Annotated in this window: 98 protein-coding genes and 1 tRNA gene; 46 read left to right on the forward strand and 53 right to left on the reverse strand. The window is 64.0% G+C overall.

Annotated features, from left to right (window positions below; genetic code table 11):
- The first annotated feature begins 370 nt into the window (after window positions 1–370).
- Entirely contained in the window at window positions 371–1189 is an 819-nt protein-coding gene (locus AC1DXS_RS10555; protein WP_477737466.1) for an NUDIX hydrolase, read from the forward strand.
- A gap of 16 nt (window positions 1190–1205) precedes the next feature.
- Here AC1DXS_RS10555 and AC1DXS_RS10560 read toward each other — a convergent pair whose 3' ends face one another.
- From AC1DXS_RS10560 to AC1DXS_RS10580, 5 genes are all read right to left on the reverse strand, one after another.
- The gene (locus AC1DXS_RS10560) at window positions 1206–2864 is read right to left on the reverse strand and encodes a Na/Pi cotransporter family protein (RefSeq protein WP_477737467.1); all 1659 of its coding nucleotides are present in this window, start codon (window positions 2862–2864) and stop codon (window positions 1206–1208) included.
- Complete coding sequence (locus AC1DXS_RS10565) at window positions 2861–4066, reverse strand: AGE family epimerase/isomerase (RefSeq protein WP_477737468.1); 1206 nt, start codon at window positions 4064–4066, stop codon at window positions 2861–2863. Before AC1DXS_RS10565 ends, AC1DXS_RS10560 begins: the two co-directional genes overlap by 4 nt.
- A 120-nt stretch (window positions 4067–4186) precedes the next feature.
- Window positions 4187–4687 (reverse strand): signal peptidase II, encoded by a 501-nt coding sequence (lspA, locus tag AC1DXS_RS10570; protein ID WP_477737469.1) that lies wholly within the window; start codon window positions 4685–4687, stop codon window positions 4187–4189.
- On the reverse strand, window positions 4687–7506 hold the full coding sequence (gene ileS / locus AC1DXS_RS10575) for an isoleucine--tRNA ligase (protein WP_477737470.1): 2820 nt from the start codon (window positions 7504–7506) through the stop codon (window positions 4687–4689). The genes lspA and ileS overlap by 1 nt, the downstream gene beginning before the upstream one ends.
- Window positions 7507–7626: 120 nt before the next feature.
- Window positions 7627–8661, reverse strand: coding sequence for a bifunctional riboflavin kinase/FAD synthetase (locus AC1DXS_RS10580; RefSeq protein ID WP_477737471.1), 1035 nt, complete (start codon window positions 8659–8661; stop codon window positions 7627–7629).
- Between the two features lie 175 nt (window positions 8662–8836).
- Between AC1DXS_RS10580 and AC1DXS_RS10585 the strand changes: the two genes are divergently transcribed.
- The 6 genes from AC1DXS_RS10585 (at window position 8837) to AC1DXS_RS10610 (ending at window position 12473) form a co-directional block, all read left to right on the forward strand.
- Complete coding sequence (locus AC1DXS_RS10585) at window positions 8837–9394, forward strand: HNH endonuclease (protein WP_413329869.1); 558 nt, start codon at window positions 8837–8839, stop codon at window positions 9392–9394.
- 404 nt (window positions 9395–9798) lie between these two features.
- The gene (locus AC1DXS_RS10590; RefSeq protein WP_477737472.1) at window positions 9799–10359 is read left to right on the forward strand and encodes a PH domain-containing protein; all 561 of its coding nucleotides are present in this window, start codon (window positions 9799–9801) and stop codon (window positions 10357–10359) included.
- A 104-nt stretch (window positions 10360–10463) separates the two neighbouring features.
- The gene (locus tag AC1DXS_RS10595; RefSeq protein ID WP_477737473.1) at window positions 10464–10946 is read left to right on the forward strand and encodes an anthrone oxygenase family protein; all 483 of its coding nucleotides are present in this window, start codon (window positions 10464–10466) and stop codon (window positions 10944–10946) included.
- Window positions 10943–11611 carry a site-2 protease family protein gene (locus AC1DXS_RS10600; protein ID WP_477737474.1) on the forward strand — a complete coding sequence of 223 codons (669 nt, stop codon included), beginning with the start codon at window positions 10943–10945 and terminating at the stop codon, window positions 11609–11611. Before AC1DXS_RS10595 ends, AC1DXS_RS10600 begins: the two co-directional genes overlap by 4 nt.
- Window positions 11612–11657: 46 nt before the next feature.
- On the forward strand, window positions 11658–12044 hold the full coding sequence (locus AC1DXS_RS10605; RefSeq protein WP_477737475.1) for a hypothetical protein: 387 nt from the start codon (window positions 11658–11660) through the stop codon (window positions 12042–12044).
- Between the two features lie 60 nt (window positions 12045–12104).
- Complete coding sequence (locus AC1DXS_RS10610; protein WP_477737476.1) at window positions 12105–12473, forward strand: hypothetical protein; 369 nt, start codon at window positions 12105–12107, stop codon at window positions 12471–12473.
- Window positions 12474–12653: 180 nt separating this feature from the next.
- Here the strand turns inward: AC1DXS_RS10610 and AC1DXS_RS10615 are convergent, their stop codons facing one another.
- Window positions 12654–13769 (reverse strand): acyl-CoA dehydrogenase family protein, encoded by a 1116-nt coding sequence (locus AC1DXS_RS10615; protein WP_477737477.1) that lies wholly within the window; start codon window positions 13767–13769, stop codon window positions 12654–12656.
- Window positions 13770–13800: 31 nt separating this feature from the next.
- Entirely contained in the window at window positions 13801–14982 is a 1182-nt protein-coding gene (locus tag AC1DXS_RS10620; RefSeq protein ID WP_477737478.1) for an acyl-CoA dehydrogenase family protein, read from the reverse strand.
- Between the two features lie 155 nt (window positions 14983–15137).
- Here AC1DXS_RS10620 and purN point away from each other — a divergent pair, with 155 nt between their 5' ends.
- Together purN and AC1DXS_RS10630 are read left to right on the forward strand one after the other, a co-directional pair.
- Entirely contained in the window at window positions 15138–15743 is a 606-nt protein-coding gene (gene purN, locus AC1DXS_RS10625; RefSeq protein WP_477737479.1) for a phosphoribosylglycinamide formyltransferase, read from the forward strand.
- Between the two features lie 153 nt (window positions 15744–15896).
- Window positions 15897–16451: a fasciclin domain-containing protein gene (locus AC1DXS_RS10630; protein ID WP_477737480.1), complete on the forward strand. Its 555-nt coding sequence runs from the start codon at window positions 15897–15899 to the stop codon at window positions 16449–16451.
- 76 nt (window positions 16452–16527) lie between these two features.
- Here the strand turns inward: AC1DXS_RS10630 and AC1DXS_RS10635 are convergent, their stop codons facing one another.
- From AC1DXS_RS10635 to mdeB, 15 genes are all read right to left on the reverse strand, one after another.
- Window positions 16528–17301 (reverse strand): ABC transporter ATP-binding protein, encoded by a 774-nt coding sequence (locus AC1DXS_RS10635; RefSeq protein WP_477737481.1) that lies wholly within the window; start codon window positions 17299–17301, stop codon window positions 16528–16530.
- Window positions 17298–18014 (reverse strand): hypothetical protein, encoded by a 717-nt coding sequence (locus AC1DXS_RS10640; RefSeq protein ID WP_477737482.1) that lies wholly within the window; start codon window positions 18012–18014, stop codon window positions 17298–17300. Before AC1DXS_RS10640 ends, AC1DXS_RS10635 begins: the two co-directional genes overlap by 4 nt.
- A complete protein-coding gene (locus tag AC1DXS_RS10645; RefSeq protein WP_477737483.1) occupies window positions 18004–18819 on the reverse strand; it encodes a hypothetical protein in 816 nt (271 codons plus the stop codon). The genes AC1DXS_RS10640 and AC1DXS_RS10645 overlap by 11 nt, the downstream gene beginning before the upstream one ends.
- Entirely contained in the window at window positions 18816–19571 is a 756-nt protein-coding gene (locus AC1DXS_RS10650) for a type II secretion system protein (protein WP_477737484.1), read from the reverse strand. Before AC1DXS_RS10650 ends, AC1DXS_RS10645 begins: the two co-directional genes overlap by 4 nt.
- The gene (locus tag AC1DXS_RS10655; protein WP_477737485.1) at window positions 19568–20842 is read right to left on the reverse strand and encodes a hypothetical protein; all 1275 of its coding nucleotides are present in this window, start codon (window positions 20840–20842) and stop codon (window positions 19568–19570) included. Before AC1DXS_RS10655 ends, AC1DXS_RS10650 begins: the two co-directional genes overlap by 4 nt.
- Complete coding sequence (locus tag AC1DXS_RS10660) at window positions 20839–21285, reverse strand: hypothetical protein (RefSeq protein WP_477737486.1); 447 nt, start codon at window positions 21283–21285, stop codon at window positions 20839–20841. Before AC1DXS_RS10660 ends, AC1DXS_RS10655 begins: the two co-directional genes overlap by 4 nt.
- Window positions 21282–21965: a hypothetical protein gene (locus tag AC1DXS_RS10665; RefSeq protein WP_477737487.1), complete on the reverse strand. Its 684-nt coding sequence runs from the start codon at window positions 21963–21965 to the stop codon at window positions 21282–21284. Before AC1DXS_RS10665 ends, AC1DXS_RS10660 begins: the two co-directional genes overlap by 4 nt.
- Window positions 21953–23458 carry a hypothetical protein gene (locus AC1DXS_RS10670; RefSeq protein ID WP_477737488.1) on the reverse strand — a complete coding sequence of 502 codons (1506 nt, stop codon included), beginning with the start codon at window positions 23456–23458 and terminating at the stop codon, window positions 21953–21955. The genes AC1DXS_RS10665 and AC1DXS_RS10670 overlap by 13 nt, the downstream gene beginning before the upstream one ends.
- Window positions 23445–24650: a type II secretion system F family protein gene (locus AC1DXS_RS10675; RefSeq protein WP_477737489.1), complete on the reverse strand. Its 1206-nt coding sequence runs from the start codon at window positions 24648–24650 to the stop codon at window positions 23445–23447. The genes AC1DXS_RS10670 and AC1DXS_RS10675 overlap by 14 nt, the downstream gene beginning before the upstream one ends.
- A 40-nt stretch (window positions 24651–24690) precedes the next feature.
- Entirely contained in the window at window positions 24691–26370 is a 1680-nt protein-coding gene (locus AC1DXS_RS10680; protein WP_477737490.1) for a GspE/PulE family protein, read from the reverse strand.
- A gap of 23 nt (window positions 26371–26393) precedes the next feature.
- Window positions 26394–27116 (reverse strand): tetratricopeptide repeat protein, encoded by a 723-nt coding sequence (locus tag AC1DXS_RS10685; protein ID WP_477737491.1) that lies wholly within the window; start codon window positions 27114–27116, stop codon window positions 26394–26396.
- 9 nt (window positions 27117–27125) lie between these two features.
- Window positions 27126–29018 carry a type II and III secretion system protein gene (locus tag AC1DXS_RS10690; RefSeq protein ID WP_477737492.1) on the reverse strand — a complete coding sequence of 631 codons (1893 nt, stop codon included), beginning with the start codon at window positions 29016–29018 and terminating at the stop codon, window positions 27126–27128.
- A gap of 20 nt (window positions 29019–29038) precedes the next feature.
- Window positions 29039–29764: a type II secretion system protein gene (locus tag AC1DXS_RS10695; RefSeq protein WP_477737493.1), complete on the reverse strand. Its 726-nt coding sequence runs from the start codon at window positions 29762–29764 to the stop codon at window positions 29039–29041.
- 127 nt (window positions 29765–29891) lie between these two features.
- Complete coding sequence (locus tag AC1DXS_RS10700) at window positions 29892–31610, reverse strand: type IV pilus assembly protein FimV (protein ID WP_477737494.1); 1719 nt, start codon at window positions 31608–31610, stop codon at window positions 29892–29894.
- A gap of 617 nt (window positions 31611–32227) precedes the next feature.
- The gene (mdeB, locus tag AC1DXS_RS10705) at window positions 32228–34885 is read right to left on the reverse strand and encodes an alpha-ketoglutarate dehydrogenase (protein ID WP_477737495.1); all 2658 of its coding nucleotides are present in this window, start codon (window positions 34883–34885) and stop codon (window positions 32228–32230) included.
- Between the two features lie 106 nt (window positions 34886–34991).
- On the opposite strand from mdeB, the gene AC1DXS_RS10710 reads away from it, so the two are divergent.
- Window positions 34992–35459 (forward strand): Lrp/AsnC family transcriptional regulator, encoded by a 468-nt coding sequence (locus tag AC1DXS_RS10710; protein ID WP_477737554.1) that lies wholly within the window; start codon window positions 34992–34994, stop codon window positions 35457–35459.
- A gap of 19 nt (window positions 35460–35478) precedes the next feature.
- Here AC1DXS_RS10710 and AC1DXS_RS10715 read toward each other — a convergent pair whose 3' ends face one another.
- Both AC1DXS_RS10715 and AC1DXS_RS10720 read right to left on the reverse strand, forming a co-directional pair.
- Window positions 35479–37296, reverse strand: a complete 1818-nt coding sequence (locus AC1DXS_RS10715; RefSeq protein WP_477737496.1) for a 7TM diverse intracellular signaling domain-containing protein — start codon at window positions 37294–37296, stop codon at window positions 35479–35481.
- Window positions 37297–37323: 27 nt separating this feature from the next.
- On the reverse strand, window positions 37324–37788 hold the full coding sequence (locus AC1DXS_RS10720) for an Lrp/AsnC family transcriptional regulator (protein ID WP_477737497.1): 465 nt from the start codon (window positions 37786–37788) through the stop codon (window positions 37324–37326).
- 181 nt (window positions 37789–37969) lie between these two features.
- Here AC1DXS_RS10720 and AC1DXS_RS10725 point away from each other — a divergent pair, with 181 nt between their 5' ends.
- From AC1DXS_RS10725 to AC1DXS_RS10745, 5 genes are all read left to right on the forward strand, one after another.
- The gene (locus AC1DXS_RS10725; protein ID WP_477737498.1) at window positions 37970–39022 is read left to right on the forward strand and encodes a 1-aminocyclopropane-1-carboxylate deaminase; all 1053 of its coding nucleotides are present in this window, start codon (window positions 37970–37972) and stop codon (window positions 39020–39022) included.
- A gap of 40 nt (window positions 39023–39062) precedes the next feature.
- A complete protein-coding gene (locus AC1DXS_RS10730; protein WP_477737555.1) occupies window positions 39063–40049 on the forward strand; it encodes a Bug family tripartite tricarboxylate transporter substrate binding protein in 987 nt (328 codons plus the stop codon).
- 2 nt (window positions 40050–40051) lie between these two features.
- Window positions 40052–41593: an amidase gene (locus AC1DXS_RS10735; RefSeq protein ID WP_477737499.1), complete on the forward strand. Its 1542-nt coding sequence runs from the start codon at window positions 40052–40054 to the stop codon at window positions 41591–41593.
- A 91-nt stretch (window positions 41594–41684) separates the two neighbouring features.
- Window positions 41685–42815: an ABC transporter substrate-binding protein gene (locus tag AC1DXS_RS10740; protein WP_477737500.1), complete on the forward strand. Its 1131-nt coding sequence runs from the start codon at window positions 41685–41687 to the stop codon at window positions 42813–42815.
- A 187-nt stretch (window positions 42816–43002) separates the two neighbouring features.
- Complete coding sequence (locus AC1DXS_RS10745) at window positions 43003–44331, forward strand: esterase-like activity of phytase family protein (protein WP_477737556.1); 1329 nt, start codon at window positions 43003–43005, stop codon at window positions 44329–44331.
- A 91-nt stretch (window positions 44332–44422) separates the two neighbouring features.
- Here AC1DXS_RS10745 and AC1DXS_RS10750 read toward each other — a convergent pair whose 3' ends face one another.
- Entirely contained in the window at window positions 44423–46039 is a 1617-nt protein-coding gene (locus AC1DXS_RS10750; protein ID WP_477737501.1) for a peptide chain release factor 3, read from the reverse strand.
- A gap of 25 nt (window positions 46040–46064) precedes the next feature.
- Window positions 46065–46319, reverse strand: coding sequence for a DUF1653 domain-containing protein (locus AC1DXS_RS10755; protein WP_477737502.1), 255 nt, complete (start codon window positions 46317–46319; stop codon window positions 46065–46067).
- A gap of 36 nt (window positions 46320–46355) precedes the next feature.
- Here AC1DXS_RS10755 and AC1DXS_RS10760 point away from each other — a divergent pair, with 36 nt between their 5' ends.
- From AC1DXS_RS10760 to AC1DXS_RS10780, 5 genes are all read left to right on the forward strand, one after another.
- Window positions 46356–48224 carry a M48 family metallopeptidase gene (locus tag AC1DXS_RS10760; protein WP_477737503.1) on the forward strand — a complete coding sequence of 623 codons (1869 nt, stop codon included), beginning with the start codon at window positions 46356–46358 and terminating at the stop codon, window positions 48222–48224.
- 40 nt (window positions 48225–48264) lie between these two features.
- Entirely contained in the window at window positions 48265–49518 is a 1254-nt protein-coding gene (locus AC1DXS_RS10765) for an RsmB/NOP family class I SAM-dependent RNA methyltransferase (RefSeq protein WP_477737504.1), read from the forward strand.
- A 198-nt stretch (window positions 49519–49716) separates the two neighbouring features.
- Window positions 49717–50916, forward strand: a complete 1200-nt coding sequence (locus AC1DXS_RS10770) for a DesA family fatty acid desaturase (protein WP_477737505.1) — start codon at window positions 49717–49719, stop codon at window positions 50914–50916.
- A gap of 317 nt (window positions 50917–51233) precedes the next feature.
- Window positions 51234–53165, forward strand: coding sequence for a linalool dehydratase/isomerase domain-containing protein (locus tag AC1DXS_RS10775; RefSeq protein ID WP_477737506.1), 1932 nt, complete (start codon window positions 51234–51236; stop codon window positions 53163–53165).
- Between the two features lie 127 nt (window positions 53166–53292).
- Window positions 53293–53691: a diacylglycerol kinase family protein gene (locus AC1DXS_RS10780; protein ID WP_477737507.1), complete on the forward strand. Its 399-nt coding sequence runs from the start codon at window positions 53293–53295 to the stop codon at window positions 53689–53691.
- A 183-nt stretch (window positions 53692–53874) separates the two neighbouring features.
- On the opposite strand, the gene rpmG is transcribed toward AC1DXS_RS10780, so the two are convergent.
- The 3 genes from rpmG to trxB form a co-directional block, all read right to left on the reverse strand.
- A complete protein-coding gene (gene rpmG / locus AC1DXS_RS10785; RefSeq protein WP_007863188.1) occupies window positions 53875–54042 on the reverse strand; it encodes a 50S ribosomal protein L33 in 168 nt (55 codons plus the stop codon).
- A gap of 11 nt (window positions 54043–54053) precedes the next feature.
- Entirely contained in the window at window positions 54054–54287 is a 234-nt protein-coding gene (gene rpmB / locus AC1DXS_RS10790) for a 50S ribosomal protein L28 (protein ID WP_477737508.1), read from the reverse strand.
- 165 nt (window positions 54288–54452) lie between these two features.
- A complete protein-coding gene (gene trxB / locus AC1DXS_RS10795; protein ID WP_477737509.1) occupies window positions 54453–55397 on the reverse strand; it encodes a thioredoxin-disulfide reductase in 945 nt (314 codons plus the stop codon).
- A 175-nt stretch (window positions 55398–55572) separates the two neighbouring features.
- Between trxB and AC1DXS_RS10800 the strand changes: the two genes are divergently transcribed.
- The 3 genes from AC1DXS_RS10800 (at window position 55573) to lolA (ending at window position 59334) form a co-directional block, all read left to right on the forward strand.
- On the forward strand, window positions 55573–56250 hold the full coding sequence (locus AC1DXS_RS10800) for a Crp/Fnr family transcriptional regulator (protein ID WP_007863182.1): 678 nt from the start codon (window positions 55573–55575) through the stop codon (window positions 56248–56250).
- Window positions 56251–56338: 88 nt separating this feature from the next.
- A complete protein-coding gene (locus AC1DXS_RS10805) occupies window positions 56339–58684 on the forward strand; it encodes a DNA translocase FtsK (RefSeq protein WP_477737510.1) in 2346 nt (781 codons plus the stop codon).
- Window positions 58685–58689: 5 nt separating this feature from the next.
- Window positions 58690–59334, forward strand: coding sequence for an outer membrane lipoprotein periplasmic chaperone LolA (gene lolA / locus AC1DXS_RS10810; protein WP_477737511.1), 645 nt, complete (start codon window positions 58690–58692; stop codon window positions 59332–59334).
- Window positions 59335–59348: 14 nt separating this feature from the next.
- Here lolA and AC1DXS_RS10815 read toward each other — a convergent pair whose 3' ends face one another.
- Entirely contained in the window at window positions 59349–59729 is a 381-nt protein-coding gene (locus AC1DXS_RS10815; RefSeq protein WP_477737512.1) for a nuclear transport factor 2 family protein, read from the reverse strand.
- 144 nt (window positions 59730–59873) lie between these two features.
- On the opposite strand from AC1DXS_RS10815, the gene AC1DXS_RS10820 reads away from it, so the two are divergent.
- The 3 genes from AC1DXS_RS10820 to AC1DXS_RS10830 all read left to right on the forward strand — a co-directional run bounded on the left by AC1DXS_RS10820 (window position 59874) and on the right by AC1DXS_RS10830 (window position 63592).
- Window positions 59874–61175, forward strand: a complete 1302-nt coding sequence (locus AC1DXS_RS10820) for a replication-associated recombination protein A (RefSeq protein WP_477737513.1) — start codon at window positions 59874–59876, stop codon at window positions 61173–61175.
- Window positions 61176–61356: 181 nt separating this feature from the next.
- Window positions 61357–62496, forward strand: a complete 1140-nt coding sequence (locus AC1DXS_RS10825) for a branched-chain amino acid ABC transporter substrate-binding protein (RefSeq protein ID WP_477715760.1) — start codon at window positions 61357–61359, stop codon at window positions 62494–62496.
- A 97-nt stretch (window positions 62497–62593) separates the two neighbouring features.
- Window positions 62594–63592: an asparaginase gene (locus AC1DXS_RS10830; RefSeq protein ID WP_477661245.1), complete on the forward strand. Its 999-nt coding sequence runs from the start codon at window positions 62594–62596 to the stop codon at window positions 63590–63592.
- Window positions 63593–63625: 33 nt separating this feature from the next.
- Here AC1DXS_RS10830 and AC1DXS_RS10835 read toward each other — a convergent pair whose 3' ends face one another.
- Window positions 63626–64519, reverse strand: coding sequence for a LysR family transcriptional regulator (locus tag AC1DXS_RS10835; RefSeq protein ID WP_477737514.1), 894 nt, complete (start codon window positions 64517–64519; stop codon window positions 63626–63628).
- Between the two features lie 351 nt (window positions 64520–64870).
- On the opposite strand from AC1DXS_RS10835, the gene AC1DXS_RS10840 reads away from it, so the two are divergent.
- The 5 genes from AC1DXS_RS10840 to AC1DXS_RS10860 all read left to right on the forward strand — a co-directional run bounded on the left by AC1DXS_RS10840 (window position 64871) and on the right by AC1DXS_RS10860 (window position 69035).
- On the forward strand, window positions 64871–65800 hold the full coding sequence (locus AC1DXS_RS10840) for a branched-chain amino acid ABC transporter permease (protein WP_007863162.1): 930 nt from the start codon (window positions 64871–64873) through the stop codon (window positions 65798–65800).
- 33 nt (window positions 65801–65833) lie between these two features.
- Complete coding sequence (locus AC1DXS_RS10845; RefSeq protein WP_477737515.1) at window positions 65834–66952, forward strand: ABC transporter permease subunit; 1119 nt, start codon at window positions 65834–65836, stop codon at window positions 66950–66952.
- Window positions 66953–66963: 11 nt separating this feature from the next.
- Complete coding sequence (locus AC1DXS_RS10850) at window positions 66964–67731, forward strand: ABC transporter ATP-binding protein (RefSeq protein WP_477737516.1); 768 nt, start codon at window positions 66964–66966, stop codon at window positions 67729–67731.
- Window positions 67732–67745: 14 nt separating this feature from the next.
- A complete protein-coding gene (locus AC1DXS_RS10855) occupies window positions 67746–68465 on the forward strand; it encodes an ABC transporter ATP-binding protein (protein ID WP_477737517.1) in 720 nt (239 codons plus the stop codon).
- Between the two features lie 171 nt (window positions 68466–68636).
- The gene (locus AC1DXS_RS10860) at window positions 68637–69035 is read left to right on the forward strand and encodes a DUF2845 domain-containing protein (RefSeq protein WP_477737518.1); all 399 of its coding nucleotides are present in this window, start codon (window positions 68637–68639) and stop codon (window positions 69033–69035) included.
- A 293-nt stretch (window positions 69036–69328) separates the two neighbouring features.
- Here the strand turns inward: AC1DXS_RS10860 and AC1DXS_RS10865 are convergent, their stop codons facing one another.
- Complete coding sequence (locus tag AC1DXS_RS10865) at window positions 69329–70327, reverse strand: Bug family tripartite tricarboxylate transporter substrate binding protein (protein ID WP_477737519.1); 999 nt, start codon at window positions 70325–70327, stop codon at window positions 69329–69331.
- Between the two features lie 180 nt (window positions 70328–70507).
- On the opposite strand from AC1DXS_RS10865, the gene AC1DXS_RS10870 reads away from it, so the two are divergent.
- A complete protein-coding gene (locus tag AC1DXS_RS10870; protein ID WP_477737520.1) occupies window positions 70508–70876 on the forward strand; it encodes a hypothetical protein in 369 nt (122 codons plus the stop codon).
- 106 nt (window positions 70877–70982) lie between these two features.
- Here the strand turns inward: AC1DXS_RS10870 and AC1DXS_RS10875 are convergent, their stop codons facing one another.
- Complete coding sequence (locus tag AC1DXS_RS10875; protein ID WP_477737521.1) at window positions 70983–72035, reverse strand: CDP-6-deoxy-delta-3,4-glucoseen reductase; 1053 nt, start codon at window positions 72033–72035, stop codon at window positions 70983–70985.
- A 93-nt stretch (window positions 72036–72128) separates the two neighbouring features.
- Between AC1DXS_RS10875 and AC1DXS_RS10880 the strand changes: the two genes are divergently transcribed.
- The 4 genes from AC1DXS_RS10880 (at window position 72129) to AC1DXS_RS10895 (ending at window position 83278) form a co-directional block, all read left to right on the forward strand.
- Window positions 72129–73034, forward strand: coding sequence for an NAD-dependent epimerase/dehydratase family protein (locus tag AC1DXS_RS10880; protein WP_477737522.1), 906 nt, complete (start codon window positions 72129–72131; stop codon window positions 73032–73034).
- Window positions 73035–73515: 481 nt separating this feature from the next.
- A complete protein-coding gene (locus AC1DXS_RS10885) occupies window positions 73516–79779 on the forward strand; it encodes a YDG domain-containing protein (protein ID WP_477737523.1) in 6264 nt (2087 codons plus the stop codon).
- A gap of 27 nt (window positions 79780–79806) precedes the next feature.
- Window positions 79807–81498, forward strand: coding sequence for a ShlB/FhaC/HecB family hemolysin secretion/activation protein (locus tag AC1DXS_RS10890; protein WP_477737524.1), 1692 nt, complete (start codon window positions 79807–79809; stop codon window positions 81496–81498).
- Window positions 81499–81649: 151 nt separating this feature from the next.
- Complete coding sequence (locus AC1DXS_RS10895) at window positions 81650–83278, forward strand: methyl-accepting chemotaxis protein (protein ID WP_477737525.1); 1629 nt, start codon at window positions 81650–81652, stop codon at window positions 83276–83278.
- Between the two features lie 12 nt (window positions 83279–83290).
- On the opposite strand, the gene AC1DXS_RS10900 is transcribed toward AC1DXS_RS10895, so the two are convergent.
- Entirely contained in the window at window positions 83291–84340 is a 1050-nt protein-coding gene (locus AC1DXS_RS10900; protein ID WP_477737526.1) for a S1C family serine protease, read from the reverse strand.
- A gap of 202 nt (window positions 84341–84542) precedes the next feature.
- A tRNA-Leu gene (locus AC1DXS_RS10905) sits at window positions 84543–84627 on the reverse strand.
- Window positions 84628–84666: 39 nt separating this feature from the next.
- Here AC1DXS_RS10905 and cysM point away from each other — a divergent pair.
- The 3 genes from cysM (at window position 84667) to AC1DXS_RS10920 (ending at window position 86524) form a co-directional block, all read left to right on the forward strand.
- A complete protein-coding gene (gene cysM / locus AC1DXS_RS10910; protein ID WP_477737527.1) occupies window positions 84667–85569 on the forward strand; it encodes a cysteine synthase CysM in 903 nt (300 codons plus the stop codon).
- 86 nt (window positions 85570–85655) lie between these two features.
- On the forward strand, window positions 85656–86219 hold the full coding sequence (locus tag AC1DXS_RS10915) for an NUDIX hydrolase (RefSeq protein ID WP_477737528.1): 564 nt from the start codon (window positions 85656–85658) through the stop codon (window positions 86217–86219).
- A 77-nt stretch (window positions 86220–86296) separates the two neighbouring features.
- Window positions 86297–86524: a sulfurtransferase TusA family protein gene (locus tag AC1DXS_RS10920; protein ID WP_413329903.1), complete on the forward strand. Its 228-nt coding sequence runs from the start codon at window positions 86297–86299 to the stop codon at window positions 86522–86524.
- Between the two features lie 42 nt (window positions 86525–86566).
- Here the strand turns inward: AC1DXS_RS10920 and galU are convergent, their stop codons facing one another.
- A complete protein-coding gene (gene galU, locus AC1DXS_RS10925; protein ID WP_477737529.1) occupies window positions 86567–87487 on the reverse strand; it encodes a UTP--glucose-1-phosphate uridylyltransferase GalU in 921 nt (306 codons plus the stop codon).
- A gap of 125 nt (window positions 87488–87612) precedes the next feature.
- On the opposite strand from galU, the gene AC1DXS_RS10930 reads away from it, so the two are divergent.
- On the forward strand, window positions 87613–88626 hold the full coding sequence (locus AC1DXS_RS10930) for an NAD(P)-dependent oxidoreductase (RefSeq protein WP_477737530.1): 1014 nt from the start codon (window positions 87613–87615) through the stop codon (window positions 88624–88626).
- Between the two features lie 66 nt (window positions 88627–88692).
- Here the strand turns inward: AC1DXS_RS10930 and AC1DXS_RS10935 are convergent, their stop codons facing one another.
- From AC1DXS_RS10935 to AC1DXS_RS10945, 3 genes are all read right to left on the reverse strand, one after another.
- Window positions 88693–91641: a valine--tRNA ligase gene (locus AC1DXS_RS10935; protein ID WP_477737531.1), complete on the reverse strand. Its 2949-nt coding sequence runs from the start codon at window positions 91639–91641 to the stop codon at window positions 88693–88695.
- 79 nt (window positions 91642–91720) lie between these two features.
- Complete coding sequence (locus tag AC1DXS_RS10940) at window positions 91721–91936, reverse strand: DUF2783 domain-containing protein (protein ID WP_477737532.1); 216 nt, start codon at window positions 91934–91936, stop codon at window positions 91721–91723.
- Window positions 91933–93699 (reverse strand): FAD-dependent oxidoreductase, encoded by a 1767-nt coding sequence (locus AC1DXS_RS10945; protein ID WP_477737533.1) that lies wholly within the window; start codon window positions 93697–93699, stop codon window positions 91933–91935. The genes AC1DXS_RS10940 and AC1DXS_RS10945 overlap by 4 nt, the downstream gene beginning before the upstream one ends.
- A gap of 148 nt (window positions 93700–93847) precedes the next feature.
- On the opposite strand from AC1DXS_RS10945, the gene yaaA reads away from it, so the two are divergent.
- From yaaA to queF, 4 genes are all read left to right on the forward strand, one after another.
- Window positions 93848–94624 carry a peroxide stress protein YaaA gene (gene yaaA / locus AC1DXS_RS10950; RefSeq protein WP_477737534.1) on the forward strand — a complete coding sequence of 259 codons (777 nt, stop codon included), beginning with the start codon at window positions 93848–93850 and terminating at the stop codon, window positions 94622–94624.
- Between the two features lie 21 nt (window positions 94625–94645).
- Complete coding sequence (locus AC1DXS_RS10955) at window positions 94646–95479, forward strand: 2OG-Fe(II) oxygenase (protein WP_477737535.1); 834 nt, start codon at window positions 94646–94648, stop codon at window positions 95477–95479.
- 165 nt (window positions 95480–95644) lie between these two features.
- Window positions 95645–96544, forward strand: a complete 900-nt coding sequence (locus AC1DXS_RS10960) for an alpha/beta fold hydrolase (RefSeq protein ID WP_477737536.1) — start codon at window positions 95645–95647, stop codon at window positions 96542–96544.
- Between the two features lie 138 nt (window positions 96545–96682).
- Window positions 96683–97510, forward strand: a complete 828-nt coding sequence (gene queF / locus AC1DXS_RS10965) for an NADPH-dependent 7-cyano-7-deazaguanine reductase QueF (RefSeq protein ID WP_477737537.1) — start codon at window positions 96683–96685, stop codon at window positions 97508–97510.
- 12 nt (window positions 97511–97522) lie between these two features.
- Here queF and AC1DXS_RS10970 read toward each other — a convergent pair whose 3' ends face one another.
- From AC1DXS_RS10970 to AC1DXS_RS11020, 11 genes are all read right to left on the reverse strand, one after another.
- Complete coding sequence (locus AC1DXS_RS10970; protein ID WP_477737538.1) at window positions 97523–98383, reverse strand: enoyl-CoA hydratase-related protein; 861 nt, start codon at window positions 98381–98383, stop codon at window positions 97523–97525.
- Window positions 98384–98408: 25 nt separating this feature from the next.
- Window positions 98409–98741, reverse strand: coding sequence for a hypothetical protein (locus AC1DXS_RS10975; RefSeq protein ID WP_477737539.1), 333 nt, complete (start codon window positions 98739–98741; stop codon window positions 98409–98411).
- 55 nt (window positions 98742–98796) lie between these two features.
- The gene (locus AC1DXS_RS10980) at window positions 98797–100104 is read right to left on the reverse strand and encodes an aminotransferase class V-fold PLP-dependent enzyme (protein WP_477737540.1); all 1308 of its coding nucleotides are present in this window, start codon (window positions 100102–100104) and stop codon (window positions 98797–98799) included.
- Window positions 100105–100225: 121 nt separating this feature from the next.
- Window positions 100226–100909 (reverse strand): cupredoxin domain-containing protein, encoded by a 684-nt coding sequence (locus AC1DXS_RS10985; protein WP_477737541.1) that lies wholly within the window; start codon window positions 100907–100909, stop codon window positions 100226–100228.
- 15 nt (window positions 100910–100924) lie between these two features.
- A complete protein-coding gene (locus AC1DXS_RS10990) occupies window positions 100925–101302 on the reverse strand; it encodes a DUF6632 domain-containing protein (protein ID WP_477737542.1) in 378 nt (125 codons plus the stop codon).
- Window positions 101303–101397: 95 nt separating this feature from the next.
- On the reverse strand, window positions 101398–101868 hold the full coding sequence (locus AC1DXS_RS10995; protein ID WP_477737543.1) for a tetratricopeptide repeat protein: 471 nt from the start codon (window positions 101866–101868) through the stop codon (window positions 101398–101400).
- Window positions 101869–101979: 111 nt separating this feature from the next.
- Window positions 101980–102819, reverse strand: coding sequence for a PhzF family phenazine biosynthesis protein (locus AC1DXS_RS11000; RefSeq protein ID WP_477737544.1), 840 nt, complete (start codon window positions 102817–102819; stop codon window positions 101980–101982).
- Window positions 102820–102882: 63 nt separating this feature from the next.
- Window positions 102883–103581 carry a phytanoyl-CoA dioxygenase family protein gene (locus tag AC1DXS_RS11005; protein ID WP_477737545.1) on the reverse strand — a complete coding sequence of 233 codons (699 nt, stop codon included), beginning with the start codon at window positions 103579–103581 and terminating at the stop codon, window positions 102883–102885.
- The gene (locus AC1DXS_RS11010; RefSeq protein WP_477737546.1) at window positions 103578–104318 is read right to left on the reverse strand and encodes an alpha/beta hydrolase; all 741 of its coding nucleotides are present in this window, start codon (window positions 104316–104318) and stop codon (window positions 103578–103580) included. Before AC1DXS_RS11010 ends, AC1DXS_RS11005 begins: the two co-directional genes overlap by 4 nt.
- A 29-nt stretch (window positions 104319–104347) precedes the next feature.
- Entirely contained in the window at window positions 104348–105091 is a 744-nt protein-coding gene (locus AC1DXS_RS11015; RefSeq protein WP_477737547.1) for an anti-sigma factor, read from the reverse strand.
- On the reverse strand, window positions 105088–105711 hold the full coding sequence (locus AC1DXS_RS11020) for an RNA polymerase sigma factor (RefSeq protein WP_477737548.1): 624 nt from the start codon (window positions 105709–105711) through the stop codon (window positions 105088–105090). Before AC1DXS_RS11020 ends, AC1DXS_RS11015 begins: the two co-directional genes overlap by 4 nt.
- Before the next feature lie 236 nt (window positions 105712–105947).
- On the opposite strand from AC1DXS_RS11020, the gene AC1DXS_RS11025 reads away from it, so the two are divergent.
- Window positions 105948–106526, forward strand: a complete 579-nt coding sequence (locus AC1DXS_RS11025; protein ID WP_477737549.1) for a DUF3455 domain-containing protein — start codon at window positions 105948–105950, stop codon at window positions 106524–106526.
- Between the two features lie 24 nt (window positions 106527–106550).
- Window positions 106551–107144: a hypothetical protein gene (locus tag AC1DXS_RS11030; RefSeq protein ID WP_477737550.1), complete on the forward strand. Its 594-nt coding sequence runs from the start codon at window positions 106551–106553 to the stop codon at window positions 107142–107144.
- 8 nt (window positions 107145–107152) lie between these two features.
- On the opposite strand, the gene AC1DXS_RS11035 is transcribed toward AC1DXS_RS11030, so the two are convergent.
- The 3 genes from AC1DXS_RS11035 to AC1DXS_RS11045 are packed head-to-tail and all read right to left on the reverse strand — an operon-like array spanning window position 107153 to window position 109222.
- Window positions 107153–107824 carry a cupredoxin domain-containing protein gene (locus tag AC1DXS_RS11035; RefSeq protein WP_477737551.1) on the reverse strand — a complete coding sequence of 224 codons (672 nt, stop codon included), beginning with the start codon at window positions 107822–107824 and terminating at the stop codon, window positions 107153–107155.
- A complete protein-coding gene (locus AC1DXS_RS11040) occupies window positions 107821–108282 on the reverse strand; it encodes a group I truncated hemoglobin (protein WP_477737552.1) in 462 nt (153 codons plus the stop codon). Before AC1DXS_RS11040 ends, AC1DXS_RS11035 begins: the two co-directional genes overlap by 4 nt.
- A 28-nt stretch (window positions 108283–108310) precedes the next feature.
- A complete protein-coding gene (locus AC1DXS_RS11045) occupies window positions 108311–109222 on the reverse strand; it encodes a DUF3034 family protein (RefSeq protein WP_477737553.1) in 912 nt (303 codons plus the stop codon).
- Window positions 109223–109461 lie beyond the last annotated feature (239 nt).

Consider the following 109461-nt stretch of genomic DNA (forward strand, 5'->3'; position numbering starts at 1 on the left):
TCTGTCCCCACCCCTTGTGTATGCGCCGAGGAGCGCAGGGCCAGACGGATCAGGGCAAAAACTTGTTTGAGCCGATCTGTCCCCACCCCTTGTGTATGCGCCGAGGAGCGCAGGGCCAGACGGATCAGGGCAAAAACTTGTTTGAGCCGAAGGCGAGTTGTTTTTGACCCCGTCTGGACCGAGCACCGCAGGCTGCCCGCAGCGAAGCGGAGGGACGCAGACACCAGGGTCGCCTTTTCTTTTGCTTACTTTTCTTTTGGCGAAGCAAAAGAAAAGTGAGTAGCCGCCGGGCTACCCCCGGCCAGCAGGAGTAAGAAGAGAACCCTATCCACAAAATGACCCCAGAAGTAAACTGACAGCCTCAAAAACCATGACCAACCCGAACCACAATCCAGACTGGTTGCGCGAACTGCGAGCAGGCGCAACCGTGCCACCCTTGCGCCCACGCGTCCCCCTATGGGCAGGCGAATCCGTGATCGGCTCTGTGGAGCCGGGTTTCTTCCACAAGCTCGCCCTGCATGCGATGACGGACGGCCACCATCCCCTGCTCAAGGAGGAGCACCCTGACGGCCTGGGTTGGCGGCTGATGGGGGATGTGACGACGAGCTTGAACAAGATCGCGGTGGCGCTGCATGAAGCGGGCCTGGCCGGTGCCTGGCGTGACGAGCAGCTTGCGGTGCCTGACCAGTTCGGCCATCGCAAGGGCACGGTGGAGCGGGCGGCGGTGCGGCCGCTGGGCATCACGACGCTGGCGGTGCACCTGGTGGGGCAGTCGCCCGACGGGCGTTTCTGGGTGCAGCAGCGTGCCTTCAACAAATCCAACGACCCGGGCCTGTGGGACACGCTGATGGGCGGCATGGTGTCGGCTGCCGACACGGTGGAAACCGCGCTGGTGCGCGAGACCTGGGAAGAGGCCGGCCTGCATGTGAGCCAGTTGCTGGCCATGCGCTACGGCGGGCGGCTGGTGGCGCGGCGTCCGTCCACGGACGGCAAGGACGCGGGTTATGTGGTGGAAGACATCGACTGGTATGTCTGCACCGTGCCCGAGGGCATGGTGCCGGACAACCAGGATGGCGAGGTCGAGCAGTTCCGCCTGATGGATGCCGCGCAGTTGCTGGACGCCATGCAGCGCGGCGAGTTCACGGCTGAGGCGACCCTGATTTTTGCCGATGTGATGGGCCTGGCCTGAGCTCGGCCCCAGCGGCTTAGCTCTGGTCGGTCAGCGCCGAAGCGCGCAGCCGGTTGGGCGCCAGCGCGCCGGCCGAATCGAGAATCGGGTAGGCGATCGAGCAGATGTGCGAGTTGATGCGTTTGAGTTCGCTGATCAAATCGATGTGCAGTGAGCTGGTTTCCAGGCTTTGCACCGTGTTGGCCGAGAGCCGGCCCAGGTGGGTGGTGGCGTAGGCGCGTTCCAGGTCGCGGAAACGGGCTTTTTCCTCGAGCAGTTTTTGTGCGTCGCGCACCGTGCCGTTGAGGAACACGCTCATGCCCAGGCGCAGGTTGTCGACCAGGCGCTCGTGCAGCTCGACGATCTCGGCCATGCCGGCTTCCGAGAAATTGCGGCCCGGCTTGATTTTTTTGTCTTCGATGTCGATCAGCACGCGCTCGATGATGTCGCCGATCTGCTCCATATTGATGGTGAAGCTGATGATGTCGGTCCAGCGGCGGCTTTCTTCCTCCGCCAGCGCTTCGCGCGAAATCTTGGTCAGGTAGTACTTGATCGAGGAATACAGCTCATCGACGGCGTCGTCCATTTTGCGCAGGTCTTCAGCCAGCTTGAGGTCGTTGTTGCGTATGACCTGCAGCACGCCCAGCAGCATGCTTTCCACCACGTCGGCCTGGTGCAGCGCTTCGCGCGCGGCGCAGGAGATCGCCAGCGAGGGCGTGGCCAGGGCGGAAGGGTCCAGGTGGTGCGGGCGGCCGCCGGCCTTGTTCTTGTCGGGCTTGGGCAGCAGCTTGACCACCCAGCGCGCGATCACCTGCGTCCAGCCTATGAAGACAGCGCCCACCAGCAGGTTGAAGGCCAGGTGGAACAGCACGACCACGGTGGTCGGCTCCTCCAGGTAAGGGCGCACATGGCGCAGCCACAGGCCTATGAAGGGCGCGGCAATCACAATGCCCAGCAGTTTGAACACCAGGTTGCCAAGGGGCACCTGGCGCACCTCAACGGCCGAGCGCAGCGTGGTCAGCACGGCCAGCAGGCCGCTGCCCAGGTTGGCGCCCAGCACCAGGCCCAGCGCCACGTCAAGCGGGATCACGCCTGAAGCGGCGAGCGTGGCCGTGAGCAGCACGATGGCCAGGCTGGAATACGACACCACGGCCAGGAAAGCGCCGGCGGTGATTTCGAGCAGCAGGTCGCTGCTCAGCGAACCCAGCAAGGCCTTGACGGCCGGCGCCTTGGTGAGCACACCGGTGGAGTCCGTCACCAGGCGCAGCGCCAGCAGCATCAGCCCCAGGCCGATGAGCACGCGGCCCACGCGGCCGACGTTGGTGTCCTGGCGCGAGATGAACAGCACGACGCCGGCAAAAATGAAAAGCGGCGACAGCCACGACAGGTCGAAAGAGAACACCACCGCCATCAGGCTGGTGCCTATGTCGGCGCCCAGCATCACGGCCAGCGCCAGAGGCAACGTGACCAGGCCCTGGCCGACGAAGGAAGAAACAATGAGCGAGGTGGCGGTGCTGGACTGCACCAGCGCCGTCACGCCTATGCCCGAGACTGCGGCGGCGAAGCGGTTGCTGATGCTGACGGCCAGCACGTGGCGAAGGTTGGCGCCAAAGACCCGCAGGATGCCGGTGCGCACCAGGTGGGTGCCCCAGACCAGCAGCGCGATCGCTGCGAGGAGATTCAACAGATGCTTCATGCGGTGATTGTCCGTTCAACAGTGCCCGCGCGATGTGCCGCAGGCGTCAGGGGTGGCGGCGTCAACAAGCTTTCGAGGCCGGTCATCAGATGGTAAAGCGAGGAAGCCGGTGAGGGCGCGATGTCAAACGCGCCGTCTTCGCGCTGCCATTCGTGCCACAGGCCGGGCACGTCCGTGGCCAGGAAGCGCATCAGGCCGGAGAAGCTGCCGGCCACGGCGTCCCGGCAGGATGCGGCGTCACCCAGGCCTTGTGTGGCGAACAGCAGCGAGGTGCGCAGTCTTTCGGTCTGCGCCCAGAGCCGGGCCCTGCGGTCGGTGGGCTTGCCTGCCTCATCGACGGCGAACAGCGCGACCTGGCGCTGGCTGTCGATGCCGAAGGAACGCCCGAAGCTTTCGAGCGCGATGGCTTCGCTGCGTGCGTTGATGCCCAGCAGGCCTTCCGCCTGAAGCAGCAGGTACGCCCATTCAAACTGGTGGCCGGGCTCATACGCGCGCTCCTGCGGCGTGCCCAGTGGCGCCCAACCTGCAGTGAAGAGTTCGCCGATGGCCCGGTTGGCGCGATTGCCGGGATGGATCAAGCGCGTGGTTGCCAGCTCGCACAGCGCCACGGCCGCCGCACGGAAGTTGCCTTCAACCCCTGTGGCAACCCAGGCCAGCAGGGCTTCGAGCAAATGCATGAGCGGGTTGGATTTGAGGACGGGCTGCCGCGGCAGCCCGTCGTAATAGCCGCCCTCGCTTAGCGCCAGCGCGGCTTCAATCTGCCGCAGCAGGACCTGCGCGGTGTCCAGTAATTCCGGCGGCCGGCCCTCGGCTTCATAGGCATAGGCCAGCGCGAACAGCACAAAGGCCTGGTCGTAGAGGTCTATGCTGTCGTCGGTGGTGTCCAGCGTGCTGCGGAACAGGCCGTCGGGCCGGGGGTAGCGCGAGAGCATGAAGGAGAGGCCATGCCGCATGGCCGCCTGCCATGGGCCGGTCCAGCCGAGGGCGCCGGCCCGGGCGTAAACATAGGTCTGCCGCGCCTGCACGCGCACGCGCACCGGCTTGCCGATGGCTTGGCCGTCCTGGCCGAGCTTTTCATGGAAGCCGCCGCCCTCGTGGTCCGCGCCGCGCTCCCACCACAGGGGCAGGGCGGAGTCGAACAGCCAGTGTTTCGCGTGCCGGCCCGTGTCGGCGAGAAAAGAGGAAAAGGACTCTGGGGGCATCAAGGGTGGCAAAAAACGGGTTGGGCGGTGCGTTGTTGTTTGTCAGGCGGCCGCGGCGCGGCCAGAACCTGATTTTGCACCCCAAATCGCTGTTTTCCCGGAATCGGGAAGCCCCGCACCCTAACTGGCTTTGCGCACCCGCAACAGCTCGTCCAGGATCAGGCAGACCGCGCCCACGGTGATGGCGCTGTCGGCAATGTTGAAGGACGGGAAGTACCAGCCGGCCCAGTGGAACTGCAGGAAGTCCACGACATAGCCGTGCATCGCGCGGTCAATCACGTTGCCCAGGGCGCCGCCCAGGATGCAGGCCAGCGCGAAGCAGAACAGCTTTTGCCCCGCATGCGAGCGCAGCATCCACAGGATGAACAGCGCGGCTGCCACGCCGATGGCGGTGAAGAACCAGCGCTGCCAGCCCGAGGCTTCCGCCAGAAAGGAAAAGGCCGCGCCGGTGTTGTGCACCCGCACCACATTAAAGAAGCTGGTCACGTAGGTGGAGTCGCCCAGGCGGTAATAACCCAGGATCAGCACCTTGGTGAACTGGTCGGCGATCAGGATGATCAGCGCCAGGCCCAGCCAGGGCAGCAGGGAGCTTGGGGAGCGCGTGAAGGTGGTTTTTGCCATTACGCGTATTTCCGGTCTTCACCAGCGCCGAACAGGTTGCTGGTGCAGCGGCCGCAGATCGTCGGGTGGGCCGGGTCATGGCCCACGTCGGCGCGGTAGTGCCAGCAGCGTTCGCATTTGGCGTCGGTGCTGGGGGTCACCTTGGTGGCAACAGCGCTCGCGGCGGCCACTTCAATGGCGGAGGTGATGAAGACGAATTTCAGATCCTCACCGAGGCCGGCCAGCAGTGCATGGTCTTCGGCGGGCACTTCCAGCATCACATTGGCCTGCAGCGACGAACCGACCTTGCCCTCGGCGCGCAGGGTTTCGATGTCCTTGTTGACGGTGTCGCGCAGCTCGCGGATGCGCGACCACTTGGCCAGCAGCGCTGCGTCGGGCGCGGGGAACTCGGAGTACGTTTCCATGAAGATGGACTCGGACGAGCCGAACACCTTCCAGGCCTCTTCCGCCGTGAAGCTCAGGAAGGGCGCCATCCAGCGCAGCATGGCATGCGTGATCTGCCACAGCGCGGTCTGCGCGCTGCGGCGGGCCAGCGATTTGGGGCCAGTGGTGTAGAGCCGGTCTTTCAGGATGTCGAGGTAGAAAGAGCCCAGGTCTTCGCTGCAATAGATCTGCAGCTTGGAGACCACCGGGTGGAATTCATACACCTCGTAGTGCGCCAGGATGTCGGCCTGCAGCTGCGACGCGCGGCTCAGCGCGTAGCGGTCGATTTCCAGCATCTGCTCAAACGGCACGGCGTCCTTGGCCGGGTCGAAGTCGCTGACGTTGGCCATCAGGAAGCGCAGCGTGTTGCGGATACGGCGGTAGGCGTCGACCACGCGGGCCAGGATCTTGTCGTCGATGCCCAGGTCGCCCGAATAGTCGGTCGAGGCGCACCAGAGGCGGATGATTTCGGCGCCCAGCTTGTCGCTGACTTCCTGCGGCACCACGACGTTGCCTTCGCTCTTGCTCATCTTGCGGCCCTTGCCGTCCACGGTGAAGCCGTGCGTGAGCAGGCCCTTGTAGGGCGCGTGGTCGTACATCGCGCAGGCGGTGAGCAGCGAGGAATGAAACCAGCCGCGGTGCTGGTCGTGGCCTTCGAGGTAGAGGTCGGCCGGCCAGGTCGACTGCGCCGCGTGGCTGTGGCGCAGCACGTGGTCGTGCGTGGTACCGGAGTCGAACCACACGTCGAGGATGTCGGTGCTCTTGATGTAGTCAGGGGCGTCCGCACCGATGATGGATTCGGCCGTGGCCTTGCTCCATGCTTCGATGCCGCCGGCCTCCACCATGCTGGCGGCCTGCTCCATGATTTCCATGGTGCGCGGGTGCAGCTCGCCGGTGGCGGTGTGGATAAAGAAGGGCAGGGGCACGCCCCAGTTGCGCTGGCGGCTGATGCACCAGTCGGGCCGCCCGGCGATCATGTCGCGCAACCGGGCCTTGCCGTTTTCGGGGTAGAAGCTGGTTTCCTCGATGGCGGCCAGGGCCAGCTTGCGCAGGGTTTGCGGCGCCTTGTCCTTGGTGAACACGCCTTCGCCTTCGTCCATGCGCACAAACCACTGGGCCGCGGCGCGGTAGATCACCGGCGTCTTGTGGCGCCAGCAGTGCGGGTAGCTGTGCACGATGTCTTGCGTGGCAAAAAGGCGGCCGTGTTCGCGCAGCTTTTCGATGACCAGCGGCGCGGCCTTCCAGATGTTGAGGCCGCCGAACAGCGGCAGATCATCCACATAGCGGCCGTTGCCCTGCACCGGGTTGAGGATGTCCTCATAGGCGATGCCGTTGGAGACGCAGGAGTTAAAGTCTTCCACGCCGTAGGCGGGCGAGGAGTGCACGATACCCGTGCCGTCGTCGGCGGTGGCGTAGTCGGCCAGGAAGACAGGGCTGAAGCGGTGGTAGCCCGGATCGACGTCGTAGAACGGATGCTGGAAGTTGATCTTTTCGAGGTTCGCACCCTTGGTGACGCCAATGACACGCCCTTCAAGCTTGAATCGCTCCAGGCATTTCTCGACCAGCACCGAGGCCAGCACCAGCAGCCCGCGCTCGGTATCGACCAGCGAATATTCGAGCTCGGGGTTCAGGTTCAGCGCCTGGTTGGCGGGGATGGTCCAGGCGGTGGTGGTCCAGATGACCGCGAAGGCATCCTTGGCTAAAGCGGCCTGGCCGAAAGCCAGCGCCAGCTTTTGCGGTTCGGCGCATTTGAAACCGACGTCCAGCGTGCTCGATTTTTTGTCGGCGTATTCGATTTCAAACTCGGCGAGAGACGAGCCGCAGTCAAAACACCAGTACACGGGCTTCAGGCCCCGGTAGACGAAACCGCGCTCCATGATGCGTTTGAGCGCGCGGATTTCATTGGCCTCGTTGGCGAAGTCCATGGTGCGGTAGGGGTTGTCCCATTCGCCGAGCACGCCCAGACGCTTGAAGTCGGCCCGCTGGCCCTCGATCTGCTCAGTGGCGAAGGCTCGGCTTTTGGCCTGCACTTCATCTCGTGGCAGGTTGCGGCCATGGAGTTTTTCGATCGCGTTTTCGATCGGCAGGCCGTGGCAGTCCCAGCCGGGCACGTAGATGGCGTCCAGGCCCTTGAGCTGGCGCGCCTTGACGATCATGTCTTTGAGGACCTTGTTGACGGCGTGGCCGATGTGGATCTTGCCGTTGGCGTACGGCGGGCCGTCGTGCAGCACGAATTTGGGCTTGCCGGCGCGCACATCGCGCAGCTTTTTGTAAATGCCTTTTTCGTCCCACTCCTTGGCCCAGCCGGCTTCGCGCTTGGGCAGGTCGCCGCGCATGGGGAACGGGGTGTCTGGCAGGTTCAGGGTGCTGCGGTAATCGGTTTTGGTCTCGGACATGGGATGCTCTTGGAATGCTTTTTGTTAGGGCGACCCGGGAAAGCGGGGGCGCCGGCCATACGGTGGGGAGGAAAGCCATCCGCCGTGAGGACAGGGCGGGGCCAGAGGCGACGAGATCGTCTAAATTCGGTCGCGCGTGGTCTGGCGGCTGGTTTCCGTGTGCATGGCGGCTGAAAACGACTGGGGCGCCTGGGCAAAAAACGCCCGCGCCTCGTCGCAGTCCTTGGCGATGCCTGTTTTCAGGCTCTCCAGGCTGTCGTATTTCAGTTCGTCGTGCAGTTTGTGCAGCAGTTCCACACGGATGATTTTACCGTATGCCCCCTCGGGGCCAAGGCCGGCGGGCCATTCGAGGCAATGGGTCTCCAGCAGCACCCGCCCGCCGTTGGCGTCGCTAGGGTCCAGCGAGGGCCGTATGCCCAGGTTGGCCACGCCGGGAATCGGCTTTTCGGCCAGGCCGTGCACCTGCACCGCGAAAATCCCGCCGGCGGCCGGTTTCCAGTGGGAAAAGCGCAGGTTGAGGGTGCGAAAACCAAGGTCGCGCCCCAGTTTTCGGCCGTGCACCACATGGCCCGACACGCTGTAGGGCCGGCCCAGCAGGCCGGCGACGCGGTCCATGCGGCCCTGGGCCAGGGCCTCGCGCACGGCCGAGCTGGAGACCCGGGTGCCGTGCACCTCGTAGCTGTTCATGCGGGCCACGTCAACACCCAGGCGCTCGCCGGCGGCGTCCAGCATGGCGTAGTCGCCCACCCGCTTGGCGCCGAAGCGGAAGTCGTCGCCTACCAGCACGTATTTCACCCCCAGGCCGCGCACCAGCACGTCCTGGATAAAGGCTTCGGCCGGCTGGGAGGCCAGCGCGGCGTTGAAGGGCAGCACCACGCACTGGTCTATGCCGCAGCGGGCGAGCTCGGTGAGCTTGTCGCGCAGGGTGGCGATGCGGGCCGGCGCCAGCTCGGGCTTGCGCGCCACGGCCGCGAAATAGTCGCGCGGGTGCGGTTCAAAGCTCATCACGCAGCTGGGCACCCCGCGGTGCTGGGCCTCGTTTTTCAGCAGCGCCAGCATGGCCTGGTGGCCGCGGTGCACGCCGTCGAAGTTGCCTATGGTCAACGCGCAGTGTTCGGCCAGCTGGGGATGGTGGTAGCCACGGAAAACTTTCATGGGGGCAATTATCGTTTTTGTAGCGCTGGAGCCCGGTTGAACGGGGCTTGAACGTGGTTAATGGGGGAATTTGGGGGCGGTTTTCATGATTTCACTGTATATTGATACACAGTCAGTCCGTTCAGTCAGCCGAACGCCGCGTTCCCCGCGGCATCCACCATGATGGAGGTTCGTTTTGAAGGTCTTGAAGCTCTCAGCCCAGGGATTGCCGCAATCCTGGATCAGCCTTGAACAAGCCGTGTTGCATTACGCGGCCGACGAGGTGCGCTGGGAGATGGGCGCGCGGGTGGTGACCTTCCACGGCGGCCACAACGCGATCACGGGCCAGCAGTCCATCATCACGGTCAACAGCATCATCGGCACCAAGGGTGTGCCCAACATCAACCCCTTTGACCTCAAGCCGGGCCTGACCAACGGCAAGCTGTTTGCCCGCGACCGCAATGTGTGCGCCTACTGCGGCGGGCATTTCCACGAAGAAGACCTGACGCGCGAACACATCATCCCCTTCGCCCAAAACGGCATAGACACCTGGATGAACGTGGTGACAGCCTGCCGCGCCTGCAACCACCGCAAAAGCAGCCGCACGCCCGAGCAAGCCCACATGCCGCTGCTCTACACGCCCTATGTACCCAGCCTCTGGGAAGACTTCATCCTGCGCAACCGCCGCATCCTGGCGGACCAGATGGAGTTTTTGATGGCGCACATTCCCAAAACCTCACGCCTGCACGCGTGAGGGGTTGCGGCGGAGCGAGGGTGGCAGGTGCTCATGAAGATTGGCGTTGTTCTGCGGCGGTCTTGGAAGCGAGTCCCAGCTTGGGCTGCGGCTACGGGGGCAATAGTTCTCGTGTGCGTTATCTCCTGGATCGCCGCCGTCCTCCTCCCGCCGTCGCCCGGTACGATGGGCGCATGTCGTGCCCAGTGCGCAAGTCGTACGGCACAACTCGTGCGCGATCATTCGCGATCGATGAATGCCCATGGTGAGTATCTACTGGTGTGCCAATGTTCGTAGAGGCGACCTTTGGCTGCGCCTGCGAGATGGCTTTTCAATCGACGCGGATCCACAACGGCAGCAGGCGGTTTCGCCGCTAGTGTTGTTGGGCCGGTCACTACTGCGTTAAGCCACAAATTCAAAAACTTATGCACGAAGTATCAGAAGAAATCCATCGCGAACTCGCACCTGGCGAACAAGTTATTTGGTCGGGCAGCCCTCGCCAGGGAATTGCGTTCCGGGGATCCGACGCTTTCGCGATTCCATTTAGTCTGCTTTGGTGTGGTTTTGCACTTTTCTGGGAGTATGGGGTTGCGACTTCCAACGCCCCTGCGTTCTTCGTTCTGTGGGGGATTCCCTTCGTGTTGGTTGGCCTGTACATGGTTATCGGCCGCTTCTTCTTCGATGCGCGGCAGCGTGCCCGTACGTTCTATGCGCTTACATCCGAACGTGTTCTGATCGTCTCGGGCGTGTTCTCCCGAAAAGTAAAGTCTCTGAACCTGAGCACCCTGACTGACGTGTCGATGAATGAGAGCCGCAATGGCGAAGGTGAGATTACATTCGGACCTCAGCATCCGATCCCGTCATTTTTCGGAAACTCGAGCTGGCCGGGCGCGCAGCAGCAGTCGCCGAGGTTTGAGTTCGTGCCGAATGCGAAGTCGGTGTACGAAAAAATCAGAGGAGCGCAACGTGGCTCGCTTGCGGCCTAGTCTGTCAATCGCGGACCCATGCCTGCGGGAGGCGACTCCGCCGCAAGGGCAGTGGTCTGGGTCATTTTGACGTTAAGTGCCAAAGTTCAAAGCTCTGACCGTCCATGTCTCCCCACATCAACTGGCTTCTCCTGTTGCTTTTTGTCGTTGCCCAAGGCATTGCGCTGGGCGCTGGTCTGTATGAGCAACGCATCGTCGTGCCGCGGTGGATGGGCCGGGCCGGGACTGGCGCGCCTTACTTGAATGGCAATGCAATGCGCACGGACGACACAGGCCGGCGATTCTGGGGCTTCGTTACCACAGGCCCTTTGACCTTGCTGACGCTGGCAAGCGTCTTTGCGGCCTGGCAAGCCCAAGGGCCATCGCAGGCCTGGTGGCTGGGCTCTGCGCTTCTCACACTTGTGGAGCGAATCGGGACATTCGGCTACTTCATCCCTGTAGCCATCCGCCTTATGAAGGCAGAAGAGCCGCCGTCCGAAGCTGCCTGCGCGCAAGCCCTCCGGTGGAGCAAACTGAATCGGTTCAGACTTGCAATTTCGGGTCTGGCGTGGCTTCTTGGGCTGTTTGCATTGTCGCCTCCACCATGACGGTGGCACTGGCAATCGCTGTGGCAGCCGCGCTGGCGCTCGCGATTCACATTGGCTCCATGGCGCTGTGTGCCCGCAGCATGGGAATTTGTATTCGCAGCGTGTCCTACGGTGTCGGGCCGACACTCGTCACGATTGGAAAACTGCGGATCCGGGCCCTGCCGCTGTCCGGCTTTGTGAGGTTGAAAGACTCCCGCGAAGAGTTGCTCGAGCCCGCTGAGTGGAGCGACGCATTCAACCACCAGCCCGCCTGGAAGCAGGTATTGCTGCCGCTTGGTGGCGCAATGACGTTGGCGGCCGCGGGAATTGCGATTCTTGGGAATGAGGGGTGGCAAGGCTTTGTTCGCGGGTTCGCCCAGGTGTTTCTCGGTGCTTTTTCTCCTTTTGACGAAGCACAGAAATACCTGGCTTCATTCCAGGCCTTCGCCAGCCAGCACGGCTTTTTTCCGGTTTTTGGTTTGGTCGCTGTCAAGCTGGCGGCCTTCAATCTGCTTCCATTCGGGCCGCTCAATGGCGGCCAAGCCCTGGTCAATCTGCTCAAGCGCGGCCGTCCCAATGTTCGATGGGAGGACGCGGTGGCGAGGTGGGGCGTCTTTGCCACCTTGCTCCTGCTTCTTGGCTGGCTGCTTGCGATCTGCAAATTCGTCTTGGATCGTGCGGGCTGACCCAGGTCGCGTCTTGCCGGATACATCGAAAAGTTAGGCGCACGAGATGGAACGATATCGGGTTTGGGAAATCTTCTCCTATGCTTGGTCCGAGATCGGAATTGAAGACGACGAGTGCAGGTCTTTGGTGGTGAAAGGCGAAATAGGCGCCAAAGATCTCCCGGAGGTTGATCGTCATTTCTTCGGGGATGTCTGCGCCTCGTTTGCTGTCGATTCGTTTTTGATTTTTCCGCTTATGTTGTGGATGCTCATGCCCGATTGGGGCTACAGCGAAGAGTACCTTCAAAGGCGCATGGCTCACTGGTATGCAAAGCCATACTGGCTTCACTTTCTTAACCCGCTACGCGTCCTTGGCTACCCGATGGCCTTGGTTTTTTCCTGGCGCTATCGTTCAATGCTCAGGCGAGTTGTCTATGCGACAACAGCGGCCTGAACCTGTCATTGCAGCGGACCGGTGGCACCGTCCGCTGAATTCCAACATCAGGCGTTTCAAATGTTCATTCGGTTCGTGGTCGGAGGTGAAGATGAGCACCATAAACTCCTCACCGGCATAGTCACTGAAGCACGTCTACTTCGGGACAGGGGCGATCTTTCGGTATACGAAGAGGAGCTTCTTGAAGAGACCTACGCCTGGCTTAACTCATATTTGCCCTGCCCGCCGTTTGCGACGAGTGGCTGGTCCCGAGATGCAGTAACTTGGTTCAAACACTCTGCGCTAGAGTCAATCAAGAAGATGCGCATCCTCGCAGACCTGCTGGCACAGCACGGCGCACCCGTTCGCATGCTTCGCTCCAAAAATCCTGGAAAGATCTTGTACGAAGACGATTATCAAGTGGTCGTAGAAGAATGGAAGTCGATATAAAACCGGCCATTGCCCCGGCAGAAGCGCCTAACCCTTCCATCGAGAAGACTTGCTCTCGGCAAGCCGGGTCAAGCCCCTCATGTCAAACGTAAGAGCGCGCGATGTCGTTCGATCTGGATAGCCATCGGCTCCAGTTGCGAACAGCCGCCATCTCTATTACCCAGACCGTAGACGGCAATCTCAGGCAAATACCCCAGCCGTCTCCTGCATGCGGCTGGACACCTCGCCCAGGTGGTGCAGCGTATCGCCAAACGTCATTTCCAGCTGGGTCAGCTTCTTGAAGTAGTGGCTCACGATGTATTCGTCGGTCACGCCTATGCCGCCGTGCAGCTGCACGGCCTGCTGGCCGACAAAACGCATGGACACGCCGAGCTGGTACTTGGCGCGGGCCAGTGCACGGGCCCGTTCATCGGCGGGTGCATTGAGCTTGAGCGAGGCGTAGTAGCTCATGGAGCGGGCCAGTTCCAACTGCATCTTCATGTCGGCCACGCGGTGGCGCAGGGCCTGGAAGCTGCTGATGGCCACGCCGAACTGCTTGCGGGTGTTCATGTACTCGACGGTGATGGCCAGGGTCTTGTCCATCACGCCCACGGCTTCGGCGCAGGTGGCGGCGATGCCGATGTCGACGGCATGGGCCAGGGCCATGAGGCCGTCCAGCGTGATTAGTGCGGCGGGTGCGTTTTTCAGGGTCACTTCGGCGGCGCGGCCGCCGTCCTGGGTGCCATAGCCGCGCGTCGTGACACCGGCTGCCGTGCGTTCAACCAGGAACAGCGCGAGCTTGCCCTTGGCCATCGCGGGCACGATAAAAGCCTCGGCCTGGTCGCCGGCGGGGACTATGCTTTTGATGCCGTCCAGCGTCCAGGCGTCGCCGGCCGCCGTCGCTGTAGCTTCACATTTCTCAAAGTCGTAGCGCGCCGCGCGTTCCTGGTAGGCCAGCACCACCAGGGTCTCGCCCGAAGCGATGTTCGGCAGCCAGGCGGCCTTGAGGGCGGCCGGCGCATAGCTCGAAAGCACCGCGCCGGCGATCAGGGCCTGGGCAAAAGGCTCGAGCACAATGCCGCGGCCCAGTTCCTCCATCACCACCATGCCCTCGACGGGGCCCATGCCCAGGCCGCCGTCGGCTTCGGGGATGTAGAGGCCGGTCAGGCCCAGTTCGGCGATCTGGCCGTAGGCCTCGCGCGAGAAGCCGCCGGCCTTGGCGATGCCGCGGCGGCGCTCGAAGCCGTAGCCCTTGTCCACCCATTTGCGCACGGCGTCACGCAGCTGTTCCTGGTCGTCGGTGAAATCGAAATCCATGATGTGTTTCCTGTTCTTCAGTACGGCCGAATCAGCCGAGAACGACTTGCGAGACGATGTTTCGTTGGACTTCGTTGGAGCCGCCGTAAATCGTGGTCTTGCGCAGATTGAAATAGGTGGACGCCAGCGGCGCGTCGCCGGCCAGGCCGCCGGGGAAGTCGCCCTGCCAGCCGGCCTCCATGGCTTCTTCGATGAAGGGCAGGCTGAAGGGGCCGGCGGCCAGCATCATGAGTTCGCTGTAGCGCTGCTGGATCTCGCTGCCGCGTATCTTGAGCAGGCCGGCGATGTCCAGCGAGTTTTTGCCCGATTTTTCGGCCGAGAGCACACGCAGTACCAGCATTTCGAGTGCCACGACGTCGACTTCGAGTTTGGCGATCTCGTCGCGGAAACGCTGGTCTTCGTACACGCCCTCGGCCTTGGCGATGCGTTTGAGGCGTTCGAGCTCGCGCTTGGCGCGGTTCACGTCGGCGATGTTGGTGCGCTCATGGCTCAGCAGGTGCTTGGCGTAGGTCCAGCCCTTGTTTTCTTCGCCGATCAGGTTTTCGGCCGGCACTTCGACGTTGTCGAACCAGACTTCATTGACTTCGGCCTCGCCGTCCAGCAGCACGATGGGGCGCACCGTCACGCCGGGCGACTTCATGTCGACCAGCAAGAAGGAAATGCCGGTCTGCGGCTTGCCTTCGGTGCTGGTGCGCACCAGGCAGAAAATCCACTCGCCGTACTGGCCCAGGGTGGTCCAGGTCTTCTGGCCGTTGACGATGTATTTGTCGCCCTGGCGCTCGGCCCGGCATTTGACCGAGGCAAGGTCGGAGCCCGAACCGGGTTCGCTGTAACCCTGGCTCCACCAGACTTCGCCGCTGGCGATGCCGGGCAGGAACCGCTTTTGCTGTTCAGGGGTGCCGAAGGCCATGATCACGGGCGCCACCATCACCGGGCCGAAGGGCACGACGCGCGGCGCGCCGGCCAGGGCGCATTCTTCCTCAAACAAGTGCTTTTGCACCGCGTTCCAGCCTGGGCCGCCGAATTCCTTGGGCCAGCCGTGGCCCAGCCAGCCTTTTTTGCCGAGTATCTTGGCCCAGCGCTGCATATCGTCACGCGTGAGCCGCAAGGCGTTGTGCACCTTGTGTGAAATATCGGCCGGCAGGTTGGCGCGGACCCAGGCGCGAATCTCTTCGCGGAATGCCTGTTCTTCAGGGGTGAAAGCTAAATCCATGGCGGGATGTCTCCGGGGCGGTTGGCGGCGATTCCGCAGTTGCCTGCGGCCAATTTCTTATTTTTAGCACGGTCGTTCGCAATTTTATGTCTCAGTTGGGACATGGGGCCTGGAACGGTCAGACCGGCGGCTCTGGCCCTCTAAACTAGAGGGCTATGGCCAGCGCGAACAAACCGAACAAAAACATTGTCATCCTGATCTCCGGCAGTGGCTCCAACATGGCCGCCATCGCCCGGACTGCGGACAAAGAGGGCTGGCGCGGGCTTTTCGGCGCCCAGGTGGCGGCCGTCATCAGCAACCGGGCCGACGCCGCGGGGCTGGAGCTGGCCCAAAGCCTGGGCATCGCCACCGCCGTGGTGCCGCACAAGGATTTTGCGTCGCGCGAGGCCTTTGATGCGGAACTGATGGCGCGCATAGACGCCCATGCGCCGGCGCTGGTGGTGCTGGCCGGCTTCATGCGCATCCTGACGCCCGGCTTTGTGCAGCACTATGCGGGGCGGCTCATCAACATCCACCCCTCGCTGCTGCCGGCCTTCACCGGCCTCAACACCCACCAGCGCGCAATCGACGCGGGCTGCACGGTGGCGGGCGCCACGGTGCACCAGGTGACGGCGGAGCTGGATCACGGCGCCACCCTGGCGCAGGCCGTGGTGCCGGTGCTGCCTGGCGACACAGCCGAGACCCTGGCCGCGCGTGTGCTCACGCAAGAGCATTTGATCTTTCCGCGAGCCGTGCGCGGGTTTTTCGAACGCGGCTGCTGAAGCCTGCGGGCCTCTTGTGGCCGCGGTGGCCTTGAAAGTGTTGAAACCAAACCTGTTTTGAATCCAGCGGGCCACGTGCCCCGTATTCATCACAGCCGCTTGAATCATGGTGATTTCGGCTCTTGGTTCAACTCTTTCATCAAAGGACTTCACATGCAGACTCAACACAAACTCGCTTCCCTGGGCGTCGCGCTGGCCCTGTCGTTTGCGGCCCTTCCCTCGTTCGCGCAGGTCATGGTGGGCGGCGCGCCCATGCTGGCGAGCAAGGACATCATCGACAACGCGGTCAACTCCAAGGACCACACCACGCTGGTCGCGGCGGTCAAGGCCGCGGGCCTGGTCGACACGCTCAAGGGCCCGGGCCCGTTCACGGTGTTCGCGCCCACCAACGCTGCCTTCGCGATGCTGCCCGCCGGCACGGTGGACACCCTGCTCAAGCCCGAGAACAAGGGCATGCTGACCGGCGTGCTGACCTACCACGTGGTGCCCGGAAAATGGGATGCAGCCGCCATCAGCAAGATGATTGCCGACGGCAAAGGCATGGCTTCGATCAAGACGGTCGCCGGCGGCACGCTGGTGGCCAAGTCGGCCGGCGGCAAGGTCACGGTGACCGATGAAAAAGGCGGCGTGGCGACCGTCACCATCGCTGACGTCTACCAATCCAATGGTGTGATCCACGTGGTCGACAAGGTGTTGCTGCCCAAGTAATTATCCGGGAAAGGGCAAGCTCTTTGGGCCCGCGCGCGGCATCGCTGTGCGCGGGCCTTGCTGCGTCCGGCCGGTATCAGCTTGACGGGACGCAGGCCGGGCTTTGCCGCGCTGTTTGCACCACCGATAAATAGGCCTCTTCCAGATCATGTGCGCCGTGCTGCGTCAGCCATTCGGCTATGGTGCCGATAAAGCGCAGGCTGCCGGCATGCAGGATGGCGACGCGGTCGGCCAGGTCTTGCACGTCCGCGAGCGAATGGGTACTCATCAGCACCGCACAGCCGGCGCCGCGTTGCAGGCGCAGCTGTTCACGCACGCGTATGCGGGAGAGCGGGTCCAGGCCGCTCATGGGTTCGTCCAGCACCAGCAGGCGCCGCCGTGCCAGGAAGGCCGCCGCCAGGCCGATTTTTTGCGCCATGCCTTTGGAGCATTCACGCATCGGCCTGTCCAGGATGTTCTCCTCAAGGTCCAGTTCGGCCAGCATGCCAATAAGTCCTGGCTGYGGAAACGTCAGTCCGTGCAGGCGCGCCGCGAGCCTGAAGTAGTCGCGCGCATGCAGCCAGCCCGGCGGCGAGAAACGTTCGGGCACATAAGCGAGCTGTTCACGTGAAAGCGGCCGGCTGTGGTTCTGGCCGAAGAGGGACAGGGTGCCCGAGGTCGGCGCAGCCAGGTCCAACAGGCATTTGATCAAGGTGGTTTTGCCCGCACCGTTCATGCCCAGCAAGGCCAGGCATTCGCCGGGGTGGACTTGCAGCGACACGTTGGCCAGTGCCGCACGCGCCTTCCTGGTTGTGCCGTAGTGTTTGTGGACCTCACTGGCCTGCAGCGCCGGGTGTGGGGCGTCGTTCATTTTTGCTCCAGCTCCTTGAGGGTGTGCGTGAGAAAGCGCAGCTCGTTGTCGTCGTGAATCTGCCCGCTGGCCAGCAGCGCGCCCAGCAGTGCCCTGGCGGTGTCCAGGTCGTTCTGGCCCATGCGCAGGAAGATTTCCATCTGCCGTGCCCAAGCCGGCACCTGCGGCAGGTTTTCCGCGTACTGCCGCAGTTCGGCGGCGTAGCGCACGGCCAGCTCCGGGTCCTTCATCTGGACCTTGGCCACGTAAGCCACATGCGCCATCCAGCGCCAGCGGTGTAAAGGATCTTGCGGGTACTGCCGGGCGACGAAATCGGTCATGAGGCGCTGGCGCTGGGCATCGGGCACCTGGGTGTAGAGCCGCGCGGCGGCCAGCAGCGGGTATTGCCCCTGCGGGTCTAGCTGCAGGATGTGTTCCAGCCAGGCGACCACGTCGCCGTAGTCGAGTTCGCGCCAGGGCAGGCTCAGGCCGGGCTGCACGTCATGGGCCTGCAGGTACAAGTCCAGCATCTTGGCCAGTGGCACTGGGTCGTCGAGCGACATAAGGCGCGAAGCGGCCATGCTTGGGGGTCGCCCCAGCGGCTGTGCACCGGCTTGCGGCACGCCCCGCCAGAGCGCCAGCCCTACCTGGCCGGCCAGCAATAGCGCGAACACGGCCGTTACGCGCGCGGGCGCGCGGCGTGCGGTGCTGCTGCGGCGTAAGTCAAACTTCACGGCGGTACAGGTCTATCAGGGAGGCGCCTGCGCACAGCGCCGCATACCAGAGCGCCCAGCCGAACTGCAGCGCGAGCAATGTACCCTGCACGGTTCCGCCCAGGGCCCAGGGCGAGGGCGCGAAACTGGCCAGCGGCGGCAGCAGCCAGCCCAGCAGGTCGAAGACGGCCCGGCCCGCCACCACGTCCCACGATCCGGCATCCTGGCCGACCGGGTGCGCCGACATAAAGCGCGCCACGTCCAACAGGCGTGCCCACAGGTAAAACGTGCAGCAGGCCGCGTAAGCCGGTAGCACGCGGCGCAAGCCCAGCGAAAAAAACAGCGCGGCCGCCACAACAATGCATAGCTCCAGCGCCAGCGAGGCGCCCCAGGCGAGCACACCGACGCGGCCACCCGGCACGGCGATGCTGAGCATCACGCCCGTGGCCCCCGCTGCCGCGAGCACTGCCAGCAGCATGTAGCCGGCCTGCCGTCCCATCACAAACTGCGCGCGCGACAAAGGAAACGCGAGCAGCACCTGGAAGAAGCCGCCCTCCATGTCGCGCACCGTGCTGGACACTACGATCAACGCCAGCGCCAGCACCAGGCCCAGGCGGTAAAGGTGCGCGGCGAGTGCGAGACGGGTTTCCGCTCCCTCTGTCACTGCCATGGAGGCGGCGAAGGTGCCGAGTGCGTACACGGCCGCGAGGAAGAGCAGCAGCAGGCGCGCGCTGCGGCCGCGCCAGGCTTCGATGAGGGTGAGGCGGGTGATGGCGGAGAGGGGGGTGAGTTGGCAAGAAAGCGCGGAGAGTCTGGATGTCTTCATGGGGGAGACCACAATCCGGCGGCGAAGAGTTTGGCTGTCAAGAGGGTGGAAGGCATCCAGACCATGAGGTCGTCGAATTCGCCGGCAGTGCTGGTGGCATCGGTCTGGGATCGGGAGATGAAGATGCCTCCGGCACCGGATTGGTTCTGCACTTCATCCGCGGTGCTCGGGGGGATGGCGCTGCTGGGTGTTCCGTCCGGCCGAATGGCGCCCAAGCCGTTCTTGCCATGCGAATAGACCACAAAGCTTGTTGCGGTCGAGGGTTTGACCACGGCACCTCCTGCCATGAGGCAAGCTGGAATACCTCCAGGAATCGCGGCTATCGTCATTTTTGTGCACCAGACTTCCAGGTTGCTGGTGGTCACGGTGGAGAAACCGGCGCCGAGGGGGGCGTAGACGGCATAGTCCAGCCTGTTGCCCCAACCATCAACGCCCTGGACACCCAGCGTGGCCCAAGGCAAGCGGCCCACGCTTGCGGTGGCGCATCCGCTCGCGTCGGCGGCCAAGGCCAGTCCTTGAGTACCTGTGTCGGGGCATGGCAAGCGCCCGTTGCTGAGCGCGTATCCCAGCAGGGCCTGCTGGGCCGCTTCAAGGGATGCCTGTGTGTTGGCCACCGCTTTTTGCTCGATGGAGCGGCTTATGGGAACCAGCAGGCCTGCGAGCAGTATCGCCACGATGCCGACCACCAAGGCCAGTTCTACCAGGGTAAAGCCGCGCTGGCGCATGCTGCCGTGTCGCCGGAGGGGGCTCATGGGAAATCCTTCAAGATGTCATTGGAAGCAGGCCATTTGTCGGGTGTGACAAAGGTCCTGACCTGTGAAGCCGGGTCTGACAGCGCGTCACGATTGGCCTGGTTCTCAATGCAAGGCAACCACTTGTGGAGATCAGTGATGGGTTCTGTGGCTGAGGCCAATGGACAGGTCTGGTTCACTTGCGGCCTGCCCCGTATCAGCAGCACGGCCTTGGCTGTGCGATTGCCGGGCAAACGCAATGCGGCAGTGCAGTCAGGGGAGTTGCAGCCCGGCGAGAGTGCGTAGAAGGTCAAGTTGGACCACTTGTCGGGATCGACCAGCGTGAATGTTTTTGTCACCTGCATCCCATTCGTGTCGATATAGGTGTACGAGCAACTAACCGGCAGGAAGCCGCTGTAATAATCCTGCTTGCAGGAGCCACCGGGCGTGTCCGAAGCAAACGGCAACCGTCCGCCAGCCGCGGAAGCACTGACTGCGGATGAAAATGCCTTCTCAAGTGCCTTGGCATTGCGCTGCGTTGCGGCGGTTGCGTAGTCGTTCGCCGTGATCCAGGCAAGCTGGTCGTTGAGCCGCGATTGTTTGTCGACCGTCCCCGTCAATTGGGTCAAAGTGATGGGGGCGCCGGCGACGGTTGATGGCTGTTGATTGCCGAAATCCAGATAGCCGGCAGCATCAATCACCGCGCTGCCGCCTGGCGTGGCGCAAGGCTTGTCCGTGCTGAACATCGCGGGGTCGGTGCGGATTTGCGATCCCAGCTTCGCGCCCGGCGCAAAAACCACCGCGACAAGCTTTGTTGCCAGGCTGCTTCCGGTTTCGTTGGCCACCGTGATCACCCCGTCGGTATCGGCGTTGACGGCGGCTATCACCGCCGGATCCATGGCGTCCTTGAAATCCCCGCTGACCGCATACCAAAGGCACTCGCCATCGGCATCACGCAGCGGCGGCAGACCCAGTGTTTTCCAAGGCAAGAGCCCTAGCGCAGTTTGCCGCGCCACGCCGCAATTGCTGGTGTCAGGGGCCGTATTGGCCGCACCATCACCGTCCATGTCTGGGCACGGGAGTCGTGTTTTTAGCATCAGCGCATTGCCGGCGTCACTGCTTGACGCCACATACGCCAGCAGCGCCTCCTTCGCCTGCATCAAGACCTGCTGGTTGATCGATTGTTTGGACTGAGGCGGGTCGCTGGCCACCCACGCGGCCATGGCGCCAAAGATGCCGACCGCGACCAGCACCATCATCAGCAGCGCGACAAAGCCTTGTTGCGGTTTCATTTCTTCGCCTCCGGTTTCGCGTTGCCCGCCGACGGCGCCGACGCCGCGGCGGCCGCGCTGCTCAGCGGCCGCAGCAGGGTTTCACCAATCGCGGCGCGCTCGATGTCCCCGCCCTCCAGCAGCATCTCGACGCCGAGGATGCGGCCAGCGGGACCGCGGCGCACGCGAATGCCGTAGGGCAGGTCGCGCTCCAGGTAGGGGGCGCCGTTGATCCAGACGGTGGTTTTGCCTTGGGGGCGGACCGCGATGCCGTCTATGCGCAGTGTGGAGGCCAGGGCGCGCGCGGCCACTTCCTGCGGTGCGGGCTGGCCGAAGCGCCTGGCTTCCATTTCGGCGCGCTCGGCCGCCGTGTAGAAGAGCCTGCCCAAGCCGTCCGGTGCGGCGGTGCAGGCCAGCGGCCACAGACAACAGCCCAGCAAGAGGGCTTTGGCGAGCGACTTCATGGCCGGCCTCCGGCCGTGCGTGCCGGCGGCTCGTAGGTGCGCAGCGTGTGCCAGACCAGCGCGCACTCCGCCCTGATGGCCGCGGCGTTGGCGCGGCTCATCTCGCAGCGTTCCACGCTGACGCGACCTAGCTGCGCTTGCGCCAGGTCGTCCAGCACGCGCAGCATGTCTTCCTCGTGCACCAGGGTCATGGTCAGTCGCATGCGCGTGTAGAACATCTCGATGCGCCGCGTATCGCCTGCCGCACCGGGCAAGGGCAGGGAGGCAGGCCCGGCGGTGTTGCCCGCGCCCGCATTAGCGGCCGGTTGAATGGCTTGCGCGTCAATGGTGTATTGCAGCTTGAGGCCCGGCCAGCGCCTTTCCATGCCGCGCAGGCGCTCTATCCATTCGAGCCGCTTTTCCTCGCCGTAGAGGCCTCGCGACTGCAGGCTTTGCAGCAGCGGCAGCAGGCGCTCGATGTTGGATCTTTCGCGCCCGCTGTTGAAGAAACGCTGGCGGCTGGTTTGTTCCGCCTTGAGCTGGCGCTCCAGCCGCCCGGCAAGGTCGGTGCGCCACCAGTGGAAGGCGCCGGCCAGCAGCAAGCCCAGTGCGGCCAGCGCGCAGGCCTGCAGCACGGCGCGCCGCAAAAGCGGGGGCCATGCGCCGGGGCGCCAGGCCTGGAGGCGGGCTACTTGTTCCATACCTTGACCTCGAACCCGAGTTCGGCTTTGTCCTGCTGGCCCGAGCCGTTGATGCTGGTGCTGCTTTGCAGGTCCAGCGGCACCTTGAGCACCTGCGCCGACAGGCCGGCGGCCGCCAGGCTGGCGGTGAAGCGCGCCATGGCATCGCGCGCGCCGCGCAGGTCATCGGATTGCAGGCCCTGCACGGCGCCTCGCACGTGCAGCGTGGGGACGTTCGCGCGCGTGGAGGCCTCGCGCTCCCAGCGCAACTGGTCCAACTGCAACTCGGGGTGGTTTTCGAGCACGCCGCCCGCGGCGGCGAGCAGTGCGCGCGGGCCGGTTGGAGCGTCCGCCAGGGCCTTGGCCTTTTTTTCCAGCGCGATCAGTTCGTCCGCCGTGAGGGCGGATTCGGGAAAGGTCGCCGCCTCGCGCTGGTAGTCGAGATCGAATTTCCGGGTGCTCGCGGCCGCGTCATTCAACTTGCTGGCCAACGGCCACAGCGACACGGCCGAGCCCGCCGCATAAAGCAGGCCCGCGCCGCATACGCCGTAACCCGCCCAGCGCACCCTGCGCGCCATACGTACCACCCAGTCATCGCGCAGCAGCGCCGGCGGCGCCAGCTGGTCTGCGGGCCCACCGCGGGCCAGCGCGTGCACGAACAGGCGCTGGGACAACTCGGGCGAGGCGGCCGAGGATGGCGGCAGCTTGAGCGCCCGGGCGACGGCATCGGCCTGCAGCAGGTGGTAAATGCTTTGCCCGTCATCCAGGCCGGCCGCCGCCGGGTCGCGGGTGCCTTGGGGGCCAATGCCCACGACATGCAGCGGGGACTTGTCGCGCGCGAGGATGCCGTTTTCGACCAGGTAGTCCTTGAGGCGTGCGGTTTCCTCGCGCACGGCGGCCGGCCAGCCCGCGCCGCCGGCGTCGGCGCGCAGTGCCAGGCGCGAGAAGCAGGGGCGGCCGTCTATCACCACGCATTGCCGCAGCCCGGAGGGATGCGCGGTGACCAGCACCACCGGCCCGCGCTGGGGCAGCTTGAGCCGGCGCAGCAGCGGCGCGGCCAGCAGGATGGGTGCATAGACGCCACCCAGCCGGGCATGGGCGCCCGCCAAGGCCTCCAGCCAGGGCATCACGCGCTCGGCATTGCCCAGGCTGTAGCCCAGCACGCGCAGTTTGCCGGGGCTGGAGCGGCTTCGGCCCTGCAGCGAGATCCAGCGAAACGGCGACTCCATTGCAAAGCGATGCTGCATGCGGGTCAGCCAGGCCTTGCGCGCTGCGCCGCGCAAGGGGGGCATCACGTCGCCCCAGAATTCCTCTTCGGCATAGTCGGCCAGCACCAGCCAGCGGCAGGCCGGGTCGCGCCGCGCATGATCGGCCAGCGCTTGCGGCTGCGCCCACGACTGTTGCGGGCCAAATTCTTCAACCAGGCCGTGGCGGGCGGCGGCATAGACGCGCGGCTGCTCGCCCTCCAGGTGCAGCACGCGCAGCGGTGCGTGGACAAGCTCAGAACTTCGCATTGGTGATCACCGAGTCGTACAGGGGGCCGAGCGTGCAGAAGATCACGGCGCCCAGCATCAGGCCCAGCACGACCGTCAGCACGGGCTGTAGCGTGGCCTGCAGGTTTTCCACCGATTCGCGCGCCTGGCGGGTGTAGAAGTAGCTGACGTTTTCGAGCGCCGCATCGAGCGAGCCGGTGGCTTCGCCCACGCGCAGCATGCTGACCACCATGGGCGGAAACATGGTCATGCCGGAAAACGCGGCGCTCAGGCCCCGGCCCTGCACGATGCTGCCCTGCGCCACCGCCACGGCCTGCGCCACGGCGCGGTTGCCGACGGCGATCTCCACGACCTTGAGCGCCTCCACCACGGTGATGCCGGCCGCGTACAGCAGCGCCAGCACATAGGCAAAGCGCGCCAGCGCGATCTGGCGCAGCACCGGCCCCACGACGGGCAGCTTGAGCTTGAGGCCGTCAACCACCCCGCGCAGGGGCCCTGGTACGCGCGAGAGCGTCGGCAAGGCCCCGACCAGCAGAAGCAGGCCGATCACGATCTTGCCCACATGCGCTTCGACGACTTCCGAGATTTTGATCATCAGCACCGTCTGCCAGGGCAGCTCTATGCGCATGACCTTGAGCAGGCTGGCCACCTGCGGTACCAGGTAGCTCATGAGGAACAAGGTGACGCCGGTGATGATCACCAGCGCTGCGCAGGGGTAGATCAGCGCCTTGCGCGTCTGGGCGGCGATTTCATGTTGCCACTTGAGCGTTTCGGTGAGCTTGGCCAGCACCTCGGGCAACTGGCCGCTGCTCTCGCCGGCACGCACCAGGCTCACATACACCTCGTCGAAGGCCAGTGGATGATCGGCCATGGCCTGCGACAGCGTCCTGCCCGAGCTCAGGCCGTCCACCAATCCGCCGATGACCTGGCGCAGCGACGGGTTGGCTTCAGCGTTCTCCATGTCGCGCAGGGCTTCCATGAGCGGCACGCCGGCGCGCAGCATCATCGTCATCTGAAAGCTGAAGTTGACCAGGTCCAGCAGCCGGATGCGCGTGCGCATGAGGCGTAGCGAGCCGCCCTGCGCGCGCGCCTTGACCAGTAGCAGGCCTGATTGCTCCAGCTGCGCGGCCAGTGCGCCTGCGTCCATCGCGACACCCTGGCCGCCGACGCGTGTACCGTCGGCGGCAAGGGCGGTCCATTTGTATCGCGGCATGGCGGCTCGTCCTCTAGCTTTTACGGAGTGGGTCAGCCCGTCAATGCGCCGCGAGATTGACCACGCGGCTGCCCTCTTCCACCGTGGTGTGGCCGGCCAGCACGTAGCGGATCGCATCGTCGCGCAGCGAGGTGAAGCCCTCCGCGCGGGCATGGCGCGCCATTTCGATGTGGCTGGCGTGCTTGGCCACCAGGTGATCCAGCGTTTCGTCGAAACACAGCACTTCCATCAGCAACACCCGGCCCAGAAAGCCGCGCTGACTGCAGTGGACGCAGCCCACGGCCTGGTGCAGCGGGTGGTCGTCGTCGGGCAATTCGAGCAGGATTTTTTCGTGCGCGGTTGGCGGGCGGCGCGTCTTGCAATGCGGGCACAGGCGGCGCGCCAGACGCTGGCCTATCACGCCGACCATATTGCCCGCCAGAATTTCAGCCGACACCCCTATGTCGCGCAGCCGCTGCACCGCGCCCAGGGCGGAATTGGTGTGCAGGGTTGCAAACACCTGGTGGCCCGTCATGGCGGCGCGAAAAGCCATTTCGGCGGTTTCCGAATCACGGATCTCGCCAACCAGGATCACGTCCGGGTCTTGCCGCATCAGGGCGCGCACGCCTTCGGCAAAGCCGATTTTCTCGGTCACCTGGGTCTGGCGAATCAGGGGCAGCGGGTACTCGATGGGGTCTTCCAGCGTCATGACGTTCACCGCTTCCGTGCTGATCTGGGCCAGCATGGAGTACAGCGTGGTGGTTTTGCCGCTGCCGGTGGGGCCGGTGACCAGCACAATGCCCTCGGGCCGGTTCATCAGCGCGTGCAGCCTGTCCATGGTGGTCTGCGTGAGCTGCAAACGCTCCAGCGGGACGATGCTGCGTTGCCGGTCCAGAAGGCGCAGCACGATGTTTTCGCCGTGGGCCGTGGGCAGGCAGGCCGCGCGGAAATCGATCTGGCTTGCGCCTACCTCCATGGAAAACCGTCCGTCCTGCGCGGCGCGGCTTTCGGCGATGTTCATGCCGGCCATGACCTTGAGCTTGACCGCCAGCGCGGGCCACATCGAGGCATGCAGCAAGTGCGCCTGCATGAGCACGCCGTCGACGCGCACGCGCACGCGCAGCAGGTGCTCCTCGGGTTCGAAGTGAATGTCCGACGCCAGGCTGTTGAAAGCGTTGTGGACGATGGCCTCGATCAGTTTGTCCACGGGCGGCTCCTTGCCGCTGGCGGCGAGCAGGGCGTCCACGCTGGGCCTGTCGCCGTAGACGCGATCGATCTCGCGTACCAGTTCGCCCGGTGCTGCCAGCGCCAGGCGGACGCGGGGCACGCCCTTGGCGCGCAGGTGCGCGCTGATCTGGTCGAGTGCCACCAGGTCGTCGGTGTCGTCTATGGCCAGCAGCAGTTCGCCCTGGGCCGTCATTTCCACGGGCAGGACGCCGTGTTTGCGCGCCAGCGGCGCGGCCAGCAACTGCAGCAGGGCTGGATCGGTGCGATGGGTCACCAGGTCGACCTCAGGCAGTTTGTGCAATTGCGCACGCAAGGCGCGCAGTTCCAGCTCGCCCACAAAACCCAGACCGGCCAGCTGCGCATGCAGGCTGCCGCCGCGCAGGCGCTTTTCGGCCAGCGCGATGGCCAGTTGGGCGGAGGTGATGCGCCGCTGCTGGAGCAGGGCTTCAGCCAGCTCGCGTTCGGCCTTGCGCAGGGTCACCGCCTGGTCTTGCGGATGGGTCGTGGGTGCCATGGACATGTGCGGTGACCGTTGTCTCAGGAAGCCGGCGCGGCCAGCGCGCGCAGGCGGTTGCGTACCGCTTCCTGGTTGAAGGCGGCCGGCTGGCGGTAGGAGAGGTTCAGGGCCTTGACGTACTGGCGCATGGCCTCGGGCCCCTGGCCCAGGCGGTCCAGCGCCAGCGCGAAGTTGTAGAGATAGTCGGGCTGGCCGGGCTCCAGTGCCGCCGCGCGCTCGAAAGACAGGCGCGCCTCGCCCCAGCGGCCTTGTTCGGCGTGAATCACGCCCAGCGCGAAATGCAGGGGCGCGTTGCGCTCGCTGCGTTCGGCCAGTTGCTTGAAGCGGGCGGCAGCATCGCCGGGAATGCCGCCGCCCACCAGGTATTGCGCGGCCAGTGCCTCGGCATCGCGTGGATAGAGTTCGAGCAGGCGCCGCAGCGCGGCCTGGGCCGCCTGGTGGTCTTCCAGCCCTTCCAGACACCAGGCCAGGCCGATCAACGCATCACGCAAGGTGCCGTCGCGCTTCAAGGCCTGTTCGTAGGCACTGCGTGCCTCGCCGTAACGCCCCGCCTGCAGGGCCTCGTAGCCGCGCTTGACATCGGCGTCCACTGTGGGCGCGGGCTTGCGGCGGGTGATGCGGATGTCCGGCTCCCGCGACGCAGCCCCGGTTTGGGCTGATGGGTTGGCGCCCGGCTTGGCCTGGCTCCAGGCCAAGGTGGCGGTACACAGCAGCAAGGGAAAAAGTCGAAAGGAGCGGTGCATGGGTTTCTGTCAGGGTTGGCGTGAGGGCTGGGCTTCAAAAGGTTTCCGGCCCAGGGCTTCCGGCGCCGCATCCTTGAAGGCGCTGGAAGTGGGCAACAGCGGTGTGAAGGCCTTGTAGTCGCCGGCCAGCGAGGCATCGCCCACCACCACAGGCCGCAAAAACACCACGAGTTCGGTTTTGCTGCGCGTCGCCTGTTTCTGCTTGAAAGCCTCGCCCAGAATTGGGATGCGGCTGACACCCGGCACCGCGTCTTCGCCGTCGTTGCTGGCGTCCTGCATCAGGCCGCCCAGCACGGCGATTTCGCCGCTTTGCACGCGCAGCACGGACTCCAGTTCACGCGATTGCACCACGGGGATTCGGTTGATGATGGGCGGGGTGGTGCCCAGCAGCGCGGGGTTGGGATCGACGATTTCGCGCACCACGCGGCTGATGGTGGGACGCACGTTGAGCGTGACTTCGCCGCTTTCGGCCACTTGCGGCGTCACCGTCATCACAAAGCCTACGGGCACCGAGTTCACGTTGGAGGTGTAGGTGTCGGGCGAGGTCTGGACCAGTTGCCCGGCGGAACTGAGGGTGCGTGTGCCTGGCGTAAAACTGATGGTGACGTACACATAGTTGTCCACCACCTTGAGAGCCGCCGTCTGATTGTTCAGCACGGATATCTTGGGGCTGGATAGCACCCGCGTCTGGCCGAAAGATTCCAGCAGTGAGAGGATGCCGCTCCAGTCGCCGCTGCCGCTGGTGTAGCTCATGCGCAGCAGCGAAGCATCCTGTGTGCCGGAAAACGCGCCCGTGCCTGAAGGCAGCATCTGGAAGCTCAAACCACGCAACAGACCGCCTTGCACCACCTTTTGCCAGTTGACGCCCTGCTGGGAAGCATTGGACAGTGTGACCTCGACAATCGTGGCTTCGATCAGCACTTGGCGCCGCGCGCTGGCGCTGATGCGGTCGAGAAACTGCCGGAACTGGTCATGGCCGCGGGAGGTGGTGTAGACCGACAGCTGGCCGGTCTCGCGGTTCACGACGATGTTGGCGGTGCTGGCGTTTGCAGAGGAATTCGACGCACCGGTCGAACCGTTGCCGCACTCGACCTTGTCTGTACTGGACTGGGTGGCCAATACCTGTTTCAGCAGGTCGGGGGTTCCGGCGTTGGTCATAAAAGGCGTTGAAGTACCCGCGCCTGTGGCACTGTTCGGTGCGGCGCGGGAAAGTTCCATCGCGATGCGCAGGCGGTCGTCACGTTCGCGTTCGCGCTCCTGCTTCTGGGCGATGTCGTCTTTCTGTTTGAACTCGAGGTTCGCCGCACCCACGATCAGGCAGGCGTTGTGGATCAGCGTGTCCCAGAACTGGTTGTCGGCGGCGTTGCTGATGCTTGCATTTGAAGAGCCCGCCGTGTTGCCGGTGCCGAGTTGCGAAGACACGGAGGTCTGGCTGGACGATTGCCGCTTCAGGTTGACGTAATCCACCGCGTAGTGGCCCAGGTAGGGTGTGTCGCGCTGCAGGCGCACCGTGTTGCCCGTCATTTCATAACGCAGGTCGGCCTGCTGCGCGATGCGATCCATCAGCTGCTGCAGGGTCTGGTCGGTGGCATTGATGGTGACCTGGCCCGCGATGGAGGGATGGATGTCCACGTTGAGCCGGTTGTCGCGCGCCAGCGCGAAAAGCAGCGTTTTGACGGGTACCTCGTTGACCACCACGCTGAACAGCTCCTGCTGCGTTTGCGGCTGGGGCGTCGCCGGCAGTGCCGGCAGCCGCACCGGCCGCAGCGCCGCCGGGGCAGCAGACACCTTCACCGGCTCGGCCATCCCTATGTGTTGCGTGCTGGGGGCTGGCGGCGCCACGGCGCAGCCGGCCAGCAGCGCGACGGTGAAACTGGTTACTTGTATGCGAACAGGTGCCATGGCGGAGTTGTGCGGATGGGTTAAAGCAGCCACGCTCCCATGCAGTTGGCCTGGCTGGGATTGGCCCAGGTGTTGACGGTACCGCCCACAGGAACAGGCGCGCAAGTGGCGAGGGGCAATGTCTGGGTGCCCGTCAGGAAAAACCGAAGTTGACCGCCTCCAGGAAATCCGTCGTCAGCCTTGCGGTCGACTTCGGCCAGAACCTGCGAGGGGACGGTTCCTCCCGTGGTCATCACCAATCGGCTAATGCCGGGAGTCGTCGTATCGAGCCAGGAAGTAGCGACGCCTGTGGTGGTGCTGTTAAGCCAGCCAAGCTCAAGGAAGTCGCCGTATACATTGGTGGGGCCGTTGCTGATGATTGCGTTGCCGTTTGCCGTCACAGTCATGCAAGCGCCGCAGGAAAGAAAGCCTGCTGCGGTGAGGTTCTGGAAAAACAATATCCCCTCGCTACCCCAGGCGATTTGCCCATCCCCGGCACCAGCAGTTGAGGCCACCGCACCGTTCCCAACGACTGCCGCCTGAGCCACCGTCAAATCGCCCGGCAGCATGCGGTAACGATCCAGAAAGCCGACGTAAGCCGTCTGGATCGCAGATTTCTGGTCGATGAGGTTGCGCACACGCGCCGACTGGATCAGCTCCTGCCCGCGCAGGATGCCGCCTATCAGCAGGCCGATGATCATCAGCACGATGGCGATTTCGACGAGGGTAAAACCGCCTTGGCGGCGGGCAGTTGAATGATGTTTCATGATGCTTGGCTCCTCTATGTGTTTGCGATGACGAAGGACTGACGGGAAAACAAAAAAAGGAAGATGAAGCCCAGCTGGAGGCCGGGCCGGCTGCAAGCGGGTGCGGGCAAGGATGAAGCGACGCGGTTCATACGGGACGTGCTCCATACGCCGTGGCCATGCGCAGTGCGTCGTCGACGGCGCTGCTGGCGGAGGAAGGCGGTGGTTTTTGGACGGCCGGCGCCACGGCTTGTGCTGCGGGCGCCAGGGGGAGCTCCTGCGTCTGGGGCGGAGCTGCGGCTGGCTGGTAAAGCGGGTTGCCCGGATCCAGTTGCTGGCCGAGAACCAGGACGCGGTCCCACAGTTCCCCGGTTTCGCCGGTCAGTTTGCGCAGCGCGGGCATGTAATCCACCAGGCCGGTGCGGTCGCCTTGGGCGCATACCACCCGCACCAGGAGGAACCAGGCTTCATGGCTGCGCGGATTCTGCTGGAGGAGGGTGTCCAACAGTTGCCGGGCATCGGCCAGATGACCGACGACAAAAAGGGCCCGGGCGTCTTCCAGTCGGGACGTCACTGCCTGTACTGGAACTTGCCTCTGGCGCATAGGGGCGGTGTAGGCCTGCTCTGCCTCGGCAGGGTTGAGCTCGAAGACCGAACGCCCCGCGCCGCCGCTGTCCGTGACCTCGGGGACGCGACGCCGGGTACGCCAAAAACGCGAGACCCCTGCCGCGAGCAGCAGTGCAGCGAGGAACCCAATCAGCCAGAGCCAGATGGATGAGCGTTCGGCAAGGCGGGGGGCCTGGGTTTTCTGCGCACTCGCGGCGGGTGGCGCCGCTGCGGGCACCACGGCCAGTGGGGATGGTGCGGATGCGGTAGATGATGCAGCAGCTTGCGGCAAAGGGACTCGCGATGCGGCCGCTGTGACGTCGGCGGCCAGCTCGCGCATCTGCCGCGCATTGCGCTCCAGCTCTTGCATGCGGGTTTGCTGGTCAGCCTCGCGGCGCTCTTGTGCGATGCGGTCGGCTTGGGCCGATTTGGCTTGAGCCAGCCGCAGACGGTCTTGCTTAGTCCCGGAGGGTGGCGATGCGGCTCGCTGCATCGAAACCACACCGGCGTGTTCGCGGTTCTTGAAGGGAAAGCGCAGCGCCGTTTCGAAAGTCATGCCTCCTGTCAGGCGGGGCTGCGCCGTATTGGCAGCCGTGGTGGGTTCAACGCTGTTGGGCGTAGCCGCGGCGATTTCGTCCGCCAGCGGAGCCACCATTGTGGGAGTTGCCGCCTCGGTAGCAGCACCGTTTGCCTTGGGCCGGGCCGAAGCATCGAGCAGCAACACATAAACCTGTTGGGTGCTGCCCGTAGGCCAGGTAAATTCCAGCACCAGTTCGACCAGTTGTGTCTGCGCCGCTTGCGAGGCCGTCAGCAGCAGTGCCGCGCGCCGGCGCAGGCCTTGCGCCGGCAGCAAGGAAACCTGGGCGCGGTCCAGCCAGGCCGGATGGGCGACGCCGTTCTCACGGAACGACTGCTCTGAGCCCAGCTTCACTTGCAAGCCGGGTTGAATCTCCGATGCCAGTTCAATCTCGACCCGCAGCGGCTGGGTGGGGCCGGAAAGCAGGGTGGCGTCGCCGAGATTGACCGCAGCGCAAGGCAGGGTGCAACCCATCAGCGCGAAGAGCGTCATGCGGATGACGAGGCGGGAGGAATACATGAAATCGGCCAGGCCATGGATAGGGGTCTGGAATACGGTGCGCGTGCCCGATTCGGCCCGGCCAGGCAAGCGGCGAGGCGCCAGCAGGACGGCCGCCGCAGCCGCTGAGCACTGCAGCTCATGGACGGCGCTGTGGGAGTGGCCATTGATGCTGCTGGTGATCATGCGGAGAAGCTTGCGAGGCCCCGGAACGCGCCGGCGGCGCCCTGGGGCTGGGTGATTTGAGGAATGTGGGCTGCAAGCCGCCCGGTTTCCTGCGGGGAATCGGCCTTGCCGTGGGGCGTGCGCAGTGTGGCGCTGTGAGATCCCTCTTTCGTGCAGGACGCGGCAGGGGTGCAATTCATGGGGTTGTCGGGAAGGGAGCGTGACCAGCCTGGGGTTCGCGGTTTGGATGTTGCGAAGCTTACTGACCGCTTCCACTGCGGCGCCGCGGGATAGTCTTCACGCGGACAGTCTTTATCTGATTCTTTTTTCTTCTTCGGCTTTGTGTTAATGAACTCAGTGTTTTCCCTGGACTGCCTGAAGGATTCGCTGTGGCGTGGCTTGATTCACGCCAGGCGGCGATGACAACGGCGTTTGCGCGCGCGGTCGAACGCGTGCTGCCTGTGTCTGGGTCAGTCGCACGGCCGGTGCCAAGATCGTGTGGGAGCGATGCGCGTGTGGCGCGCGGCTGTGCCGTCCGAGGACTGGCTGGATGTTTGGGCGCGGCCAGGGAACGCCTTGCCGGCGTGGTGCCTGCCGCGCCAGGCGGAAGAAATCCCGCCCGGCTTGCGAGACCTCGCTTAAGCGGGCTTGAGCGTGTGCCGCGCGGCCTTCACGATGCTTTGCGCATCGACGCTGAAAAACTCGCGCAGCGCGGCGCGCGTGTCGCTGCGGCCGAAGCCGTCGGTGCCCAGGGTCAGGTAGCGCCGGCCTTCGGGCAGGAAGGCGCGAATGCTTTCGGACACGGCGCGCACATAGTCGGTGGCGGCAATGATGGGGCCGGTGCTGGCCTTCAACTGCTGCGCGACGAAGGCTTCAGCGTGCGCTTCACCGTTGAGCGCCGCTTGCTGGCAGGCAGCGCCATCGCGCGCGAGCTCGCTCCAGCTGGTCACGCTGTACACCGTGGCGGCGATGCCCTGCTGCGCGAGTTGCCGCGCGGCCTTGATGACTTCAGTAAGGATGGCGCCTGAGCCCATGAGGGTGACTTCGCCGGCAGCCTTTCCGCCTTCGGGTGCGAAGCTGTCGAAGCGGTAGCAGCCGCGAATGATGTCGGCCTCCGCGTCCGGCCGCAGGTCTGGCTGGGCATAGTTTTCGTTCATCAGCGTGACGTAATAGAACACGTCTTTCTGCTCGACCATCATCTCGCGCATGCCGTGGTCCAGGATGACTGCGAGCTCGCAGGCGAAGGCCGGGTCATAGGCCTTGCAGTTGGGAATGGTGGCGGCGACCAGGTGGCTGGTTCCGTCCTGGTGCTGCAGGCCTTCGCCGCCCAGCGTTGTGCGGCCTGAAGTCGCGCCCAGCAAAAAGCCGCGCGCGCGCTGGTCGGCGGCGGCCCAGATCTGGTCACCCACACGCTGGAAGCCGAACATCGAGTAGTAGATATAAAAGGGCAGCATGGCCAGGCCGTGCACGCTGTAGCTGGTGGCGGCGGCCGTCCAGCTGGCCAGGGCGCCGGCTTCGCTGATGCCTTCTTCAAGAATCTGGCCGTCCAGCGCCTCTCGGTAGCTCAGCACCGAACCTATGTCTTCGGGCGCGTAGCGCTGGCCCACGCTGGAATAAATGCCGACCTGCTTGAACAGGTTGGCCATGCCGAAGGTGCGCGCCTCGTCGGCGACGATGGGAACGATCTTGGGGCCCAGCGCAGTGTCCTTGAGCAAACCGCCCAACATGCGCACAAAAGCCATGGTGGTGCTCATGTCCTTGCCGTCCGCCGCCAGCGCGAACTGCGCGTAGGAGGGCAGGGCGGGGATGTCCACGATATCGGCCGCGGTTTCGCGGCGCGGCAAATAGCCGCCCAGCGCCGCGCGTCTGGCGTGCATGTATTGCATCTCGGCGCTGTCGGCGGTGGGCTTGTAGAAGGCCAGGTTTTTCGCCTGCTCGTCGGACAGCGGCAGGTTGAAGCGGTTGCGGAATTCGACCAGGTCCTCGCCGTCGAATTTTTTCTGCGAATGGGTGGTCATGCGGCCCTGGCCGGCGCTGCCCATGCCATAGCCCTTCTTGGTGTGCGCCAGGATCACCGTCGGCTGGCCCTGGTGATTCGCGGCCGCGGCGTAAGCGGCGTGGATTTTCACCAGGTCGTGGCCGCCACGTTTGAGGCGGTCTATCTGCTCGTCCGTCATGCCCTGGGCCAGGCGCGCGAGTTCGGCATTCTGGCCGAAGAAGTTGTCGCGGTTAAAGCGCCCGTCCTTGGCGGCGAAGGTCTGCATCTGGCCGTCCACCGTCTGGGCGAAAGCCTGCGTGAGCGCACCGGTGAGGTCGCGCGCGAACAGGCCGTCCCAGTCGCTGCCCCAGACCAGCTTGATGACGTTCCAGCCGGCGCCGGCAAACAGTTTTTCGAGCTCATCGATGATGCGGCCGTTGCCGCGCACCGGGCCGTCCAGGCGCTGCAGGTTGCAGTTGACGACCCAGACCATGTTGTCCAGGCCTTCACGCGCGGCCAGGGTCAGCGCGCTCATGGATTCGGGCTCGTCCATCTCGCCGTCGCCGAACACGCCCCAGACCTTGCGTCCTGTGCAATCGAGCAAGCGCCGGTGCGTGAGGTAGCGCATAAAGCGCGCGTGGTAAATCGAGCTGATCGGGCCTATGCCCATGGAGCCGGTCGGGAACTGCCAGAAGTCCGGCATCAAATAGGGATGCGGGTAGCTGCACAGGCCTTGCGCACCCTGCCCAGGCGCGCTGAGTTCCTGGCGGTAAAAGCCCAGGTCTTTTTCGCTGAGCCGGCCTTCGAGGTAGGCGCGCGCATACACGCCGGGCGCGCTGTGCGGCTGGAAGAACACCAGGTCGCCGCGGTGCTGGCCTTCAGCCACCCCTTCGCGCGCGTGAAAGAAGTGGTTGAAGCCGGTCTCAAACAGGTCGGCCGCGCTGGCATAGCTGGCGATGTGGCCGCCGAGTTCGGCCGAGCCACCGGTTTCGGCCTGGTTGGCGCGCACCACCATGGCCAGCGCGTTCCAGCGCATCAGCGAGGCCAGGCGCTCTTCCATCGCGAGGTCGCCGGGGAACACGGGCTGCTCGTCCACGCCTATGGTGTTCATATAAGGCGTGGCCAGCTCGGGCTGCCAGCCTATGCGCTGCTTTCGCGCGACGCGGCTCAATTCGTTCAGCATGTGGCGCGCGCGGGCCGGGCCGTGGGTCAGGGCCAAGGCTTCGAATGCTTCACGCCATTCGGCGGTTTCCTGCGGATCGGTATCGGCGGCCACATGGGCCGGCGCCAGCAAATGGTGGGGGGTGGAATGGTTCATGGCAAAAATGACTGTACGCAGGTTTGTACGGAAGGTGTAGCCTCAATATCGTGGTTTATGGGTGTTAAGAGGCATAAAATGCCGTGAAAATAAGTTTTTACAGATGATGCAGCTTGATGCTCTCGATTTAAAGATCCTCGACGAACTGCAGCGCGACGGCTCGCTGTCCAATGTGGAGCTGTCGCGGCGTGTGCACCTGAGCCCTTCGCCCTGCCTGGCCCGCGTCAAGGCACTGGAGGCCGGCGGCGTGATCGACCGTTATGTGGCGATTGCCAATGCCGCGGCGCTGGGCCTGGGCCTCAATGTTTTTATCTCCATCAGCCTGCGCACGCAAAGCAAGGAGTCGCTGGCCGACTTCGAGCGGCGCATCGCCGAGCATGACGAAGTGATGGAGTGCTATTTGATGTCGGGCGACAGCGACTACCTGATACGTGTGGCGGTGGCCGACATTGGCGCGCTGGAAAAATTCATCCTTGAGCAGCTCTCGCCGATTTCGGGCATCGAGAAGATTCGCTCGAGCTTTGCGCTCAAACAGGTGCGATACAAAACGGCCCTGCCGCTGCCCCTGCGCTGAAGTTCAACGGGTGCCGCGCTCACCCCAGTGAGGGGTGCGAGGTTTCAATCGCGTTGATCTTGGCCAGCAGGTCTTCGCGCCGGTGGGCCTCTTCACCCGCGGCGCTGCCGGGCTCGAGCGGCGAATCGACAAACTGCACCGGCCGTTTGGTACCCGCCGCCATGTGGTGCAGGCGTATCTTGAGCAGGTCGGTTACCTCCGCGGCGGTTTGTGCGCGGGGCGTGTCGTGCCAGATGGCGATGTGCAGGATGAAGGCGCCGCCGTCAGCGAATTTTTCAGAAGCGCGTATGCAGTCCGCCAGGATCTTTGTGGCCATCTCCGAAAGCACGGCGCGGCTGACCGGGCCTTCGACGAGCATCATGAAATGGTTTTCATCGCAGCGTGCCACGGTGTCCACGTCACGCGCGGCACCGCGCAAGATTTCCCCGATGCGCGACAGCGCGGCGCCGCGCTTCAAGTCGCCCGCCTCGTCATGGCTGGGAGCCTGGTTGAGCCAGTGGAGCATCATCGCGCCGCAGGCCAGCTTCTGCCGGCGGCCGCGCAGCAGCATGGCCGGCAGCCTGGCCTCGATGATGCGCGGCAGCATCAGCCCGCTGGCCGCATCGTAAGTAGACAGGGCGGCGCCCCGGTGGTTGGAAAACAGCGCCGCCCGGCTGCGCCAGGCGAGCACCCCGAAAATCCAGAGCAGGCCGACCATGGCAGACAAGACGCCGGCTGCCTGCGCCGATTCCACATTGAGCACCCAGCCCGCGTTGTAGGAAAGCCGTGCCAGCGCGGCCCCGCCTATGGGCGCGGCGCCCAGCAGCAAAAGGAGGTTCCAGGCCTGGCCGCGCAGCGATATCCAGACCAGGCTTGCCAGGATCGCCACGGTGGCCATCGCCAGCCACAGGTTGCGCAGGTCGCGCGGCACGAAATCCAGGCGGACCATCATCACGCAGGCCATGAGCAGGCTGCCCGCCGTGACGCCGGCCAGCAGCTTGTACAGACGCGGGTGGCCGTCCCGGGCATAGCTGGCCTGGGCGCAGAACCAGGCGGCCGCGGCCATGGTCACCGTGGCCGACACCCAGCCCATGACCTGGTTGAGGTGCACGCTGTAGGGCCAGATGCGCCAGCCGCCGTAACCGATCAGCACCAGCTGCGTGAACATCAGCGTGACCACGACGGCGCCGAACCACAGGAACACCTTGCTGCGCGACATGCTGAAGGCGGCCAGGCACAGCACGGCCAGCACGCTGAACATGCCCCACATCAGGCCTATCACCACGCCGACCCGCGAGGCGCCGTCTATGTATTCGGTGGGCGTGAGCAGCATGGGCCGCTCGGTGATGGGGCGGCGGTGCTCAAAGCGCAGGTAGTAGGCCTGCGGCTGGTCGGTGTGCGATTGCAGCTCAAAGCTCGGGACGCGGGTGCGCAAGGCCCAGTAGGCGGGGGCAATCGCTTCGCCTGCGGCTTGAACCTGCCAGCCGCCTTGGGCGTCGCGCGCGTAAAGGCTTACCTTGTAGACCGCCTGGGCCGGCAGCCGGATATACCAGGTCTGCAGGGTTTCGGTGGTGGGCATGGCGAAGCTGGCCCAGACTTCCTGCGTGTCCGAGGTGGGAAGAACGGTGTCGTCGGTGTAGGGCTGGAAACGCTTTGCGGGGGCCGCGAATTCAGCGGTGGTGAAGATGTCGGGAGATGCAATGGAGTCCCTGGGCACCGCGATCCATTGCAGCGGCTGGGCCAGCGTGATCTGCGCGCTGCTTTCATACAGGCGATCGAACACCTGCGCATTGCCGATGCCGCAGAGGGCGCACATCAGCGTGAGGAAGAGACCGCGCAGGCGAGCTTGGAGTGACATGCGCATAGCTTATTGCAAAAGCCCGGTCTAAACCGGAATCGCGGTCGTCTCAAACACCTCCTTGAGGCAGACAAAGGTGCGGATCTGCCGCACGCCGGGCAGGCCTATCAGCTGCGCCGCATGCAGCTCGTTGAAGGAGTCGATGCTCTGGATGCGCAGCTTCACGAAGTAGTCGAACTCGCCGGTCACCAGTTGCACCTCCAGGCAACCCGAGAGGCCGGCCGCGGCTTTCTCAAATGCCGCGAAAGAGTCGGTGGTGGAGCGGTCCAGCACCACGCCGATGATGACCAGCCCGTTGTAGCCCAGGGCGCGCGGGTTCACCAGCGCCACCGTCTTGCGGATCAGGCCGGCTTCCCTCAGCCGGGCCACGCGCCGCGAGCAGGCAGGGGGGCTGAGGCTGGTCTTTTCGGCCAGCTCGATATTGGGCAGCGAGGCGTCCTGCTGCAGCAGCTTCAGGAGTTTGCGGTCGATCCGGTCAAGCGTGTGTTCCACGGGGGAATTTTACAAAAATTGCAAGAAAAGTCGAATTATTGGAATTAATTCATTGAATTTATCAAAGGAAGATTTTTCAGGTTGTTTGGCGATCCGTTTAAGCAACTCATTGCAAGGTTGCCTGGCTACGATTTGATTGACCGCCGATTCAGGCTTACCTCCAACCAGGACCTCTTCTCTTATGTCTACCTCGCTCAAGCATCCTCTTCAGCACACGCTCCAGCTCCAGAAATTCGCCAGGCATTCGCTCACTTTCGGCCCCACGCCGATCCAGCCGCTCAAACGCCTGAGCGCTCACCTGGGCGGCAAGGTCGAGCTGTTTGCCAAGCGCGAAGATTGCAACAGCGGCCTGGCTTTCGGCGGCAACAAGACCCGCAAGATGGAATACCTGATTCCCGAGGCCCTGGCCCAGGGCTGCGACACGCTGGTGTCCATAGGCGGCATCCAGTCCAACCAGACGCGGCAGGTGGCGGCGGTGGCCGCGCACCTGGGCATGAAGTGCGTGCTGGTGCAGGAGAACTGGGTCAACTACTCCGACGCGGTGTATGACCGTGTGGGCAATATCGAGATGTCGCGCATCATGGGCGCCGACGTGCGGCTGGACGCCGCGGGCTTCGACATCGGCATACGCCCCAGCTGGGAACAGGCCATGGACGACGTGCGCAAGGCCGGCGGCAAGCCCTTTCCGATTCCGGCGGGCTGCTCGGAGCATCCGTACGGCGGCCTGGGTTTTGTCGGCTTTGCCGAAGAGGTGCGCGCGCAGGAGGCCGAACTCGGCTTCCAGTTCGACTACATCGTGGTCTGCTCGGTCACCGGCAGCACGCAGGCCGGCATGGTGGTGGGCTTTGCGGCCGACGGCCGGGCCGACCGCGTGATCGGGATCGATGCGTCGGCCAAGCCCGAGAAAACCCACGCGCAGATTTTGCGCATCGCGCAGAACACCGCCAAGCTGGTGGAACTCAATCGCGAGATTACCGCGAAAGATGTGGTGCTGGACACCGGCTACGGCGGCCCCGAGTACGGCCTGCCCAACGAAGGCACGCTGGAGGCGATCCGCCTGTGCGCGCGGCAGGAGGGCATGCTGACCGACCCGGTGTACGAGGGCAAGTCCATGCACGGAATGATTGAAAAGGTCAGGCGCGGCGAGTTTCCGGCCGGCTCGCGCGTGCTGTACGCGCACCTGGGCGGCGTGCCGGCGCTCAATGCCTACAGCTTCCTGTTTCGCAACGGTTGATCAACGCGGCTCGCGCTGCAACAAAGAGGGAACTACGATGATGAAACCAAGGTATGAGAAGCGCTTCTTCCTGGCCATGGCGCTGGCCTTGCTGGCGCCCTGGACCGGCGTCCATGCGCAGGGCTATCCGTCCAAGCCGGTCCAACTGGTCATCCCGTTTCCGCCGGGAGGCGCCACCGACATCGCCGGGCGGCTGGTCGCCAAGAAACTGGCCGAGCGCCTGGGGCAGCCGGTGGTCATCGACAACCGGCCGGGCGCCGGCACCGTCGTCGGTGCGGCCTTCGTCGCCAAGGCCGCGCCGGACGGCTATACGCTGCTGATCAGCTCTGGGTCGACCTTCACGGTCAACCCAGCCCTCATGCCCAAGCTGCCTTACGACCCGATCAAGAGTTTCGAGCCAGTCGGGCTGGTGGCACGCGTTCCCCTTGTTTTGCTGGCCAACGTTGATGTCCCGATCAACGACCTGAAGCAGCTGATCGCGGCGGTGCAGCGCGCGCCGGACAAGTACATGTATGGCTCGTTCGGCAACGGCACCACGGGGCACTTCGCGGGCGAAATGCTGTGGAGCACCGCGGGCATCAAGCTGCAGCACATCGCCTACAAGGGCAGCGCGCCGGCGATGAACGACTTGATGGCCGGGCAAATCCCTTTCACCATTGACACCGTCGCGGCCGCGCTACCGCAGCTGAAGGCGGCGAAACCCAGGATCAAGGCCATCGCCGTCACCGGCGAGAGCCGTGCGACACAAATGCCCACAGTGGCAACCGTGGCGGAGAGCGGCTTCAAAGGTTTCTCGGCCGACTCCTGGCTGGCCATTGCCACGCCCAAGGGGGTGCCGGCGGATGTCAAGGCCAAGCTGCAGAAGGCGCTGGCCGAGACGATGAAGGACCCGGAGCTTCGCGAAAAACTCATCGCGAACGGACTCGAGTACGCCTGGGAGCCCGCCGCCGCGGTCTCTGCGCGCATCGAAAATGAGCTGCCCCGCATGCGCGTGATTGCCTTGCGTTCCAACATCCGGATTGATTGACGGTGGCGAGCCGCAAGGAACTGGTAGCTCTCTCGGCGGTGGAGCTGCGGCGCCTGATAGAGGCCAGGCAGGTATCGCCCGTCGAACTGCTGGAAGCCTGCATCGCGCGCATCGAGGCGGTGAACCCATTCGTGAACGCCGTGACGGCCACCTGTTTCGAACGCGCGCGCGCCGAGGCCAAGGATGCCGAGCGCGCGGTGATGCAAGGCCGCCCGCTGGGCCTGCTGCACGGCCTGCCCATGGGCGTGAAAGACCTGGAGGCCACTGAAGGCCTGCTGACTACCCTGGGCTCGGCGCTGTACCGCGACCATGTGCCCGCGGCCGACAATGTGCTTGTGGCGCGGCTGCGCGCGGCCGGCGCCATCGTGGTCGGCAAGACCAACGTGCCCGAACTGGGCGCGGGGGCGAACACCCGCAACGCAGTCTGGGGCGCCACCGGCAACCCCTTCGACCCCCGGCTCAATGCCGGCGGATCGTCGGGCGGTTCGGCGGCGGCGCTGGCCTGCGACATGCTTCCGGTGTGCACCGGCTCCGACACCGGGGGGTCGCTGCGCATTCCGGCGGCCCTGTGCGGCGTGGTGGGTTTTCGGCCCTCGCCGGGCCTGGTGCCGAGTTCGCGCAAGCCGCTGGGCTGGACGCCGATCTCCGTGGTGGGCCCCATGGGCCGCACCGTCGCCGACACCTGCCAGCAACTGGCCGCTTCGGCCGGCGCCGCCGTGGGCGACCCGCTCAGCTATCCGGTGGATGCGGCCGGTTTTCTGCATCCGCCTGAATTGGACCTCGGGGCCTTGCGCGTCGGCTGGACCGAAGACTTCAACGCCTGCGATGTTGACCCCCTGATACGGGAGACCTTCCGCCGCAAGGTCGGTGCGATGTCCCACCTGTTTCGCAGTTGCGAAAAGGTGGAGTTCGACCTGGGCGAGGTGCACCGCTGCTTTGACGTGCTGCGCGCGGAGGCCTTCGTGGCTGCGACACGCGATGCCTACGCACGCGACCCCGCCAGCCTGGGGCCCAATACGCGCGCCAACTATGAGATGGGCGCGGCCATGAGCCTGCTGGACAGCGCCTGGGCCCAGGCCGAGCAGACACGCATCCTGGCCCGCTTCAATGCCACGATGGCGGGTTATGACGTGATCCTGGCGCCGACCACCCCGCTGTCGCCCTTCCCCTGGACGACGCTGCACGCCGACACCATCGCCGGCAAGCCGCAAGCCAACTACTACCGCTGGCTCGCCCTGACCTATGTCGTGACGCTGGCCACCTTGCCGGCGCTCAGCCTGCCTTGCGGAGTCGACTACGCCGGCATGCCCTTCGGCCTGCAAATCGTCGGCCACTTCCGCGCGGACCACCATGTGCTTGGCGTGGCTGCGGCGCTGGAGCAGGCCTTTGCCGGATCCGACGAGCTGCGACGGCCGCGCCCCGCGCTGGACCGCTTGCATGCCGTCGAACCGGCGCTGACATCGATCGTTTCGGCCCCGCCGCACCCCGGCGGCTCGCCAACGACGGCAGGCGGCGCCGGACACCGCATCAGTGCGGGTGCGTGAACAAAGAAAAATCAATGGCCGGTCCGGGCGATTTGGATTTCGTTGAGGACCGAGGATAACAACGAGGATAAGAACGAGGATGAGGGCGAAGATGAGAAAAAATCAATGGATCGGCCGCCTGGCCGGCCTGGTTATCGCAAGCGGTATCACGTCGTCGGTACTGGCCGCGCAGCTTGTCATTGGGCAAGTGGCGCCATTGACCGGTACCGAGGCAAGCCAGGGGCGCGCCTATGCAGCTGGAATGCGCTTGCATTTCAACGCCGTGAACAAGGCGGGCGGGGTGAATGGAAACACCTTCATCCTGACGCGCCGCGACGACGCAGGCCAACCCGACGAAACGCTGAACCAGACGCGCGCGCTTCTGACCGAGGACAAGCCCGTGGTGCTTGCCGGCTACTTTGGAAGCCGCAATATTGCCCAACTGGTCAGTGCAGGCGTATTGGAGCGTGAGCGCATCGCACTGGTCGGTTTCCGCGCGACCGAACTGAATCTGGAAGCCCCGCAACTTTATGGCGTTCGTGCCACCTTGCGAGACGAAATTACCAGAATCGCGGCGCACCTGGCGACAGTGGGGATCACCAGGCTTGGCCTGTTCCACGAGAGCGGCCCGAACGCTGCGCCGCTCATCGCGGCGGCAAAGGAAGCAGCCGCGAATGCCAAGGCCACGATCGTGCAAACGGCGGGCTATGACGCTGGAACCACTCGCGTGAGTGCGGCCGCCGATGCCATGCTGGCCGCCTCACCGCAGGCGATCATCATGATTGCAAGCGGAAGCGCCTCAGCCAGCTTCATTGAAAAATACCGCTCGGCGGGAGGGACGGCTCAACTGTTTGCGCATTCGGGCGCGGACATTGAACTCATGGCGAAGCGGCTTTCTGAAGAGCAGATGCAGGGCATCGCCATCGCCCAGGTCACGCCCAGCCCCTACAAAATGAGCAACCGGCTTTCCAAGGAGTTCAACGACATCGTTGCAGCGGCCGGAGCCCAGGAAGTGCCGATCAGCTACGCCATGATGGAGGGCTTCATCGCGGCAAAGGTGATTGTTGAAGCCGCCCGGCGACAAGGCTCGCGTGTCACCCGTGAAGGTTTTACTTCCGCCCTGGATGGAATGGAAAACTTTGACCTGGGAGGGTATGTGGTCGGGTTTCGCCCAGGAATGCACACCGGTTCGCGCTTCGTGGAGATGACCATCGTCAGCGGAAACGGAAAAATCCGGCAATAGGGCAAAGGCAAAGCAGGGGCAATTTCCCGGCTACCGGGGACGGGGCGAGCCCCCATGTCATCGCGACGTCACACCGGTTGGCGACCATGCGTCTTCCTTTAACCATGGATGACACATGTTCTTATCTGATTCTGGCGCCACTGCCTGTTCCTTGCCAAAGCGCCCGACCGGCCTTCTTTCCTCCCTGATGCTGGTGCTGCTGGCTTCTCCCTTGTGCGCGCTGGCGCAGTCGCCCGCGGCATTTCCGGCCACGTTGGCCGGCCATGTGGTGATGCCCGCCCAATCCTTCATCCCCGCGCCCAAGGACGCGCCGCAGGACCTGCAGGTCAGCGGCAAGTTCACCAACGGCCAGCGCACCGAGGCGCTGGGCACTGTGCCGGGCCTGTCGGCTGGCCGCCCTACCGGCGTGTCCCTGCCTTTCAAGGGCCAGCCGCTGCAGGGCCATTCCGGCATCAAGAAGATGGCCGACGGCACCTTCTGGATCATCACGGACAACGGTTTTGGCGCCAAGGCGAACTCGCCCGATGCCATGCTGTACCTGAACCGCTACAAGGTGGACTTCAAGGGCGGCACCATGAAGCGGCTGGAAACCATCTTCCTGCATGACCCCGACAAAAAAGTACCGTTTCGCATCGTCCATGAAGGCACTAAAAAGCGCTACCTGACCGGCAGCGACTTCGACACCGAGAGCTTCCAGTTCGCCGGTGGCGCGCTGTGGATTGGCGACGAGTTCGGCCCCTTCCTGATCAAGGCCGACCTCAAGGGCAAGGTGCTCGCGGTGTTCGAGACCCTGGTGGACGGCAAGGTGGTGCGCTCGCCCGACCATCCGGCCGTCACCACGCCCGGAGCACCCGGCGGCACGGTCGACTTCCAGGTCAAGCGCTCCAAGGGCTTTGAAGGCATGGCTTCGTCAAAAGACGGCAGCAAGCTTTATGCGCTGCTCGAAGGCCCGGTGTGGAATGCCGAGGCCAAAGACTATGAGCGTGTAGCCGGCAAGGAGGCCCTGCGTGTGCTGGAGTTCGACGTGCAGGCCGGCAAGTGGAGCGGCCGCTCATGGATGTACCCGCTGGAAGCCAACGGCAATGCCATCGGCGACTTCAACATGATCGATGCCACCACGGGCCTGATCATCGAACGCGACAACGGCGAAGGCACGGCCGACAAGGCCTGCCCCGAAGGCCAGAAACGCGCCGATTGCTTCCATGACATCGCCAAGTTCAAGCGCGTCTACAAAATTGAAATGACAGATGCCAATGTGGGCGGGCCGGTGCGCAAGGTTGGCTATATCGACCTGCTCAATATTGCCGATCCGCACAAGCTGGCACGCAAGCCGCTAAACGACGGCGTGCTCAAGTTCCCCTTCTTCACGATTGAAAACGTGGATGTGGTGGATGCGACCCACATCGTGGTCGGCAACGACAACAACTTGCCGTTCTCCAGCAGCCGCGAGCCGAATAAGGCCGACGACAACGAATTGATATTGCTCGAAGTCGGCGAGCTTCTGAACGCCAAATAAGCCTGCGCACAGGACTACGGGCGCCAGCCGCTATCCACCGGATAGCTTCTGGCGCCCGTTTTGCGTCTGGGGCAGGCGAGGGGAAAGCCGCTTACATCTTGGACTGGAACACCAGCCCCGCATGCTCCCGCAACGCGTGGAACTTGATCTTGGGCCATTGCTGCTCCACGGCGCGCAGGGTGGCGCTGTGGTCCACCAGCAAGGTGGGCGCATCGACGGCGTCCAGTGCCACGCGGTGGGCATTGGCGTCCATGAATTTTTTCAGTTCGTTGGCGTCGTCGCTGGTGACCCAGCGCGCCAGGTTGAAATTGCTGCCCATGATGCGGGCCTTGACGCCGTATTCATGCTCCAGGCGGTGAGCGACCACTTCAAACTGCAGCTGGCCGACCGCGCCCAGCAACAGCAGGGAGCCGGCAATCGGGCGGAACACCTGGATCGCGCCTTCCTCGCCGAGCTGGGTGAGGCCGGCGCGCAGCTGTTTGCTGCGCAGCGGGTCGGCCACCTCGACGGCGCGGAACATTTCGGGCGCGAAGAAGGGCAGGCCGGTGAACTGCAGGGCTTCGCCTTCTGTCAGCGTGTCGCCCAGTTGCAGCACGCCGTGGTTGGGGATGCCGATGATGTCGCCGGCGAAGGCGGTGTCGAGCAGTTCACGGCGCTGGCTCATGAAGCTCACCACCGTGTTGGGTCGCAACTCCTTGCCGCTGCGCACCACTTTCAGGCGCATGCCGCGCGTGAACTCGCCGCTGGCCACGCGCAGGAAGGCGATGCGGTCGCGGTGGGCCGGGTCCATATTGGCCTGGATCTTGAACACCACGCCGGAGAATTTCTTCTCCTCGGGGTGCACCACGCGCTGGATGGCTTCACGTTCGGCCGGCGCGGGCGCCAGGTCGACCAGCGCGTCCAGCACTTCCTGCACGCCGAAGTTGTTGATGGCCGAGCCGAAAAACATGGGCGTCTGCCTGCCGGCCAGGAATTCGGCACGGTCGAACTCGGGTGTGGCGCCGGCCACCAGTTCGATCTCGCCCTGGGCCTGCGTGTATTCGGCGCCGAAGCGTTGGGCGGCCTCGGCGTTGTCCAGCCCGGCCAGGATCTCGTCGTCGCCGCCGGCTTTTTCCTCGCCGGGGCTGAAGACGCGCATGCGGTCCTCGCGCCTGTCGTAGACGCCGTGAAAGAGTTTGCCCATGCCGACCGGCCAGGTGAAGGGAACGACCGTCATGCCGAGTTCGCGCTCGATCTCGTCCATCACGCTCATCGGGTCCTGTACCTCGCGGTCCATCTTGTTGACGAAGGTCAGGATGGGGGTGTTGCGCGCGCGGCAGACCTGCAGCAGGCGGCGCGTCTGCGGCTCGACGCCGTTGGCCGCGTCAATCACCATCAGCGCCGCGTCCACGGCGGTCAGCACGCGGTAGGTGTCTTCCGAGAAGTCCTGGTGGCCGGGGGTGTCCAGCAGGTTGATGACGCAGTCGCGGTATTCCATCTGCATGACCGAGCTGGCGACCGAGATGCCGCGCTGCTTTTCGATCTCCATCCAGTCGGAGGTGGCGTGGCGCGCGGCCTTGCGGGCCTTGACGCTGCCGGCGATCTGGATCGCGCCCGAAAACAGCAGCAGCTTTTCGGTCAGCGTGGTTTTACCCGCGTCGGGGTGGGAGATGATGGCAAACGTGCGGCGGCGTTTGACCTGTTTTTCGATTTCGGTGGATTCGGACATAACCCACGATTATCGGTGACGGCGCTTAATCGGGCACCGGGCCGGGTTGCCGGGCAAACCGCGGCTGCTTCACCCCGTCGATTACGACCTCTTCATTGAACATGGCGGCTGGCCGTACCCATAGCCCTTTTTCGCCGTAGAGCGCGCGGTACAGCGTCATAGGCTCCAGGCTTTCACTGTGGCGCACGGTGCCGACCACCTCGTAAAGCAGGCCTTTGTAGTGGCGGTACAGGCCGGGCGGAGTTGTTACCAGGGGCGGCAGGTCGTGGTCTTGGTTCATGGGTAAGATTGTCGCCAACAAAAAATGGGAGGGCCGATGGACCGGGCAGATTTCATCCATTTGGTGCGCCTGAGCGAGCATGCCAGCGCCGACGACAGCACAGCCTACCGCCGCAGCGTGGCGGCTTTCGCGGCGCTTGGTTATGCCTGGGTCGTGGGGTGCCTGCTGCTTTCCGCCGGCATCCTGGCCTGGGTTGCCAGCGCCATGATGCATGGGCGCATCAGGGGCTTTTATGTCGCGCTCGTCGTCGCGGCCGGAGGTTTGCTCTGGACCAGCCTGCGGGCGCTGTGGTGCCGTTTTGACGAGCCGGAAGGCGTGGTGCTGCAGCCGGCCGACGCGCCGGCCCTGTTCGAGGCACTGGAGCGCATCCGCAGGAAGATCAAGGGCCCGCCCATACACCGTGTGCGGCTGGACGCCGACTTCAACGCCAGCATCCGGCAGCATCCGCGTTTCGGCCTGTTCGGCGGCGGCGTCAATTACCTCAACATCGGCCTGCCGCTGCTGATGGCGCTGGACCGCCCGCGTTTCCTGGCCGTGCTGGCCCATGAGTACGGCCATTTGCGCGGCGACCACGGCCGTTTCGCCGCCTGGATTTACCGCACACGCCTGAGCTGGGCCATGCTGAACCACGGTCTGCGTAACGACGAAGGCCCTGTGGCGGCGGCCACGCAGGCCTTTTTGCGCTGGTACTTTCCGCGTTTCTCTGCCAAGACTTTTGCGCTGGCGCGCCAGGATGAATACGAGGCCGACCGCATCTCCGGAAAGCTGCTGGGCAAGGACGTCGCCGCCGCGGCGCTGACCGAGCTCGCCGTGAAGGGCGACTGGGTCGCCAGGGAGTTCTGGCCCGGGCACTGGAGCGCCGCCGCGGCCCAGGCCCTGCCGGTAGGGCCCTATGCGGCCATGCGGCCCTTGCTGGGTCTGGCGCCGCCCGGTGATTTCGCCCGTGAATCACTGCGCCAGGCCTTGCGCCGCATCAGCGACGTGGACGACACCCACCCGGGCCTGCGCGACCGGCTGGAGGCGCTGAAGGCGGGCAAAGGCCTGCCGGCCTGGTCTCCTTCTTCTCGCTCCGCACTGGCGTTGCTGGGCGACGGCGGCGCGAAGTGGATTGCGCACTTCGACAAGCAATGGTGCAGGGACAACGCCAGCGACTGGAAGCAACACCATGCTTATCTCGGGCGAGTGCGGGCCCGTGCCGATGCATTGGCTTCAAGCGAAAAGCGCAACAACGCCGAGGAAATGGTTGAGCTGGGCAACCTGCGGCGGCGCCTGGATGCGCGGGCTGATGTGCGCGGCTGCTACGAACGCGCGCTGCAGATGACACCCGGCCATGCCGGAGCGCTGCGTGGCCTGGTGCAATGCCTGCCGGCTGCGGAACGCGCGCTGCGCATGGATTGCCTGGGGCAGCTGTTTGAGCACAGCGCCGCCAACCGTTGGTGGGCCTGCCGGATGGCTGTGGCCGAGATGGAGCAACCCGCGGCCGACGGCAGCTTTGACGAAAAGGCCCTGGCCTTGTGGCGCGAGCGGCTCAAGCAGGCCGAAGAGGCCGAGGGGCGCGCCTGGGAGGAATTGACGGAGACGCCGTTCTTTCAGGCCATTGCCCGCCACGACCTCAGCACTTTCGAACAGGGCGAATTGCAGGCGCAGCTCGCGCGTTGCAAGCCGGCGGCGCGAGCCTGGCTGGTGCGCAAAAACCTCAAGGAGTTCGCGCACAGGCGCTGCTACCTGCTGTTCCTGGAATTGCCGGGGTTGGACGATGAGTCGCGCTACGCGCTGTGCCGCGATCTGGAGCGCTCGCTGGACCTGCCCGGGCCTGTGCTGGTCCTGTGGGCCGGGTATTCGCCCACGCTGCAGGACATCGAGCGCAACGCCTTTGAGGCCGTCTACCTGCGCACCATGGACTGAGCCTGATCGAGCCGCGCGGCAAGGGTGGGACAATGGGGGCATGCACCCCAAAGCCTTACTCGACAGTTGTTCCGAGCTTCTCAAGCAGGTCCTCAAATTTGATCATCCCGCCGACATGGTGGTCTCGCGCTACTTTCGCGACTACCGGCTCGGCCCACGCGAGCGCGCCACCGTGGCGGAAACGATTTACGGCGTGTTGCGCAAGAAAAACCTCTACACCTACCTGGCCCAGCACGGCAGCGGTCCGCTGGAGCGGCGCCTGGCGATCCTGGGTTTTGCCGCGGAGCGCGACTTTTTGCTCGGTGCATTGAGCGAGCAGGAAAAAGACTGGCTGGCCCGTTGCGACCAGGTCAAGCCAGGCGACTTGATGGAATTGCACCGCCACAACCTGCCGCAGTGGCTGGTCGAGCCGCTCAAGGAGCAACTGGGCGATGATTTCTGGCCGCTGGTGGAGAGCCTCAATGCGCCGGCCGGGCTGGATTTGCGCGTTAATACGCTGAAAGACAAGCGCGTCGACGTCCAGAAGGAGCTCTCGAAGGCGGCGATCAAAACCGTCGCCACGCCGTATTCGCCTTGGGGTCTGCGCATAGACGGCAAGCCCCAATTGGCCAAGCTGGACGCTTTCACACGCGGCGCCATCGAAGTGCAGGACGAGGGTTCGCAGCTGTTGGCCCTGCTGGTGGATGCCAAGCGCGGCGAAATGGTGGTCGATTTCTGCGCCGGCGCCGGCGGCAAGACGCTGGCCCTGGGCGCGTCCATGCGCAACACCGGGCGGCTGTATGCCTTTGATACCTCCGGCCACAGGCTGGATGCGCTCAAACCCCGGCTGGCGCGCAGCGGCCTGTCCAATGTGCACCCCGTAGCCATCGCCCATGAGCGCGACGACCGCATCAAGCGCCTGGCCGGCAAGATAGACCGTGTGCTGGTGGATGCACCGTGCTCGGGCCTGGGCACCTTGCGGCGCAACCCCGACCTCAAATGGCGGCAAAACCCCAAGGCCATTGAAGAGCTCCAGGCCAAACAAACCGCGATTTTGCAGAGCGCCGCGCGGCTTTTAAAGCCCGGCGGCCGGCTGGTTTATGCCACCTGCAGTGTTTTGCGCGAAGAAAACGAGGCGATTGCCGAAGCCTTCAGCGCGGCCAATACAGGGTTTAACGTCCTTGAAACCGGGCCTTTGTTGACCCATCTGGGGGTGGAGCATGCCGAAAGACTCTGCCGCGGCCCCTACCTTCGGCTCTGGCCCTACTTGCACCAGACTGACGGGTTTTTCGCTGCAGTATGGCAAAAGTCCTGATATTTTTGCCAGCAAAAGACGACAAATAGGCTGAAGTTACATATTTGTTCGTGATTTTTCGCACTGATTTGCCCCTTCGCCTGGCACGCTGGCCACTTGGTATTTTGGGGGGTTGACCATACAATAGGAGCTTGTCTGGATGCGGCGCCTGGAGACAAACCTGGATGGCCTGCCGGTGCAGATTTTTAAAGGATTTTTATGATTTTGTTTGATGCCGCCCTCGACTGGCTGGCTAATGGCTTGCTGGCCGCCAGCTGGTGGCAAATTGTGTTGTACACCCTGGTGACCACCCACATCACCATCGCCAGCGTCACGATCTATCTGCACCGCCATCAGGCGCACCGCGCCATGGACCTGCACGCGATCCCCTCGCACTTTTTCCGCTTCTGGCTCTGGCTGGGCACGGGCCAGGTCACCAAGGAATGGGTGTCCATTCACCGCAAGCACCACGCCAAGTGCGAAACCATTGAAGACCCGCACAGCCCCCAAGCCCACGGCATCAAGAAGGTGTTCTGGGAAGGCGCCGAACTGTATCGGGCCGAAAGCAAGAACAAGGAAACCATGACCAAATACGGCCATGGCACGCCGAACGACTGGATGGAGCGCAATGTCTATTCCCGCTACAGCTGGCAGGGTGTGGGCTTGATGATGATCATCGACCTGGCCTTTTTCGGTGTGGCCGGCCTGGCAGTCTGGGCTGTGCAGATGGCCTGGATTCCCGTGACGGCGGCCGGCATCATCAACGGCATCGGCCACTACTGGGGCTACCGCAATTTTGAAGCGCCTGACGCCAGCACCAACATTTCGCCCTGGGGCATCATGATTGGCGGCGAAGAATTGCACAACAACCACCATACCTACCCGACCTCGGCCAAGTTCTCGGTCAAGCCCTACGAATTCGACATCGGCTGGATTTACATCCGTGCCCTCGAAAAAGTCGGACTGGCTACCGTGAAGAAGGTACCGCCCAAGCTTCAGCTGGGTTCCATCCAGCCGGTGGCTGACGAGAAAACGCTGGAAGCCCTGATTGCCCACCGCTACGAAGTGATGGCTGGCTTTGCGCGCGAACTGCGCCGTGCCGGCAAGGCCGAAATCGAAATGATGAAGGCGAAAAAGGCCGACGTGTCCGTGCTGCGCGCGGCCAACCGCTGGCTGCACCGCGACGACGACAAGGTGCCTGCGGCGGCAAAGCCCCAATTGGCCCAGGTCCGCGCCGAGCATCCCGTGCTCGACAAGATGGTCACCATGCGCGAAGAGCTTCGCCAGATGTGGATGAGCACCTCGGCCTCCCGCGAACAGCTCGCGAACGATCTGCAGGCCTGGTGTCACCGTGCCGAAGAAAGCGGCATTGCCGCACTGCGCGAGTTCTCGCTGAGGCTGCGCGCGGCCCGCGCCTGATCCTGTCTTGCATGCCGGCCTGGTCTCAGGCCGACACTTCCTGAAAACCGCTCTGGAGAAATCCGGGAGCGGTTTTTTTATGCTCCGGCGCAAAGCGCGAGTTCCATGGTCAAGCACCACAAGAGCCCGGATATGAATTGCCTTGACGCCCATCCCGCTCTCCCGGGGTGAAGACGTAGTCACCATGGAGGTGGAGCAGGAGCGACTTCACACCGCCTTCATACAGCTCATCAAAACCTCACAAGCGCGCGTCAGACTGCGCCTATCGAAAGCCGAGGGCATCAATCGGGTGCTTCATTTCGAAGAAGGACCGGTTTGTGAGTTCAATCTGCAGCGTCGCCACTCTTCCGCCATACACACGTGTTTTCGGTCCAGTCACGGCAAAAAAGACCGTCCAACTGCTAAAGCTGTATTTGCTGTTGATGGCGGGCGGTTCTGCTTTGCTGCTTTTTGCGCATCAGGATGCCTTGCGGATTTTCGGCCTGGGCTTGATGGTGCCGGGTGGCGGATTTCTGGCGCATGCTGATATCTGCACCGCTGGTGGCATAGGTCATATAGCCGCCTGGCTGTGTTCTGCAGGTGTCTTGGCGTTTGCACTGTTGGTCTGGTTTGGCACGGGCAATGTGCTGCTGCCTCCGTTTGTGTGGCTCGGTTCGGCGTTTTCGGCTGCAAGCATGAATCATGGTGCGATTCAACCGGGTATGGTTCTGAATGTATATCGCGCGCTCGCGCTGTTTGCTGCGATTGGCTGCCTGTCGATGCTGGCCTGGTTTTTGTGTTCACGCCGACAGAGGCGCATCGATAACGAGTATCTGGTCCAACAGGCGGCCCGATTGGGAGCCGTTTTTACGGCGCAACCATCCGGTCAAAAGCCGGAAATGTCGCTGGCGCATCTGCATCGTCTGAGGTTCGCGCTTGATCGGGCTCTGCAACCTGCCAATGAATTCTCGGGATTCGAGCTACGCGATCAATTTCAGACAGCGGCGCTTCGGTACCAGATCAACTTTCTGGCCTATGGCATCGCCTTGACGCAGGCCCGTTTTACGCCTGCGTTCGGCGGATACATGAGCGACGCTCAAAGCAGGCTGCTGCGCAAGCAGATGCAGCACCGCGTCTGGGCATACTGGTCGCTCGAAAATCTATGGGGAAACCTTCGTTGGAATGCCAACCCTGCCGCCCGTGAAAACATCATGTACACGGGCTTCGTGGCGCTTCAGATGGCCTTGTTCCAGGCCAGCACAGGAAGTCAGGAATTTTCGAAAGAGGGCGCCTTTACGCTGGTGCATCCGAACGGAAAGCGCTACGAACACAGTTTCGGGATCATGCTGTCCACGTTGGAGAAAGAATACCAACGGTCCCCCTTCTATTTGATGGCCTGCGAGCCCAACTGGGTTTATCCCCTGTGCAACACCATGGGGGCTGCGGCGCTGCGCGCCCACGACGCGCAGTACGGCCAGATGAAATGGATCCGCCACGCGCCGGAGTTCCGCCGGCATCTGGAGGCGGAGTTTCTGGATGGCAGGGGTCGTTACGTCCCATGCCGCTCCACGTACACGGGATTGGCCTTGCCCGCCATCGGAGGCGCAATGCCGCTGGCGATGCCGTGTTACTTTTTGAACACGCTGGAGCCTGACTTGGCACGTCGCCAATGGTTGCTGCTGAGGCGCCAGCTGTTCGATAGCCATGAGCGGCTGCGACGCAGTGAATTCTGGCCCATCGACACAGGAAACTATGGTTTCTCAAGGGGCGGTGCCTACGCCGCGACTGCCTTGGCGGCGGCAGAGCTGGGCGATGAATTTGTGTACCAGCATTGCATGGACGCCCTGGAGCGCGAGTGTCCAACCACTTTCAGCCATGGGGTTGCCCACAGGAATAAGGCCTCGGTATGGGCGCATGGTGTCGAGCTGATGGCGCGCTCGGGAGGGCGAGACAGTTTTCGAAACCTGATCACCAACCCGCTTCCGTCAAAAGGTCCCAGGCTGGAATCCCCGTCCTACCCCGATGTCCTGGTGGCAGCTGCGCACTCCGATGATTCAAGCAGCTCGTTGCAAGCAGTGCTTTACGGAGGAGCCGGCGACGGCATTCAAAGCCTGGAAGTGTCGGGCTTGCGTCCGTTGGCTCCCTATCGGGTCACAGGTGCATGCCAGGCGCAGGTTCGGGCTGACGGCGTGGGTGGGGTRCATCTGCAGGTTCCGCTGGTCGGCCGCACGTGTCTGACGATAGAGCCAGAGCCGGCCGGTGCGTTGTGATGGCTTGCTGCATCTTGATCGCCGCGGTATGGGGTTGTTTGTATGGATTGCCTGCTGTGCGGGTGCTCAGGATCCGCCGTTCACGTGTGGCCCAGGCCTGGCGGTTGGTCAACAAGGAGGATGAAAAATGAAAGAAGTCCCCTATGCCCGCGGGCCGCAACGATTCACCCTGGCCGCACGGCTCAAGAGCTTTGCTTATGCCTTCGAGGGGATAGCGTTGATGCTTAAAACACAGCACAACGCGTGGCTGCATCTCATCGCCACGATGCTGGTGATGGGACTGGCCACGTGGTGCCGGGTGGACGCCGCCGATTGGCGCTGGCTGATCGGGGCGATGGCCATGGTCTGGATGGCGGAGGCCATGAACACTGCGGTGGAGTCTCTTTGCGATGTTGTGTCGCCACAATACTCATTGGCAGTCAAATGCGCAAAGGATCTTGCCGCCGGTGGCGTGCTGATTGCGGCTTGCGCGGCATCGGCCATCGGTGTCATAACCTTCTGGCCCTATTTGGGACAAAGCCTGTGAATTGCCGTTGAGGGCCTCGTCCGTGGAGCCGGCCTGAATGGGTTGTGGATGTGAGGCCTGCCGGATGATTGCCCTGTGGCACTGTGCACGGTTCTGCCTCTCAAACAAAAAAGGACACCGAGGTGTCCTTTTTTTGAAGCAATGACCGAGTAGGAGGTTTTAGCTACCCACGGATCGTTGTTATTACTTCAGCTTGATTTCTTTGTATTCCACGTGCTTGCGTGCTTTGGGATCAAACTTCATGATCAGCATCTTGTCTGGCGTGGTTTTCTTGTTCTTGGTGGTCGTGTAGAAGTGACCGGTGCCGGCGGTGGATTCCAGCTTGATTTTTTCGCGTGCGCCTTTTGCCATGATGGTGCTCCTTAAGCTTGGCCGCGTGCGCGCAGGTCTGCGAGCACGGAATCAATACCCTTCTTGTCGATCAAGCGCAGTGCAGCGCTCGAAACGCGCAGGCGGACCCAGCGGTTTTCGCTTTCGACCCAGAAGCGGCGGTATTGCAGGTTCACGAGGAACCGGCGTTTGGTTTTGTTGTTGGCGTGGGAAACATTGTTGCCCACCATTGGGCCTTTGCCCGTGACTTCACATACGCGTGCCATGTGCACTCCAGTACTTTTCAACAGCAGTCATGTCGCAAGGCACTTGCTGCCCGTCGTCATTCCTGCCTCACCTCGCCAGAATAGGGTGGCGGTAACCCGAGACTGCCAAATCCGCCTTTTGGAGGGCAAATTTAGCAAAGCCTTGAATTATAAGGGATTTTTGGCTTACTGTGCTTGTTCGAGGAAACGCTGGGCGTCCAGGGCCGCCATACAGCCGGTTCCTGCACTGGTAATGGCCTGGCGGTAGATATGGTCCTGAACGTCGCCGGCGGCAAAAATACCGGGCACGCTGGTCATGGTGGCAAAGCCCTGCAGCCCGGTTTTGGTGATGATGTAGCCGTCTTTCATCTCCAGCTGGCCGGCAAAAATGTCGGTGTTGGGCTGGTGGCCGATCGCGATAAAGCAGCCCTTGAGGGTGAGGTCCTGCGTTGCGTCGCTCTGGGTGCTTTTGAGGCGCACGCCGGTCACGCCCGAGGCATCGCCCAGCACCTGGTCCAGCGTGTGGTGCAGCTTGAGTTCGATCTTGCCGGCCTTGACCTTCTCGTGCAGCTTGTCGATCAGGATGGCCTCAGCCTTGAATTTGTCGCGACGGTGCACCAGCGTGACCTTGCTGGCGATGTTGGACAGGTACAGCGCCTCTTCCACAGCGGTGTTTCCCCCGCCCACCACGCAGACTTCCTGGCCGCGGTAGAAGAAGCCGTCGCAGGTGGCGCAACCGGAGACGCCGCGGCCCATGAAGGCGGTTTCTGATTCCAGCCCCAGGTATTTGGCGGAGGCGCCGGTGGCGATGATCAGCGAATCGCAGGTGTAGGTCCCGCTGTCCCCGGTCAAGGTGAAGGGGCGCTTGCTGAAATCAACCTTGTTGATGTGGTCAAAAATGATCTCGGTCTTGAAGCGTTCCGCGTGTTCCAGGAAGCGCTGCATCAGGTCCGGACCTTGTACACCATGCACGTCGGCCGGCCAGTTGTCGACCTCGGTGGTCGTCATGAGCTGGCCGCCCTGCGCGATGCCGGTGATCAGCACCGGGTTAAGGTTGGCACGCGCGGCGTACACGGCTGCGGTATAGCCCGCAGGGCCCGAACCCAGGATTAAGACGCTTGAATGTTTCATGTTGAAAAACTGATTGGGAAAGTGTAAGAACTCGGGTAGAGTCGTGCCGCACAAGGGTGGCGCAAGGTAAAACCGTCGAGGTAGTACTTTTGCGGCATTTGGTTTTATAAATTACGTGCCATTGTAAGAACTCACGCGACTTCCCTGTCGTTTGTGAGGTTGGGAGATATCAGATATGACGACGATGGTGTCCAACCTGGAATTGATTCGCCGGGTGCCTCTTTTCTCCGTTTTGACGGCCGCCCAGGCTGCGTCCGTCGCTGATACGGTGGTCAAGCGTCGCTTCAAGCGCGGCGAGCCCATCGTCGAGCAGGGCAAAAAGTCCAACGCGCTGTCCATCATCCTGACGGGCCGGGCCCGTGTCGTCACCACCGACGCCCGCGGCCGCGAGGTCATCCTGGCCACCATGCACCCCGGCGACTATGTCGGCGAGATGAGCCTGATCGACAACGAACCGCATTCGGCCACGGTGCGCGCCGAGATCCAGACCGACGCCCTGATCCTGGGCCGCCTCGAATTCGCGCGCTGCCTGCCTGAAAACAGCTCCATGGCCTATGCCGTGCTCAAGGGCCTGGTGCAGCGCCTGCGCCACGCCGACCGGCAGATCGAGTCGCTGGCCCTGATGGACGTGTACGGCCGGGTGGCCAGGGCCCTGCTGGAGTTTGCCAGCGACGACGGCACAGGCAACACCGTGATCCGCGACAAGGTGTCGCGCCAGGACCTGGCCAAGATGGTCGGCGCCTCGCGCGAGATGGTCAGCCGGGTCATGAAGGACCTGGAAGAGCGCGGCTTCATCGAGACTCGGGACGACGGCTCCGTCCTCGTGAAAGAGCGCCTGCATACCCTGGGTTAACACGCCCAGCTGATCACCCGCCACCCGTTTGGCGCCCGCGGCGCTCCTTCAAGGCTTGCACTCAACTGCGGTAAGCTTCAAGTGAGCCATGACTTACTCACTCGATACTCTGAACTCCAGAAATTCCCCCGCCACGGGCGCGCCCGGCGGCATCAAACGCTTTGCCCATGAAGTCAGCCTGATCCTGGGCCTGCTCGGCCTGGTTTTCTGGCTGGCCGCCTTGCTCAGCTATTCGCCGCAGGACGCGGCCTGGTCGACTTCCGGCACCGCGCAAGCCGTGGCCGGCGGCCACGCTGCCACCTTGAACTGGGGCGGGCGCCTGGGCGCCTGGCTGGCGGACGCCAGTTATTACCTGTTGGGTTTCTCCGTGTGGTGGGCCTTGGCCGCCGGCGGACAGGCCTGGCTGAGGTCGCTGGCGCGCTGGTTGCGCGGCGAACCTGTGGCGGCTGCGGAGTCCCACCGCATCCGCTTCTGGCTCAGCCTGCTGTTGCTGCTGCTGGCCAGCGCGGCGCTGGAGTGGTCGCGGCTCTACCGTTTTGAATTCAAGCTGCCCGGCCATGCGGGCGGGGTGCTGGGCTACCTGGCCGGCGCCCAGGGCGAGAAATGGCTGGGATTTGCCGGCTCAGGCCTGGTGTTTATCGCGCTGGGCGTCATTGCCGTGTCGGCGGTTTTCGGCTTTTCCTGGGCCCATGTGGCGCTGCGCGTCGGTGCCTGGATAGACAACCTGATCGATTCACGGCGTGAAAAACGCGAGATCGCCGAAGACCTCGCCTTCGGCAAGCTGGCCGCCCGTGAGCGCGAGGAAACGCTGATCGACGAGCGCATCGAGATCGAGGAACATCACCCGGTGCCGGTGCTGATTGAGCCCGTGCTGGTCGATATTCCCAAAAGCGAGCGCGTGGCCAAGGAGCGGCAAAAGCCGCTTTTCAGTGAGATGCCCGACTCCAAGCTGCCCCAGGTCGACCTGCTGGACGGTGCGCTGCAGCGCCAGGAGGGTGTGGCGCCCGAGACGCTGGAGATGACTTCGCGCCTGATCGAGAAAAAACTCAAGGACTTCGGCGTCGAGGTGCGTGTGGTCGCCGCCGCGCCCGGCCCGGTCATCACGCGTTATGAAATCGAGCCGGCCACCGGCGTCAAGGGCTCGCAGGTCGTCAACCTGGCCAAGGACCTGGCGCGCGCATTGAGTTTGGTGTCGATCCGCGTGATCGAGACCATTCCGGGCAAGAACTACATGGCGCTGGAGCTGCCCAACGCCAAGCGCCAGTCCATCAAGCTCAGCGAAATCCTGGGTTCGCAGGTTTACAACGAAGCCAAGTCCCTGCTCACCATCGGCCTGGGCAAGGACATCAGCGGCGCCGCGGTGGTGGCCGACCTGGCCAAGATGCCGCACTGCCTGGTGGCCGGCACCACTGGCTCGGGCAAGTCGGTCGGCATCAACGCCATGATCCTGAGCCTGCTCTACAAGGCCGATGCACGCGACGTGCGCCTGCTGCTGATTGACCCGAAGATGCTGGAGATGAGCGTCTATGAAGGCATTCCGCACCTGCTGGCCCCGGTGGTCACCGACATGCGCCAGGCCGCCCACGGCCTGAACTGGTGCGTGGCCGAAATGGAAAAACGCTACAAGCTCATGAGCAAGCTGGGCGTGCGCAACCTGGCCGGTTTCAACGCCAAGATCGACGAAGCCAAGGCCAAGGGCGAATTCATCTACAACCCCTTCAGCCTCACGCCCGAACAGCCCGAACCCCTGGAACGCCTGCCTTACATCGTGGTGGTGATCGACGAGCTGGCCGACCTGATGATGGTAGTCGGCAAGAAGATCGAAGAACTGATCGCCCGCCTGGCGCAAAAAGCCCGGGCCGCCGGCATCCACCTGGTGCTGGCCACGCAGCGCCCCAGCGTGGACGTGATCACCGGCCTGATCAAGGCCAACATCCCGACCCGGCTGTCCTTCCAGGTCAGCAGCAAGATCGACAGCCGCACCATCCTGGACCAGATGGGCGCCGAGGCTTTGTTAGGAATGGGTGACATGCTTTACATGCCGAGTGGTACAGGCTTTCCAATTCGCGTGCATGGTGCGTTTGTGAGTGATGACGAAGTGCACCGCGTGGTGGCCTACCTCAAGCAGCAGGGCGAGCCCAATTACATCGACGGCGTGCTCGAAGGCGGCACGGTCGACGGCGAAGACGGCGACCTGCTGGGCGATGGCGGCAGTGGCGGCAACGGCGGCGGTGAAAAAGACCCGATGTACGACCAGGCCGTGGAGGTCGTGCTGAAGAACCGCAAGGCCAGCATCTCGCTGGTGCAGCGTCACCTCAAGATCGGCTACAACCGCGCTGCGCGGCTGGTCGAAGACATGGAAAAAGCCGGGCTGGTCAGCGCCATGAGCGGCAGTGGCCAGCGCGACATCCTGGTGCCCGCGAGGGCGGAGTGACGATCATGAAGAAATACATTGCGACGATGCTGGTGGCGCTTTGCGCCCACTCCGCCTGGGCCAATGGCCTGGACAGCCTGGAGCTCTTTGTGAAGACCGTCAGCAGCGGCCGGGCTGAGTTCACCCAGGTGGTCACCGCACCGGCCAGGGACGGCCAGGCAGCGCGCAGCAAGACCTCCACCGGCACGTTTGAGTTTTCCCGGCCCAACCGCTTCCGGTTTGTCTACAAAAAACCGTTTGAGCAGAGCATCGTGGCCGACGGCCAGACGCTGTGGCTGCACGACGTGGACCTGAACCAGGTCACCTCGCGCAAGCAGTCGAGCGTGCTGGGCTCCACGCCCGCCGCCCTGATCGCTGCGGCGCCCGATTTGCGCGCCCTGCAGGCCGATTTCACGCTCGCCGCCGCGCCCGATGCCGACGGCCTGCAATGGGTGGTGGCCACGCCCAAAAGCAAGGACGGCCAGCTGCAGTCCGTGCGCGTGGGTTTTCGCCCCGGTGAAAAATCCTCGGGCCTGGCCGCGCTGGAGATCACCGACAGCTTCGGCCAGCGATCAGTGCTGAGTTTCAGCAAGGTCGAGGTCAATCCCAATTTGCCCGCCGACACCTTCCGCTTCACGCCGCCCAAGGGCGCGGATGTGATCCGCCAATAAACAAGCCTCGGTTCTCAGGCGATAGGCGGCTTGGGGGCGCGCTGCGCGGGGTCGTAGAAAAACGTTTCTTCCGCGATGCGCTCGCCCTCCCAGCGCTGCCAGGCGAGTTCCTCCATCTCGGTGCGGCTGCCGTCCTGCCATTCAAAGCGGAAGATCCAGCGGATCACCACGTGGTCGCCGTCGAGCAGGGCGGGGCGCACGCAGGTCGAAGTCAGCGACCTCGCCCTTTGCATCACCTTGCGTTCCCCGGTGACCAGGTTCACGCGCCCTACGCGCGGCGCGGCCTGGTTTTCCTGCATGGACGCGTTCTCGGTGTAGAACTCTTCAATGGCTTCGGCGTGGGCGTTTTCTTCAACGCGTGCGATAAATCGCTCCAGGGTTTCGCGGCTTGGCATGGGTTTTCCTTCGCATGAGTGCGTGATGGGTGTGCAATCGGTTGTACACGACTTGTCCTCACTCTGCAGCCACCCGGCTTGCTGGCTTAGACTCGTGGCATTGCAGCCTCAACTCCTTCCGACTTCCCGTTTGCCCGTCCTCCCGTGAAAGCCGCTTCCTCCACCCACCAGCCCCTGGCCGAGCGCCTGCGTCCGCAAAACCTGGGCGAAGTCATAGGCCAGCAGCATCTGCTGGGCGAAGGCATGCCGCTGCGCATCGCGTTTGAGTCCGGCCAGCCGCACAGCTGCATCCTCTGGGGCCCGCCCGGTGTCGGCAAGACCACCATCGCGCGGCTCATGGCCAGCAGCTTTGACGCTCACTTCATCACCATTTCGGCTGTGCTGGGCGGCGTCAAGGACATTCGCGAAGCAGTGGAGCAGGCGAGCATCTGGCAAGCCCAAAGCGGGCGCCGCACCATCGTGTTTGTCGATGAGGTGCACCGCTTCAACAAAAGCCAGCAAGATGCGTTTTTGCCGCATGTGGAGAGCGGCCTTTTCACCTTCATAGGCGCCACCACCGAAAACCCCTCGTTCGAAGTCAACTCGGCCCTGCTGTCGCGCGCGGTGGTCTATGTGCTGCAGCCGCTGGGGGAGGCCGACCTGAAGCAGATCGTCGCCAAGGTCCTGGCCGAAAACGCGCTGCCGGCCATCACCGCCATCGATGCCGCAGCGGTGGACCGCCTCGTCGCCTATGCCGACGGCGACGCGCGGCGCCTGCTCAACACGCTGGAGTCGCTCAGCGTGGCGGCCAAGGCCGAGAAGGTCACCGAGGTCACCGACGCCTGGCTGCTCAAGGTGCTGGGCGAGCGCCTGCGCCGCTACGACAAGGGCGGCGAGCAGTTCTACGACACCATTTCGGCCCTTCATAAATCGGTGCGCGGCTCTGACCCCGACGCGGCGCTCTACTGGTTCATGCGCATGCTGGATGGCGGCGCCGAGCCTCGCTACATGGCGCGCCGGCTGGTGCGCATGGCCAGCGAAGACATAGGCCTGGCCGACCCGCGCGCGCTGCGCATGGCGCTGGACGCCGCCGAGGTCTATGAGCGCCTGGGTTCCCCCGAAGGCGAACTGGCCCTGGCCCAGTGCGTGATCTACCTGGCTGTGGCGCCCAAGTCCAATGCGGTCTACAAGGCCTTCAACCAGGCCAAGGCTTTTATTGCCAAGGACGGCACCCGCCCGGTGCCCCTGCATTTGCGCAATGCACCAACAAAGCTCATGAAGCAGCTCGACTACGGCAAAAATTACCGTTACGCCCACGACGAGGAAGACGGCTTTGCGGCCGGTGAAAACTACTTTCCCGACGGCATGCAGGCCCCTGGCTTTTACCGGCCGGTCAACAGGGGGCTGGAAATGAAAATCGCTGAAAAGCTCGAGCAGCTGCGGGCAAGGAACGACGCTAAGAAATAAGCCGCACGCGGCAGGTTGAGGTGGGGGATTGCCGGCGGGCAGCGGGGTGCGGCTCAGCCGATGCGGATCGGCGCTCCCCAAAACAGCGCATACGCTTTCTGCATGGCGTACCTCGTCTGCGCATGCGTGAGGAGAAATCCCCGTTTGATACTACCAACTCATCAATTCATCAGGAGTCGGTATGTCGTCAGGTTCTTGCATAAAAAGCATTCTTTCGGTGCTGGCAGTTGTTTCGGCAACTTCGGCCTTCGCCCAGGAAAAAATCAAAATTGCCATCGTCGGACCCTTGTCCGGCCAGGCGGCGAACTACGGAAAAGACAACGAGCGTGGCGCGCAGCTGGCCATTGACGACCTCAACGCCAGCCAGTTCAAGATTGGCGGCAAGGCCGTAAAGTTTGAACTGGTATCCGAAGACGACCAGGCCGACCCGAAGCAGGGAACCGCCGTTGCACAAAAACTGGTGGACAGCGGCGTCAACGGTGTTGTGGGGCACAACAACAGCGGCACCACGATTCCCGCCGCCCGCATCTACAGCGAAGCGGGTCTTCCGCATATCACCCCGGCGGCTTCCAACCCGAAGCTCACCCAGCTGGGCTACAAAACCACCTTCCGCACCATTGCCCATGACGGGATGATCGGTAGCGCCCTGGCTGTGTTTGCGTCGACCAAGCTCAAGCTTCAAAAAGTTGCTTTGATCGACGACCGCACGGCATATGGCCAGGGCCTGGCGGATGAGTTTGAAAAAACCTTCAAATCGCTGGGCGGTGAAGTTGTCGCGCGTGAATTTACCAATGACAAGGCAAGCGATTTCTCGCCCATCCTGACGACGATCAAAGGCAAGAAAGCCCAGGCTGTGTTTTTTGGCGGGCTTGATGGGCAGGCCGGGTCCATGCTTCGCCAGATGGCCCAGTTGGGAATGGGGCAACTTCCTTTCATGGGCGGTGACGGCGTCTGCACCGGCGATCTGCCCAAGCTGGGTGCGCAGGCTGTCGGGAAAAACGTTATTTGCGGCGACGGCGGCGAGGCCTTGATGGATATGAAAGGCGGCCCCGGTTTTGCAAAACGCTACAAGGCTGCTTACGGTGCCGAGGTCGTGGTGTATGCGCCTTATGCCTATGACAACGTCATGATATTGGCCAATGCCATGCGTGCGGCCGGTTCGGCCGAGCCTGCGAAATACCTGGCGTATGTCGGCAAGACAAAGCACGAGGGCATCACCGGGCATATCGAGTTTGACGGAACGGGCCAGCGCAAGAATGCCGCCGTCACCTTGTCCACCTACCCACAGGGCATCAAGACCACGCTTGTCACGATGAAGTGACGCCCCTGCGCCCGGAAAGTCCCCGCACCCCTGAAAGACTGCGGCGCCGATTTCGCCGCCGTCTTCCTGGTGCGCCTAACGCAATCGTTGAACATTGATGCCAAAAATAAAAATTGCCGTTCTGGGAACTGGGGGCACCATCGCGGGTGAAGCCGATTCCGCGGCGGACGTACTCAATTACCAGGATTCACAGCTCTCCGCGGCCGACACGCTGGCGCCTTTGAGGCCTTATTTGCCCGGGAACGTCGAGCTGCTCGTGATCCAGATCAGCCAGCTGGGCAGCGAAAACTTCTCCACCGATACATGGCTCGGCCTGGCTGACGCGATGACCCGGCTGGAGGAAACCGAAGCTCCCGATGGCTTTGTGCTGACGCAAGGGACCGATACGCTGGAGGAGACCGCCTACTTTCTGCATCTGGCGATCAAGACGCCCAAGCCGGTCGTGGTGGTGGGGGCCATGCGGCCGGCAACGGCCCTCAGTGCGGATGGTCCTCTGAATCTCTTGCGAGCGGTGCAACTGGCCGCCAACCCTCTTGCGCGAGGCCTGGGTGTGATGGTGGTTGCAAACGAGCGGATCTTTTCGGCCCGTGAAGTGACCAAGTCCCACACCTCCTCGATTGACAGTTTTGGGAGCCCGGAATTTGGTTGCGTCGGCTATATGCAAAACGGCGAGGTCAAGCTACACCGGATGCCGTCGCGCCAGCACACGGTGGATTCGCCTTTCAGCGTGGCCGGCCTGCGCAGCCTGCCGAAGGTGGATATTGTTTACGCCTACGCCGGCGCCGGCTGTGAAAGTATTCGCGCATTCCTGAACCACGGCGCGCGCGGCCTGGTGCATGCGGGCACTGGAAATGGTTCCATCTCCAGTGTTCACCAGGCGGCTTATCGCGAGGCGATTCTCCGGGGCATACCTGTGGTACGGAGCTCCCGCACCGGGAGCGGCCTTGTCTCGCGCAATGGCGCGATGAACGACGATGCCTTCGGCAGCGTTGGCGCCGACACGCTCAGCCCGCAAAAAGCCCGCGTGCTGCTCTGCCTGGCATTGACCTTGACGCAGGATGCGGTACAGCTGCAGCGCTATTTCGACAGCTACTGACCCGCCCCGATGTCGGCAACCATCTCAGCCCATTCAGCCACCGTGAATCAGACTCGCCTGGGCCTTGAAGTGTTCCATAAACTTTCTTTCATGCAAGCCGGCCTGGTGTGTGACCAGTCGCATCGCGGCGACCCTGATGGGCACTTCAGGCGCAAAGGGCAAAACCTGCGCTCCGAGCACCTTGCCCAGCGCACCGGTCAGGGAGTCGACCAATGCCACCCCCAAGCCTTGCATGGCCAGGTGCATGGCGACCACGCTGGTTTCGACCGAAACATTGCGGGTGAGCGCAATGTCGGCCATCCCGTCCGTCTGGGCAATCAGCGAGGCCACGAGGTCATCCTTGCTCAATCCAATGATGTTGCAGGAGCCGAGGTCCTGGATGGAGATGGATTTTTTGGATTTGGAAAAATAACCCGATGTGGAGACTGAACAAAAGTGGGCCTGGAGCAGGTCCGTGGTGTCGAGCGCCGCGTGCGCGACCGGTTCATAAACAAACCCGATATCGACCTGGCCGGCCAGAAGCGCCTCAACAAGAGAGTCGTAGTGGTAGGTTTCCAGCGTCAGCTTGCATTTGGGGTATTGCTCGATGAAGGACCTCACGGCGCTGGGCAAGACGGCTGTGGCCAGCGAGGGTACGGCTGCGATCCTCAACTGCTTGATGCCTCCGTTGCGCAGCCCGGCTGCCAGCGAGGAGGCATGGCTCATGGATTCCATGATTTTCAGGATCGCCGGGCGCAGCTGCTGGGCTTCGTCGGTCGGCGCCATGCGTCCTTGCTGGCGGTGAAACAGAAGAAAGCCGAGTTCAGTTTCCGCGCTGGAAATCAGGCGGGATACGGCCGGCTGGGAGAGATTGAGCATCTTCGCCGCGCCGGTGACGGTGCCGCAAAGAAATACCGCGTTGATGGCCTCGTATTTATGGAATCGCATGTCGGATTTTAAAAATGGACGGCTTGCGGGGCATCAGGGGTTTGCCGCAATGGGGCGCGGCTCGATGTCGCATTAGGCGGGATTTTCAAAGAGTAACCAACATAAGACTGACTAATGAAAAGTTAAAAATCGATGTTTCACCAAATGTTAAGGGTAAACCCCGCGAAAACCGCCTGCTTGGCCCGATTCTCGCTTAACACCGATGGCTACAATTTGCGGATTAGCTCGCCATTCAGCAGCCAACCGGCTTTGATGGGCGGGCTTTTTGTTAACTCGCGCCAGCCACCGGTGATCCCGGCGGCAGGTGCCGCCAGACTGAGTTGGCATTTCATTTACATGGGAGAGTGAGTTATGGAAGTATTGCTACAGCAGATCATCAACGGTCTGGTCCTGGGCAGCATGTATGCCCTGATCGCGCTGGGCTACACGATGGTGTACGGCATCATCAACCTGATCAATTTCGCGCACGGCGAGGTATTGATGGTGGGAGCGCTGACCAGCTGGACCATCATCGGCCTGATGCAAAGCGCGATGCCGGGCACCCCGGGCTGGCTGATTTTGCTGATATCGCTGCTGATCGCTTTTGTCGTCTGCGGGGCCCTGAATTTCGCGATTGAAAAAATCGCCTACCGGCCGCTGCGAAACTCCCCCAAACTGGCCCCGCTGATCACCGCCATCGGCATGTCGCTGCTGCTGCAGACACTGGCCATGATCATCTGGAAACCCAACTACAAGCCTTATCCCACCTTGCTGCCCACCGAGCCCTTCCAGGTCGGCGGCGCCGTCATCACGGTGACGCAGCTCTTCATCCTGGGCGCCACCGCCGTTTCCCTCTCTGTGTTGATGTGGCTGGTGCATTACACCAAGCTGGGCCGCGCCATGCGGGCCACCGCCGAGAACCCGCGCGTGGCGGCGCTCATGGGCGTCAAGCCCGACACCGTCATCTCCGCCACCTTCATCATCGGCGCCGTTCTGGCTGCGCTGGCCGGCGTCATGTACGCCTCCAACTACGGCACGGTGCAGCACACCATGGGCTTTTTGCCCGGCCTCAAGGCTTTCACCGCCGCCGTGTTCGGCGGCATCGGCAACCTGGGCGGCGCGGTGCTGGGCGGCATCCTGCTGGGCCTGATCGAATCGATAGGCGCGGGCTACATCGGGCCACTGACGGGCGGCGTGCTGGGTAGCCAGTATTCCGACATCTTCGCCTTTATCGTGCTGATTTTTGTCCTTACGCTGCGGCCTTCCGGCCTGCTGGGTGAGCGTGTGGCGGACCGGGCCTGAAGCCCGTCCATCCGGTACACAAGGAGAATATTGATGACTTCCACACAATCAAAAAAACTGGTGACCTTCCTGGTCGTCGCGGCGGCGTTGCTGGTGCTGCCACTTTTGCTGCAGCAGGGCGGCAACGCCTGGGTGCGCATCGTCGACATGGCGCTGCTCTACGTGCTGCTGGCGCTGGGGCTGAACATCGTGGTCGGCTACGCCGGCCTGCTGGACCTGGGCTATGTCGCCTTCTTCGCCGTCGGCGCCTATTTGTTCGCGCTACTCGGTTCACCCCATCTGGCCGATGCCTTTCCCTGGATAGCGGCGCAGTTTCCGAACGGGCTGCACCTGCCGATCTGGGCCATCATCCCGATGGCCGCGGCGCTCGCCGGTTTCTTCGGCGTGGTGCTGGGCGCCCCGACCCTCAAGCTGCGCGGCGACTACCTGGCCATCGTGACGCTGGGCTTTGGTGAAATCATCCGCGTGTTCCTGAACAACCTGGACCGCCCCATCAACCTGACCAACGGCCCCAAGGGCATCAACCAGATCGACTCGATGAAGTTCTTCGGTTTCGACCTGGGCAAGCCGCATGAATTCTTCGGCTTCGAGGTCAACTCGGTGTCCATGTACTACTACCTGTTCCTGGTGCTGGTGATCGTTTCGGTCGTCATCTGCCATCGCCTGGAAAACTCCCGCATCGGCCGCGCCTGGATGGCCATTCGTGAGGACGAAATCGCCGCCAAGGCCATGGGCATCAACACCCGCAACATGAAGCTGCTGGCTTTCGGCATGGGCGCCACCTTCGGCGGCGTGTCCGGCTCGATGTTCGCGGCCTTCCAGGGCTTCGTCTCGCCAGAATCCTTCAGCCTGATGGAGTCCGTCATGATCGTCGCCATGGTGGTGCTGGGCGGCATAGGCCACCTGCCAGGCGTCATCCTGGGCGCCTTGCTGCTGGCCGCCCTGCCTGAAGTGCTGCGCCATGTGGCCGGCCCGCTGCAGGCCATGACCGACGGCCGCCTCGATTCCGCCATCCTGCGCCAGCTGCTCATCGCGCTGGCCATGATCACCATCATGCTGATGCGACCGCGCGGCCTCTGGCCCTCCGCTGAGCACGGCAAGTCGCTGAACAAGGTCGCCGGTAAAGACCCCATTCAGTCAATCAACCCCTAAGGAGAATGGACATGAGCGAAACCATTCTTAAAGTCTCCGGTGTCTCCAAGCGCTTCGGCGGTCTGCAGGCCCTGAGCGATGTCGGCATCCACATTGAGCGCGGCCAGGTCTATGGCCTCATCGGCCCCAACGGCGCCGGCAAAACCACATTCTTCAACGTGCTGACCGGCCTTTACACGCCCGACAGCGGCACTTTTGAACTTGCCGGCAAGGCCTACAAGCCCACGGCCGTGCATGAAGTCGCCAAGGCTGGCATCGCCCGGACCTTCCAGAACATCCGGCTCTTCGCCGACATGACGGCGCTGGAGAACGTGATGGTCGGCCGCCACATCCGCACGCAGTCCGGCCTCCTGGGGGCAGTGTTCCGCACACCCGGCTTCAAGCACGAAGAAGCCGCCATCGCCAAGCGGTCGCAGGAACTGCTCGATTACGTGGGCATAGGCAAATACGCCGACTTCAAGGCCCGCACGCTGAGCTACGGCGACCAGCGCCGCCTGGAAATCGCCCGCGCGCTGGCCACCGACCCGCAGCTGATCGCGCTCGACGAGCCGGCCGCCGGCATGAACGCCACCGAGAAAGTGCAGCTGCGTGAACTGATAGACCGCATCCGCAAGGACAACCGCACCATCCTGCTGATCGAGCACGACGTCAAGCTGGTCATGGGCCTGTGCGACCGTGTCACGGTGCTCGACTACGGCAAGCAGATCGCCGAAGGCGCGCCCGCCGAAGTGCAAAAAGACGAAAAAGTGATCACCGCCTATCTGGGCACCGGTCATTGAAGGAAAACAAGAACATGGCAGCAAACACTCTCCTCAAAGTGACCGGCCTGAAAGTCGCCTACGGCGGCATCCAGGCGGTCAAGGGCGTGGACTTCGAAGTCCACGACGGCGAACTGGTCACGCTGATCGGCTCCAACGGCGCCGGCAAGACGACCACCATGAAGGCCATCACCGGCACCCTGCCGATGCTGGACGGCGACATCGAATACCTGGGCAAAAGCATCAAGGGCCGCGGCGCCTGGGACCTGGTCAAGGAAGGCCTGGCCATGGTGCCGGAAGGCCGCGGCGTGTTCACCCGCATGACCATCACCGAAAACCTGCAGATGGGCGCCTACATTCGCAGCGACAAGGCCGGCATCGCCGAAGACATCGAGAAGATGTTCGTGCTTTTCCCCCGCCTGCGCGAGCGCAAGGACCAGCTGGCCGGCACCATGTCCGGCGGCGAACAGCAAATGCTGGCCATGGGCCGCGCGCTGATGAGCCGGCCCAAGGTGCTGCTGCTGGACGAGCCTTCCATGGGCCTGTCGCCCATCATGGTCGACAAGATCTTCGAGGTCGTGAAAGACGTTTCCTCACGCGGCGTGACCGTGCTGCTGGTTGAGCAGAATGCCAGCCGCGCGCTGGGCATCGCCAACCGCGGCTACGTCATGGAGTCCGACAACGTCACCATGAACGGCGACGCCAAGCAACTCCTTAGCGACCCGCGCGTGCGCGCCGCCTACCTCGGCGAGTAAGCCACCGTGCAGCCGGCCCGCGCGCGCCCACGGCGCCGTGGGGTGCGCATTACAGCCGTAACACCGGCGGCCCGGTCCAGGGCCGCAAATGCCTTGCGGCGCCAAATCTTTGCGCATAAAGTTCAAAAGGTGCGCGGCATGCGCATCTTTACTGAATCCGGGAACTCAACAATGATGAAACCAAACCTTGCCCGCGCCGCCGCTGTAATCCTGGCCTTCCTGGCCTCGTCCGCGTTCACCGGCGCCTCCGCCCAGTCACTGCGCTGCAAGGGCGACCTCGCGCAGATCGGCAACTCCAAAGGCACCATCCTCCAGAAATGCGGCGAACCCGTCCTGAAGGACAGCTTTTGCAAGCCCGTGCAGGAAACGACGGCCGGCGCGCCGGTCGCCACGCCGGCGGTACCCGCCACTTCTGGCAACAGCACCAGCGTCACCACCAACATCACAGTCAACAGCTGCCAGCAGGTCGAGGAGTGGACCTACAACCCCGGCCCCGGGCAGTTCATGACCATGCTGCTGTTTGAGAGCGGGTCGCTCAAAAGCATCCGTTACGGTGATCGGGTGAAATGAGCCCCCACGCTTTTCACTTCGTGTAATGCGCGAGGCCTTGCAGGCCGCGGCTCGCGAGACGCTTCGCCTCTGTCGCCCGTCCAAGCCTGCGCAGGCAGGCATGGAGCCGCGGGCTCCAGCCCCTCGGAGCCGCTGCGCCTACGGCCCGGCCCTTCGACAGGCTCAGGGCAGGCCAAGGCCGGTTCCGTGGCCCCTGCTGGTTTAAGAGTCCGTAGCGAAGGCAATTAAAAAAGGCCGACCCCTTTCTGGGAGCTGGCCTTTTTCATAGATGCTGGATTGCTCAACGCCTCGGATCAATCCACCTTGGCGCCGGAGGCCTTCACCACTTTTTCATACTTGGCGAGTTCGCTCTTCATGAAGGCGCCGAATTGCTCGGGCGTGCTGCCCACGGGCTCGGCCATCAGGGTGGCGAAGCGGGTCTTGGCTTCGGGGGAGTTCAGCGCGGCGACAAAAGCATGGTTGAGCTTGGCCACCACGTCCTTGGGCGTGCCGGCGGGCGCCACCAGCCCCCACCAGGTGTCGATCTCAAAGCCTTTGAGCGTTTCGGAAACGGCCGGGACGTCGGGCAGCATGGCGCTGCGTTGGGCAGTCGTCACTGCCAGGGCCTTGAGCTTGCCGGCTTTGATGTTGGCCGAGGCCGTGGCGAGGTTGTCAAAGTTGTAGTCCACCTGGCCGCTGAGCAGGGCCAACTGCGCGGGGTTGCCGCCGTTGTAGGGAATATGCAGCGCGAAGATGCCGGCCCGGGCCTTGAACATCTCACCGGCCAGGTGGCCGGCGCTGCCGTTGCCGCCGCTGGCGTAGTTGAGTTTGGCGGGGTTGGCCTTGGCGTACTTGATCAGGTCGGCCAGCGTGTTGATGTTCAGGCGCCGCGCGGTGTCGGCGTTCATCACCAGCACATTGGGCACACGCACCATCTGCGTGATCGGCGCGAAATCGGTGGCCGCGTTGTAGGGCATCTTGCTGTACAGCCAGGGGTTGATGGCATGCGTGGCCACCGCCGAGATGCCGACTGTGAGACCGTCGGGCTGGGCCTTGGCGATCATGTCGACGCCGATGTTGCCGCCGCCGCCCGGCTTGTTTTCAATGATCACGGTGCCCAGCGAGTCTTTCACGCGTTCGGCCATCAAACGGGCCGTGGCGTCGATGGGGCCGCCGGCCGCGTAGGGCACGATGATGCGCATGATCTTGGTCTGGGCCAGTGCCGGGGCGGATGAAAGGGCCGCGCCGGCCATACAAAATGCCGCCAGGCTTCTGGCCAGGAGGGAGGGGAGGGTGAAGGGTCGAATATTCATTGCCCTATTGTTGCAAAAAAGCCGGCCCTGCCAGGACCGGGCGGTTGCCGAAAGCAGTTACAGCATCTTTACCTTGGGCGCGTGCTCTTGCGGCAGCCGCCGCGCGTTGGAGTTTCATGAGGCTGCCGCTTCATGTTTTCTGGACCCTGAACCTTCAACGTCAAACTCAAGGAGATCCCCATGAAGATTCGTACCCTTGCCTGTACTCTGGCCCTGCTTGCTGGTGGCGCGGCCTTCGCCCAGGCGCCTGCGGCTCCCGCGGCACCCAAAGACCCGCTGGCCACGCCCCGTATCGACCAGCGCCAGGCCAATCAGGAAAAGCGCATTGACCAGGGCGTCAGCTCCGGCGCGCTGACTGCCAAGGAGACGGCCAAGCTCGACAAGCGCGAGACGAAAATCGAATCCGACAAACTGGCCGCCAAGTCCGACGGCAAGGTCACCAAGGCCGAGCGCCGCAAACTCAAACACGAAGAAAACCGCGCCAGCGCCGCCATCCGCCGCCAGAAGCATGACCGGCAGGTCGCGCCAGCACCCGCCAAAGCCGGCTGAATTTCGCCGCCCTTGGACCGCGCATAAAAAAAGCCCCGGCTGATGCATCAGCCGGGGCGTTTCTTTTTCTTCTTCTTTTATTCTTCTTGTTTGTTGGGTGCGCTGCTCAGGTTTCCGCAGGAATGGTGGCCTGGGCCTTTTCCTTTTCGGTCACAAAAGAGTCGGCATAAAACTCATCTTCCGGCAGGCCGGCCGCGGTGTAGGCGGCCTGCGCCGAATCCACCACGATGGGGGCACCGCAGGCATACACCTGGTGGCCCGACAGGTCGCTGAAATCGTCCAGCACGGCCTGGTGGACAAAGCCGGTGCGGCCGGTCCAGTTGTCTTCGGGCAGTGCGTTGGAAATCACCGGCACGTAGCGCAGGTTCGGCATTTCAGCGGTCTTGGTTTTCACCCATTCGTCCATGTACAGGTCGGCCGGGCGACGGCCGCCCCAGTAGAGCACGGCCGGGCGCGTGATGCCCTTGAACTGCAGGTGCTCGATCAGCGCCTTGATGGGCGCAAAGCCCGTGCCCGAGGCCAGCAGCACCATGGGTTTGTCGCTGTCCTCGCGCAGGTAGAAGCTGCCGAAGGGGCCTTCGATACGCAGGATTTCCTTTTCCTTCATGGGGCCGAACACGTGCTCGGTGAACTTGCCGCCCGGCATGTGGCGGATGTGCAGTTCCACGCCGGGGTTCTCGGCCTGCGTGTGCGGCGCATTGCCCATGGAATAGGCGCGGCGGTCGCCGTCGCGCAGCAAAAATTCCACGTACTGGCCGGCGTGGTACTTGAACACGTCGCTGGCCGGCAGCTGCAGGCGCACCACCATCACGTCGTGCGAGGCCTTGGCCAGGCTGTTGATGCGCACCGGCATCTTCTTGATCGGGAAAGCACTTTCATCCGTGACGTGGCGTGATTCGAGGACGACATCGCTGGTTGCCCTGGCGCTGCAGGTCAGGATAAAGCCGGCGGCTTCTTCTTCCGGTGACAGCGCCTTGGCCTGGTGCGCGCCGTGCAGGACGCTGCCTTCGAGTTTTTTGGATTTGCAGGAGCCGCAGGCGCCGTCCTTGCAGCCGTAGGGCAGGCCTATGCCCTGGCGTATGGCGGCGGCCAGCAGGGGTTCGTCCACCTGGGCAATGAAAGTCCGGCCGCTGGGCTGCACGGTCACGTTAAAGCTCATATTCGGTATCCTTGCGGTAACTGTTCTCGACTCGGCCGGTTTTCCCGGCAACCCCCTAATTTTGCCCTCAAACCTGAACTCCAGAGCCTGGTCATGAGCGCCCTGCCTTTTCGCTTCCGCCGGGAGCGCATTTTGATCGTCGGTTGCGGCGACGTGGGCCTGCGCGCGGCCCGGCAACTGCCGCGCAGCGCCAGGCTCATGGCGCTGACCTCTTCGGCCGCGCGCGTGCCCGAACTGCGGGCCCGGGGCATCACACCGCTGCAGGGCAACCTGGACGACGGCGCCTCGCTGCGCCGCCTGGCGGGCCTGGCCACCCGGGTGCTGCACCTGGCGCCGCCCCCGAATGACAGAGCCAACTTGCGCAGCGACCCGCGCACGCTGGCCTTGCTACGCGCCCTGCGGCTGCGCGGCCTGCCGCGATCGCTGGCCTACGCCTCCACCAGCGGGGTGTACGGCGACTGCGGCGGTGAATGGGTGCGCGAAACCCGGCCGCTGAATGCTCACACGCCGCGCGCCCAGCGCCGCGTGCATGCCGAGGCGCAGCTGCGGCTGTTCGGCCGCGCCACCGGCACCCGGGTGCACCTGCTGCGCATACCGGGCATTTATGCGCCCGACCGCGAAGGCGGCACGCCGCGCGGGCGCCTGCTCAAGGGCACGCCGGTGCTGCGCGCGGAGGACGACGTCTATACCAACCATATCCACGCCGACGACCTGGCCCGCGCCAGCCTCGCGGCGCTGTGGCGCGGCAAGCCGCAGCGCGCCAGCAATGCCAGCGACGACACTGAACTCAAGATGGGCGACTACTTCGACCTGGCGGCCGACCTCTACGGCCTGCCGCGGCCGCCGCGCCTGGCACGCGGCAATGCCCGGGAGGCGCTGCCTCCGATGTTGCTGAGTTTCATGAGCGAATCGCGCCGGCTGGACAACAGCCGCCTGAAGCGCGAATTGCGGCTTCGCCTGCGCTATCCGACGGTGGAAACCGGCCTGCGAGAGCACTGAAAAATCTCTGAAAACCGTTAAAAACACCTCATGCTGATGCGGCAAGCCGCTTTTCGCAGGACTTTTGCCGCCATGCTGTATGTTTTTTACAACGCACTTGTAATCAGATGTTGTAACCAAAGGAGTAACTATTTGCAACTTTTAGGGGTTGCCCGGCAGACCTTGTTACTACCCACCAAAAGATCTTTTTTTGGGCTGATCTGCTGCAATTCCTTTGTGAATACCATCACTTCGAATGACTCTCTCTTGCAATGGGCTGACAAAGAGGGTTGGAGGAGTGTGAAAAATGCACAAGAAAAATCCGAAGGGCGGCGCAAAAGCTGCAGAAGTTGTAACAAATGTTGGCCGGCACGCCTTTACGGTTCCGCCAGTTCTTGATGCGCTGAGCCGGCCGGCCGGCCGGGCACCTAACAGATGGGCCCTGCGCAAACCCGCAACCGCCGTTTTGCTGCTGGGGGCGGCTACAGCCCAGGCAGGGCCGGTGGACGGCCAGGTCACTTCGGGCGCGGCCAGCATCTCCCAGAGCGGCGCCAACACCACCATCACCCAGACCAGCCAGAATGCCTCGCTGAACTGGAAGAGCTTCAACGTCGGCGCGCAGGAAAGCGTCAACTTCGTGCAGCCGTCTGCCAGCGCGATTGCGGTCAACCGAATCCTGGACACGCACGGCAGCCAGATCCTGGGACAGCTCAACGCCAACGGGCAGGTCTACCTCATCAATCCCAACGGCATCCTCTTCGGCGCCGGCGCCCAGGTCAATGTGGGCGGCCTGGTGGCCTCCACGCTGGACGTCAAGGACGCCGACCTCGGCAGCGCCCAGCGCACTTTCAGCGGCAATGGTTCGGGCAGCGTGGTCAACCAGGGCAGCATCAACGCCGCCACCGGCGGTTACGTCGCCCTGGTCGGCAACACCGTCAGCAACCAGGGCAGCATCAGCGCTCCCAAGGGCACTGTGGCGATGGCCGGCGGCAGCGCCGCCACCCTGACCTTCCAGGACAACCAGCTCCTCAAGGTCGTCGTCGACCAGAGCGTGCTCAACAGCCTGGCCGAGAACGGCGGGCTGATCATGGTCGACGGCGGACAGGCGCTCATGAGCGCAGGCGCGCGGGATTCGCTGCTGGCCAGCGTGGTCAACAACAGCGGCGTGATTCAGGCGCGCACGGTGGAAAACCGCAACGGCACCATCATCCTGCTGGGCGGCATGGCCGCCGGCACCACCAAGGTCGCGGGCACGCTGGACGCCTCGGCGCCCAACGGTGGCAACGGCGGCTTCATCGAAACATCCGGTGCGCACGTCAACGTTGCCGACAGCGCCCGGATCACCACTGCGGCCCCTGCAGGCAACGCCGGCACCTGGCTGATCGACCCGGTGAACTTCACCGTCGCCGCCTCGGGTGGGGACATCACGGGCGCGGCCCTGAGCGCCAATCTGGGCGCGGGCAATGTCGTCATCCAAAGCACCAGCGGCGCCACGGGCACGGCCGGGGACGTCAACGTCAATGACGTGGTGGGCTGGAGCGCCAACCAGCTGACGCTCAACGCGCAGAACAACATCAACATCAACGCCAACCTCAACGCCTCCGGCACGGGCAAGCTGGCGCTGGAATACGGCCAGGGCACCACCAACGGCACCGCCAACTCCTACAACTTCAACAACGGCGCGAAGATCAATTTGCCGGCAGGCAACAACTTCAGCACCAAACAAGGCAGCACCGGAACCCCCGTCACGTATACCGTCATCACGGACCTTGGTACCGCCACCAGCGCCACCGGCACCGATTTGCAGGGCATCAGCGGCAACCTCAACGGGCACTATGCATTGGGCGCGGACATTGATGCTTCGTCCACCAGCACCTGGAACAGCGGGAGCGGATTCCAGCCGCTGGGCAACAACACCTCCCAGTTCACCGGTACGCTGGACGGCTTGGGACACACCATCACCAGCCTCACCATCAACCGCCCCGGCGCGACCTACGTCGGCCTGTTTGGGTACACGGGCTCCTTCGGCCGAGTCAACAACGTCGGGCTGGTTGGCGGCAGCGTGTCAGGCGACACCAAGGTCGGCGCGCTGGTGGGATGGAACTCCGGCACCATCAACAACAGCTATGCCAGCACCGCCGTGACTGGAACCGGTTCGGAAGCCGGAGGGCTGGTGGGAACCAGCCAGGGTGAAATCCGCAACAGCCACGCCAGCGGTGCGGTGAGCGGCGTGTTCGCTGTGGGCGGGCTGGTTGGATGGAATCAGAGCCTCATCAGCAACAGCTATGCCACAGGCAATGTCACCGCTGCCGGCCAGTGGTCCGGCGGCCTGGTGGGCTACATGCTCAACCAGGGGGCTATCAGCGGCAGCTACGCGAGCGGCAACGTCACCAGCAGCAGCGCCGATGTTGGTGGCTTGGTGGGATGGTGGGCCAGCAACGGCACCGTCGCCGCTGCGATCAACAACAGTTATGCGACGGGTGCGGTGACCGGCACCGACCACGTGGGCGGCCTGGTGGGATACAAGATCCAAACCCTGGGTGTCATCAATAACAGCTACGCGGCCGGTGCAGTGAGCGGCAGCACCAACGTGGGCGGGCTGGTCGGGTTGTGGGACGCCGGGACGGGCATCAACAACAGCTTCTGGGACGCCACCACGACCGGGCGTGCCACCAGCTCGGGCGGCGGCATGGCCATGACCACGGCCCAGATGCAGCAACAGGCCAACTTCACCTCGGCCACGGCCGCCAACGGCAACGTCAATCCGAACTGGGATTTCAACACCGTCTGGCGGATGTATGACGGGAACAGCCGTCCCCTGCTCAAGGCCCTCATGAAGGCCACTACGGTCACTGTCGGCAATACCAGCAAGACCTACGACAAGCTGTCCTGGAATGGGGGAACCGGCATCAGTTGCTCCAACGTGGCCTGCGGCAGCTTGTCGGGGAGCATCAGTTTCGGCGGAAACGCCCAGGGTGCGGTCAATGCCGGCAGCTACACGGTGACAGGGTCGGGCCTGTATTCCAACCAGCAGGGCTACGACATCAGTTACGCCAATGGCACTCTGACCGTGATTCCCGCCAACCTGGTGGTTACGGGCGTGAGCGCCGCCAACAAGGTGTACGACGCCGGCGTGGGCGCCACCTTGAACGGAACAGCAAGCGTGACGGCCATTGCCGGTGACACGGTGAGCGTGATCGGTGCGGGCAGCGGCACCTTCGCCGACAAGAACGCGGGCAACGGCAAAGCCGTGACTGTCACCGGCTACACATTGAGCGGAGCCGACGCCGGCAACTATGCCGTGGTGCAGCCCACGGGGCTGACGGCAAATATCACACCGGCCAGCCTCGCTGTCACCGGCGTGAGCGCGGCCGGCAAAGTGTATGACGGCACCCGTGCCACCACGTTCAATGGCACCGCGACCGTTACGCCCCTGGGCACTGATGTGGTGCTTGTGGGCGGCGGCAACGTCGGCATGTTCATCGACAAGAACGTGGGCAACGGCAAGACCGTCACCGGCACCAACTACTTCCTCGGCGGCGCCGACGCCAACAACTATGTCATCGTTCAGCCAACGGGGACGGCGAACATCACACCAGCCAGCTTGACAGTCACCGGTGTGGGCGCGGACAGCAAGGTCTACAACGCCAGCGACGCAGCCACACTCAATGGCGTAGCCAGCGTCACGGCAATCGCCGGTGACACGGTGACAGTGGGCGGCGGCAGCGGCCGGTTTGCCGACAAAAACGTGGGCAACAACAAGGTGGTCAATGTCACCGGCTATACGCTGGGCGGCGCCGATGCCGGCAACTACACCGTGGTGCAGCCCACCGGTGTCAGAGCCAACATCACACCGGCCAGCCTGACGGTTACCGGCGTGGGGGCGAACAACAAGGTGTACGACACCACCACTGCCGCCACGCTCAATGGCACGGCCAGCGTTGCAGCATTGGGCGGCGATGTCGTGACCGTGGGCGGGACGGGCAGCGGCACTTTCGCCAACAAGAATGTGGGCAACGCCAAGGCGGTCACTGTCACCGGCTACACGCTGGGCGGCGCCGATGCGGGCAACTACACCGTGGTGCAACCCACGGCGGTGACCGCCAACATCACGCCTGCCAGCCTGACGGTCACGGGCGTGAGCGCAAACAACAAGGTCTACGACACCACGGCCGCTGCCACGCTGGGCGGTACCGCCGCCGTCACGGCCCTGGCTGGCGACGTGGTGACCGTTGGCGGCGGCAGCGCCACTTTCGCCAACAAGAATGTGGGCAACGGCAAGGCGGTCACTGTCACCGGCTACACGCTGGGCGGTGCCGATGCCGGCAACTACACCGTGGTGCAACCCACCGGGCTGGCGGCGAACATCACACCCGCCAGCCTCACGGTCACGGGGGTGGGCGCGAACAACAAGGTCTACGACACCACGACCGCCGCCACGCTCAATGGCACGGCCAGCGTTGCAGCCTTGGCTGGCGATGTCGTCACCTTGGGCGGGACTGGCAGCGGGACGTTCGCCAACAAGAACGTGGGCAATGGCAAGGCTGTGACCGTCACGGGCTACACGCTGGGTGGCGCCGATGCGGGCAACTACACCGTGGTGCAACCCACGGCAGTGACCGCCAACATCACGCCTGCCAGCTTGACGGTCACAGGTGTGAGCGCGAACAACAAGGTCTACGACGCCACGACTGCCGCCACGCTGGGCGGAACCGCGGCCGTTACGGCCCTGGCCGGTGATGTGGTGACCGTTGGCGGCGGCACCGGCACCTTCGCCGACAAGAACGTGGGCAACGGCAAAGCAGTCACCGCCACGGGCTACACGCTGGGCGGGGCCGACGCGGGCAACTACACCGTGGTCCTGCCCACGGGGTTGACCGCCAACATCACGCCTGCCAGCTTGACAGTGACGGGCGTGGGCGCGAACAACAAGGTGTACGACACCACGACCGCCGCCACGCTCACCGGCACGGCCGGCGTTGCCGCCCTGGCTGGCGATACCGTCACCGTAGGCGGTACCGGCAGCGGAACTTTCGCCAACAAGAATGTGGGCAATGGCAAGACCGTGACCGTGACCGGCTACACGCTCGGCGGGGCCGACGCCGGCAACTACACCGTGGTGCAGCCTGTGGCGGTGACGGCAAACATCACCCCCGCCAGCCTGACGGTCACGGGTGTGGGCGCCAGCAACAAGGTCTATGACGCCACCACCACGGCCACGCTTAACGGCGCGGCCAGCGTCACGGCCTTGGCCGGCGATAGTGTGACGGTGGGTGGCGCCGCCAGCGGGAACTTCGCCAACAAGAATGTGGGCAACGGCAAGGCCGTGACCGTCACCGGCTACACGCTGGGCGGGGCTGACGCCGGTAACTACACCGTGGTGCAACCCACGGGGGTAACGGCCAACATCACACCCGCCAGCCTGACGGTCGCGGGTGTGGTCGCCAACAACAAGGTCTATGACACCACCACCGCGGCCACGCTGGGCGGAACGGCGGCCGTCGCGGCGCTGGGCGGCGACGTGGTGACAGTGGGCGGCGGCAGCGGCACTTTCGCCAACAAGAACGTGGGTAACAGCAAGGCCGTAACTGTCACCGGCTACACGCTGGGCGGAGCCGATGCCGGTAACTACACCGTGGTCCAACCCACAGGATTGACTGCCAACATCACGCCGGCCAGCCTGGCCGTCACGGGTGTGGGGGCCAATAACAAGGTCTACGACGCGACCGCCACGGCCGCCCTGAATGGCACGGCGAGCGTAGCCGCATTGGGCGGCGACGTGGTGACGCTGGGCGGCGTGGGCAGCGGCGCGTTTGCCAACAAGAACGTGGGCAACGGCAAGGCCGTGACCGTCACCGGCTATGTCCTGGGCGGCTCCGATGCCGGCAACTATGTCATCGTCCAACCCACCGGCATCACGGCCAACATCACGCCGGCGAGCCTGGCCGTCACGGGTGTGGGGGCCAACAACAAGGTCTACGACGCCACCGCCACCGCCACCCTGAACGGCACGGCCGGCGTTGCCGCACTGGGTGCGGACGTGGTGACGGTCAGCGGCGGCAGCGGCACCTTTGCCAACAAGAATGTGGGCAACGGCAAAGCCGTGACGGTGACCGGCTACATCCTGGGCGGCTCCGATGCCGGCAACTACGTCATCGTTCAGCCCACGGGGGTCACGGCCAACATCACACCCGCCGGCCTGGCCGTGACAGGGATAGGCGCGAACAACAAGGTCTACGACGCCACTACCACCGCGACACTCAACGGCACGGCGGCGGTGGCCGCGCTGGGCGCTGACGTGGTGAACGTCACGGGTACTGGAAGAGGCGCTTTTGCCGATGCAAACGTGGGCAATGGCAAGGCCGTGACAGTGACGGGTTACACCCTGAACGGCGCAGACGCCGGCAACTACGTGGTGGTGCAGCCGGCAGGACTGACTGCCTCCATCACGCCCTTGCCCGGGACGCCCGTGCCGCCTTCATCGGCCTCTTCACTGGCGGCGGGTTCAGGGCTGGGCCCGGCCGGGGACGGCATCCGTTCGGCCGCCGAGCAGGCTCTGGGGACGACACGCGACAAATCCGATTCGCTTGAGGCATCGACAACCCTGCGCGTGACCCGCAGCACGAGTACCGATGCCTCCTCAGGCGGAGGAGACGCACAGGAGATTCCCGGCCAGTTCGTCGCCGAGGGAAAGCAGGACCCGCGCCTGCACATCGTCGATGGCGGCGTCCAGCTGCGAAGCGGCGTGCTTGCCGCCAAAAAATAACACCGCTCGCCCCACGGAAGCTTTCCCATGAAATGCCACGCATCCGCGAAGTACGCAGCGCTGCTGCTGGCCGCCGCACCCCTGTTCACGGCCCATGCCGCCGATCCCCTGCCGGTTGATGCCGGTTCCATCCTGCAGCAGGTGCAGCCGCCGCGGTCTTTCGCACCGCTGCCTCGCGAGGATGGGCCAACCCTCAACAAGGAAGAGAACAACGCGACGCCGCCCCCGCGCCCCGCGGTGTCGGTGGACGTCACCTCGATCAAGATATTAGGCAACACCCTGGTCGATACCGAAACCCTGCACGGGCTGGTGGCCGATGCGGAAGGCAAACGCCTGACGCTGGACCAGCTCGACGAGATGGCCACGCGCATAGGCCGCTATTACCGCGGCCGCGGCCAGACTTTCGCGCGCGCCGTGGTGCCCGCGCAGGTGATCCAATCGGGTGTTGTACGCTTTCTGGTGATAGAGGCGCGCTACGGCAAAGTAGGCATCGACAACCAGACGCGTGTGAACGACATGCTGCTGCAGGCCACGGCGGCGCCGCTGCAAGGCGGCAAGCCTGTGGAGCAGGCCATGCTCGACAAGTCCCTGCTGCTGATGTCCGACATACCCGGCGTGCTGGTGCAGGCGACCCTGAGGCCCGGCGAAGCCATGGGAAGCTCGGACCTGAACATCCAGGTCAGCCCCGGCCCGGCGACCACCGGCAACCTGGTGCTGGACGGCTACGGCAACAGCTATACCGGAAGGGCGCGGCTGGGCGGTACGGTGTTTTTCAACAACCCCTTGCGGCGTGGCGATGTGTTGAGCCTGGGCGGGCTGAGCTCGGGGACCGGCGTGAACTACGCCCGCGTGAGCTATGAATCCTTGCTCAACGGCCAGGGCACCCGCGGCGGCGCCGCGTATTCTCTGCTCGACTACCAGATTGGTGGAAACCTGCGGGAACTGGGCGCGCATGGTTCGGCTGAAACCGAAAGCTTCTGGGGCAGGCACCCCCTGCTGCGAACGCAGGCGGCAAATGTGTACGGCCAGGTGCAGTACGACAGCGTGCAATTGCACGAACGCGTCGACATGGCCGCCATGAAGACGGACCGCAATCTCGGCAGCTGGACTTCAAGCCTGACCGGCGACTGGCGCGACACCTTGCTGTCCGGCGGCATCAACACCTGGAGCCTGTCATGGACCCGGGGCCGGGTCGGCTTTGATGTGCCCGAGGCGCAGCTGGCCGACGCGGCCGGCGCAAAAACGGAAGGCTGGTTCTCCAAGACCAACCTGAGCTTCACCCGTTTGCAGCGCTGGGGCGAAAAGGGCACGGTGTATTTTTCGTGGGCGGGGCAGTGGGCCAACAACAACCTCGACTCCTCGCAAAAGATGTCCGTAGGCGGGCCTTACTCCGTGCGTGCCTATGATGTGAGCGCGTTATCCGGCGATGCCGGCTACCGTGCAAGCATAGAGCTGCGCTACGACCTGGGAGCGGCCTCCGGCGGAAGGCTGCAGGCACTGGCGTTCTGGGACGGGGCCTACCTGAAAGTCAACCAGCGTCCCTGGGTGGCAGGCGCCAACAGCGCCACCTTCAGCGGCGCAGGCGTCGGCCTGGACTGGACCGGCTTCAACCAATGGCGGGCCCGGGCTTACCTGGCCTCACCGCTGGGGCCTGTGCCCGAGCTGGTCAAGGCGCCCGACGCCATGCGCGTCTGGACGGAGCTGGCTTACCGGTTCTGAGTCCTTTGCGGGGGACTCCCCTCCCAATTCGATGAAGTAAGCCCGGTTTTGCGCGCTGTTCAAACGCAACTTGCGCAGCCTTTCTTGGTACCGTGCATGAGCCAGGCCTCTCCCGCATCTTCAGACGGAAGCGGCTTGCGGGAGACACACCATGCAACTGGACAATTTAAAAGTCAGCACGCGCCTGGGCGCGGGCTTCGGACTGGTCTTGCTCTTGACGGGCTGCTTGATGGCGGTCGGCCTCAGCCAGCTGGCCGGCGCCGGCGCCTTCAGCCGCAATGTGAGCGGCGACGCCTGGTCCCGCGCCGGCGCGGCGGCGGCGCTGGGCACCTGGTCGCAATCCAACGCGCGTGCCATCCTTGAGCTGTCTTTGGCGAGCGATCCGGCGCAGGCCGCCGCCGCACGCAGGCAGCTCGCGGCAAGCGACAGCCACATCACCGATGCACTGGCAGTCCTGGAGGGCGGCGCCCCGCCACCCGAAGAAAAAACCTTGCTCAGCGGCGTGCGCAGCGCACAGGCCTCTTATGCGCAGGCGCTGGCCAAAGCGGCCAGGCAAATTGAAACGGGTGACCGCGACGGAGCCTTGCGCGCCTGGGCCGGGGAGGGCCGGGCCACGCTGGACCGCTTGCAGCAAGACTTGACTGCATTGAGCGAGATGCAGGCGCGGCAGGCCAAGGCCGGCGGCCAGACAGTAGAAGCCGGCATCGTATCGGCACAACGCTGGATGCTGGGCCTGGGGCTCGCGGCCCTGCTGGTGGGCATCGCCGTCACATGGCGGATAAGCCGCGGCATCGCGCAGCCGCTCAGTGAAGCCATCTACATCGCCGAGACCGTGGCCGCCGGCGACCTCAGCCAGGAGTTTTCCACTGAGCGCGGCGGCGATTTCGGCCGCCTGCTCGGCGCCCTCGGCGACATGGAAGACACGCTGACCGACCTGGTCAGCCGCATCAAGGCTTCGACCGATTCCATCACGCTCGCGTCCGGGGACATCGCGGCCGGCAACGCCGACCTGTCGCGCCGCACCGAAGAGCAAGCCGCTTCGCTGGAAGAAACCGTCTCCAGCATGGAAGAGCTGACCTCCACCGTCAGGCTCAACGCCGAGCATGCACGCTCGGCCAGCGGACTGGCGGCCACCGCCTCGGGCACGGCAGAGCGCGGTGGGGCTGTCGTGGCCCAGGTGGTCGACACCATGGCCGCCATCAGCGGCAGCTCCCGAAAAATCGTGGACATCATCGCCGTCATCGAAGGCATCGCCTTCCAGACCAACATCCTGGCGCTCAACGCGGCCGTGGAAGCCGCGCGCGCCGGCGAGCAGGGCCGCGGTTTTGCCGTAGTGGCCAGCGAGGTGCGCGGCCTCGCGCAGCGCAGCGCCGGAGCGGCGCGTGAGATCAAGGCGCTGATCGCGGACTCCGTCGCGCATGTGGAAAGCGGCTCCGAACTGGTCGCCCAGGCGGGCCGCACCATGCGGGACATCGTGCAGGCCGTCGGCCGCGTCAACAGCCTGCTGGAGCAGATCTCCGCCGCGTCGGCCGAGCAAAGCAACGGCATCGCGCATGTGAACCAGGCCATGGTGCTGATGGACAAGGCAACCCAGCAGAACGCCGCGTTGGTCGAGCAGGCCTCTGCGGCCGCGGCTTCGCTGGCCGAGCAGACCCTGCAGCTGCAGGCGGCGGTGGATGAGTTCAAGCTGGATGCCGAGCCTGAAGCCGCGCCATCGGCGGCGCTGCAGTTCCAGGCGATAGGCAGGGACCTGCACCGCACGGCGCCGGCTGCGGCCTAGCCTGGTTCAGGTTCAGATACCTGGCGGCTTTTTCAGCGTCAGCATGCGGTCCTGCCCGCGCAGCACAATGGTTTTTATCTCCGCGCCCTGCAGCACCGTGAGCCGGATTTCTGCGTCGGGCGCGGCGTGGTCCCAGAGCTTTTTGTAAAAAGCCTCCAGCGTCGCGACTTTCGCGTCGTCCACCGCCAGCACCACATCGCCCGGCGACAGCCCGGCCAGGTCCGCCGGGCTTTCCTTGCTCACGCGCTGTATCTGGATGCGCCCGCCCTGGTCGTTGGACGTAATGCCCAGCCACGGCCTGCGGCTCTTGGCGCTGTAACCCGAACGCTGCAGCTCCGCGAGGATGGGGCGCAGCAAATCCACCGGCACAAACATATTGCCCGGCAGGCGGCGGTTCTCATTGGTTGCATCCGACACGAACAGCGAGCCTATGCCTATCAGCTCGCCGCGCTGGTTGAAGAGCGGCGCGCCGCTGTGGTTGCCGCCGCTGGCCAGCACCGGCGGGCTGGTGAACAGGGCCGATTCAATGTGGTATTCCCAACTGCCTGAGAACGGACGCCGGCTGACCAGCCGCGTCATGCTCACGTCGCCATCATCATCGGGCTGCGGGCCGGTCACCGCCATCAGCGCCTCGCCCGGCTGCAGGTCGCGGCTGCTGCCCAAGGCGGCCACCGCCACATTGCGCAGCGGCAGCAGCGGGCGCAGCAAGCCGAAACCCGTGGCGAGGTCGTAGGCCACCGCGCGTGCCGGGAGCGTCCGGTTGTCCTGGGTCACGACCTCGATCTGCTCGGCTTCCAGCATCAGGTAGCCAATCGTCAGGATCAGCCCATCCTGGCTGATCAGCACACCCGAACCCGCGCGTCGCAGGCCCAGCGTCTCCGCGGAGCGAGCATCCTCCATCGCCGTGACCTTGACACCCACCACCGCCGCGGTGGCCCGGTTCAAAGCATCCATCATGGCCTGCGCCGCAGGCGGCGGCGCTGTGGCCGCGTGGGCTGTGCCCAGCAGCAAAGTGCTTGAGAGGAGGAGACAGAGCCAATGACGCAGATGCAGGGTGCACATGACGGACTCCAGACGCGGCGGGAGGGCGCGGAAAAGGAAGGGGCCGGCCGCGTTTGAAGAATGCGCCTTATTAAATGGCGTTGCAAGCGGCAGGGTCAAAAAATCCGGTGGAAAAAATGACAAGCTGGTGTTGCCCGCTGCCGTCGAGCAGAAAACAAAAAAGCCGTCCATGAACGAGGGTCATGAGACGGCTTTCGGGATGTGGTGCCCGGGGCCGGAATCGAACCGGCACGCCTTGCGGCGGGGGATTTTGAGTCCCCTGCGTCTACCAATTTCACCACCCGGGCTGGAATGAGCGAAGCCTCAAATTATGGCACAGTGTGGGCATGAACTATCCCACCATTGAAGACGCGATTGGCAAGACGCCTCTGGTCGCGCTGCAACGTATTTACGCCGCCGAGAACGCCGCACGCGGCAATGTGATCCTCGGCAAGCTGGAAGGCAACAATCCCGCCGGTTCGGTCAAAGACAGGCCGGCGCTCTCGATGATCAAGCGCGCCGAGGAGCGCGGCGACATCAAGCCGGGCGACACGCTGATCGAAGCCACTTCGGGCAATACGGGCATTGCCCTGGCCATGGCGGCCGCGATCAAGGGCTACAAGATGGTCCTGATCATGCCGGAGGACCTGAGCATTGAGCGGGCCCAGACCATGAAAGCCTTTGGCGCCGAATTGATCCTGACGCCCAAAAGCGCGGGCATTGAATACTCGCGCGACCTGGCCGACCAGATGCAGAAAGAGGGCAAGGGCCGGGTGCTGGACCAGTTCGCAAATGCCGACAATCCGCGCATCCATTACGAGACCACTGGACCCGAAATATGGACAGATACGTCAGGCAAGGTGACACATTTTGTCAGTGCCATGGGCACCACGGGCACGATTACCGGGGTTTCGCGCTACCTCAAAGAGAAAAATCCGGCCGTCAAGGTGATCGGCGCCCAACCCAGCGAGGGTTCGCGCATCCCAGGCATCCGCAAATGGCCGCAGGAATACCTGCCCAAGATTTACGACCCCCGCCAGGTGGATGAGCTGGTTCTGGTCAGTCAGGCCGATGCCGAGGACATGTGCCGGCGCCTGGCGCGCGAGGAAGGCATTTTTGCGGGGATTTCCGCCGCCGGCGCCTGCTGGGTGGCGCAGGAAATAGCGAAAACCGTGAAAAACGCGGTGATTGTGTTTGTGGTCTGCGACCGGGGCGACCGCTACCTGTCTACCGGCGTGTTTCCGGCTTGACGCCCAATCGACACGAGCCTGCTGCTATTGAAAAAATAGCGGCAGCCGCGTTTTCTTTCTTTTATTTTCCATTCTGATCCCCCACCATGACCCATGAATTCCGGTTTTGCCCGAACTGCGCGACGCCGCTGGCCATGGTGTCGCAGATGGAAGATGGCGGTGAAAAGGCGCGCCTGCGCTGCCCGGCCTGCGGATTCACCCACTGGAACAACCCCACGCCGGTGCTGGCCGCGGTGATTGAATACCACGGCCAGGTGCTGCTGGCGCGCAATGCGGCCTGGCCGGGCAAGATGTATGCGCTGATCACGGGCTTTATGGAAGCGGGCGAGACGCCGCAGGGCGGCATAGAGCGCGAAATCAAGGAAGAAACCAACCTGGAAACCAGCTCGCTGGACCTGATAGGCGTTTACGACTTCCAGCGCATGAACCAGGTGATCATTGCCTACCACGCGGTTTGCACCGGGGAGGTCAGCCTGTCGCCCGAGCTGGTGGATTACCGGCTTTACGACCTGGACAAGCTCAAATGCTGGCCCGCCGGCACCGGCTATGCGCTGGCCGACTGGCTGCGCACAAAGGGCCATGAACCCGAGTTTGTGGATTGGGCCACCGTGCTGAGCAAGGTCGAGCCGGAGGCGGGTAGCGGTGAATGAAGCCGAATGAGGCCGGGTATAACCGGGCAAAAGGGCCTTTGCGCTTTGCTTAAAATCGCGGCAACCCAAGGATTTTCATGAACATCGACAAAGAACTCGACACCCGCGGCCTGAATTGCCCGCTGCCTATCCTGAAAGCCAAAAAGGCACTGACGGAAATGATGAGCGGCCAGCTGCTGCGAGTGGTGTCCACCGATGCCGGCTCGACCCGGGATTTCCAGGCCTTTGCCAAGCAGACCGGCAACGAGCTGGTCGAACAGCAGGTCGCCGGCAGCGACTTTATCCACGTCTTGAAGCGGCGTTAAGGCGCTGTTGGGGGCGCCGCCAGGGCGCCGGCCACCCAGGTTTCAGGCCTGTTTGCGGCGTTCGCGGCCCGACCAGCCTATCTGCAGGTTGTCCAGGTAATTGCGGAAGTGCACGCCCACCTCGGGGTGCTGCAGCGCCAGCTCGACGGTGGCTTCCAGAAAACCTTCCTTGCTGCCGCAGTCATAGCGTTTGCCCTCGTACTGGAAGGCGTAAACGCTTTCCTTATCGAGCAGGCTTGATATCCCGTCGGTCAGCTGCAATTCGCCGCCTACACCGGCCTTCTGGCTGCGGATGTGCTCAAAAATCGCCGGCGTCAGGATGTAACGGCCGGCCACACCCATGCGTGAGGGGGCCACCTCGGGTGCCGGTTTCTCGACGATTTTCTTCACTTTCATGAGGCCCGCGCTGGCCGCGCCGTCGGTCTCGACGATGCCGTAGCGGCGGGTCTGGTCCTGGGGCACTTCCTGCACCGCCAGGATGGATTGCTGCAGTTCCCTGAATTGCTCCGCCATCTGGGCGAGCACCGGCTTGCCGCCCTTGGGGCCGACCATCAGGTCGTCAGCCAGCAGGACGGCGAAAGCCTCCTGGCCGACCAGGTGTTCGGCGCACAGCACGGCATGGCCCAGGCCCAGGGAGCGGGGCTGGCGCACATAGGAAAAATTCATGTCTTCGGGCTGGACGGAGCGCACCAGGTCCAGCAAAGCGTGCTTTTGAGCTACCTCCAGCTCGTTCTCGAGCTCGTAAGCAGTATCAAAGTGGTCCTCTATGGCCCGTTTATTGCGTCCTGTCACAAAAATCATGTGACGGATGCCTGCCGCGTAAGCCTCTTCCACCGCGTATTGGATCAGCGGCTTGTCGACGACGGGGAGCATTTCCTTGGGTTGGGCCTTGGTGGCCGGGAGAAACCGGGTGCCCAGGCCGGCAACCGGGAACACTGCTTTGTGTAATGTAAATTTTTGCATCGACTTTGATCGGGGAAAAGACTAGAGTGTTGCGTTGTTGATACATGACTCAGGTCGGACAAAGGCTCGACTTGACGTGGTCAAACCGCGCGAATTGCGGTCTGCGGGAAAAAAGGACTCACTGGGTGGACATCTTACTTCTTGACGCGCTGGTGCCCGAGGCTATGGCCTGGCTGGAGACGCGCCACAGTGTGGGCTACCACCCGGAGCTCGCCGACGACCTCACTTCGCTGCGCAAGATCGCCTACAAGACCAAGGGTATTGTGTTTCCGCGCCAGACCGTGGTGACACGCGACTTCCTCGACTTCCTGCCCAAACTCAAGGCTGTGGGCCGCCTGCATGTGGGCACCGACAACACCGACCTCGAAGCCTGCAAGGAGCGCGACATCAAGGTCGTGCACGCCAGCAGCGCCAATGTGCGCTCCAATGCGGAGTACCTGCTGAGCAGCTTGCTGTTGCTGTACCGCCGCGGCCTGGTCTCGGCCCTGATGGGGCGCCGCCACCCCACCACGCAAATGGGCCGCGAGCTGCACGGCAGCACCGTCGGCATCCTGGGCCTGGCGCCCACGGCGCACACGCTGGCCGGCATGCTGAGCGGCCTGGGCGTGCGCCTTATCGGCTACGACCCTGCCGTGCACCACACGGCGYCCATCTGGGAGCGCCTGCGCATACAGCCGGTGTCCCTGTCCGAACTCGTCAGCCAGGCCGATGCGGTGTCGGTGCAGATGCTTTACGCCACGCGGTTTCGCGGTTTTGTGAATGAAAAACTGCTGGCCGCCTGCAGGCGCAACCAGCTGTGGGTGGGCATCAGCCGCAGCGAGCTGTTTGATGAAACCGCGCTAGCCGCAGCGCTGTGCGACGGCCGCATCGAAGCCTGCATTCTCGACGGCGCTGAAGCCAGCTTCCTGGGCGACAGCTCGCCGCTCAAAGGCCTCAAGAACCTCTTCGTCACGCCGCGCCTGGGCTCGCACACACGCGAGGCGCGCCTGCGCTCGAGCTGGTATGTGGCGCACCGCATGCATGAAGCCATCAGCACGCAGCACAGCGGGATGGACCAGTTGCCGAGTGCGCCCATGGACCTGGAGATGCCGGGGAGCGTTCCGCCCTCGCAATGGTCAGAGCCCGAAACCGTCCGCTGACGACGGGACACCCGCTGATAAAAAAAGCCCCGGTAAGCGGGGCTTTTTTGTGGGCGGCGTTCGCGCTTATTTAAGCCGTGCCAGCTGCTCGCGGATTTTGGCCAGGGCCGCCTGGTTATCGGCCAGGCGCTTGCGTTCCTGTTCCAGCACGGCCGGGGGAACCTTGCTGACGAAGGCTTCATTGGCGAGCTTGGTCTCGGACTTGGCGATCTCTCCCGTCAGGCGAGCCTCTTCCTTTTGCAGGCGAATCTTTTCCGCCGCCAGATCGACTTCCATGTACAGGCACAGGCGCGCTTCGCCGACGATGGCCACCGGCGCGGACTGTGCCGCAGCAACCCATTCGGCTTCGCTCTCAAACACCTTCACCTCGCTGAGCTTGGCCAGCGACTTGAGCACGGGCGCCACGCTGTTCATGAAGGCGCTGTCGCCCAGCACGAACAGCGGCAGGCGCGTGGCCGGCGAGACCTTCATCTCGCCGCGCAGGTTGCGGCAGGCGTCCACCAGGGTCTTGAGCTTGGCGACATGGGCCTCGGCCTTTTCGTCGATCTTCTCGGGCTGGCTTTGCGGGTAGGGCGCGGCCCCTATGAACTTGCCGCCCTTGCCGGCGATGGGGGCCACGGTCTGCCACAGCTCTTCGGTGATGAAAGGAATCACCGGGTGCGCCAGTCGCAGTATGGCTTCTAGCAGGCGTATCAGCGTGCGGCGCGTGGCGCGCTTTTGCGCGTCGTTGCCGGTCTGTATCTGCACCTTGGCGATTTCCAGGTACCAGTCGCAGAACTCGTCCCAGACAAACTGGTAGATGCTGCCGGCCACGTTGTCGAGGCGGTAGTCGGCAAAGCCCTTGGCCACGTCGGCTTCCACGCGCTGCATGGTCGATGAAATCCAGCGGTCGGCCTGCGAAAAGCTCAGGTAGCCGTGGAACTCACCGCCGGGCGCGCACTGTTCTTTCGTGTGTTCCTCGAGGCCGCAGTCCTGGCCCTCGCAGTTCATCAGCGTGAAGCGTGTGGCGTTCCAGAGCTTGTTGCAGAAGTTGCGGTAGCCTTCGCAGCGCTTGCTGTCGAAGTTGATGCTGCGGCCCAGGCTGGCCAGCGAGGCGAAGGTAAAACGCAGCGCATCGGCGCCGTAGCCCGGAATGCCGGCGGGGAATTCCTTTTCGGTGTTCTTGCGCACCTGCGGCGCGGTCTCGGGCTTGCGCAGGCCTTGCGAGCGTTTTTCGAGCAGGGGCGCCAGTTCAATGCCGTCGATCAAATCGACCGGGTCCAGCACATTGCCTTCGGACTTGCTCATCTTCTTGCCCTGGGCGTCCTTCACCAGGCCGTGGATGTACACGTCCTTGAAAGGCACCTGGCCGGTGAAGTGCGTGGTCATCATGATCATGCGGGCGACCCAGAAGAAGATGATGTCGTAGCCGGTGACCAGCACGCTCGACGGCAGGAAGAGCGACAGTTCTTTTGTCTTCTCGGGCCAGCCCAATGACGAGAAAGGCACCAGCGCCGACGAGTACCAGGTGTCCAGCACGTCTTCGTCGCGCGTGAGCTTTTTGCCGGGCGCCTGCTTCTGCGCCTCTTCCTCGCTGGTGGCGACATAGACCTTGCCGTCTTCGTCGTACCAGGCCGGGATCTGGTGGCCCCACCAAAGCTGGCGCGAGATGCACCAGTCCTGGATGTTGTTCATCCACTGGTTGTAGGTGTTGACCCACTGCTCGGGCACAAACTTCACTTCGCCGCTGCTCACGGCATCGCGCGCTTTCTGCGCAATCGACTTGCCGGTCGGGTCCTGCTCGCTGACCTTGCTGAGCGCCACAAACCACTGGTCGGTCAGCATGGGCTCGACCACCGCGCCGGTGCGCGCGCAGACCGGCACCATGTTTTTATGCGGCACGGCTTTTTCGAGGAAGCCTTGTTCCTCAAGGTCTTTCAGCACGGCCTTGCGGCAGTCGTAGCGGTCCAGGCCCTGGTATTGCGCGGGGCCGTTTTCATTGATCTTCGCGTCCAGCGTGAAGATGGTGATCAGCGGCAGGTCGTGGCGCAGGGCCACCTGGTAGTCGTTGAAGTCGTGCGCGCCGGTGATCTTTACCACGCCGCTGCCGAAAGCCGGGTCCACATAGTCGTCGGTGATCACCGGGATCTTGCGGTCGCACAGCGGCAGGTCGACCATCTTGCCGACCAGGTGTTTGTAGCGCTCGTCGTCCGGGTGCACCGCCAGCGCGCCGTCGGCCAGCATGGTTTCGGGCCGGGTGGTGGCGATGTGCATGCCGCGCAGCGGCGTGCCATCGGCGGCTTTTTGCGGACCGTCGCTGAACGGGTACTCGATGTGCCACATGAAGCTGTCGCGCTCTTCATTCTCGACTTCCAGGTCGGAGACGGCGGACTTGAGAATCGGGTCCCAGTTCACCAGGCGCTTGCCGCGGTAGATCAGGCCCTGCTCATAGAGCTGCACAAAGGTCGAGGTGACCACCGTGGACATCTTGGGGTCCATGGTGAAGTACTCGTGCTTCCAGGCTACCGAGTCGCCCATGCGGCGCATCTGGCGCGTGATGGTGGTGCCGGACTCTTCCTTCCATTCCCAGACCTTGGCGACGAAATTCTTGCGGCCCAGGTCGTGGCGGCTTTTGCCTTCGCCTTGCAGCTTGCGTTCCACCACGATCTGCGTGGCGATGCCGGCGTGGTCGGTGCCCGGCACCCACAGCGTGTTGTGGCCGCGCATGCGGTGGTAACGCGTGAGCGAATCCATGATGGTCTGGTTGAAGGCATGGCCCATGTGCAACGTGCCCGTCACATTGGGCGGCGGCAGCTGGATGGAGAACGAGGGCTTGGCCCTGTCCAGCGTGGGTTCGTACTGGCCGCTTTTCTCCCACTCGGGGCCCCAGCGGCTTTCAATGGCGGCCGGCTCGAAGGATTTGGCCAGGCTGTCCAGCCCCGGTGTGGGGACTTTGACGGCCTCCGCGGCGGGGGTGGCGGTATTGGCAGGGGCGGGGGCGGCAGCGTTGGTCATGGGGGCAATGAAAAACGGCATCGAGGGGATGCCGCCTTGGGGTTGGGGAAAACTGCCCTGATTTTATTCGACTGGGCGGCCCAGGGCCGTGTTGGCCCGTCTATACCGGCGGGAGCGCGGTCTTTGCGGCCGCCGCCACGCAGGCCCGCAGCACTGCCGTGTCGCCCAGCTGGTTGGCCATCAGCAGGATCAGCCGGGCATTGAGCAGCTCGGATTCCTCGCGGCTCAGGCCTTGGTGGGCGTCCAGCAGGCACTCGTAAAAGGCGTCGGCGTCCTGGAAATGCAGGCGCGTGCTCAGAGGGCTGTTGGTTTTCATGGGTTTTCCTTTCCGCTGGGGCCGGCGCCCAGCGCGGCGGCCACCGCGTGGACCAGCGAGGCGTCCACGCTCTCGCCGGTGGCGGCCACATGGCCGTCGGGCCGCAGCAGCGCCCAGGCATGGCCGAAGACGTGGCAGGTCGCCTGCAGGTGGCCGTGCTCGTCGATGACGTGTTCCACTGCCGCGGCCTTCTCGCCCGGGCCCACCACCTGCACGCAGCGCAGGCCGGCTTCCACCGACAGCGCCGCCAGGCGCGCCAGCGCGGCGGCGGAAACATCGCCAAAGGTCAGCAGCAGCAAACGGCCGTGGGCCCAGGCCAGCAGGTCCAGCAACTCACCGGGGCGGCCATCGGCCCAGGCAAACCCCACGTTTTGCGTCGCGCGCCCGCCGGAAGGGCCGCAACTGCCCGAACGCGTGTAGTGGTTGGGCGTGGACATGCGGCCGGTGTTGACGAGCTGGCGCGCGAACACGTGCTCACGCGCCAGGCCCAGCGCCGCAGTGCGAAACAGCCGCTCGGCGCCGTCGGCCGGCCGCAGAAAGCGCGCCGTGCGGTTGGTGACCAACACGTTGTGCGTGGCCGCCTCGTGGCGTTCGTGGTGGTAGCTGTCCAGCAGGGAGGGCGCTGCCCGGCCCTGCAGCACGGCGGCCAGCTTCCAGGCCAGGTTGTCGGCATCCTGCACGCCCGAATTGCCGCCGCGTGCGCCAAAGGGGCTCATCACATGGGCCGCGTCGCCGGCGAAGAACACGCGGCCGTGGCGCAGGCTGTCCAGGCATTCGCTGCGGTAGGCATAGGGACCGACCCAGACGATCTCATAGTCGCTGTCGTCCAGCAGCCGGCCCGACTGGCTTTTGAACTGCGCTTTCAGGCGGGAGCGCACCACGTCCTCGCGACTGACTTCTTCCGGTTTCGCATGCGGCGGCATCTGGTAGTCAATGCGCCAGACGCCGTCGGCCATCAGGTGCTGCCAGACGGCGCGGCCTTCGTTAAAGGGCGCCTCTATCCAGGTGTGGCGCTCGACCGGCGGAGGATTTTTAAAACGCACGTCGGCAATGCACCAGCGGTCATCGCCCTGCTGCGCCGTTACCGTGGCGCCGCACCAGGCACGAAACGGGCTGCGCGAGCCGCTGCAGTCGATGACGTGTTCGGCTTCCAGGGTGTAGGCGCCGGCCGGCGTTTCGAGTTGCAGCGTTGCAAAGTCCGCGTTCTGCTCAAAGCCGGTGACGCGGTGGCTCCAGCGGATATCGACCAGGCGGTCTTCGGGCGCGGGGCTGTACAACTGCTCGACTAAAAAGCCCTCGACATAAAACTGCTGGATGTTGATAAACGGCGGCTGGCGGCTCAGCGAATGGGTTTGCTGCTGGCGCAGGTCAAAAGCGTAGACCTCGTCCTTGCCCGCAAAGGTGCGGCCCACGCTCCATTGCACGCCCTTGGCCGCGATGCGTTCGTAAATACCGAGGCGCTTGAAGATTTCCAGGCTTTTTTGCGCGTAGCAGATGCCGCGCGAGGACGCGCCCTTGACGCCCACGGTGTTGTCCTCATCCAGCAGCACGGCCTTGATGCCGTAGTGCGCCAGCGCGCAGGCCAGCGTCAGGCCAGTGATGCCGCCGCCCACAATGGCGATCGCGTGGCGCTTGACCTCGCCCGTGCGCAGCTCCGGCGGCTCCATGAAAGGGTATTCAGGCAGGGTATAGCCCCGGCCCTCGGCAAATTCATAGCCGTTGGTGAAGGCGGCGGCCAGCGCGGCGGGGGAGGTCTCCGGCATGGGATGTCTTGCGGGGTTGTTTACCTATACGTAATCAATTTACCATAACGTAATTTTGACGTGTTCCTGTGCCCGCCAATTCATGCGATGGGCGCGTGCAACCCGCCTGTCGTAAAGTGGGGGTTTCGCTTTCCCAACAACTCCAAGCATGCTGTTCCTTATCTCGCCGGCCAAGTCGCTGGACTACGACACGCCGCCGCACGTCCCCACCCACACCCAGCCTTTGTTCACGCGCCAGTCGGCCCAATTGATAGACGTGCTCAAAACCAAAACCCCGCAGCAGATCAGCACGCTGATGAAGCTGTCGGACGCACTGGCGGGCCTGAATGTTGCGCGCTACCAGGCTTGGTCGCCCAAATTCACCGCCAAAAACTCCAAGCAGGCCGCGCTCGCCTTTGACGGCGATGTGTATGGAGGTCTGGCTGCCAAAACCCTGAGTCCCGCGCAACTCGACTGGGCGCAAGAGCATGTCTGCATCCTGAGCGGCCTGTATGGCGTGCTGCGGCCGTTGGACCGCATGCAGCCCTACCGGCTTGAAATGGGCACGGCACTGGCCACGCCTCAGGGTAAAAACCTCTACCAGTTCTGGGGCTCGCAAATTTCCGATTACCTCAATGAACGCGCCGCCGCCGACACCACGCCCGTGGTCATCAACCTGGCCAGCGAGGAGTACTTCAAGGCCGTGGACCGCAAAGTGCTCAAGGCGCGCGTGGTGAGCTGCGTGTTCGAGGAGTTCAAGGGCGGCAAGTACAAAATCATCAGCTTTAACGCCAAGCGCGCGCGCGGCCTCATGCTGCGCTACGCCATCGAGAAAAAAATCGCCACGGTCAAAAAGCTTGAAAGCTTTGACGCCGAGGGTTACCGCTTTGACCCCAAGGCTTCGGAACCTGATCGGCTGGTGTTCCGGCGCAAACAGGCCGCTTGAGGCCCATCTTCCCAACCCGCCATGCAAACCCAGGCCATCACGCGCGAGATGCAGGACTGGGTGGTGCAGCAACTTGCGGCCGGACACGGGCAGCACGAAGTTTTCCAGGCTTTGCTTGACGCCGGCTGGCATGCGGCCGCCGCCAACCGTGCTTTGGGCCTGCGGGCCGCCGGCGCGGCAGCGGTGCCGCAACCCGCGCAGGCTGTGCCCCGTGTCCTGGCCGACGCCTCCGGCACCATGGTGGATGCCGGCGACAAGTGGGTGACGGTGCGCGAACACCGCAGTGCGCCCGAGCTCTGGGTCTTCGGCAACCTGCTCAGCGCGGCCGAATGCGAGGCGCTTATCGCCTCGGCTGAACCGCGCATGGAGCGCTCGCTGACTGTGGACATACGCACCGGGGGCGAAGAACTGAACCAGGACCGCACCAGCCACGGCATGTTTTACACGCGCGGCGAGAACGAGGTGGTGCGCCGCATCGAAAGCCGTATCGCCAGGCTGCTGGACTGGCCGCTGCAAAACGGCGAAGGCCTGCAGGTGCTGCGCTACCGGCGCGGCGCCGAATACAAACCGCATTACGACTACTTCGACCCCGGTGAGCCCGGCACCGCGGCCATACTGCGGCGCGGCGGCCAGCGCGTGGCCAGCCTCATCATGTATTTGCGCGAGCCCGAAGAAGGCGGTGCCACGGTGTTTCCCGACATAGGCCTGCGCGTGCGGCCGCAGCAGGGCAGTGCGGTGTTTTTCAGTTACGCGCTGGCGCATCCCACCAGTCTGACGCTGCATGGCGGCGAGCCGGTGAAATCAGGTGAGAAGTGGATTGCCACCAAGTGGCTTCGGGAACGTGAGTTCACGTAACACCCCCGTCCAGGCTCACTGCGTGTAGCCTGTTCCCCCCTCAAGGGGGCGGCGCCTGCGGCCTGGCAAAGCCAGTTCCGCGGCCCCTGCTGGAGGGTATGTGTGCGTGACGCTTGGGCGACGTGGTGATGGAGGCGTTTAGGGCGGTGAAGACCATAATGCCTCATGAAGATAAAAGCCAACAACATCGATATCGAAATCGAAGACACCCACCCCGGCGACACCACAGGCCGGCCTGTGGTGCTGCTCATCATGGGCCTGGGCATGCAGCTGATCGCCTGGCCGCCGGCCATGGTGCAGGCGATTGCCGATGCGGGTTTTCGGGTGCTGCGCCTGGACAATCGCGACATCGGCCTGTCCCAGCACTTCGACCACCTTGGCGCGCCCAACCTGTTCTGGGAGGGCCTGAAATTCCGCCTGGGCTGGCGCATACGCCCGCCCTACAGCCTGCAAGACATGGCGGCCGATACGCTGGGTGTGCTCGATGCATTGCAGATTTCCAAAGCGCATGTGGTGGGCGTCAGCATGGGCGGCATGGTCGCGCAGCGCCTGGCGGTGCTTGCGCCTTCGCGGCTGCTGAGCCTTACCAGCATCATGAGTTCGAGCGGCGCGCGCGGCCTGCCTGAAGCCAGCCCGGCCGTCACCCGCGTGCTGCTGAGCCGGCCCGCCGGCAAGGGCGTGCAGGCGGCCGTGGACCACACCGTCAAGCTGCTCAAGGCCATAGGCAGCCCCGGCTTTCCAACGCCCGAGGCGGAGCTGCGCGAGAAAATGATGGCCGCGGCACAGCGCAGCTTTCACCCGCAGGGCCTTGTGCGCCAGATGGTGGCCATTGCCGCCGACAGCTCGCGCGCCGCGGCGCTGGCCCAGGTAAAGGCGCCCACGCTGGTGGTGCACGGCCGTGCCGACCCGCTGGTCCCCATGGCCTGCGGCCAGGACACGGCCAGGCGCATACCCGGTGCGCGCTTTGAAAGCATCGAAGGCATGGGTCATGATTTGCCGCCCGGTGTGGTGGACAGGTTGCTCGCGCTCCTGATTCCGCACTTCAAAGCCACAGCCGCTACATAGCGGGCAATCCCTTTCTCCTTCCTCCGCTGGGGGAAGGCGCAATACCCGATGGCAGCGTCCGGGCCGCTGGCCTTTGCGGCCTTGGGGTCTGGGCGGGTGAATTACCGGCAGCCTGCGCCTAGCTGCGAAAATGGGGTGATGAACACCCCAGAACAATCCCAGCTCGGCAAGCAGTCGGCCTATATTGACCAGTACGACGCCTCGCTGCTGTTTCCCATCCCGCGCGAGGGCAAACGCGCCGAAATCGGCGTCACCGGCACGCCGCCTTTTTTCGGCGCCGACTTGTGGACGGCGTTTGAGCTGAGCTGGCTCAACCTGCGCGGCAAGCCCCAGGTGGCGCTGGCGCACATCACCGTGCCCTGCGAGTCGCCCAACATCGTCGAGAGCAAGTCCTTCAAGCTCTACCTCAACAGCTTTAACAACACGCGCTTTGCCGATGCGCGCGATGTGCGCGAACGCATACGCGCCGACCTCAACGCCGTCGTCGGCACCGGCGTGGGCATCAAGACCCTGGGCCCCGAACTGTTCGACCGCGAGCCTGTGCACGAGCTTGACGGCCTGAACCTGGACCGGCTGGACGTGGAGTGCATCCACTACCAGCCCGCGCCCGAATTGCTGTTCGCCGAGTTCGACGAGCCGCCCGTGGAGGAGACCCTGACCAGCAACCTGCTCAAAAGCAACTGCCTGGTCACCGGCCAGCCCGACTGGGGCAGCGTGCAGATCCGCTACGCCGGCCCGCAGATTAACCAGGAAGGCCTGCTGCAATACCTGGTGAGTTTTCGCAACCACAACGAGTTCCACGAGCAGTGCGTGGAGCGCATCTTCATGGACATCTGGACGCGCTGCAAGCCGCTCAAGCTTTCGGTCTATGCGCGCTACACAAGGCGGGGCGGTTTGGACATCAACCCATTTCGGACCAGCCATCCGCAGGCGCTGCCGTCCAGCGTGCGCACCGCGCGGCAGTAAAAATTTCCGCGTTTACTGCCCGAACTCGCTGAAGTTCTTCAGCGGCGCCAAGCCCGGGAACTGCCCCGCGCGTTTTTCCTTCATGGCCGTCACGGACTCGCGCACGTGCGCGTTGCTCCAGATCGCGCCCTGCAGCCAGCCCATTTGTTTGAGCGCGTCGTCCACCGAATGGTCGCGCGCATAGTGCACCGCCTGTTTGGTGCCCCAGACCGCCACCGGCGGCTTGGCGGCGATTTCGTTCGCGCACTGCATCGYGGCCGCCAGCATGGCCTCGGCTGAATCAAACACCTCGTTGACCAGGCCGTAGCCCAGCGCCTTGGCCGCCGGCAAGCGGCGCCCGGTGTAGGCCAGCTCCTTGACGACGGCCAGCGGCAGCAGTTTGGGCAGGCGCTGCAGCGTGCCCACGTCGGCCACCATGCCGATGTTGATTTCCTGGATGCAGAAAAACGCATCGGCCGTGGCATAACGCAGGCAGCAGGCCGTCACCATGTCGACCGCGCCGCCTATGCAGCCGCCCTGGATGGCCGCGATCACCGGGATGCGCAGGGTCTCAAGCTTGGTGAAGGTGGACTGCATGTCGGTGAGCAGGTCGAAGATGGCGGCGCGGCCTTCGGGGCTGCGGTCGTCCAGGGCAATGCCGCTGCCAAAAGTTTCCAGCGCCATGCCGGCGCTGAAGTGTTTGCCGGTGCTCGAGATCACCAGCACACGCGCCTCGCCGGATTTATGGATGTGCGTGAGCGCGGCGTCCAGCTCGCGCCAGAACAGCGGGTGCATGGTGTTCATCGCCTCGGGGCGGTTGAGCACCAGGTGGGCGATGTGATTGCTGGTGTTGAGGGTGAAGCAGGTGAGGGTGGGTGGGGTGGAGGTGTTCATGGTCCCCACTCTAAGTGAGGCCAACTCAGGCTACAAGCTCCAGCCAGTCACACCTGAGACGCCGCGCCAGGTGCGCCCGCGCCCTGGCATACACATACAGCCGCGGCGCCAGGATGCCCAGGAAGCACAACGGGTAAGCCCATTCCGCTTCAAACGCGTAGGCCGGCAGCCAGCCCGTCCAGCCCATGAGCCAGACCGTCAGCACCGCTTCCCAGATCTGGCATTCGAGGGGGTGCGCCCCCCGCTGCGCCTCACGCCAATCCTTCACACGCTGCAGTTGATCCAGCGTGATGTGGTGCCAGTACCGCGACCGGACCGATGTTGAAGACGGGTTGGAAGGATCAGAGGGGTCAAACATAAAGCCTCCGTGCGAGGCTTCAATGTAAGTTTCGTGAAAGCTTCTGTCAACGGCCTCAGGCCGTGCTCAGGGCCTTCAAGGCGGAAACCAGGCGGTCCAGGTCGGCCTCGGTGGTGTAGAGCGCCGGCGACACGCGTATGCAGGGCCCTTTGGCCACGCCGGTGCGGCGCACCGTCAGCACGCCGTAGCTGTCGCGCAGCTGCGCCACCAGCGCCTTGTAGTCGTCCGGCGTGGTCCGGCCGGCCAGGCGGAAAGAGGTGATGCCCGCGGCCATGCCGGGCTGGTCCGGTGTCAGGATGTCCACGCCCTTCAATTCACGGGCACGGCTGACCCAGTAGTCGCGCAGGTAGCGCAGGCGAACTTCCTTGGCCTTGGGGCCGATTTCCGCATGCAGGGCCAGCGCCCTGGGCAAGGTCAGCACGGCCGCGAAATTGGAGGTGCCGCTGTGCACGCGCGAGCGGATGTCATCGGCCGGCCAGTCCTCGTCGGCCATCGCGCGGTCTATGTCGGGAAGGCGCCCTTTGGCGATATACATAAAGCCCAGGCCGACGGGCGCGCCTATCCATTTGTGCAGGTTAAAGCCCACGAAGTCCACGCCCAGGTCCGCGACCTTGAAGTCGATCTGGCCCCAGGAGTGCGCCGCATCCAGCACCACGTCCACGCCGCGGGCCCTGGCCATGGCGGCGATCTCGGCCACGGGCATCACCAGCCCGGTGCGGTGGCTCACATGCGTGAGCAGCAGCAACTTCGTCTTCGGGTTGTTCGCCAGGGCTTCGCGGTAGGCCTGCAGCACGGCTTCGCGGGTGGCGGGCTCGGGGATGTTGAACTTCACCACGTCTACCCCGCGCCTGTCCTTGAGCCAGTTCATCGCGTACTGCATGGAGTCGTAGTCGAGGTCGCTAAACAGCACGCTGTCGCCGGGGCTGAGCTTGTTGTAGCCGCCTATCAGCAACTGCAGGGCCTCAGTGGCGCCGCGCGTGAAAGCAATTTCGCCCGGCGTGGTGCCCACGGCAGAAGCCAGCAGCTTGCGGGCCTCGCCCGCGTCGCCGTCGAACTGCGAACGCGCGTAGTAGGAGTTCTCGCGGTTCACCATGTCGGTCTTGGCCTGGTACTCGCTGCGCACCGGGTCGGCCATGATGCCCCAGTAGCCGTTTTCCAGGTTCACCGTTTTGGGTGTCACGGTGTAGAGCGAACGCACGGCCGCCCAGTAGCCACGGTCGGTGGCGATGGCCTGCGCCTCGCCCGCGGGCAGGGGCGGCAGGCTACGCGCGGCGGCTTGGGTTGGGGTCTGGGCCTTGACGGCGGTGATCGAAGCGGTGGCCATAAGGCCCATGACAAAACCGCGGCGATTGGCATGCAGCATGAGACGTATCCTGACTTGCGAGTGATTGATGCCAGCGGTTGTATCCGCCGGACATGTCAGGCATGTGTCGTCATGGCTGCGGCCTGTTGGCCGGCAGGCTGCGGGTGTGCGCCCGCTTCCCTCAGATCCGGCGGCGGCGCGGCACCACGCTGAGCTGCAGCGTGAGCTTGCCCGGCGAGGCCGTCACGGTATGGGCCTGCGGTGCGATGTCTATCAACTGGTCGGCATGCCAGACCTTGATTTGCGCCGCGCCTTCGGGCAATTGATCGATCTGCGCCACGCCCTCGGCATTCGTCAGCACCGCCCAGGGCGATTCGCTCACATACACATGGCCGCGCATGGAGCCATGGATGTGGCAGCCCAGCAGCACGGCGCCGGCCTTGCTGAAAGCGGCCTCTGCGGTTTTGGCCGGCTTGCCTTCGGGCTTGCCGTCCAGGCGCAGCTCAAAGCCTTCGCCCGCCGCGGCATTGAACTGCGCCGCCCCTGCGGCCGAGCCGCGCACATGGTGCTCCCAGGGATCGTTGTTGACGAACTGGGCCTTGGCGCCCACGGCCACCACACTGACAGCCGGCACAAAACGCATTTTTTCCTGGTAAATCGTCACCTGGTCGGGCAGGGGCTTGGGGGCCGCGCCTGTTTTGACCGAGGGCACCACAACGACGACCGCATCGGGCGCCGGTTTGCCTTCCTTGTCGAGCACCAGCACGGAGAGGCTGGCGGCGCCGGCTCCCGCGGAAAAGGCCAGGCCGGCCAGCAACAAGAGGGTGGATGCCAGCATCCGCGATGAAGAAGAAGCGTGTGTCATGGAATTTCTTTCGTCTCAGGCTTGGCGAGGTGTCAATACGGCCAGCACGGCGGCCACCACAAACAGCGCCAGCACATCACCCCAGAGATGGCCCATGGTGTGCTGGCCGCTGAAGGACTGCACCGCCATGATCCCGCCGTGCACGATGCTGGACCAGACGGTAAACCAGATCAGGCTCAGGTGCGCCAGCGGGTTGCGCGACGCCAGCACCAGGAAGACACCCAGCGTCGCGTACAGGCCAAGGATCATCTCCAGGTAGTACGAGCGCCCCTCGGCATGCCAGGACCAGCCCGAAGGCCAGACCATGGTCAGCGGCCACAGCGCGAAGATAAAGGTCAGCCCCATCAGCAGCAGCGCGATGCGCAGGTATTTGAGGCGGTCGGCGTCGGTCATGGTTTTTCTCTTTCGAGTCAGCTGGGGCCGCGCGTTTTAAACCGCTTGCGAACCTCCCGACCGCGCGACTGCGCCGGGAGGTTGGGGAACGGTGCTTACTTGGCAGCCGGCTTGTACTCAGCCACAGCCTTGGCCAGGTCGCGGGTCTCCTCGCAGTTGGCGCAGATGGCTTGCAGCTTGGCCAGCTGGGCGTCGGCCTGGGCTTTCTGGTTGGTCTTCAGGTAAGCGATGCCTGAGTATTCCAGCGCGCCCTTGTGATTGGGGTCCAGCGCCAGCGCCTTGCCGTRGGCGGCGAAAGCTTCGTCATATTTGCCCAGCCAGCGGTTGGAATAACCGAGGTAGTTGTAGGCGTCGGCGTTCTTCGGGTTCTTGGCCACCACCTTGTTGAAGCTGCTCACGGCTTCAGCCCAGTTCTTGGCGTCTATGGCCTTCTTGCCGGCCGCGAAGTCGTCGATCTGCGCGTTTTGCACCGGTGTGGTCTGGATGTCGGCTGCCATGGCGGCGCCGGCCAGGGCCAGGGCGACAACGGGCAGGGCAATGAAGTTGCGGATGGAAAAAGCGTTCATGTCGGGCTCCTTGAAGTGTTGGTCAATTGGATGCGCTGCAAATCAGCACCTTATACAAACGGCATGACAACGAAATCGGATGCGGCAAACTCGTATTTATTTGTAATGGGCTTAAGCCAGCTCGTGCATGATGCGCGCCGTCCCGGAAACCTTGATCGAGGCTCCCGGGGCAGGCGAAATCTGGGCATGCAAGTGCGAACGCATACCCATGTCCTCACCCTGCACGATGTCGATGGCGCCTCCGTGCGGCCAACCCAGGTCACGCAGGTAACCCGCAAAAGCGGCGGTGGCCGCGCCCGTCGCCGGGTCTTCGTGCACGCCGCCCGACGCAAAGGGGTTGCGCGTGTGAAAAAGCCGGGGCGTTTGCGCGTAAGCCAGGAGGATGGTCACCAAACCCGCTTTGTTCATCAGTTCGCGTCCTGCGTCCAGGTCGTAGTGCATGGCCGCCAGCTTTTCGCGGCTGTTCAGGGCCAACACCAGGTGATCCGCCCCGCCATGCGCCAATGCAGGCGCAATACGAAGGTCCAGGTCTTCCGGTTCATAGCCGAACAGCTTCAAGGCCGACTGCACCAGCGGCTGCGGCGCGGCCTGGCTGCGCGTGGGTGGCGATTGCAGCGCGGCGGCAATGGTGTCTCCGTTGCGCCTGCCTTCAACCGTGATGTCGGCCTTGTTCAGGCTCAGAGAAAACACGCCATCGCCGTGTTGAAGGGCCAGCGCCGCGCCCAGGGCAATCGTTGCGTGGCCGCAAAAGGGCACTTCGGATTCCGGCGAGAAATAGCGCGCCCGCCAGCCGGCGCCTGCCGGGACGGCAAAAACCGTTTCCGAGAAACCCACTTCCGCGGCGATGCGCTGCATTTCCGCGTCGGCGGGAAAGGAGCCGGTGATCATCACGCCGGCCGGGTTGCCGCCTGTGCTTCCGTCAGAAAACGCTGCGATCTTCAAGACATTCATTTCTTCTTTCCCTTTTCTCTTCCATGTGACAGACGGAGGTGACCCCCTCCCTTGAACGCCGGTTCAAAGCGCCTGTTGCCAGTGAAGGCCACATGGCAGTATGCGCGGACCGAACAAAAAGTGCAGCACCCTTCGCCGGCTGCTTCCGCTGGATCTGGAGGATGCGTGGAGCAGCAGCGGCCGCATGGCCATCACGCCGCCGCGCCCCAGGGTGCAAATGACTTCCGACTGCGAATGCCGGGCTTCGGCTGCGGCTTGCTGACCCACCCGGCCCTGCAGATGAGAGCCGGGAACGACCCTTAGCGGGCCGTCCTCGATGCCGCAGGCATCGATGTGCAAACGCAGCGCCACCAACTGCCGCAGGAGCTCCGCAGGCGGCTGGACATACAGGGCGCCTTCCTTCTCAGACCAGCCGCCAAGGCCGGGGTTTTCCACGCGAGCGGCCACCGGGATGCTGAGGTCCTGGTGCACCGGCACAAGCCAGTTGCGCAATGCCGATTTCTCAAAATAGGTGCACTGCACCGCCGCGAAACCCGCTGGCAGCAATGGCGCCAGCGACGGATGCCTGCGCAGTGTTGCCGCCAGCGCCTGGCACCAGGGTTGCGACAGCAGGCCGCGCGTCCCAGCGGAGCCGGGCGAAGCGCCAGCTAGCCGGGAGGCGACAGATTCGCATTCCGCGGCGGTCAGCACCTGGGGCACAAGCGCATAGCCCTGTGTCATGAATGCGCTGGAGTCCATGTCGACCGACGATGCAGCGCTCACAGCATCGACTGAAACAAGGGCAGGTACTGCGGGTGCTGCGAGATCGTGTTGTGCGAGGTCCCGGGCAAGACCTTGAGCGCGGCCGTTCCCTTCCTGAACTGCGCGTACAGCTTTTCGGTGCTGGCTGCCGGGATGATCTCGTCGTTCTGGGCAGAGATCAGCAAGGTGGGCGCCGTGACGCGCGCTGCGTATTTCCAGGACTCGAACTTGTCGACCAGCAGCCAGGCGATGGGAAAGTAAGGAAAGCGCTGCGCAGCCAGCTCCTGGATGCTGTTGTAGGGTGTCACCAGGATCAGGCGCGACACCGGCCGCTGGCTGGCCAGCCAGACGGCCACGCCCGAGCCCAGGCTTCTGCCCACCACAGTCACCTCCGCATGCGTTTTGCCGACATGGTCGAACAAGGCCAGCGCATCGCTTTGCAGCGCCGCCTCGGTGGGGCTTCCACTGCTGCCGCCGTAACCGCGGTAATGAAGCAGGTAGATCGCATGGCCGGGAAATGCCTGCGTAAAAGACGGCAGGTTGGCCGAAACATCTTCGGCATTGCCCCCGAAGTAAACAATGGCCTTGGGCCCGGACACCTGCCGCGTGGTGAGCACCAGCTCTGCATCCTTGACCTGGAGCTGCATCGTTGCGGCCGGGCCGCCCCAGGATTTGGGCTGCGGGAAATAAAGCAGGGAGCGTTGCCAGGCAAACAGCGCCGCGCAGAGCGCCAGATAGGCCAGCAGCAGGACTGCCATGAAGATCGTCACTGCGCGCACCGGCCCGTTCACCACAGCTTGGCGCAATTGCCGCTAAACACCACGGTCTCGCCGGGCTTGGCCGGGTTGGCGTCCGCCTCCAGCGTCACCACCAGCTTGCTCACTTTGGACAGCAGCTTTTCCGAGGTATCGGGCAGCACAGACACCGCCGAGCCGCTGGTCGGCACCGCGCCCAGCGAAAACGCCGGGCCGTTGGCCGGCACCGCCCACAGCACCAGCTTGCCGGTGGCCGGCGGTGTGATCGGGCCTATGACCTTGACCGTCATGGTCTTGCCGTGGCGCAGCGAGCTCACCAGCAACTTGCCGTTGCCCTGGGCGTCGGTCAGCAGGCCCACATAGCTTTGCGGCAGCTTTTCGCCCGAGCGCATCGCGAGCTGGTCGCTGGACATGAACAGCGTGGGCATGGCCAGAAACAACGCGCTGGCCGCGATCACACCCGCAGCCAGGCCGCCAAAACCAAAGCCCGCAGGCTTGAGCCAGCCCAGCCAGGAAGCTTTGCCCTGGGCCGCCTGCCGCGCACCCGCAGGCTGAGTGCGCGCCGCGATCGCCGCCCACACCTTGGGCGAAGGTTTTTGCGGCGGCACCGACATCGCCAACTGGCCCAGGCGCGCCTCCCATTGCGCCACGCGCACACGCACGTCGATGCGGTCGCGCTGCAGGCGCTCAAAGCGGCGGCGCGCGCCGCCGGCCAGCGTACCCAGCACATAGCCCGAGGCCAGGTGCTCCAGCAATTCCGGGTTGGTATATCTCATGGCGCCACCATCCCCTGCGCGGCGAGGCAGCCCTTGAGTTTCTCCAGGCCGCGGCGTATCCAGGCCTTGACCGAGCCCAGCGGCGCGCCCATTTGCGCGGCCACCTCCGTGTGGGACAGGCCCTGGTAATAGGCCAGGGCCAGGCTTTGGCGGTGGCTGCCTTCCAGCGCGTTCATGCAGCCTTCTATATGCAGGGCTTCGGTGGCCCGCTCCAGCAACTGCATGGCGCTGGGGGCGGGCGCGGCGCTGCTTTCGATCTCTTCCTCATCCAGCTCGCCGGCCTCTCCGGAACCGGGCAACTCGCTTTCCTTGCGGCGCGCGCGTGCCCGGAAGGCGTCCAGCGCCTTGTTGCGCACGATGGCGATCAGCCATGTCATGGCTTGAATGGGTTGGCCGTCCACCTCGCTTCGGTAGCCGGCCGCGTTTTTCCAGATGCTCACATACGCCTCTTGCAGCACATCTTCGGCCGCCTGTCCTTGTCCCAATATACGAACGGCGACGCCAAACAGATGCGTATGGGTGCGTTCATAAATCTGGGCAAAGCAGGCGTGGTCGCCTTGTGCCGCGCCGGCGATCAGGGCTTGCAGGCTGCGGGGGTCCGGGTGGGGGGCCAGCTTCATGCGGCTGAGTATAGGGAGTTCCGACCCTGCGGCAAGGTGCATGCGGGAAGCGGTTTTTTTTGCAAAAGACTGCATCCGATCGGCGGCGAGCGGCGTTTGTCCCGGGTAGGCCGGACGCCGCGCCGGCCCACACCCCCTCCGGCCGTGGGGTTGTTGGGGCTTTTTTACCGTCTTTTTTCCTTTCCTTTAACCCCAAGCCCTGTCAATATGAGCAGGGCTCCTCTGAGGAGATCGCCATGACATTGATTGCAACTGTCGCCCAACCCAGGTTCACCACCGGCCTTGTGGCCGCGGCCCTGTGCGCGGGCCTCTTGAGCGCCTGCGCCGGCGGCCCGGCCGCGCAGATGGATGCCGGCAAGCCCGCCCCCGCCGCGCTCAGGCCGGCCGACGGCGAACGCGCAGCCTTTACCTGGCACGCGGTGGGCTCGCAGATTTATGAGTGCCGCGCCAGCGACAAGGGTGGCTGGGCCTGGGTGTTTGTCGCGCCCGAGGCGGACCTGTTCAACCAGAAAGACGAAAAGGTCGGCACACACGGCGCCGGCCCCCACTGGACGGCGCTGGACGGCAGCAAGACCCTGGGCACCGTGAAGGCGCGCGCCGACGGCGAACGGCCCGGCGACATTCCGCTGCTGTTGCTGACGGCCAAGTCCGCCGGCATGCCCGGCAAGATGGCCGCCGTCACCAGCGTGCAGCGCCTGAACACCGAAGGTGGCAATGCACCGGCCAAGGGCTGCGCAGCGCAGGCCGATGCCGGCAAACGCATCAAGGAAGGCTATACCGCCGATTACGTGTTTTTCACGGCCGGCAAAGCCTGAATAGCCTGAGAAGTGAGGCCCGACATGTCCATGCTCAAGAACCTTTTCAGCCCCAGCAAGAGCCCCAAACATGGGGCCACGGGGCCTGAGACCGGTCCGGTCAAGATGAACCTTGACGAGCGCATGGAGTTCAGGCGCGAGATGCTGTTCGAGGCCATCCGGGTGACCATGCAGGCCCACGGCATCCTGTCGGCCAGCTACAAATTCCGCGTGGTGCGCAACGACAAGCGGGGCCACCAGTACCTGGTGCTGGTGGACCTTTCCACCGACTTTCTTGATACCCGCGAAGGCGCACCCACCCGGCTGGCCGAGGTGGGTGCGGCCATCACCAAAAATGCCGTCGCGCGCTACAACCTGCTGGTCAGCGGCGTGTATTGGCAGGTCAATGAGCAGATCCAGGGCTTCTCGGCCAGCCGCCCCGCCGCTCTCCGACCGGGCCAGGACGCGGGTGATTCGCGGCCGCCCTCGCGGCGCCATGAGCGCGCCACGGCGGACGAGCTCGCGGCCTTTGAAGCCGCCTGGGAGAAGGGGCGGGCCATGCAGATCGGCGACCGCATCTATTCGTCCGATCTGGCGCCCCTGGAGCCGGACTCCCAAAAGGACGACAGCCGGCGCTGAGGGGACTTTCAGGACCTGCGCCGCCGCGGCACCACCGTGAGCTGCATGACACTTTTGGCCAGCACCGCGCTTACCGCCACCTGCTGCGGCGCGATGTCTATCAGCTGGTCCGCCTGCCAGACCTTCACCTGGGCCGTGCCGTCGGGCAGGTCTTCGAAGATCGCGATGCCTTCGGCGCTGGTTTTGCCGGCCCAGGGTGATTCGCTGGCATACACGTAGCCGCGCATGGAGCCGTGGATAAAGCAGCCCAGCAAGGTCGCGCCCATCACACCGGGCTTGTCCATCGTCACTTCGGCGGACCTGGCGGGCTTGCCATCGGCTTTGCCTTCCAGCCGCAATTCAAAGCCCGCGTTGGCGGCACTGAACTGGCCCGTGCCGGCAGGCGAGCTGCGCACATGGTGGTCCCACGGGTCGTTGTTGACGAACTGCAGCTTCGCGCCCACGGGCACCACCGTCACCGCCGGCATGAACTGCATTTTTTCCTGGCTGATGGTGGCTTGCTGCGGCAGCAGCTTCTTCGGCTGGATGCTTTTGTTGGCCGGTGTCACCACCACCACCGCGTCCTGCACCGGCTTGCCGTCTTTGTCGAGCACCGACACCACGAGGTTGCCGGCCTGCGCCGCGGCGCCCAGTGCCATCAACACGGGTAGGGCGATGAGCTGTGCAATTCCGATGTTCATGGCTTGCCCGCGCTTTCCGGCGGCGTGATGATGTCGCGGTTCATGGGCGCGAGCAGTGCCAGCATTTCATTCTGTTTGCGAAACGGAATGCCTTTGGCGTCCATGCTTTGCTGCAGCACCTCCACCAGCGCATGGAAGTCGGATTTTTTGATGTCCAGGTTGGCGTGTGCGCTTTTCATGTCCGCGCCCTTGTAGACGCAGGGGCCGCCGCTCAGGGCGCAGAGCTGGTCGACCAGTTGCTCCTTCACCCGCTGCTGGTTCGAGGGCTGGAAGTGCGGCCCGGTGCGCGGGTCGGCCAGCAGGCGCACCATGAAATCGTCCATGAGCGCGACCAGGCCGGGCTTCTCGCCAAAGGCTTTATAGAGCTGGTCGTTTTGCGGCATGGTTTGCGCGAACGAGGCACCCGATGAAAGCAGGTTGCCGGCCGCAAGCGCCAGGCAGATCAACAGTTTGTTCATGACGTGTCCTTGATGGATTGACGGGGATCTAGAAAGCGACCTGGGCCGAGAGGTAGTAGCCCGTCTGCTTACGGCTACCGGTGGTGGCGGGCACGATCACGCCCAGGTCCACATAGGCCAGCGTCAGCGAGAGGTTTTTGGTCGGCGCCCAGGCAATGAAGATGTCCTTCCAGTCCTCCGAGCGCAAGCCGTTGCCCAGGCCCGCGGCGCGGCCCGCGCTTTCAAGCTTGTTGCGCATGAAGCGGTATTCCGCGCCGACGGCGACGTTCTTGCTGAGCAGCCAGGCGACTGAAAATTCCGGCTGCAGGCTGTAGCGGTTTTCATTCCCACCCAGCGTCGCGCCGTAGCCCAGCAAGCCGTTCTGGTTGGCCTTGGTCGCGCGCAGCGTGCCGTTGACCAGCAGGCTCTGCCCCAGGAAAAGTTTGGTGGCGCTCACATACACATCCACCCCCGAACGCTTGGCCCCCAGCGCGGCCAGGGTGCCGTCCAGCCCTGTGGAACCCAGCTTCTTGTATTGCACCCCCACCGCCACCTGCGGCACCAACGTATCGCTGTCGAGCACCGCATCGCCCAGCACGCGCACCTTGGCGCCCACAATGGTCTGCTTCAGGTGCAGCCCGGGCAGGCCCAGCGCCACGCCGGTGTCACGCGTGTTGAAGTCCTGCCGCGCGATCGACAGCTCGTAGCGGTCATCGATGCCCACGGCCGCACCGTAAATGTTCAGGCCGTAATCCCTCGTGCCCGCGTGCGTCAGGTAGGCCGAGCCGCCCGTCTCGCCCGCCGTGGCATTGCTGCCGATGACCGCCCACGGCGTCAGGCCGCCGCCGGCAGCGCCTTCAATGGTGCTGACGCCGCCGGTCAGGAGGAGTTTGCCCGTGTCGGCGTGGGCGGCCGCGGTCATGAGCAGACCGGTGAGGAGGGGGTAAAAGGTTTTTTGCATGGTGGGGGCTTGGGTTTGTTGGGTTTTGTTGAATACGGGCGGGGAGGTGGGGTGGATTCAGCTTTTTTTCTGTTTTTTCCAACGGGGTGGGTTTGGCTTGGTTCAGCTGGCCGGGTCTCGCCCCGGCGGGCGAGGCACTTTTCTTTGCTTCGCCAAAGAAAAGTACCCAAAAGAAAGGCGACCCGCAGTCTGGGTCCCTCCGCTTCGCTACGGGCAACCTGTGGTGCTCGAGCCAAGCG

Source organism: Polaromonas sp. P3_B1, from assembly GCF_056402935.1.

Bases quoted from the DNA above. Each gene is read 5' to 3' on its own strand.
- AC1DXS_RS10555 (WP_477737466.1), top strand. From the start codon at position 371: ATGACCAACCCGAACCACAATCCAGACTGGTTGCGCGAACTGCGAGCA.
- AC1DXS_RS10560 (WP_477737467.1), bottom strand. From the start codon at position 2,864: ATGAAGCATCTGTTGAATCTCCTCGCAGCGATCGCGCTGCTGGTCTGG.
- AC1DXS_RS10565 (WP_477737468.1), bottom strand. From the start codon at position 4,066: ATGCCCCCAGAGTCCTTTTCCTCTTTTCTCGCCGACACGGGCCGGCAC.
- lspA (WP_477737469.1), bottom strand. From the start codon at position 4,687: ATGGCAAAAACCACCTTCACGCGCTCCCCAAGCTCCCTGCTGCCCTGG.
- ileS (WP_477737470.1), bottom strand. From the start codon at position 7,506: ATGTCCGAGACCAAAACCGATTACCGCAGCACCCTGAACCTGCCAGAC.
- AC1DXS_RS10580 (WP_477737471.1), bottom strand. From the start codon at position 8,661: ATGAAAGTTTTCCGTGGCTACCACCATCCCCAGCTGGCCGAACACTGC.
- AC1DXS_RS10590 (WP_477737472.1), top strand. From the start codon at position 9,799: ATGCACGAAGTATCAGAAGAAATCCATCGCGAACTCGCACCTGGCGAA.
- AC1DXS_RS10595 (WP_477737473.1), top strand. From the start codon at position 10,464: ATGTCTCCCCACATCAACTGGCTTCTCCTGTTGCTTTTTGTCGTTGCC.
- AC1DXS_RS10600 (WP_477737474.1), top strand. From the start codon at position 10,943: ATGACGGTGGCACTGGCAATCGCTGTGGCAGCCGCGCTGGCGCTCGCG.
- AC1DXS_RS10605 (WP_477737475.1), top strand. From the start codon at position 11,658: ATGGAACGATATCGGGTTTGGGAAATCTTCTCCTATGCTTGGTCCGAG.
- AC1DXS_RS10610 (WP_477737476.1), top strand. From the start codon at position 12,105: ATGTTCATTCGGTTCGTGGTCGGAGGTGAAGATGAGCACCATAAACTC.
- AC1DXS_RS10615 (WP_477737477.1), bottom strand. From the start codon at position 13,769: ATGGATTTCGATTTCACCGACGACCAGGAACAGCTGCGTGACGCCGTG.
- AC1DXS_RS10620 (WP_477737478.1), bottom strand. From the start codon at position 14,982: ATGGATTTAGCTTTCACCCCTGAAGAACAGGCATTCCGCGAAGAGATT.
- purN (WP_477737479.1), top strand. From the start codon at position 15,138: ATGGCCAGCGCGAACAAACCGAACAAAAACATTGTCATCCTGATCTCC.
- AC1DXS_RS10630 (WP_477737480.1), top strand. From the start codon at position 15,897: ATGCAGACTCAACACAAACTCGCTTCCCTGGGCGTCGCGCTGGCCCTG.
- AC1DXS_RS10645 (WP_477737483.1), bottom strand. From the start codon at position 18,819: ATGAAGACATCCAGACTCTCCGCGCTTTCTTGCCAACTCACCCCCCTC.
- AC1DXS_RS10650 (WP_477737484.1), bottom strand. From the start codon at position 19,571: ATGAGCCCCCTCCGGCGACACGGCAGCATGCGCCAGCGCGGCTTTACC.
- AC1DXS_RS10655 (WP_477737485.1), bottom strand. From the start codon at position 20,842: ATGAAACCGCAACAAGGCTTTGTCGCGCTGCTGATGATGGTGCTGGTC.
- AC1DXS_RS10660 (WP_477737486.1), bottom strand. From the start codon at position 21,285: ATGAAGTCGCTCGCCAAAGCCCTCTTGCTGGGCTGTTGTCTGTGGCCG.
- AC1DXS_RS10665 (WP_477737487.1), bottom strand. From the start codon at position 21,965: ATGGAACAAGTAGCCCGCCTCCAGGCCTGGCGCCCCGGCGCATGGCCC.
- AC1DXS_RS10670 (WP_477737488.1), bottom strand. From the start codon at position 23,458: ATGCGAAGTTCTGAGCTTGTCCACGCACCGCTGCGCGTGCTGCACCTG.
- AC1DXS_RS10675 (WP_477737489.1), bottom strand. From the start codon at position 24,650: ATGCCGCGATACAAATGGACCGCCCTTGCCGCCGACGGTACACGCGTC.
- AC1DXS_RS10680 (WP_477737490.1), bottom strand. From the start codon at position 26,370: ATGGCACCCACGACCCATCCGCAAGACCAGGCGGTGACCCTGCGCAAG.
- AC1DXS_RS10685 (WP_477737491.1), bottom strand. From the start codon at position 27,116: ATGCACCGCTCCTTTCGACTTTTTCCCTTGCTGCTGTGTACCGCCACC.
- AC1DXS_RS10690 (WP_477737492.1), bottom strand. From the start codon at position 29,018: ATGGCACCTGTTCGCATACAAGTAACCAGTTTCACCGTCGCGCTGCTG.
- AC1DXS_RS10695 (WP_477737493.1), bottom strand. From the start codon at position 29,764: ATGAAACATCATTCAACTGCCCGCCGCCAAGGCGGTTTTACCCTCGTC.
- AC1DXS_RS10700 (WP_477737494.1), bottom strand. From the start codon at position 31,610: ATGATCACCAGCAGCATCAATGGCCACTCCCACAGCGCCGTCCATGAG.
- mdeB (WP_477737495.1), bottom strand. From the start codon at position 34,885: ATGAACCATTCCACCCCCCACCATTTGCTGGCGCCGGCCCATGTGGCC.
- AC1DXS_RS10710 (WP_477737554.1), top strand. From the start codon at position 34,992: ATGCAGCTTGATGCTCTCGATTTAAAGATCCTCGACGAACTGCAGCGC.
- AC1DXS_RS10715 (WP_477737496.1), bottom strand. From the start codon at position 37,296: ATGTCACTCCAAGCTCGCCTGCGCGGTCTCTTCCTCACGCTGATGTGC.
- AC1DXS_RS10725 (WP_477737498.1), top strand. From the start codon at position 37,970: ATGTCTACCTCGCTCAAGCATCCTCTTCAGCACACGCTCCAGCTCCAG.
- AC1DXS_RS10730 (WP_477737555.1), top strand. From the start codon at position 39,063: ATGAAACCAAGGTATGAGAAGCGCTTCTTCCTGGCCATGGCGCTGGCC.
- AC1DXS_RS10740 (WP_477737500.1), top strand. From the start codon at position 41,685: ATGAGAAAAAATCAATGGATCGGCCGCCTGGCCGGCCTGGTTATCGCA.
- AC1DXS_RS10745 (WP_477737556.1), top strand. From the start codon at position 43,003: ATGCTGGTGCTGCTGGCTTCTCCCTTGTGCGCGCTGGCGCAGTCGCCC.
- AC1DXS_RS10750 (WP_477737501.1), bottom strand. From the start codon at position 46,039: ATGTCCGAATCCACCGAAATCGAAAAACAGGTCAAACGCCGCCGCACG.
- AC1DXS_RS10755 (WP_477737502.1), bottom strand. From the start codon at position 46,319: ATGAACCAAGACCACGACCTGCCGCCCCTGGTAACAACTCCGCCCGGC.
- AC1DXS_RS10760 (WP_477737503.1), top strand. From the start codon at position 46,356: ATGGACCGGGCAGATTTCATCCATTTGGTGCGCCTGAGCGAGCATGCC.
- AC1DXS_RS10765 (WP_477737504.1), top strand. From the start codon at position 48,265: ATGCACCCCAAAGCCTTACTCGACAGTTGTTCCGAGCTTCTCAAGCAG.
- AC1DXS_RS10770 (WP_477737505.1), top strand. From the start codon at position 49,717: ATGATTTTGTTTGATGCCGCCCTCGACTGGCTGGCTAATGGCTTGCTG.
- AC1DXS_RS10780 (WP_477737507.1), top strand. From the start codon at position 53,293: ATGAAAGAAGTCCCCTATGCCCGCGGGCCGCAACGATTCACCCTGGCC.
- rpmG (WP_007863188.1), bottom strand. From the start codon at position 54,042: ATGGCAAAAGGCGCACGCGAAAAAATCAAGCTGGAATCCACCGCCGGC.
- rpmB (WP_477737508.1), bottom strand. From the start codon at position 54,287: ATGGCACGCGTATGTGAAGTCACGGGCAAAGGCCCAATGGTGGGCAAC.
- trxB (WP_477737509.1), bottom strand. From the start codon at position 55,397: ATGAAACATTCAAGCGTCTTAATCCTGGGTTCGGGCCCTGCGGGCTAT.
- AC1DXS_RS10800 (WP_007863182.1), top strand. From the start codon at position 55,573: ATGACGACGATGGTGTCCAACCTGGAATTGATTCGCCGGGTGCCTCTT.
- AC1DXS_RS10805 (WP_477737510.1), top strand. From the start codon at position 56,339: ATGACTTACTCACTCGATACTCTGAACTCCAGAAATTCCCCCGCCACG.
- lolA (WP_477737511.1), top strand. From the start codon at position 58,690: ATGAAGAAATACATTGCGACGATGCTGGTGGCGCTTTGCGCCCACTCC.
- AC1DXS_RS10815 (WP_477737512.1), bottom strand. From the start codon at position 59,729: ATGCCAAGCCGCGAAACCCTGGAGCGATTTATCGCACGCGTTGAAGAA.
- AC1DXS_RS10825 (WP_477715760.1), top strand. From the start codon at position 61,357: ATGTCGTCAGGTTCTTGCATAAAAAGCATTCTTTCGGTGCTGGCAGTT.
- AC1DXS_RS10830 (WP_477661245.1), top strand. From the start codon at position 62,594: ATGCCAAAAATAAAAATTGCCGTTCTGGGAACTGGGGGCACCATCGCG.
- AC1DXS_RS10835 (WP_477737514.1), bottom strand. From the start codon at position 64,519: ATGCGATTCCATAAATACGAGGCCATCAACGCGGTATTTCTTTGCGGC.
- AC1DXS_RS10840 (WP_007863162.1), top strand. From the start codon at position 64,871: ATGGAAGTATTGCTACAGCAGATCATCAACGGTCTGGTCCTGGGCAGC.
- AC1DXS_RS10845 (WP_477737515.1), top strand. From the start codon at position 65,834: ATGACTTCCACACAATCAAAAAAACTGGTGACCTTCCTGGTCGTCGCG.
- AC1DXS_RS10850 (WP_477737516.1), top strand. From the start codon at position 66,964: ATGAGCGAAACCATTCTTAAAGTCTCCGGTGTCTCCAAGCGCTTCGGC.
- AC1DXS_RS10855 (WP_477737517.1), top strand. From the start codon at position 67,746: ATGGCAGCAAACACTCTCCTCAAAGTGACCGGCCTGAAAGTCGCCTAC.
- AC1DXS_RS10860 (WP_477737518.1), top strand. From the start codon at position 68,637: ATGATGAAACCAAACCTTGCCCGCGCCGCCGCTGTAATCCTGGCCTTC.
- AC1DXS_RS10865 (WP_477737519.1), bottom strand. From the start codon at position 70,327: ATGAATATTCGACCCTTCACCCTCCCCTCCCTCCTGGCCAGAAGCCTG.
- AC1DXS_RS10870 (WP_477737520.1), top strand. From the start codon at position 70,508: ATGAAGATTCGTACCCTTGCCTGTACTCTGGCCCTGCTTGCTGGTGGC.
- AC1DXS_RS10875 (WP_477737521.1), bottom strand. From the start codon at position 72,035: ATGAGCTTTAACGTGACCGTGCAGCCCAGCGGCCGGACTTTCATTGCC.
- AC1DXS_RS10880 (WP_477737522.1), top strand. From the start codon at position 72,129: ATGAGCGCCCTGCCTTTTCGCTTCCGCCGGGAGCGCATTTTGATCGTC.
- AC1DXS_RS10890 (WP_477737524.1), top strand. From the start codon at position 79,807: ATGAAATGCCACGCATCCGCGAAGTACGCAGCGCTGCTGCTGGCCGCC.
- AC1DXS_RS10895 (WP_477737525.1), top strand. From the start codon at position 81,650: ATGCAACTGGACAATTTAAAAGTCAGCACGCGCCTGGGCGCGGGCTTC.
- AC1DXS_RS10900 (WP_477737526.1), bottom strand. From the start codon at position 84,340: ATGTGCACCCTGCATCTGCGTCATTGGCTCTGTCTCCTCCTCTCAAGC.
- cysM (WP_477737527.1), top strand. From the start codon at position 84,667: ATGAACTATCCCACCATTGAAGACGCGATTGGCAAGACGCCTCTGGTC.
- AC1DXS_RS10915 (WP_477737528.1), top strand. From the start codon at position 85,656: ATGACCCATGAATTCCGGTTTTGCCCGAACTGCGCGACGCCGCTGGCC.
- AC1DXS_RS10920 (WP_413329903.1), top strand. From the start codon at position 86,297: ATGAACATCGACAAAGAACTCGACACCCGCGGCCTGAATTGCCCGCTG.
- galU (WP_477737529.1), bottom strand. From the start codon at position 87,487: ATGCAAAAATTTACATTACACAAAGCAGTGTTCCCGGTTGCCGGCCTG.
- AC1DXS_RS10935 (WP_477737531.1), bottom strand. From the start codon at position 91,641: ATGCCGTTTTTCATTGCCCCCATGACCAACGCTGCCGCCCCCGCCCCT.
- AC1DXS_RS10940 (WP_477737532.1), bottom strand. From the start codon at position 91,936: ATGAAAACCAACAGCCCTCTGAGCACGCGCCTGCATTTCCAGGACGCC.
- AC1DXS_RS10945 (WP_477737533.1), bottom strand. From the start codon at position 93,699: ATGCCGGAGACCTCCCCCGCCGCGCTGGCCGCCGCCTTCACCAACGGC.
- yaaA (WP_477737534.1), top strand. From the start codon at position 93,848: ATGCTGTTCCTTATCTCGCCGGCCAAGTCGCTGGACTACGACACGCCG.
- AC1DXS_RS10955 (WP_477737535.1), top strand. From the start codon at position 94,646: ATGCAAACCCAGGCCATCACGCGCGAGATGCAGGACTGGGTGGTGCAG.
- AC1DXS_RS10960 (WP_477737536.1), top strand. From the start codon at position 95,645: ATGAAGATAAAAGCCAACAACATCGATATCGAAATCGAAGACACCCAC.
- queF (WP_477737537.1), top strand. From the start codon at position 96,683: ATGAACACCCCAGAACAATCCCAGCTCGGCAAGCAGTCGGCCTATATT.
- AC1DXS_RS10975 (WP_477737539.1), bottom strand. From the start codon at position 98,741: ATGTTTGACCCCTCTGATCCTTCCAACCCGTCTTCAACATCGGTCCGG.
- AC1DXS_RS10980 (WP_477737540.1), bottom strand. From the start codon at position 100,104: ATGCTGCATGCCAATCGCCGCGGTTTTGTCATGGGCCTTATGGCCACC.
- AC1DXS_RS10985 (WP_477737541.1), bottom strand. From the start codon at position 100,909: ATGACACACGCTTCTTCTTCATCGCGGATGCTGGCATCCACCCTCTTG.
- AC1DXS_RS10990 (WP_477737542.1), bottom strand. From the start codon at position 101,302: ATGACCGACGCCGACCGCCTCAAATACCTGCGCATCGCGCTGCTGCTG.
- AC1DXS_RS11000 (WP_477737544.1), bottom strand. From the start codon at position 102,819: ATGAATGTCTTGAAGATCGCAGCGTTTTCTGACGGAAGCACAGGCGGC.
- AC1DXS_RS11010 (WP_477737546.1), bottom strand. From the start codon at position 104,318: ATGGCAGTCCTGCTGCTGGCCTATCTGGCGCTCTGCGCGGCGCTGTTT.
- AC1DXS_RS11015 (WP_477737547.1), bottom strand. From the start codon at position 105,091: ATGAGATATACCAACCCGGAATTGCTGGAGCACCTGGCCTCGGGCTAT.
- AC1DXS_RS11020 (WP_477737548.1), bottom strand. From the start codon at position 105,711: ATGAAGCTGGCCCCCCACCCGGACCCCCGCAGCCTGCAAGCCCTGATC.
- AC1DXS_RS11025 (WP_477737549.1), top strand. From the start codon at position 105,948: ATGACATTGATTGCAACTGTCGCCCAACCCAGGTTCACCACCGGCCTT.
- AC1DXS_RS11030 (WP_477737550.1), top strand. From the start codon at position 106,551: ATGTCCATGCTCAAGAACCTTTTCAGCCCCAGCAAGAGCCCCAAACAT.
- AC1DXS_RS11035 (WP_477737551.1), bottom strand. From the start codon at position 107,824: ATGAACATCGGAATTGCACAGCTCATCGCCCTACCCGTGTTGATGGCA.
- AC1DXS_RS11040 (WP_477737552.1), bottom strand. From the start codon at position 108,282: ATGAACAAACTGTTGATCTGCCTGGCGCTTGCGGCCGGCAACCTGCTT.
- AC1DXS_RS11045 (WP_477737553.1), bottom strand. From the start codon at position 109,222: ATGCAAAAAACCTTTTACCCCCTCCTCACCGGTCTGCTCATGACCGCG.